Origin of the sequence: Clostridioides sp. ES-S-0123-01 (assembly GCF_020658415.1) — a bacterium.
Taxonomy (GTDB): domain Bacteria; phylum Bacillota; class Clostridia; order Peptostreptococcales; family Peptostreptococcaceae; genus Clostridioides.
In genome coordinates this window covers 230,687-346,029 of record NZ_JACVWD010000002.1, presented here as the reverse complement: position 1 = coordinate 346,029, position 115,343 = coordinate 230,687, and the positions used below count along the sequence as shown (strand labels likewise).

General features: G+C 28.9%; 99 protein-coding genes, 1 CRISPR repeat array and 1 riboswitch (1 of these 101 cut by a window edge). Of the genes, 86 read left to right on the top strand and 13 right to left on the bottom strand.

Going from position 1 to position 115,343, the window contains the following annotated elements:
* Positions 1 to 97: 97 nt before the first annotated feature.
* Positions 98 to 811, top strand: a complete 714-nt coding sequence (locus IC175_RS05075; RefSeq protein WP_227433917.1) for a DUF434 domain-containing protein — start codon at positions 98 to 100, stop codon at positions 809 to 811.
* 81 nt (positions 812 to 892) lie between these two features.
* Positions 893 to 1,762 carry a L,D-transpeptidase family protein gene (locus IC175_RS05070; RefSeq protein ID WP_227433918.1) on the top strand — a complete coding sequence of 290 codons (870 nt, stop codon included), beginning with the start codon at positions 893 to 895 and terminating at the stop codon, positions 1,760 to 1,762.
* 148 nt (positions 1,763 to 1,910) lie between these two features.
* Here IC175_RS05070 and IC175_RS05065 read toward each other — a convergent pair whose 3' ends face one another.
* On the bottom strand, positions 1,911 to 3,056 hold the full coding sequence (locus IC175_RS05065; RefSeq protein ID WP_227433919.1) for an iron-containing alcohol dehydrogenase: 1,146 nt from the start codon (positions 3,054 to 3,056) through the stop codon (positions 1,911 to 1,913).
* Positions 3,057 to 3,319: 263 nt separating this feature from the next.
* On the bottom strand, positions 3,320 to 4,096 hold the full coding sequence (locus tag IC175_RS05060; RefSeq protein ID WP_227433920.1) for an IclR family transcriptional regulator: 777 nt from the start codon (positions 4,094 to 4,096) through the stop codon (positions 3,320 to 3,322).
* A 568-nt stretch (positions 4,097 to 4,664) separates the two neighbouring features.
* Here IC175_RS05060 and IC175_RS05055 point away from each other — a divergent pair.
* The 8 genes from IC175_RS05055 (at position 4,665) to IC175_RS05020 (ending at position 13,200) form a co-directional block, all read left to right on the top strand.
* A complete protein-coding gene (locus tag IC175_RS05055; RefSeq protein ID WP_227482003.1) occupies positions 4,665 to 5,639 on the top strand; it encodes a 2-keto-3-deoxygluconate permease in 975 nt (324 codons plus the stop codon).
* A 77-nt stretch (positions 5,640 to 5,716) separates the two neighbouring features.
* Positions 5,717 to 6,022 (top strand): UxaA family hydrolase, encoded by a 306-nt coding sequence (locus IC175_RS05050; protein WP_227851203.1) that lies wholly within the window; start codon positions 5,717 to 5,719, stop codon positions 6,020 to 6,022.
* 152 nt (positions 6,023 to 6,174) lie between these two features.
* Positions 6,175 to 7,335 (top strand): UxaA family hydrolase, encoded by a 1,161-nt coding sequence (locus IC175_RS05045; protein ID WP_227433923.1) that lies wholly within the window; start codon positions 6,175 to 6,177, stop codon positions 7,333 to 7,335.
* A 52-nt stretch (positions 7,336 to 7,387) separates the two neighbouring features.
* Entirely contained in the window at positions 7,388 to 8,290 is a 903-nt protein-coding gene (locus IC175_RS05040) for a fumarylacetoacetate hydrolase family protein (protein ID WP_227433924.1), read from the top strand.
* A gap of 83 nt (positions 8,291 to 8,373) precedes the next feature.
* Positions 8,374 to 9,267, top strand: a complete 894-nt coding sequence (locus IC175_RS05035; protein ID WP_227830910.1) for a dihydrodipicolinate synthase family protein — start codon at positions 8,374 to 8,376, stop codon at positions 9,265 to 9,267.
* Positions 9,268 to 9,389: 122 nt separating this feature from the next.
* Positions 9,390 to 9,570, top strand: a riboswitch (cobalamin riboswitch).
* Between the two features lie 202 nt (positions 9,571 to 9,772).
* Positions 9,773 to 10,903, top strand: a complete 1,131-nt coding sequence (locus IC175_RS05030; RefSeq protein WP_227851202.1) for an ABC transporter substrate-binding protein — start codon at positions 9,773 to 9,775, stop codon at positions 10,901 to 10,903.
* Positions 10,904 to 10,975: 72 nt separating this feature from the next.
* A complete protein-coding gene (locus tag IC175_RS05025) occupies positions 10,976 to 12,001 on the top strand; it encodes an iron ABC transporter permease (protein WP_227851201.1) in 1,026 nt (341 codons plus the stop codon).
* Between the two features lie 2 nt (positions 12,002 to 12,003).
* Entirely contained in the window at positions 12,004 to 13,200 is a 1,197-nt protein-coding gene (locus tag IC175_RS05020; protein WP_227851200.1) for an ABC transporter ATP-binding protein, read from the top strand.
* A gap of 174 nt (positions 13,201 to 13,374) precedes the next feature.
* Here the strand turns inward: IC175_RS05020 and IC175_RS05015 are convergent, their stop codons facing one another.
* Complete coding sequence (locus tag IC175_RS05015) at positions 13,375 to 14,100, bottom strand: pentapeptide repeat-containing protein (protein ID WP_227824368.1); 726 nt, start codon at positions 14,098 to 14,100, stop codon at positions 13,375 to 13,377.
* Positions 14,101 to 14,525: 425 nt separating this feature from the next.
* Here IC175_RS05015 and nrdE point away from each other — a divergent pair, with 425 nt between their 5' ends.
* The 25 genes from nrdE to IC175_RS19375 all read left to right on the top strand — a co-directional run bounded on the left by nrdE (position 14,526) and on the right by IC175_RS19375 (position 40,908).
* Positions 14,526 to 16,625 (top strand): class 1b ribonucleoside-diphosphate reductase subunit alpha, encoded by a 2,100-nt coding sequence (gene nrdE, locus IC175_RS05010; protein WP_227482009.1) that lies wholly within the window; start codon positions 14,526 to 14,528, stop codon positions 16,623 to 16,625.
* 12 nt (positions 16,626 to 16,637) lie between these two features.
* A complete protein-coding gene (gene nrdF, locus IC175_RS05005) occupies positions 16,638 to 17,609 on the top strand; it encodes a class 1b ribonucleoside-diphosphate reductase subunit beta (protein ID WP_227433931.1) in 972 nt (323 codons plus the stop codon).
* Between the two features lie 84 nt (positions 17,610 to 17,693).
* On the top strand, positions 17,694 to 18,320 hold the full coding sequence (locus tag IC175_RS05000) for a GyrI-like domain-containing protein (protein ID WP_227482010.1): 627 nt from the start codon (positions 17,694 to 17,696) through the stop codon (positions 18,318 to 18,320).
* Positions 18,321 to 18,383: 63 nt separating this feature from the next.
* Complete coding sequence (locus IC175_RS04995; protein WP_227482011.1) at positions 18,384 to 19,283, top strand: helix-turn-helix transcriptional regulator; 900 nt, start codon at positions 18,384 to 18,386, stop codon at positions 19,281 to 19,283.
* A gap of 341 nt (positions 19,284 to 19,624) precedes the next feature.
* Complete coding sequence (locus IC175_RS04990; RefSeq protein ID WP_227835187.1) at positions 19,625 to 20,254, top strand: hypothetical protein; 630 nt, start codon at positions 19,625 to 19,627, stop codon at positions 20,252 to 20,254.
* The gene (locus tag IC175_RS04985) at positions 20,255 to 21,037 is read left to right on the top strand and encodes an ABC transporter permease (RefSeq protein WP_227482013.1); all 783 of its coding nucleotides are present in this window, start codon (positions 20,255 to 20,257) and stop codon (positions 21,035 to 21,037) included.
* Complete coding sequence (locus IC175_RS04980; protein ID WP_227846010.1) at positions 21,030 to 21,899, top strand: ABC transporter ATP-binding protein; 870 nt, start codon at positions 21,030 to 21,032, stop codon at positions 21,897 to 21,899. The genes IC175_RS04985 and IC175_RS04980 overlap by 8 nt, the downstream gene beginning before the upstream one ends.
* Positions 21,900 to 21,930: 31 nt before the next feature.
* Positions 21,931 to 22,890, top strand: a complete 960-nt coding sequence (locus IC175_RS04975; protein ID WP_227851199.1) for an NrtA/SsuA/CpmA family ABC transporter substrate-binding protein — start codon at positions 21,931 to 21,933, stop codon at positions 22,888 to 22,890.
* A 519-nt stretch (positions 22,891 to 23,409) separates the two neighbouring features.
* Positions 23,410 to 24,102 (top strand): response regulator transcription factor, encoded by a 693-nt coding sequence (locus tag IC175_RS04970; protein WP_227433938.1) that lies wholly within the window; start codon positions 23,410 to 23,412, stop codon positions 24,100 to 24,102.
* A gap of 9 nt (positions 24,103 to 24,111) precedes the next feature.
* Entirely contained in the window at positions 24,112 to 25,104 is a 993-nt protein-coding gene (locus tag IC175_RS04965) for a sensor histidine kinase (protein ID WP_227851198.1), read from the top strand.
* A 266-nt stretch (positions 25,105 to 25,370) separates the two neighbouring features.
* The gene (locus IC175_RS04960) at positions 25,371 to 26,222 is read left to right on the top strand and encodes an undecaprenyl-diphosphate phosphatase (RefSeq protein ID WP_227433940.1); all 852 of its coding nucleotides are present in this window, start codon (positions 25,371 to 25,373) and stop codon (positions 26,220 to 26,222) included.
* Between the two features lie 103 nt (positions 26,223 to 26,325).
* Positions 26,326 to 27,072, top strand: coding sequence for an ABC transporter ATP-binding protein (locus tag IC175_RS04955; protein WP_227433941.1), 747 nt, complete (start codon positions 26,326 to 26,328; stop codon positions 27,070 to 27,072).
* Positions 27,072 to 28,988 (top strand): ABC transporter permease, encoded by a 1,917-nt coding sequence (locus IC175_RS04950; protein WP_227851197.1) that lies wholly within the window; start codon positions 27,072 to 27,074, stop codon positions 28,986 to 28,988. The genes IC175_RS04955 and IC175_RS04950 overlap by 1 nt, the downstream gene beginning before the upstream one ends.
* Before the next feature lie 235 nt (positions 28,989 to 29,223).
* Positions 29,224 to 30,177: a WYL domain-containing protein gene (locus IC175_RS04945; protein WP_227433943.1), complete on the top strand. Its 954-nt coding sequence runs from the start codon at positions 29,224 to 29,226 to the stop codon at positions 30,175 to 30,177.
* Between the two features lie 78 nt (positions 30,178 to 30,255).
* Positions 30,256 to 30,993, top strand: coding sequence for a CRISPR-associated endoribonuclease Cas6 (gene cas6, locus IC175_RS04940; protein WP_227851196.1), 738 nt, complete (start codon positions 30,256 to 30,258; stop codon positions 30,991 to 30,993).
* Positions 30,994 to 30,998: 5 nt separating this feature from the next.
* Positions 30,999 to 32,870, top strand: a complete 1,872-nt coding sequence (cas8a1, locus tag IC175_RS04935; protein WP_227851195.1) for a type I-B CRISPR-associated protein Cas8b1/Cst1 — start codon at positions 30,999 to 31,001, stop codon at positions 32,868 to 32,870.
* A gap of 1 nt (position 32,871) precedes the next feature.
* Positions 32,872 to 33,786, top strand: coding sequence for a type I-B CRISPR-associated protein Cas7/Cst2/DevR (cas7i, locus tag IC175_RS04930; RefSeq protein WP_227851194.1), 915 nt, complete (start codon positions 32,872 to 32,874; stop codon positions 33,784 to 33,786).
* Between the two features lies 1 nt (position 33,787).
* Entirely contained in the window at positions 33,788 to 34,513 is a 726-nt protein-coding gene (gene cas5b / locus IC175_RS04925) for a type I-B CRISPR-associated protein Cas5b (protein ID WP_227851193.1), read from the top strand.
* On the top strand, positions 34,500 to 36,821 hold the full coding sequence (cas3, locus tag IC175_RS04920; protein WP_227851192.1) for a CRISPR-associated helicase Cas3': 2,322 nt from the start codon (positions 34,500 to 34,502) through the stop codon (positions 36,819 to 36,821). The genes cas5b and cas3 overlap by 14 nt, the downstream gene beginning before the upstream one ends.
* A 47-nt stretch (positions 36,822 to 36,868) precedes the next feature.
* Positions 36,869 to 37,387 (top strand): CRISPR-associated protein Cas4, encoded by a 519-nt coding sequence (gene cas4, locus IC175_RS04915; RefSeq protein WP_413927232.1) that lies wholly within the window; start codon positions 36,869 to 36,871, stop codon positions 37,385 to 37,387.
* 2 nt (positions 37,388 to 37,389) lie between these two features.
* Positions 37,390 to 38,370, top strand: coding sequence for a type I-B CRISPR-associated endonuclease Cas1b (gene cas1b, locus IC175_RS04910; protein ID WP_227851191.1), 981 nt, complete (start codon positions 37,390 to 37,392; stop codon positions 38,368 to 38,370).
* Between the two features lie 3 nt (positions 38,371 to 38,373).
* Positions 38,374 to 38,640, top strand: a complete 267-nt coding sequence (gene cas2, locus IC175_RS04905) for a CRISPR-associated endonuclease Cas2 (protein WP_227433950.1) — start codon at positions 38,374 to 38,376, stop codon at positions 38,638 to 38,640.
* A gap of 183 nt (positions 38,641 to 38,823) precedes the next feature.
* A CRISPR array of direct repeats spans positions 38,824 to 39,507; the repeat unit is 29 nt; unit sequence GTTTTATATTAACTAAGTGGTATGTAAAG.
* A 129-nt stretch (positions 39,508 to 39,636) separates the two neighbouring features.
* Positions 39,637 to 40,065, top strand: a complete 429-nt coding sequence (locus IC175_RS04900; protein WP_227851190.1) for an N-acetyltransferase — start codon at positions 39,637 to 39,639, stop codon at positions 40,063 to 40,065.
* Between the two features lie 293 nt (positions 40,066 to 40,358).
* On the top strand, positions 40,359 to 40,568 hold the full coding sequence (locus IC175_RS04895) for a hypothetical protein (protein ID WP_227851189.1): 210 nt from the start codon (positions 40,359 to 40,361) through the stop codon (positions 40,566 to 40,568).
* Positions 40,569 to 40,779: 211 nt separating this feature from the next.
* The gene (locus tag IC175_RS19375) at positions 40,780 to 40,908 is read left to right on the top strand and encodes a hypothetical protein (RefSeq protein WP_255613285.1); all 129 of its coding nucleotides are present in this window, start codon (positions 40,780 to 40,782) and stop codon (positions 40,906 to 40,908) included.
* A gap of 217 nt (positions 40,909 to 41,125) precedes the next feature.
* On the opposite strand, the gene IC175_RS04890 is transcribed toward IC175_RS19375, so the two are convergent.
* Positions 41,126 to 41,905, bottom strand: coding sequence for a hypothetical protein (locus tag IC175_RS04890; RefSeq protein WP_227824358.1), 780 nt, complete (start codon positions 41,903 to 41,905; stop codon positions 41,126 to 41,128).
* A 294-nt stretch (positions 41,906 to 42,199) separates the two neighbouring features.
* On the opposite strand from IC175_RS04890, the gene IC175_RS04885 reads away from it, so the two are divergent.
* From IC175_RS04885 to IC175_RS04780, 22 genes are all read left to right on the top strand, one after another.
* On the top strand, positions 42,200 to 42,745 hold the full coding sequence (locus tag IC175_RS04885) for a biotin transporter BioY (protein ID WP_227851188.1): 546 nt from the start codon (positions 42,200 to 42,202) through the stop codon (positions 42,743 to 42,745).
* Positions 42,746 to 42,764: 19 nt separating this feature from the next.
* Positions 42,765 to 43,901: a thiolase family protein gene (locus IC175_RS04880; protein WP_227482026.1), complete on the top strand. Its 1,137-nt coding sequence runs from the start codon at positions 42,765 to 42,767 to the stop codon at positions 43,899 to 43,901.
* A 3-nt stretch (positions 43,902 to 43,904) separates the two neighbouring features.
* Positions 43,905 to 45,296, top strand: a complete 1,392-nt coding sequence (locus IC175_RS04875; RefSeq protein WP_227482027.1) for an AMP-binding protein — start codon at positions 43,905 to 43,907, stop codon at positions 45,294 to 45,296.
* Positions 45,297 to 45,365: 69 nt separating this feature from the next.
* Positions 45,366 to 46,241 (top strand): dipicolinate synthase subunit DpsA, encoded by an 876-nt coding sequence (gene dpsA / locus IC175_RS04870; RefSeq protein ID WP_227482028.1) that lies wholly within the window; start codon positions 45,366 to 45,368, stop codon positions 46,239 to 46,241.
* A gap of 2 nt (positions 46,242 to 46,243) precedes the next feature.
* Complete coding sequence (locus tag IC175_RS04865; RefSeq protein WP_227433958.1) at positions 46,244 to 46,834, top strand: dipicolinate synthase subunit B; 591 nt, start codon at positions 46,244 to 46,246, stop codon at positions 46,832 to 46,834.
* 595 nt (positions 46,835 to 47,429) lie between these two features.
* Positions 47,430 to 50,033, top strand: a complete 2,604-nt coding sequence (gene adhE, locus IC175_RS04860) for a bifunctional acetaldehyde-CoA/alcohol dehydrogenase (RefSeq protein ID WP_227824608.1) — start codon at positions 47,430 to 47,432, stop codon at positions 50,031 to 50,033.
* A 271-nt stretch (positions 50,034 to 50,304) separates the two neighbouring features.
* On the top strand, positions 50,305 to 52,524 hold the full coding sequence (locus IC175_RS04855) for an EAL domain-containing protein (protein ID WP_227433959.1): 2,220 nt from the start codon (positions 50,305 to 50,307) through the stop codon (positions 52,522 to 52,524).
* 243 nt (positions 52,525 to 52,767) lie between these two features.
* Positions 52,768 to 53,430, top strand: a complete 663-nt coding sequence (locus IC175_RS04850) for a B3/4 domain-containing protein (RefSeq protein WP_227433960.1) — start codon at positions 52,768 to 52,770, stop codon at positions 53,428 to 53,430.
* A 377-nt stretch (positions 53,431 to 53,807) separates the two neighbouring features.
* A complete protein-coding gene (locus IC175_RS04845; protein ID WP_227433961.1) occupies positions 53,808 to 55,217 on the top strand; it encodes a L,D-transpeptidase family protein in 1,410 nt (469 codons plus the stop codon).
* Positions 55,218 to 55,301: 84 nt separating this feature from the next.
* Positions 55,302 to 55,577 carry a Nif11-like leader peptide family natural product precursor gene (locus IC175_RS04840; RefSeq protein ID WP_227482030.1) on the top strand — a complete coding sequence of 92 codons (276 nt, stop codon included), beginning with the start codon at positions 55,302 to 55,304 and terminating at the stop codon, positions 55,575 to 55,577.
* Positions 55,578 to 56,216: 639 nt separating this feature from the next.
* Complete coding sequence (locus IC175_RS04835; RefSeq protein WP_227433997.1) at positions 56,217 to 56,528, top strand: hypothetical protein; 312 nt, start codon at positions 56,217 to 56,219, stop codon at positions 56,526 to 56,528.
* Position 56,529: 1 nt separating this feature from the next.
* Positions 56,530 to 58,455: a V-type ATP synthase subunit I gene (locus IC175_RS04830; protein WP_227830890.1), complete on the top strand. Its 1,926-nt coding sequence runs from the start codon at positions 56,530 to 56,532 to the stop codon at positions 58,453 to 58,455.
* Between the two features lie 2 nt (positions 58,456 to 58,457).
* Complete coding sequence (locus tag IC175_RS04825) at positions 58,458 to 58,949, top strand: V-type ATP synthase subunit K (protein ID WP_021385913.1); 492 nt, start codon at positions 58,458 to 58,460, stop codon at positions 58,947 to 58,949.
* Positions 58,950 to 59,000: 51 nt separating this feature from the next.
* Positions 59,001 to 59,564: a V-type ATP synthase subunit E gene (locus tag IC175_RS04820; protein ID WP_227433964.1), complete on the top strand. Its 564-nt coding sequence runs from the start codon at positions 59,001 to 59,003 to the stop codon at positions 59,562 to 59,564.
* Between the two features lie 16 nt (positions 59,565 to 59,580).
* Positions 59,581 to 60,558 (top strand): V-type ATP synthase subunit C, encoded by a 978-nt coding sequence (locus IC175_RS04815; RefSeq protein WP_227851187.1) that lies wholly within the window; start codon positions 59,581 to 59,583, stop codon positions 60,556 to 60,558.
* Positions 60,551 to 60,868: a V-type ATP synthase subunit F gene (locus IC175_RS04810; RefSeq protein ID WP_009893746.1), complete on the top strand. Its 318-nt coding sequence runs from the start codon at positions 60,551 to 60,553 to the stop codon at positions 60,866 to 60,868. The genes IC175_RS04815 and IC175_RS04810 overlap by 8 nt, the downstream gene beginning before the upstream one ends.
* A gap of 115 nt (positions 60,869 to 60,983) precedes the next feature.
* A complete protein-coding gene (locus IC175_RS04805) occupies positions 60,984 to 62,762 on the top strand; it encodes a V-type ATP synthase subunit A (protein WP_227433967.1) in 1,779 nt (592 codons plus the stop codon).
* A complete protein-coding gene (locus IC175_RS04800; RefSeq protein WP_227433968.1) occupies positions 62,759 to 64,132 on the top strand; it encodes a V-type ATP synthase subunit B in 1,374 nt (457 codons plus the stop codon). The genes IC175_RS04805 and IC175_RS04800 overlap by 4 nt, the downstream gene beginning before the upstream one ends.
* A 5-nt stretch (positions 64,133 to 64,137) precedes the next feature.
* Positions 64,138 to 64,806 carry a V-type ATP synthase subunit D gene (locus tag IC175_RS04795; protein ID WP_227482033.1) on the top strand — a complete coding sequence of 223 codons (669 nt, stop codon included), beginning with the start codon at positions 64,138 to 64,140 and terminating at the stop codon, positions 64,804 to 64,806.
* A gap of 420 nt (positions 64,807 to 65,226) precedes the next feature.
* Positions 65,227 to 66,276 carry a putative 2-aminoethylphosphonate ABC transporter substrate-binding protein gene (locus IC175_RS04790; protein ID WP_227433970.1) on the top strand — a complete coding sequence of 350 codons (1,050 nt, stop codon included), beginning with the start codon at positions 65,227 to 65,229 and terminating at the stop codon, positions 66,274 to 66,276.
* Positions 66,277 to 66,380: 104 nt separating this feature from the next.
* Positions 66,381 to 67,370, top strand: a complete 990-nt coding sequence (locus IC175_RS04785; protein ID WP_227433971.1) for an ABC transporter ATP-binding protein — start codon at positions 66,381 to 66,383, stop codon at positions 67,368 to 67,370.
* Positions 67,371 to 67,374: 4 nt separating this feature from the next.
* Positions 67,375 to 69,093 (top strand): putative 2-aminoethylphosphonate ABC transporter permease subunit, encoded by a 1,719-nt coding sequence (locus IC175_RS04780; RefSeq protein WP_227851186.1) that lies wholly within the window; start codon positions 67,375 to 67,377, stop codon positions 69,091 to 69,093.
* Between the two features lie 96 nt (positions 69,094 to 69,189).
* Here IC175_RS04780 and IC175_RS04775 read toward each other — a convergent pair whose 3' ends face one another.
* Complete coding sequence (locus IC175_RS04775; protein WP_227482035.1) at positions 69,190 to 70,341, bottom strand: GGDEF domain-containing protein; 1,152 nt, start codon at positions 70,339 to 70,341, stop codon at positions 69,190 to 69,192.
* Between the two features lie 219 nt (positions 70,342 to 70,560).
* Positions 70,561 to 72,324 carry a bifunctional homocysteine S-methyltransferase/methylenetetrahydrofolate reductase gene (locus IC175_RS04770; RefSeq protein ID WP_227433974.1) on the bottom strand — a complete coding sequence of 588 codons (1,764 nt, stop codon included), beginning with the start codon at positions 72,322 to 72,324 and terminating at the stop codon, positions 70,561 to 70,563.
* A gap of 596 nt (positions 72,325 to 72,920) precedes the next feature.
* Between IC175_RS04770 and IC175_RS04765 the strand changes: the two genes are divergently transcribed.
* The 7 genes from IC175_RS04765 (at position 72,921) to IC175_RS04735 (ending at position 79,402) form a co-directional block, all read left to right on the top strand.
* On the top strand, positions 72,921 to 74,282 hold the full coding sequence (locus IC175_RS04765; RefSeq protein ID WP_227851185.1) for an MATE family efflux transporter: 1,362 nt from the start codon (positions 72,921 to 72,923) through the stop codon (positions 74,280 to 74,282).
* A gap of 94 nt (positions 74,283 to 74,376) precedes the next feature.
* The gene (locus IC175_RS04760) at positions 74,377 to 75,081 is read left to right on the top strand and encodes a GntR family transcriptional regulator (RefSeq protein WP_227433976.1); all 705 of its coding nucleotides are present in this window, start codon (positions 74,377 to 74,379) and stop codon (positions 75,079 to 75,081) included.
* Positions 75,082 to 75,284: 203 nt separating this feature from the next.
* The gene (locus IC175_RS04755) at positions 75,285 to 75,596 is read left to right on the top strand and encodes a PTS sugar transporter subunit IIB (RefSeq protein WP_227433977.1); all 312 of its coding nucleotides are present in this window, start codon (positions 75,285 to 75,287) and stop codon (positions 75,594 to 75,596) included.
* Between the two features lie 21 nt (positions 75,597 to 75,617).
* The gene (locus tag IC175_RS04750; protein ID WP_227433978.1) at positions 75,618 to 76,934 is read left to right on the top strand and encodes a PTS transporter subunit EIIC; all 1,317 of its coding nucleotides are present in this window, start codon (positions 75,618 to 75,620) and stop codon (positions 76,932 to 76,934) included.
* Positions 76,935 to 77,008: 74 nt separating this feature from the next.
* The gene (locus IC175_RS04745; RefSeq protein ID WP_227433979.1) at positions 77,009 to 78,319 is read left to right on the top strand and encodes a 6-phospho-beta-glucosidase; all 1,311 of its coding nucleotides are present in this window, start codon (positions 77,009 to 77,011) and stop codon (positions 78,317 to 78,319) included.
* Between the two features lie 22 nt (positions 78,320 to 78,341).
* Positions 78,342 to 79,073 (top strand): chitin disaccharide deacetylase, encoded by a 732-nt coding sequence (gene chbG / locus IC175_RS04740; RefSeq protein WP_227830887.1) that lies wholly within the window; start codon positions 78,342 to 78,344, stop codon positions 79,071 to 79,073.
* Positions 79,074 to 79,084: 11 nt separating this feature from the next.
* On the top strand, positions 79,085 to 79,402 hold the full coding sequence (locus IC175_RS04735) for a PTS lactose/cellobiose transporter subunit IIA (RefSeq protein WP_227851184.1): 318 nt from the start codon (positions 79,085 to 79,087) through the stop codon (positions 79,400 to 79,402).
* 122 nt (positions 79,403 to 79,524) lie between these two features.
* Here the strand turns inward: IC175_RS04735 and IC175_RS04730 are convergent, their stop codons facing one another.
* Positions 79,525 to 79,989, bottom strand: a complete 465-nt coding sequence (locus IC175_RS04730; protein ID WP_227482040.1) for a hypothetical protein — start codon at positions 79,987 to 79,989, stop codon at positions 79,525 to 79,527.
* A 280-nt stretch (positions 79,990 to 80,269) separates the two neighbouring features.
* On the opposite strand from IC175_RS04730, the gene IC175_RS04725 reads away from it, so the two are divergent.
* The 5 genes from IC175_RS04725 to IC175_RS04705 all read left to right on the top strand — a co-directional run bounded on the left by IC175_RS04725 (position 80,270) and on the right by IC175_RS04705 (position 85,528).
* A complete protein-coding gene (locus tag IC175_RS04725; RefSeq protein ID WP_227433983.1) occupies positions 80,270 to 81,208 on the top strand; it encodes an ABC transporter substrate-binding protein in 939 nt (312 codons plus the stop codon).
* Positions 81,209 to 81,337: 129 nt separating this feature from the next.
* A complete protein-coding gene (locus tag IC175_RS04720) occupies positions 81,338 to 82,351 on the top strand; it encodes a FecCD family ABC transporter permease (RefSeq protein WP_227433984.1) in 1,014 nt (337 codons plus the stop codon).
* A 5-nt stretch (positions 82,352 to 82,356) separates the two neighbouring features.
* Complete coding sequence (locus IC175_RS04715; protein WP_227830886.1) at positions 82,357 to 83,379, top strand: iron ABC transporter permease; 1,023 nt, start codon at positions 82,357 to 82,359, stop codon at positions 83,377 to 83,379.
* Positions 83,380 to 83,393: 14 nt separating this feature from the next.
* Entirely contained in the window at positions 83,394 to 84,176 is a 783-nt protein-coding gene (locus tag IC175_RS04710) for an ABC transporter ATP-binding protein (RefSeq protein WP_227433986.1), read from the top strand.
* Positions 84,177 to 84,187: 11 nt separating this feature from the next.
* Entirely contained in the window at positions 84,188 to 85,528 is a 1,341-nt protein-coding gene (locus tag IC175_RS04705; protein WP_227851183.1) for an MATE family efflux transporter, read from the top strand.
* Positions 85,529 to 85,590: 62 nt separating this feature from the next.
* Here the strand turns inward: IC175_RS04705 and IC175_RS04700 are convergent, their stop codons facing one another.
* The 6 genes from IC175_RS04700 to IC175_RS04675 all read right to left on the bottom strand — a co-directional run bounded on the left by IC175_RS04700 (position 85,591) and on the right by IC175_RS04675 (position 94,249).
* On the bottom strand, positions 85,591 to 87,780 hold the full coding sequence (locus tag IC175_RS04700; protein ID WP_227835204.1) for an EAL domain-containing protein: 2,190 nt from the start codon (positions 87,778 to 87,780) through the stop codon (positions 85,591 to 85,593).
* Between the two features lie 448 nt (positions 87,781 to 88,228).
* Positions 88,229 to 89,392 (bottom strand): UxaA family hydrolase, encoded by a 1,164-nt coding sequence (locus tag IC175_RS04695; RefSeq protein WP_227482045.1) that lies wholly within the window; start codon positions 89,390 to 89,392, stop codon positions 88,229 to 88,231.
* 12 nt (positions 89,393 to 89,404) lie between these two features.
* Positions 89,405 to 89,680: a UxaA family hydrolase gene (locus IC175_RS04690; RefSeq protein ID WP_227851182.1), complete on the bottom strand. Its 276-nt coding sequence runs from the start codon at positions 89,678 to 89,680 to the stop codon at positions 89,405 to 89,407.
* A 20-nt stretch (positions 89,681 to 89,700) separates the two neighbouring features.
* Entirely contained in the window at positions 89,701 to 90,675 is a 975-nt protein-coding gene (locus tag IC175_RS04685; RefSeq protein ID WP_227851181.1) for a 2-keto-3-deoxygluconate permease, read from the bottom strand.
* 267 nt (positions 90,676 to 90,942) lie between these two features.
* Entirely contained in the window at positions 90,943 to 92,835 is a 1,893-nt protein-coding gene (locus tag IC175_RS04680; RefSeq protein ID WP_227434335.1) for a sigma 54-interacting transcriptional regulator, read from the bottom strand.
* 199 nt (positions 92,836 to 93,034) lie between these two features.
* Positions 93,035 to 94,249, bottom strand: a complete 1,215-nt coding sequence (locus IC175_RS04675) for an FAD-dependent oxidoreductase (protein ID WP_227851180.1) — start codon at positions 94,247 to 94,249, stop codon at positions 93,035 to 93,037.
* A 231-nt stretch (positions 94,250 to 94,480) separates the two neighbouring features.
* Between IC175_RS04675 and IC175_RS04670 the strand changes: the two genes are divergently transcribed.
* The 17 genes from IC175_RS04670 to IC175_RS04590 all read left to right on the top strand — a co-directional run.
* Positions 94,481 to 95,863 (top strand): TldD/PmbA family protein, encoded by a 1,383-nt coding sequence (locus IC175_RS04670; protein WP_227835673.1) that lies wholly within the window; start codon positions 94,481 to 94,483, stop codon positions 95,861 to 95,863.
* A gap of 11 nt (positions 95,864 to 95,874) precedes the next feature.
* Positions 95,875 to 97,224 carry a TldD/PmbA family protein gene (locus tag IC175_RS04665; protein ID WP_227434338.1) on the top strand — a complete coding sequence of 450 codons (1,350 nt, stop codon included), beginning with the start codon at positions 95,875 to 95,877 and terminating at the stop codon, positions 97,222 to 97,224.
* Between the two features lie 179 nt (positions 97,225 to 97,403).
* Positions 97,404 to 97,937 carry a ferritin-like domain-containing protein gene (locus IC175_RS04660; protein ID WP_227434339.1) on the top strand — a complete coding sequence of 178 codons (534 nt, stop codon included), beginning with the start codon at positions 97,404 to 97,406 and terminating at the stop codon, positions 97,935 to 97,937.
* An 83-nt stretch (positions 97,938 to 98,020) separates the two neighbouring features.
* On the top strand, positions 98,021 to 98,830 hold the full coding sequence (locus IC175_RS04655) for an alpha/beta fold hydrolase (protein ID WP_227434340.1): 810 nt from the start codon (positions 98,021 to 98,023) through the stop codon (positions 98,828 to 98,830).
* 197 nt (positions 98,831 to 99,027) lie between these two features.
* Positions 99,028 to 101,073, top strand: a complete 2,046-nt coding sequence (locus tag IC175_RS04650) for a sigma-54 interaction domain-containing protein (RefSeq protein WP_227434341.1) — start codon at positions 99,028 to 99,030, stop codon at positions 101,071 to 101,073.
* Positions 101,074 to 101,330: 257 nt separating this feature from the next.
* On the top strand, positions 101,331 to 102,530 hold the full coding sequence (locus IC175_RS04645; protein WP_227482052.1) for a dipeptidase: 1,200 nt from the start codon (positions 101,331 to 101,333) through the stop codon (positions 102,528 to 102,530).
* A gap of 50 nt (positions 102,531 to 102,580) precedes the next feature.
* Positions 102,581 to 103,276, top strand: a complete 696-nt coding sequence (locus IC175_RS04640; RefSeq protein ID WP_227434343.1) for a DUF5058 family protein — start codon at positions 102,581 to 102,583, stop codon at positions 103,274 to 103,276.
* Positions 103,277 to 103,288: 12 nt separating this feature from the next.
* Positions 103,289 to 103,966: a hypothetical protein gene (locus IC175_RS04635; protein ID WP_227482053.1), complete on the top strand. Its 678-nt coding sequence runs from the start codon at positions 103,289 to 103,291 to the stop codon at positions 103,964 to 103,966.
* 86 nt (positions 103,967 to 104,052) lie between these two features.
* Complete coding sequence (locus tag IC175_RS04630) at positions 104,053 to 105,654, top strand: amidohydrolase family protein (RefSeq protein WP_227851179.1); 1,602 nt, start codon at positions 104,053 to 104,055, stop codon at positions 105,652 to 105,654.
* A 1,009-nt stretch (positions 105,655 to 106,663) separates the two neighbouring features.
* Complete coding sequence (locus IC175_RS04625) at positions 106,664 to 107,989, top strand: uracil-xanthine permease family protein (RefSeq protein WP_227434346.1); 1,326 nt, start codon at positions 106,664 to 106,666, stop codon at positions 107,987 to 107,989.
* A 374-nt stretch (positions 107,990 to 108,363) separates the two neighbouring features.
* Positions 108,364 to 108,852, top strand: a complete 489-nt coding sequence (locus tag IC175_RS04620; RefSeq protein ID WP_413927142.1) for a (2Fe-2S)-binding protein — start codon at positions 108,364 to 108,366, stop codon at positions 108,850 to 108,852.
* Positions 108,845 to 111,097, top strand: coding sequence for a molybdopterin cofactor-binding domain-containing protein (locus IC175_RS04615; RefSeq protein ID WP_227851178.1), 2,253 nt, complete (start codon positions 108,845 to 108,847; stop codon positions 111,095 to 111,097). Before IC175_RS04620 ends, IC175_RS04615 begins: the two co-directional genes overlap by 8 nt.
* Positions 111,098 to 111,230: 133 nt before the next feature.
* Positions 111,231 to 111,965: an SDR family NAD(P)-dependent oxidoreductase gene (locus tag IC175_RS04610; protein WP_227835207.1), complete on the top strand. Its 735-nt coding sequence runs from the start codon at positions 111,231 to 111,233 to the stop codon at positions 111,963 to 111,965.
* 27 nt (positions 111,966 to 111,992) lie between these two features.
* On the top strand, positions 111,993 to 112,952 hold the full coding sequence (gene mch, locus IC175_RS04605; protein WP_227434349.1) for a methenyltetrahydromethanopterin cyclohydrolase: 960 nt from the start codon (positions 111,993 to 111,995) through the stop codon (positions 112,950 to 112,952).
* Positions 112,953 to 112,988: 36 nt separating this feature from the next.
* The gene (locus IC175_RS04600) at positions 112,989 to 113,969 is read left to right on the top strand and encodes a thiamine pyrophosphate-dependent dehydrogenase E1 component subunit alpha (RefSeq protein ID WP_227830879.1); all 981 of its coding nucleotides are present in this window, start codon (positions 112,989 to 112,991) and stop codon (positions 113,967 to 113,969) included.
* Positions 113,969 to 114,946 (top strand): alpha-ketoacid dehydrogenase subunit beta, encoded by a 978-nt coding sequence (locus IC175_RS04595; protein WP_227434351.1) that lies wholly within the window; start codon positions 113,969 to 113,971, stop codon positions 114,944 to 114,946. The genes IC175_RS04600 and IC175_RS04595 overlap by 1 nt, the downstream gene beginning before the upstream one ends.
* A 17-nt stretch (positions 114,947 to 114,963) precedes the next feature.
* Positions 114,964 to 115,343, top strand: partial view of a dihydrolipoamide acetyltransferase family protein gene (locus tag IC175_RS04590; protein WP_227846033.1) — the beginning only. 886 nt of this gene lie beyond the right edge of the window; only the first 380 of its 1,266 coding nucleotides appear in the window; it begins with the start codon at positions 114,964 to 114,966; its stop codon lies off the right edge, out of view.

Here is a 115,343-nt window from a genome sequence, read left to right as displayed (position 1 = left end):
ATTTAAGAGAGTATTAAAAGGTATAATCTAAATATTGAATAATATAAATGGATAAGATAATATTAGCAAACTTCATATTAAGGCGGTGAAATACTCTATGAATAAAATATCTAAAAGAGGCTTTGATGAGAGTGATAAACGATGGTTTTCAAGTAAAGAACTTGTAAGACTTGTAAAGGCTCAAGAAGAAATAGAATGGTTAATAAATAGAGATTATAAAATAGACCCAGTTGTAACTTTTGTGGGAGATAGATATCAGTTTTCAATAAGACAAAGAGATGCACTAAAGAGAGCAGTATGTACTGATGAAAAAAATAAAATAAGACAATCAAAGATACTTTCCTTAGATAAAATAAATGAAGGAATTATATACATAGATGGTTTTAATTTGATAATAGCTCTAGAAGTAGCATTATCTGGAGGAACTCTAGTCATAGGTAGAGATGGAAATATAAGAGATTTAGCAGGTCTTAGAGGAACATATAAAATTATAGATAAAACAGAAGAAGCTTTAAATCTAATAGGAAAGTTTTTTAATAAATATAAGGCTACAAAAATTAAATTTTACTTAGATGCACCAGTTTCTAATTCTGGAAATCTAAGATATAAGATATTAGAACATGCCAGGGTATGGAAAATTGAAACAGAAGTAGAGCTAGTAAAAAATGCAGATGTTATATTAGAAAAACTTGATAGAGTAGTTAGCAGTGATGCTGTTATAGTTGATAAATGTATAAGTTATTTTAATGTAGCTAGAAGTATAATTGAAGAATATATTAAAGATTGTAATATTGTAAATTTAAATGGATAATAACCTTTAATTATACAGAGTAAGTTTAAAAATAGAAGAACGAATATATATCGAATTTCATAAAGTATTGTAAAAAGACATATGAGAGGATGGGTATGTGTGAAGCTATTTAAAATAAACATTAAAAAATACAGAGCACCTATATATAAATATGCTTTAGTAAATGTAAATTTGAGGTCTGCGAAATCTACAAGTTCAAGTATTATAACTGTAATACCTAAAGGTTCTAAATTAGAGGTTCTAGATGAAGAAGATGATTGGATTAAAGTAATCTACAATTTTCAAGAAGGGTATGTATACAGAGATTTAATATCAGTAAGCGAATATGCTTGGAGTAATTTAAATTTAAGAGAAGATAAGTCTACAACTTCTACTATAATTACAGTAATTCCTGAAAAGTCTAGAGTCGAAGTTCTACAGGTAGAAGGGGACTGGAGTAAAGTTATATATGATGATAAAACAGGTTATGTTTTTAATTATTTCTTGTCAAGTGATGGAAATAAACCTAATGAATTAGATTATAAGTATTTTTACACTGATATGACTAAATTTGTTAATGAAAATAACATTAAAAGTACTAGTGACTATCTAATTACCACAGACCTTAAAAATAAATACACTTATATTTTTAAGAAAGATAATGGAGGTTGGGGTCAATTATATAAATGGGAATGTACTATAGGTAAACCTGAAACTCCAACTATAACAGGTATTTTTTATATAAGTGGGAGAAAACCTTCTTTTGGAACAGATGAGTATTCAGTTAAGTACGCTACTAGAATTAAAGGTGGGTATTATTATCATTCTGTGTTATATAATTCAACAGGAAGTTATATAATAGATGCTAGGCTTGGTGAAGCTCTTAGCCATGGATGTATAAGACTAAGTACAGAAAATGCTAAGTGGATATATGACAATATACCAGACACAACAACAGTTATAATTCATTAAAAATACTATTTATTAATTTTAAAGAGTTTGAAATTAAATTAAAAATATGGATTTAGTTTAGATAATAAGAGAGTGTCTATAATCAAATAAAAATATTTTGAGACACTCCCTTATAAATATACATAATTAATTTATAAGTGTGATTATATTAAGAGATTTTCTTAAATAATTCTATAATTTTGTCTTTATCAAAGAAAACAGGATTGGCTCCAGCACAAGCATCTTTCATAGAATTTTCAGCAAGCAACTCAAAATTAGGATTATCAACACCAACATCTTTTAAAGATTTTGGAATTCCTACCTCTTCTGAAAGAGCTTTTATTTTATCTATTACAAAATCAACACATTCCTTATCTGATTTGCCATGTATATTCATTCCAATGATCTCAGCTATTGGACGGAATTTAGAAGGTGCAGATTTAGCATTTTCTTCTTCAACTATTGGTAGCAACATAGCATTACATACTCCATGAGGTAAATCATATAAACCTCCTAATTGATGAGCCATAGCATGTACATTTCCAAGACCTGCATTACTAAAAGCAATTCCATTTAGAAAACAAGCATAACACATTTGTTCTCTAGCATCTATATCATTACCATCTTTAACAGCTCTAGGAAGATATTCAAATATCTGCTTTATAGAATATAGCGCAGTTGAATCTGTAACATCATAAGCTCCATTAGCCACTACAGCTTCTATAGCATGAGTCAGTGCATCCATACCAGTAGCTGCTGTCAAATTAGCTGGCTTACTAATCATTAATTCTGGGTCATTAACTGTCATTGTAGCTAGTGCATTTGTATCAACCATTATCATTTTTACATGCCTATCTTCATCCGTTATAACATAATTTATTGTAACTTCAGCTGATGTACCAGCAGTAGTAGTTATAGCAACTATAGGAAGACATTTTTTAGAAGTTTTATTTACACCTTCATAATCTCTAATGTCACCGCCATTGGTAGCTAATATAGAAATAGCTTTACCACAATCTTGTGGAGAACCACCACCTATAGTTATAACGAAGTCGCAATTTTCTGATTTTAGTATTTCAAGTCCATTATTGACATTAGTCACAGTTGGGTTTGGTTTAACTTCATCATAAATAGCAAAGTTCACACCTATTTGAGACAACATATCTGTTACTTTTTTTACAGTACCATTTGAAGTTAGAAATTTATCGCTAACGATAAATGCTTTTTTAGTGCCTAAGGATTTAATTGAGTCTTTAGATTCAATAAGACACCCTTTTCCAAGTAAGTTTATTGGTGGTACATAATAGATACTCATAGTTAAAATCTCCTTTTTTGAATTAATTTTTATGTACAATATACATACCTACAATAGTCTTATACTAATTCACATATTAGATATTGGTTTTTGAGGTTAAAATATATATCGTGAGTTTTTATATAAGAACTAAGTTCGTAATTACGATTATGATTAGAATTTAACATAGTATTTTTATCATGTCAATAAAAATATTAAAAATAAAAAAGAGCATAAAAAAACAAAGTTGCTGTAATTAAGTCAGCAACTTTGTTTTTATCAATCTAATTTATTATAATATCTTCATTACGTTCTTCCATCATAGATTGAATATTTTTTTGTGCATTTAGAAGTAATTTTTTTATCAGTTCTATTTTTTCTTCACTAGACCTAAAAAGTGGAAGTGTTACGCTAACAGCGGCCCTTATACATCCGTTTTTTCTTATTGGTACAGCAAGGCATTTTAGGTATTCCATTGATTCTTCACATTCTGAAGCTATTTGAGTTTCACGAACTTCAAGAAGCTGGTCATATAAAATATCAAAGTCAGTAATTGATTTTTTTGTAAATCCTTTTAATCCGTCTGGATATAAATTTATTAGTTTTTCCTTATCAAAATCACATAAAAGTGCTTTACCAAGACCTGTACAATTAGCAGGTATCTTTTTACCAACATAAGAAATAAGTCTAATTGGCTCTGGAGAGTCAACTTTTCCAATATAAAGAACTTCGTTATTGTCGAGTATACCAAGTTGACAAGTTTCAGAACAAGAATTAACTATATTAGTCATTTCATCAATTATGTAGTTAAAAATAGTTCTTTTCTCAAAAAACGAAGACCCCAATGTGTAAGAACGTATACCTATGGAATATTTAGACGTATTTTTATCAATAGTAATGTATTTTCTAGCATTAAGTGTATGAACTATAGGAAAGATACTACTTTTTGGAGCATTGATAGCATCTGCTATTTCTGTAAGAGTATATCCATTCTCAGATTCAGCTAATGCTTCTAAAATATCTAATATCCTAGCTGTTGGGCGATGATTATCTGAAGTCATAAATTTCCCCCTATCTTTGTTAATTTAAAGTGTTAGAATATGTTGATTTTAGCATACTGTGTGATAATTTACAATGTAGAAATAAAATATATGACAGTATGTGCAAATAAGCTTTAATTATAAATATTTATAGATGATTTTTTTGATGAAAATTCATACTAAAAACTTGAAATAATTTCCAAAATATACCTGAGAAAGTGAACTGTATTTAGCTATATAATTTAAGATAAGACAATAATAATCGTATTTTATATAAAAATATCGAAATATTGTGAATTTAGATTATATAAATTGGGATATATAGATGTGAAATGAGAAAAATTACTTTTTATATTTTGCATATAATGAAGATAATTGCTAACTATTGCTATATTATCAGATAATTTGAAAAAATTTTGACAAAAATTTATTTTTTTTATTGACTCATAATTGGGAAAATGCTATCATTAATTCAAAGATTCGTAAATAAAAACTTAGTTCTTAAATACGAACCGAAACGGCCGTTAAAATTAAAGCTAAAAAATTTAATACAAGTAATTAAATATCATGTTTTAGGAGGAGTAACTTTATGATAATGGATTTTATTAAAAAAATTCCTGCAGGTATGATGATAGTTCCAATGTTTATAGCAGCTTTCATTAATACATTTTGCCCAGATATTGTACAAATAGGTTCATTTACAACAGCAGTATTCTCAAGTGTTGGCTCTGCAACTATAATAGGGGTTCAACTAGTATGTCTTGGAACTCAGCTTCAATTTAAAGAAATGCCAAAAGTATTAAAAAGAGGAGGAATACTTCTTGGTTCTAAATTTGCTATAGGTGCTTTAATAGGCATACTTATAGGAAAATTATTTGGAATGGATGGAGTATTAGGTCTTACAACTTTGGCAGTTATAAGTGCAGTTACAAATAGTAATGGTAGTATATATCTTTCATTAATGACTTCATATGGAGATGAAACAGATTGTGCAACTATGAGTTTACTTACTTTGAATGATGGTCCATTTTTTACATTGATAGCTCTTGGGACTTCAGGACTTGCAAATGTTCCATTAATGTCATTATTAGCTGCAATCGTACCAATACTTGTTGGTATGATAATAGGTAATTTTGACAAAAAGATGAAAGAATTTTTAGAACCAGGATGTAATTTATTAGTACCCTTTGTAGGTTTTGCACTTGGAAGTAGCATAAATCTTGCAAGTATATTAAAAGGAGGACTATCTGGAGTATTACTTGGATTAATATCTGTGTTTGTAGGAGGTATATTTATAGTATTCTGTGATAGATTTATAGGTAAACGTCCAGGGTATGCAGGATGGGCTGTAGCTACAACTGCAGGGAATGCAATTGCTGTTCCTGCTGCTGTTGCATTAGTTGACCCAACATGGCAACCATATGTTGCAACAGCTACAACTCAAGTAGCAGCTGCAGTAGTTGTTACTGCAATATTAGTTCCTCTTATAACTAGCTGGTGGGCGAAGAAATATGGATGTCCTAAATTCCCAAAACAAAAAGATGATGGGACAATAGTAGCCTGATGAATACAGATATATAATTACTAAGATGATTTTGTATATTAATAAAATTATATTATTTATAAAGGAGAATAAAGATAATGATAAATGCAGTGATAATTGATGAAAAAGATAATGTTGCAGTGGCTATTGAGGCAATATCTAAGAATAGTGAAATTAATTTTAAATTAAAAGATAAAACGATAAAGACAATAACAGCTTTAGATGATATAACTATTTATCATAAATTGGCTATAAAGGATATGTCTGAGGGAGATAAAGTTACTAAATATGGAGAACACATAGGAGAAGCTAATCAAGAAATAAAAATTGGTCAACATGTACATACTCACAATGTTAAAAGTGTTAGAGAAGATTTAGATAAACAAATTGTATCGAACATATAAAGTAACATTTATAATTCAATAAAAGTCATATTTAGTATTAAATGATTAAACAAGTAGGATTATAGTTATCTAATTAGCAATAAGAATAAAATTTATAGTACAAGAAAATCAAATAAAGTATGATAAATAGACTATTTTAGGAGGAAATCAATATGAAATTTTATGGATATAAAAGACCAGATGGAAGAGTTGGCATAAGAAATCACATATTAATATTACCTACAAGTGTGTGTGCATCAGATACAACGAGAATTATAGCCTCACAAGTTCAAGGAGCTGTTACTTTTAATAATCAAAATGGCTGTTCTCAAGTAAGTTCAGACCAACAATTAACTATGGATGTTATGGCTGGATATGCAGCAAATCCTAATGTATATGGTGTGATAGTTGTGTCTTTAGGTTGTGAAAATTGTCAAAATGACTTGGTAGTTGATGCAATAAAAGAGAGAACAAATAAACCAATAAAGACTCTTGTAATACAAGAAGAGCATGGAACTTTAAAAACTATAGAAAAAGCTGTTCGTTATGCTAGAGAAATGGCACAAGAAGCTTCTATACTTAGAAAAGAAGAATTCCCAATATCTGAACTTATATTAGGGACTGAATGTGGGGGGTCTGACCCAACAAGTGGGCTAGCTGCTAATCCGCTAATAGGAGAATTAAGTGATAGACTTGTTGATTTAGGGTCTACTTCAATTTTAAGTGAAACTACTGAATTTATAGGAGCAGAACATATATTAGCTAGAAGAGCAGTAAATGAAGAAGTAAAAGAAAAAATACTACATATAGTACATAGATATGAAAATTCATTAAAATTAGTTGGAGAAGAAGTTAGAGAAGGAAATCCATCTCCTGGAAATATAGCTGGTGGACTTACAAGTTTGGAAGAAAAATCACTAGGCTGTATACACAAAGGTGGGCACAGAGTAATAAGTGAAGTATATGATTATGCAAAGCAAATTGATAAGAAGGGTCTTGTAATAATGGATACACCAGGAAATGATGCCTCATCTGTTGCGGGTATGGTTGCAGGAGGAGCTCAAGTAGTAGTATTTAGTACAGGGAGAGGGACTCCATCAGGAAATCCAATAGCTCCAGTAATAAAAATAACTGGAAATAAAATAACTTTTGCAAATATGGAAGATAATATGGATTTTGATGCTAGTCCAGTTATATATGGACCACAGACAATGGAAGAATTGACAGATGATTTATTAAATCTAGTTGTAGATGTAGCAAATGGTAAGCAATCAAAAGCAGAATCACTTGGATATACTGAAATGGCAATAGCTAGAGTATGTAATTATGTATAAAATATAAGACTTAAAAAAGTATGCACTTAGAATTTTACTAAAGGGTGATAGTATGAAGTTTGTTAGTTTTAGTAGTATAGAAGATACATCTAAAAAGGTAGGAATTCTCTCAAAGGATGAATTGTTTGTTATTGATGTCAATTCCATAAGTCTTAGCAAATTTTTTATAGATGTAAATGATTTAATTCAAGGTATATCTCAGGATGATATTATTAAGTTAAAAAATATTATAAGTGAAGAATCATTTAATGACTATAATGTTTTTAAAAAAGAGGAGTGCACTATACATGTTCCTATAGAAAAGCCAATACACGATATTTTATGTGTAGGAGTAAACTATAAAGAACATCTTGAAGAAACTCAAACTCATTTTGATAGTAGCTTTGAAGAACCTGAGAAAACAGTCTATTTTACAAAACGTGTGACAAAGGCGATAGGTCCAGAAGATGAGATAGATGCTCACTTTGATATAAATAATCAGTTGGATTATGAGGTTGAACTTGGAGTAGTAATAGGTAAAACAGGTGTTAATATAGAAAAAGAAGATGTAGAAGATTATATCTTTGGTTACACTGTGATAAATGATATTTCTGCTAGAAAGTTGCAAAAAGAACATGTTCAATGGTTTAGGGGAAAGGGATTAGATACATTTACATCTTTAGGGCCATGTATCTTACATAAAAGTGCAGTTTCTTTTCCAGTAAAACTTAATGTATATAGTAGAGTAAATGATGAAGAAAGACAAAATTCTAATACAGAGTTATTCATATCAGATATCTCAGATATAATTTCAGAACTTTCAAAAGGGATGACTTTAGAGGCAGGGGATATTATAGCAACTGGAACACCCTCTGGAGTAGGGATGGGCTTTTCTCCTCCTCTATATATGAATAGTGGAGATGTAATTGAATGTGAGATTGAAAGTATTGGAATATTGAAAAATTATGTTAAGTAAATGTTTTATTATATATAATCTTAAAACATAGGCTATAAGCATATTAAATGAACATATCAAAATAAATTTTAGGAGTTTAAATTATGAAAGCAGAATTTTTGACACCAGTTGTTACAATATTTGATGAAGACGGAAATTTAGATAGAGAAGGAAACAAAAAAGTATATGATTACCTTATAGATGGGGGAGTAGATGGTCTAGTTATAATGGGAAGTACTGGAGAGTTCTTTAATATGTCTATGGATATGCAAAAAGAACTTATAGATTTAGTGGTTAATCATGTCGATAAGAGGGTTAAAGTGTTTATAGGTACAAGTCGTATGTGTGCAGATGAGTCTATAGAACTTTCAAATTATGCACATAATAGTGGAGCAGATGGAGTTATGATAATAAGTCCTTATTATTTCTCGCTTGATGATGATAGTATTGAACTTTTTTATAGTAAGATAGCTGAGAACACAGATGCTGAAATATACCTATATAATTATCCAGATAGAACTGGTTATGATTTAAGTCCAGAACTTACATTAAAGCTTGCAAGAAAGCATGAAAACATAGTTGGATATAAAGATACAGTAACTTTAATGGGACATACTAGAGATTTAATAAATACTATGAAAACAGAGTTCCCAAACTTTAAGATATACAGTGGATATGATGAAAATTTTATACACAACTTAATGTCTGGAGGAGCAGGATGTATAGGAGGATTATCAAATCTAATTCCAGAAGTATGTTCTAAATGGGCTGAAGCTTATAATAATAAGGATATGGATAAAGTTATCGAAATTCAAAAATATATTAATAAAGCAATGGATTTTTATTTAATAACAAATCCATTTATACCAGCAATGAAGAAAGCTATGAATATTAGAGGATTAGAAATAAGTGACTACGTAACTGCTCCATTTATAAAACCAGATGAAAATCAAGTATGTAAAATTAAAACTTTGATGGATGAATTAAATATAAACTAAGAAGATAAAGAGGGTTTTAGATTGATTTTTATAGTCATTTTAAGCCCTCTTTTTGAGTGGATATATTAAATCAACCTTGCAAAGTAATTAACAATAAACTACAATTATCTTAATGAAAAATTAAATGTAAATAATACTAGGGTACTATTTTAGTTTAATAGGGAAAGTGATGTAAATTCACTACAGCCCCCGCTACTGTATACGGATACGAAATCAAATCCACTGAGATTCATAGTAATTTTGGGAAGGTTGATGGAGGACAGGCCGTGAGTCAGGAGACCTGCCCAGTATTACATAAATACAATTTAGGGTGGAGATTGTAGTTTATAATAAAATGAGATATCAATTCATTTTTTATAAAATTGATATAGAAGCTTCTCCTTGCTAGTTTAGGAGAGGTTTTTTATTTTGCTAAAAAGCTATATTTATAAAATTAATTTTAGTAAAATATTTTTTTAAAATATGTGTAGCCACTCATAAAAAATAAAATAATGGAGTGAAAGTGATGAAATTCAAGTCAAATGTTTTAAAGCAGTTTTTTTTAGTTGTAATGGTAATTTTTTTGGCAGGAGGTATTGTAGGTTGTAGCAAAAAAGACAAAACTAATGAACAAGTTAGTAATGGGAAAAAATTAGAATTAAAATATGCAAGTGGATTTAGTGTTGAGAATTTAGAAGATGGAATTAAAAAGGTTGTTGATGGAGATAATAGAGAACTAATTTTGATTCCTAAAAAGATAAAAATACCTGAAAAATACAAGAATGCAAATATAGTTAGAACACCTGTGGATAATGTATTGATAGCATCTACAACACAAGCTTGTTCTTTAAGGACAATAGGTGAGTTAGATAGTATAAAAGCAGTAACAACAGAAGAACAATATTGGACTATCAAAGAAATTAAAAATTTAATGAAGGATGGGAAGATACATTATGTTGGTTCAAATTTAGCACCAGATTATGAAAAAATAGTAGACTTAAATCCTGACTTGACTATAGTGAGTAGTGGTTTATCAGAAGCGGATACAAAACTTATAGATAAATTAGAAGAATTAGGACTTAACTATGTTGTAGATAATGAATATAAGGAACAAAATCCATTTGGAAGAATGGAGTGGACAAGCTTGATAGCTGCATTTTATGATAAAGAGGATATAGCTACTAGTGAATTAGATAAAACAGTACAAAAAATAGAAGAGGTTAGTAAAAAAATAAAAAACAAAAGTAAACCTAAAGTTGTATGGGCATCTGTATATGAAGGTAATGCTTATATAGCACCTAAAAATTCATATGTAGATAATATGATAAACATGGCAGGTGGAATAAATGCTTGTGCTTCAATCGATTCAAATGAAGGGCGAGTAAGTATTGAGCAATTACATGAAGTGGCAAAAGATGCAGATATATTTGTATATTCATCAAGTTCAGATTATGCACCAAATTTAGAGTCTATAAAATCTAGTGCACCAGTGTTATCTGATTTAGATGTTGTCAAAAATGGAAATTTATGGGTGTTTGCTCCGGATTATTATCAATCAGTGGATAAGACAGATGAATTAATAGTGGATTTAGTTGAAATATTTCACCCAGGTACTACAGGTGAAAAGATTAAGCATTATATAAATTATGATAAATAATAAATAAGATTAAATTAACAAGAAAACTTTATAAATTTGAGTTAATCTAGTTTTATTAAGAGGAGTATATAGATGGACCTTACCAATAAAAACAGAATTAAAAATACTACTATATTTATAACCTTAATTGTAGGTATAATACTTACTTTTTTGATATGTGTAGCATTTGGTTCTGTAAAAATCGAATTTAAAGAAATAATAGATGTTGTATTAAGAGGAATGGATAGTACAGAACACTATAAAATAATTTATAATATAAGGATTCCTAGAGTCCTTGCAACTATGGTGGGAGGTGCATGTTTAGCAGTATCTGGTATTTTACTACAGATATTTTTTAAAAACCCAATAGTTGAACCATATATATTAGGGGTGTCTTCAGGAGCGACTTTATCAGTAGCACTTATGATTTTAGGAGGATATACATTAGGATTTGAAAGTATAAATTCAATGAGTATATTTATAGCAGCATTTGTAGGAGCTTTAATTGTAATGTCTATAGTTATTCTATTTGCCAGCAAAGTAAAAAATATAACAACACTTTTGGTGATAGGAATTATGACTGGCTATGTATGTAGTGGAATTACAAATATATTACAATCATTTGCAAATAATGAAAAATTGAAGGAATTTACTATGTGGTCTATGGGTAGTTTTTCTGGATTTACATGGGAAAAAGTAGAAATACTTATGATAGTTGGGATATTAGGTCTTTTGATGACTATATTCATAATAAAACCTTTAAATGCTTTTTTACTAGGAGAAGAATATGCAAAGAGTATTGGTGTAAATATAAAATTTTTTAGATTTTTGGTAGTATTTATATCTAGTATACTAGCGGCAATAGTATCAGCATTTGCAGGTCCTATAGGATTTATTGGTCTTGCAGTACCACAAATCTCAAAATTGATATTTAAAACATCAGACAATAGAGTATTGATACCAGTAGTAATTCTTTTAGGAAGTATAGTTACAGCTCTTTGTGATTTAGTATCCAGAGTAATTTTGTCACCAATAGAATTACCAATAAGTGCAATAACTTCATTATTAGGTGCTCCAATTGTAATAATGTTATTGATGAAAAGGAAGGATAGGGCTTAGACATGTTGAAAACTAACAATTTAAGTGTTGGATATGATAAAAAAGTGGTTGTAAGTGATATAAACATAGAGGTGAAAAAAGGAGAAATATTATGTCTTTTGGGAAGCAATGGAGCTGGGAAAACTACTATATTAAGGTCTCTATCTAAACTTATAACACCGATAAAAGGTGAAATATATTTAAACGATATGGATGTAAGGCATATATCCAGAAAGACATTGTCTAAAATGATGGCTTTAGTACTTACAAATAGATTATTAGGAGATTTAATGACTGTACAAGATGTAGTTAATATGGGGAGATATCCTTATACAGGATTTTTTGGAAATCTCTCTAAAAAAGATTTAATGATGGTGGATGATTCATTAAAATCTGTAAATGCCCTTCATTTAAAAAAAAGATATTTTGATGAACTTAGTGATGGTGAAAAACAAAAAGTCTTGGTTGCAAGAGCATTAGTTCAAGAGCCAGAAATAATCATATTAGATGAACCTACAACCCATTTAGATATAAAGCATAGATTGGAACTTATGAACATACTAAAAAAATTAAGTAAGGAAAAATCAATATCAGTAATACTTTCATTACATGAAATAGATATAGCACTAAAAAGTTGTGATAAGGTTGCTCTTGTAAAAAATAACAAAGTTATAGCTTATGGTCAGCCAGAAGATATGGTAGACGAAAATATGATAAATTCACTCTATGAATTAGAGGATAAAAATTTTAATAGTTTATTAGGTGCAGTAGAAATTAGCAATAAATCAAAAAATGAAGTTTTTATAATTGGTGGAGGTGGTAAAGCAACACCAATCTACAGAGCTTTTACTAAAAGAGGCATAGGTATATATTCTGGCATAATACATGAAAATGATATTGATTATGAAATTGGTAGGACTATGGGCATAAAGTTGTTTACAGAAAAGCCATTTGAGTCAATAAGTGATGAAAGTTTCGATTTGGCTATTAGAAATTTAAATAATTCTAAGATTATAATAGACACAGGATTTAGCGTAGGAGAAACTAATAAAAGAAATATAGATATTATAAAAGAGGCTTTAAAAATAAATAAAAAAGTTTATTCATTTAGAAATAAAAGTGAGAGTAATAAGTATTATAAGAGTCTGAGTAATAATATAGAATATGTAGATAAAGTTTCTAAAATGGTGGATAGTATTGATATAAATAATTTACTGTAAATTGTAACTTATGGCATATTTAGAAATGATAAAATATATAAAAGAGTATCATAAGGAGATTTTTAAAGTGCATTTTTTAAATCTCTAGATACTCTTTTTTAGAAAATATTTATTTAGTAATACATTTTTTTATTGTGTATTTTCAATTACACACTTCAATAAAAAAATAATACTTTACAGATAACCAACAGCTTCTTCTCTAGTTAAAAAAAAGTGAATTCCTGTAGTTGATTCTTTCCATCTATTTTCATGAAAATTTTCAGCTACCACCATTTCTCCTACTCTATATATAAAATTTTCATCAGCATATGCACGAGCAGTTTTAAAAGATTCTTTGCCATCTATACTTGTAATCGACAGTACTTTTGCTTTATCACATCTACAAGCATTTGATGTAGCAGATACTCTTTTTGCGTCACTTGGTATTAATAATTGTACCATTCTAAAATTAAAACATTTTTTATAGCCTATAAACGCTCCTGTTTCAGGACAGTATAATTTAAAAAAACGAGTACTTTCATCTGATATTACTCCATCCAATGTAGCATATTCTAAATTAGAATTTTCTAGATTAGTACCTCTAATATCTGAGTTAGATAAATTACAAAATCTAAAATTTGCACCACTTAAGTCTGTATTTTTTAATATAGAATTTTTTAATGAACAATCTGAAAAATAAGAATTCTTAAAGCTAGAGTTTTCTAAATCTGCATTTTCTAAATTTAAATTGATAAGGTCAGACCAGGAAAAGTCAATATTACTTAAATAATATCCTCTTAAATCCATATTTTCTAATCTTACTTCTTTTAAATCAGCTCTTTCTCCATCGTTATTATTTTTAAGCCATAAATAATGTTTCTCAAGTGTTTTTTCTAATTCTTGTTTAGAAATAGTTTTCATTAAAATCACCTTCACAAATTTATTTTTATATATTTAGTAGCAAAATAGTCATATATTTAATTATATAACAATGAATAAAAAACTTCTAAATAATATATAAAATATTAAATATATTATTGAAGATTTATTATCTCTAGTAACATATAAACACTGGGTAAACATTTTTATGGTTTTATTTAAAGAATAAAATAATATCAGTAATACAATAATAAAAGTTTAGATATAAAAAAATTTGTGTATATACTATATGTAGTATATAATAGATAAAGCACTAACTATATGTAGTGCTTTTGTTTTTGAAAAATACTTATTATGCCCTATAATTATAGGTTGTTTTTGGAATTTACGCTGATAAATATTAAAAGAAATAATAAGTAAATTAAATGAAATTATAGCACAAGATTATGTTAAAAGGACGGTAAATAATGAATTGGATAGAGCTTAACAATCAAGTGATAATTAAAAATGAACAAGGGAAATATCAACTGGAAAAGGATAAGGAAGCCCTAAGTAGTTACATAGAAGAATTTATAAATCCAAAGTTAAAGAAATTTAATAATCTAGAAGAAAGATTGAAGTATCTAATGGATGAAGGTTATTATTTAGAAGAAGTAATACATAAATATAGCATGGATTTTATTAAAAAGATATACAAACTTATTGAGGAACATAAATTTAAGTTTCAATCATATATGAGTGCAAATAAATTTTATCAAAATTATGCATTAAAAAGTAATGATGGAAAAGAGATATTAGAAACATATAATGAAAAAGTATTAATTGTAGCTTTAACATTAGGAAATGGTGATGAGAGTCTAGCTTTAAACTTGGCAGACAAAATAGTAAAACAAGAATTTCAACCAGCTACACCTACATTTTTAAATGCTGGAAGAAAGAGAGCAGGAGAAATGGTATCATGTTTTTTACTATCTGTAGAAGATAGCACAGAAGGTATTTCATATGCGATATCTTCATCAAATCATTTATCAAAAATAGGTGGAGGAGTTGCGTTAAACTTATCTAAGCTTAGAGCATCAGGTGAATCTATTAAAGATATAGAAGGTGCAGCTGGAGGTGTTGTTGGAGTAGCTAAAATGTTGGAACAATCATTCAGCTATTTTAATCAGATGGGAGCTAGACAAGGTTCTGGTGCAGTTTATCTCACAGTATTTCATCCTGATTTTGAATTATTGATGGATACTAAAAAGATAAATGCTGATGAAAAAATAAGACTTGCTACATTATCGCTGGGAGCTATTATACCTGATAAATTTATGGAGTTAGCAGAAAAAAATGAAGTAGCTTATGCATTTTATCCTCATACTGTGTATAAAAAGTATGGAGTTTACCTTGATGAGATAGAAATGAGTGAGTGGTATGATAGATTAGTTAATGATGAAGATATAAGAAAAAAAGAAATAAATCCTAGACAAATGTTGACTAAAATAGCACAAATGCAACAAGAAAGTGGATATCCATATGTAGTGTATATAGATACAGCCAATAGGGAACATACATTGAAAGAGGTTGGTATGGTAAAAATGTCTAACTTGTGTTGTGAAATCTTCCAGTATCAAACATCTTCAGAAATAGAAGGCTATGGTGGAGAAAATAAATGGGGTCAAGATATAAGTTGTAATCTTGGTTCTTTAAATATAGCAAATGTTATGGACAATAAAACTATAGAAAGCACAGTTGAGACATCAATAAGAGCATTGACATTTGTAGCAGATAAAACAGACATAAAGCCAGTACCAACTGTAAATAATAGTAATAGCAAATCTCATTCTATAGGATTGGGAGCTATGAATTTGCATGGATACTTAGTAAGAGAAAATATTTTATATACTTCAGAGGATGCTGTAGAGTTTTCTGATGTATTTTTTGCAATGATTAGATATTATTCAATTAAAGCATCTATGAAAATAGCTATAGAAAAAAATCAAACTTTTGAAGGGTTTGAAAAATCAGAATATGCTAAGGGAAGAAAAAGCAAGGTATTATCAAAATACTATGAACAATCTTATCTACCTAAGCTAGAAAAGGTAAAAGCATTATTTGAAGGTATTTATATACCAACAAAAGAAGATTGGACAAAATTATTAGATGAGGTCAAAGAAAAAGGTATATATAATGCATATTTAATGGCAGTAGCCCCAACTCAAAGCATTAGTTATGTCCAAAATGCAACATCAAGTATAATGCCAATTACTGAGCCAGTAGAAGTAAGAACATATGGAGATTCAACCACAATATATCCAATGCCATTTTTAACTAATGAAAATATGTTGTATTATCAATCAGCATATAGAATGGATATGAGGAAAGTTATAGATTTAGTATCAACAGTTCAACAACATGTTGACCAAGGAATATCAACAACATTGTTTGTTACAGATGAAAAGACAACTAGAGATATAGCTAGACATTACATATATGCATATAAAAAAGGTCTTAAAAGTTTATATTACACAAGAACAAAGATGACAAGAGATACTCATGAGTGTCTAGTATGTTCAGTATAGGGAGAGAAATATATGACATTTAAATTACATAAAACACATGATGCAGTTAATTGGAATAAAGAAGAAGATGGATTCACACAGGCTTTTTGGGAACAAAATGTAAAACAATTTTGGCTTCCTGAAGAAATATCTGTCTCTAAAGATATTAAGGTATGGAATGAATTAGATGATAATGAAAAAGACTTATATAAAAAAGTGTTAGGTGGACTGACCTTATTGGATACAAAGCAAGGGAATAATGGAATTCCATCAATGATGGGTTTAACAGATAATCTTCAAAGAAAAGCAGTTTTATCTTTTATGGGTACTATGGAAGAAATACATGCAAAAAGTTATTCTTCCATATTTATGACTTTGCTTTCTAACTCCGAGATAGATGATTTATTTGAATGGATAGAAACAGAGCCAACATTACAACGAAAGGCTGATTTAGTTCTAGCTCAATATGAAAATACTACAAACCAAAAGAATTTATATTTATCAATGGTTACAAGCGTGTTTTTGGAGAGTTTCTTGTTTTATTCAGGATTCTTTTATCCATTGTATCTGTCTGGTCAAGGAAAAATGGTGGCTAGTGGAGAAATAATATCACTTATTCTTAGAGATGAATCTTTACATGGTAAATACATAGGGCTTCTTGCACAAGAGATATACAATTCATTTAATAATACTGATAAGAAAAAATTAGAAGATAAGATGTATTCTATACTTGCTAGTCTTATGGAAAATGAGATAGAGTATACAAATGTAATATATAAAGATAGTGGACTTGAAGAAGAGGTTGTAGATTTTTTGAAATACAATGCAAATAGAGCTTTAGAAAATTTAGGATTTGAAAGACTCTATAATGTAAATGCTATCAATCCAATTGTGTTAAATGGACTTAGTACTGAAACTAAAACACATGATTTCTTTTCAACTAAAGGTAATGGATATCAAAAAGGGGTCTATGAAGAGTTAGAAGATGAAGATTTTATAATATAATTTATTTTATAAAATGTGACACGCTGATGTCACCTTTAGCATGATAATATCAATGTATAAAATGTATATACGGAGGTATTTTTTATGAAATATGAATGGAGAAAAAAAGATAAAGAGTTATATTTACCTAAGAAGAATCCTGTGATAGTTGAAGTACCAGAGCAGAAATTTATCATGTTAAAAGGCAGTGGAGACCCAAATACTAAAGAATTTACTGAAGCAATAGGAGTACTTTACTCTTTGGCATATGCAATAAAAACTATGCCTCAAAAGGGAATTGTACCAGAAGGGTATTTTGATTATACTGTTTTTCCTTTAGAAGGTATATGGAATAAGGGAGAAAAAAGCAAATGTTCAGATATACTTATTAAAGAAGATTTGATTTATACTATAATGATACGTCAGCCAGATTTTGTTACACAAGACCTGTTAAATAAAGCTATTGATATATTAAAAAAGAAGAAACCACATAATCTTCTTGAAAAAGTTAGATTTGGGTCTATTAATGAAGGTCTATGTGTTCAAATGCTTCATATAGGCTCATATGATGATGAACCAGAAAGCTTTGACATTATGAGTGAATTTTGTAAAAAAAATAAGCTTCTAAGAAAATCTTATATACATCGTGAAATTTATATAAGTGATGCTAGAAAAGTATCTCCTGAGTCATTGAAAACTGTTTTGCGTTTTGAAGTAGAAAGGGAAATGTAAGCATTATATTATGATATTAGATTGCTTTATTTTTATACTATAATAAAGTAATGAGGTGATTATATGAAAAGTAATAGATTATTTGAAATTATTTATATCCTGTTAGATAAGAAAAGAGTAACTGCAAAGGAGTTAGCTGAACACTTTGAAGTATCTAGGCGAACTATTTGTAGAGATATTGAAATATTGTCATCTTCTGGTATTCCAATTTATACTGATAAAGGTAGAAATGGTGGTATAGGTATTTTAGATAATTTTACTTTTGATAAATCTATTTTATCTGAGCAAGAGCAGAAAGAAATTCTAGCATCACTAGAGGGTTTAAATATGCTTAAATATCCAGATATGAATTCTACATTAGCAAAACTTAGAGCCTTGTTTTGTAAATCAGATTTAAATTGGATAACTGTTGATTTTTCTCATTGGTGTAGTAATGATGTAGAAAAAGATAAATTTATAAAGATAAAATCAGCTATATTAGATTGTAATATTATAACTTTTGAGTATATAAATACTTATGGAAAGATAACTAAACGTTGTGTAGAGCCACTTATGCTTTGGTTTAAAGAAAAGTCATGGTATATTAAAGCTTATTGTCGTCAAAAAAATGATTATAGAATTTTTAAGGTCGTAAGGATGAAGAATATCTGTATTTGTGAGCAGACATTTATACGAAGCATACCAATTGAAGTGGGAGAGATAAAAGAAGATAAGAATAAAAATATTATTTTAAAATTGAAAATTTCTAAAGATATAGCATATAGAGTTTATGATGAATTTGATATTGATAATATATTATACGATAACGATGGAAATTTTATTGTAAATGTACAGTATCCTCAAAATGATTGGATTTATGGATATGTGCTCTCTTTTGGAAATCACATTGAAGTATTAGAACCCATAGATGTTAGAGATAAGATTTTACAGATTGTTGATGATATTAAAATAAAATATTTATAATTATTGTAAAAAGTGAAGTATTAATTAGACTTCACTTTTTTAGTTTACTGGTAAAACCCAGTTTGATTTTTGTATAATATGTATATTTTTACATGTGTAACATTGACATCAAATTATCGAAACTAATTATATATTTGTCATTATAAGTAGATTAATAGTAAAATGTATATCTTATTGTTAAAATAAATTGAATGTATTATTTTAATATTGTAAGTAAAAAAGTGAAAAATTGTAAATAAACATTATTTTTTAAAGAAAAAATTAATATATTGACAAAAATAAAGTACTCATTTAAACTAATAGTTGAGAATAATATTCAATATTAAATAATAGGAGGAGCTATGAATAAATATCTTCTAATAAATCCAGTAGCAGAAAAAATGTATGAGGAAAAGTTTAATACTATTAAAGAAACTTTGATAAAAAAAGGGTACATAATGGTTGAATGTGAGGCACAATTAGAATATGTAAAGAATCAGTACAAAGAATATGCAAAAAAGACTGAAAACACGATATTAGATTGTAGATGTCCAGAAAGCATAAATCTTTTAAAAAGAAATAATTTGATAGATGGTTTTGAAGTTCCTATGATAGAACCAATATTAGTAAGGACTTGTAGAGTTTTATACGAAAAATATATTAAGAGTAAAGAGGATATGTTAATAGTAACCTGTCCATGTACACAATTAAGAGATTTTGCTAGTGAAAAATTTAAGTATAAAGATAATGCTCTATTTTATACATGGAAGGAATTTGCTGAAAAAGAAGGTATAAAATCACTTGGAAAAATAGATGAATCTCCAATTCCATTAGGGTATTTTAAGGATTCTTTTGAAAAAGTTCTTGAAGTGTCAAGCGAAGATGAAATATTAAGTAAAATACAAGAAATTAAAAATGGCTCTGAGGATAAGTATGATATAGTAGAAATGTTTTATTGTAAAGATGGATGTAATAATGGAGATGGTTTGTAAATGGGCAATAAAATTAATGATAAACTTTTAAGGTTAATAAAAAGTGTTTTGATATTTTTTATAATTCTTGTATTGTGGAAAATTACAAATTATCTTGGTATTTGGAGTGAATATATATTACCACCACCTGAAAAAGTGTATAGTACATTTTTAAATATGATAAATGATGGTTCAATATTTGTTAATGTATATGCAAGTATGAAAAGAGTTTTGATAGGGTTTGTAATAAGTACAATTATAGGTGTTCCTTTAGGTATATTCTTTGGAATTTATGGTAAAGTTTATGAGTACTTTAAATCATTAATAAATTTTTTGAGAAATACACCACCACTTGCTTTAATACCAATGCTTATATTGTGGTTTGGTATAGGTGAAGAATCAAAAATAATAATTATAATTTTGGCATCTTTTTTCCCAATCTTTACAAGTACATTAAAGGGGATTAGAAATTGTGATTCAAAGTTAATTGAAGTAGGTAGAGTATTTGAATTGTCAAAGCTTCAGATAATATTTAGAATAATTATTCCTAATGCAATTCTCGATATTGCTATTGGTCTAAAGTTAGCACTTGGATATAGTTTTAGAGCAATTATAGGAGCTGAGCTTGTAGCTGCTTCATCTGGTCTTGGATACTTAATATCTGATGGAAAAGAAATGTCTAGGACAGATGTTGTTATTGTAGGAATAATTGTAATTGGACTTCTAGGAATAATTACAGACTATATATTTTCAATTATTGTAAAAAAGGTAAGTAAGGGAAAGATGGTGGAAGCATATGAGTAATACAGTATGTAATTCTGGGTATATAATCAGAAATCTATCTAAAAGTTATAAAGTTGATAATGAAGAACATGTAGTGCTTAGTGATATTTCTTTAGATATAGACAGAAGTCATATAACTGTAATTTTAGGTGAAAGTGGATGTGGGAAGACTACTTTACTTAGGGCAATTGCATCACTTGAAGATATAAATAGTGGCGAGATTAGGTTTGTAAAAGATAATAAAGAGTATAAACCTAATGTTGGTTTTGTATTTCAAGAAAGTAGACTGATGCCTTGGCTAAATGTGAGCGAAAACATAGCTTTTCACAATCAACAAAAAAGTAATCTTTTAAATAAAATATTCAATAAATTAAATCACTCAAAAAGTACCATTAATAAAGATAGGCGTGATAATAATATTTATTTAAATGAGAAGAACAAAGTAAGTGAATCAAATAAGCAAGACAGTATTGATATAGAAAAATATCTTAAAATGATGAACTTACAGAAGTTTAAAAATTCTTATCCAAATGAGCTTTCAGGAGGTATGGCACAGAGAGTAAGTATAGCTAGAGCACTTTCTTTTAATCCAGATATGTTGTTTATGGACGAGCCTTTTTCAGCACTAGATTATTTTACAAGGATTGATATGCAAAATGAAGTTGTAAGAATACATAAGTCAACCAATAAAGGTGTAATATTTGTAACTCATGATATTGATGAAGCATTAAAGATAGGCAAGAAAATAGTTGTTTTTACAAATGAAAGAAAAATAGAAGAATTTAATATAGAGGATGATTATAATAGAGATTTAACTTCAAATTACTATATTAAATTAAAAAAAGATATTTTAATGACAATGAAATCAAATAAAGGCATTTAAAGAAATTAATAATATTTTAAGGAGTAAAAATATGAAATTAAAAAAACTATTGATAGGTATAACAATATTGACACTTGCGGCAGCATCTTTAGCTGGATGTGCAAAAAAGAATGATAGTGAAAATCTTTCAGAAATAAATTTAACTTATGTAAAATCACCACTAAATGTACCTTCTATAATTCAAAAACAGGATGATTTATTTGGGAAAGAATTTAAAAAGGATAATATAAAAGTTAATTTTCATGAAATTACTACAGGACCAGAGCAAACACAGGCTTTAGCTGCTGGAGAAATAGACTTTTTACATGCATTAGGTGGTACATCAGCTTTGATAGCTGCATCTAATGGAGTGGAATTAAAGATACTAAACACTTATAGTAGGTCACCAAAAGGATTTATGATTTTAACAAATAATGATTCAATAAAATCAGCAGCAGATTTAGAAGGTAAGAAAGTAGCAGGACCAAAAGGGACTATATTACATCAAGTATTAATTGCAGCACTTGATAAAGAAGGATTAAGTATGGATGGTGTAGAGTTTGTTAACATGGGTATTCCAGAAGCATCAGCAGCTCTTTCTGATGGTAGTGTTGATGCTGCATTGATTGCTGGACCAGCAGCTCTTAAAGCCATGAAGTCTGGAAGTAAACTTGTAGCAAATGGTGAAGGTTTAGTAGATGGCATAATAGTAACTGCTGTTAGTACGGATTTTGCTGAAAAACATCCAGAGGTAGTTGAAAGATTTATGAAAGTTGAAAAAGAAACTTTAGAATATGTAGATAATAACTTTGATGAAGCTATGGAAAAGGTAGCAAAAGAAGTTGATTTAAGCGTTGAAGAAACTAAAGAATTATATGCTTGGTATGATTTTAGTTTAGATATAACAGACAAAGATATATCTTCTCTTGAGGAGACACAAGACTTCTTAATAAAAAATGGATTACAAGAGAAAAAAGTAAACATAAAAGAATTAATATATAATGCTAAGTAGTAGTGATAATAGTGTTAAAAGTTTAAGTTACCTTATTTAAGGTAACTTTTTCTATTCTATTGATAAAAATATATGCTAATGGTATGTTTATATAGCGAAGAGATATGTTTTAATTTTAAATTATTAGAGTGTTTTTAAATATATAATATATTTATTTACAGATAGAAGAAGATATTTTTATAGTATTTTATATAAGGTATTTTATAATACAATTATATTGATAAAGTTAACAATAATATTTTATTATATATAGATACAAAGATATCATGCTTAATATAGATAGTATACAGGTATAAATATAATATATAATATTATGTAAATAAGTGTATATCAAACAAAAAATTAGAAAATTATAAGTATAAATATTACCAATAATTGTTAATAAATATTAATATACTGTATTTTGAAATTTAATAAATTGATAGATATCTGAGTAGGTATCTATACTATACATAAAGCCATATGTGAAAGTTATATGAATATATGGTAAATAAGAAAACTAAAATATGGAGGAATTATATGAGTCATAAAATATATATTGTAGAAGATGATATATCAATAAGTACATTACTTAAAGATTATATAGAGAAATATGGATTTGAAGTAATGGTTGAAGAAAACTTTGATAATATAATTACTACATTTGCAAATTTCAAGCCAGACTTAGTGCTTTTAGATGTAAATTTACCAAAATTTGATGGATTCTATTGGTGTAGATGTATTAGACAACAGTCAAACATTCCTATAATTTTTGTATCAGCTAGAGATAGTAATTTAGACCAGATTAGAGCTTTAGAAAGTGGAGCAGATGACTATATAACAAAGCCTTTTTATTATGATGTAGTAATGGCAAAGATAAAAAGTCAGATAAGAAGGGTATATGGTGAATATTCGCCTAAAATAGATGAGAGAATATTAGAACTAGATGGACTAAAATTTTATCCAGAAAGATTAGAGATAGAGTTAGAGGATAAGACTTTGGTTATCACCAAAAAAGAAGGAATATTACTTGAGTGTCTTATAAAAAAATACCCTAAAGTAGTAAGTAGAGATTATCTATTAGAAAAGATATGGGATGATATTGAGTTTGTAGAGGAAAATACTCTAAATGTAAATGTTAGCAGAATAAGAAAAAGATTTGAGGAGTTAGGTATAAATGATGCTGTTCAAACTGTACGAGGAGTAGGATATAAATTAAATAAAAATTGGTAAGGAGAAAATATGAAATTATTATTTAAAGATTGTAAAGGCTATATTTTTATATATTATTTAGGAATATCTATGACAATTATTTATTGTAGTCTTATGAAATTTATTAGTGTAGAAGAAGCTTTGTATATCTTATTGTTTAGTACTTTTATATTATTATGTTTTTTGGTATATAAATATTATAAAAACAGAGAAGTATATACTATATTTACAAAAGGTATAAACTCCTTAGATGAATCCTTTTTATATTTAGGGAACTCTTTTTTCGGAGAAAACATATCAGTTATTTTAAAACAACAACATAGATTATATCAATCAATGATTCAAGAACATAAAAAAATACATAGTGAACACTTAACTTTTATCAACCAATGGATTCATCAAATGAAAACTCCAATATCAGTTATAAGTCTTCAACTTCAGGAATATGAAGGTGAAGAAGTTACTGAAAATATAAAAAAAGAGATAGATAGACTTAATAAAGGCTTAAACATGGCCATGTATTTCGCAAGAGTGGATGAATTTCAGAAAGATTTTGTGGTTGAAAAAGCTAATTTGAATGATATCATAGTAGATACTATAAATGAGGAAAAGAGATTATTCATAAAGAATGGTATAATTCCTAAAATACATATAGATAAATCTATTTATATTTATACAGATATAAAATGGATGAAATTTATAATAAATCAGTTAATTACAAATGGAGTTAAATATTCCAAAGATTACAGTAAAGATTTAATTATAAAATCTGAAGAAAATAATAAGTCTATAATTTTAAGTATAATAGACAAAGGTGTTGGAATTGTATCTAAAGATATAAAAAGAGTATTTGACCCATTTTTTACAGGAGAAAATGGACGTAAATTTGGAGAATCCACAGGTATGGGGCTCTATTTAGTAAAAAAAGTATGTGACAACTTAGGTCATAGGGTCAATATAAAATCAGAAGTTGGGAAAGGAACTGAAGTTTCAATAATATTCAGTAAAGATAATATAAACTAATAAGAGGCTATTTTAAGATGGATTAATATTGTATTTATAATTTAAATATCTTGTTAAAATTAATATGTCCATATATTTTAATGAGATTTATAATTATACAATCTAATTTTAAAATAGTTTATTTTTTGCAAACATTACATAGATGTAATGTTTGTGTAATGTTTGTAGATAGTGAAACTTTCTAATGTCAATTAAAATTAGTATAAGAAATGACATAAGAAAAGAAATTTTAAGAAGATTATATAGTAGGGAAAGGGTGTTTATCAATGAGTTTGGATATCATTTTTATATTAAAATCAATAATAATAGCTATAGTGGAGGGACTTACAGAATTTATTCCAGTATCATCTACAGGTCATATGATTTTGGTGGGAAGTTTGATAGATTTTAAAGGTCAATTTGCTGAAATGTTTGAAGTTGTAATACAACTTGGAGCTATCCTAGCAGTAGTAGTACTTTATTGGAAAAAAATAAAGAATAGTGTTATAGAGTTTTTTAAATTTATATTTACTGGAGGAAAGGAAGGAAAAATTGGATTTAAGTTTGGAATAAATGTTATTGTAGGTTGCATACCATTTGGAATTGTGGGAGTTATATTTTATGATAACATAAAAGCATTGTTTAATTTACAATCTGTAATTGTAGGGTTTATAGTTGGAGGAATTTTATTATTAGTTGTAGAAACTCTATTCAGAAAAAAGAAGCACTCAACAGATAATATAGATAAAATTACTCCAGTACAAGCTTTGAAGATTGGTGTATTACAAGTTTTATCTGCGTGGCCGGGAATGTCAAGAAGTGCATCCACTATTATGGGTGGATGGATAGCAGGGCTTAATTCTCCTACAGCAGCGGAATTTTCTTTTTTCTTAGCTATACCAGCAATGGTAGCTTCTTCAGGACTAGATTTATTTGAATTTGATTATTCAATAATGACACCAACTTTATGGATTGCTTTAATTGTTGGGTTTATAGTAGCTTTTCTTGTGTCTATAGTAGTTATGGAAAAGTTCGTAAATTTTTTAAAGAAAAAACCAATGAGAGTATTTGCTGTATATAGAATAGTGGCAGGTATAGTACTTGCTGTATTAGCTTTTACTAACATAATTAGTATATAAACTAAAATAAATTCAGTATTTATATAAAATTTCTTTAATTAATATGAGTAGTATTTAATATATACTGCATGTCATTTTATAACTTATAAAGGAGCTATAAATAATGAAAACTTTAATTGTGAGTAATTTGAGCAAGGTATATGGTAAAAAAATGATTTTTAATGCATTAAACAATATAAGTTTTAGTATAGATGATGGAGAATTTGTAGGAATTATGGGACCATCTGGAAGTGGAAAGACCACTCTTTTAAATATGATTTCTACTATAGATAAGCCAACTACAGGAAAAATAGAATTAAAAGGTAAAAATCCATTATCACTAAAAGGTGAAGAACTTGCATTATTTAGACGAAGAGAGTTGGGGTTTGTATTTCAAGATTTTAATCTATTGGATACTTTAACTATTGGCGAAAATATAGTATTGCCATTGACATTGGATAAGGTAAGTGTAAAAGAGCAAGATGAAAAGCTAAATGAAGTATCTAAAATTTTAGGTATAGAAGACTTATTAAATAAAAGAACTTTTGAAGTGTCTGGCGGTCAAGCTCAGAGAACTGCTATTGCTAGGGCCTTAATCAATAAACCATCAATACTTTTGGCAGATGAGCCAACAGGTAATTTAGATTCAAAGTCATCAAAGACTGTAATGGAACTATTTCAAAAGATAAATAAAGACAATAAAGTCACTACTATGATGGTAACTCATGACCCATTAGCAGCAAGCTATTGTAATCGTATTTTATTTATAAAGGATGGAGCTATATACAATGAAATATATAAGGAAAATAGTAGAGAACAATTTTATCAAGAAGTAATGGATGTGCTTACATTATTGGGAGGAGATAATTAATGAACATAAAACAATTTGCCATTAATAATATTTCAAGAAATATTAAAGCATATCTAGGATATTTAACAAGTATTGTTATATCCTCGTCACTACTTTTTTCTTTTATTATGTTTACAGGTCATCCAGATTTAGATATATCTCAATTTCCTGACTATTTAAAAGAAGGGCTTAAGATGAGTAAAATAATTGCATATTTGTTTTTATTCTTCTTTGTATTTTATTCAGTGAGTGTTTTTCTTAAAAGTAGATATAAAGAGTTTGGAATACTCTATATTACAGGTATATCAAAACGACAAGTAATGAAATTGGTTCTTATAGAAAATATAGTAATAAATATAGTATCTTCTTTAATTGGAATAATAGTAGGTTTAATTTTTTCAAAGGTATTTTTAGTAGTTATGTCTACCTTTTTAGAATTATCACCTCTAAACTTTTATATACCATTAAATGCAATGTTTTCCACTTTAATTTATTTTATGGTTTTAGCTATATTAACATCTATATTTACTTCTTTTATAATTAAAGAAAATCAAGTATTGAGGTTACTTAAAGGTACAAAAACTCCAAAACCAGAGCCTAAAACATCACTAATACTTGCTATATTAAGTATTTGCCTGTTTGTAATAGCATATTATAGTGCTGTTACATCAACTGACCAGTATACAACTTATTTACGATTAGTTCCAGTTACATCTCTTACTATAGTAGCAACTTATTTATTCTTTTCTCAATTTAGTGTGTACTTTATAAAAAAATTGAAGATGAAGAAAAGTTTTTATAGAAGAAATACAAATATGCTTTGGATTTCAAATTTAATTTATAAGGTAAAGGATAATGCTAGGATATTCTTTTTGATAACTATAACTTCTGCAGTGGCATTCACTGCTATAGGTACAGTTTACTCATTTTGGAAAGATGTAAAACGTCAAATTAATTTAATATACCCTAACACAATATATTATTCAACAATGACTCTGCATAATGACACTAATAAACCTGATAGTAAAAAGAAAGATAAGGAAAGAATGAGTTTTATAGAAAGTAAGTTAAAAAAAGAAGGTATAGATTATGAAAGAGTTAATGGTGAGTTTAAAACTGTATTTCCTAAGAAAAGTGATTTTAATGTAAGAATAATTAAAGAATCCAAGTACTTAGAAATTACGAAGAGTATAGGGGTTAAGCCTATAAATTTTGAAGATAATGAATGTATATCATTATTTTCATCAGGACTACCTGGTAATAAAAAGGTAAAAGAAAATGTCATTATAGGGAATATAAGCTTAAGAGTGGCAAAACAGGTAGAAGAATGTGTTATGCCAGCATATTATAAAAATATGTATGTGGTAAAGGATAATTTTTATGATAGTATAAAATCAAAATTTATAGTAGATAGATTCTCAGCATTTGAGGTAAAAGGTTCAAGTGAAACTATAGATGTATGTAAACAATTCGAAGATAAATTTGATAATGAGTCTGGAATGCAACCATATTTGTTTTTCTCCAAAGAATTAATGATAGAAACTGGTAAACTAACATATTCTACATTTATGTTTTTAGCAATATTTATAGGTTTAATTTTCTTTGTTACTACAAGCAGTTTCTTATATAATAAGTTTTATATGGATTGTCAAGTTGACAAGAAAAAGTATGAACAGTTAAATAAATTGGGGATGACATATAAGGAGATTAAGAGAGCTTCAACCATTGAGATTGGGATTGTGTTTTTGTTACCTTATGTAGTAGCTGTTATACATTCGATATTTGCACTTACTGCACTGAAAAATTCATTTGATATAGAGGTTGCGTCATCTGCGATTTTAGTAATGGGAAGCTTGTTTATAGTTCAAATAGTGTATTTCTTACTTGTAAGAAATAGTTATTTAAAAGAGATAAGATTAAATTTAGTCAATTTTTAATGGATATAATTAACTAATAACAAAAAGGTTTAAAATTAATTAATATTACTGAAATTATAAATGTTTATTTTTTCAGTAATATTTTTTATTGTATTAATTATTAAGATTCTATACTAATATGACATAATAAATGTCAAAATTATAAAAATATTCTACTTATATAAAGTATAAAGAGGTTATATGCACATATCTGTAGAAATAAATAATATAAAATATTAATTAATGTTATTAGGGGGTGTTATTTATTAGTAAATTAGCTAATGCATTGAGAATGATGATATTAATTCAAAGTAGAGGCAAAATGAAATGCAAAGAGTTAGCAGAAGAGTTGGAAGTAAGTGAGAGGCAAATAAAAAGTTACAAAGAATATTTGGAACAAGCAGGCATATTTGTAAACTCAACACCTGGAATTTATGGTGGTTATGAAATAGATAAATGTAATAGCCTTTCATACATTAGATTATTAGATAATGAAGTTTCAATTCTAGATATGATAAATTCACAACTAAAGTATAATAATGATATTTATAAAAATGAATTTAATAATATTGTAGACAAAATAAAAGCAGTATTAAATACAGGGGAAAAAAGCGATACATATATGGATTATTTCACAATACAAGCAAAATGTAATTGTGATTATGGATTTGAAAAAAAGAAATGCAATGAAATAACTAGAGCATATACAACAAAACGTAAAATTAAGATAAAATATTATTCTTTGAATTCTGGAAATAGTGAAAGAGTTGTACATCCATATGGTTTGTTTAACTATAAATCAGATACTTATATGGTAGCTTTTTGTGAAAAAAGACTTAAGTTTATAGATTTTAAATTATGTAGAATTAAAGATTATATTGTTTTAGACGAAAAATATATTGTAGATAGAAATTTCAATTGGAACGAATATAGTAAGAATAGTATAGGTATTTACAAAGGAGAAGAAATTAATATAGCTATAAAAATTAAGCAACCATTTGCAACAATTATAAGGGAAAAGGTATGGGTTAATAATCAACAAATTAGTGATGTTGATGAAGAATCTATATTGTTTAAAGCTAAAATGAGAGGTTATGAGGAAATAAAAAGCTGGATTTTAAGTATGGGAGCTTATGTTGAAGTCATAGAACCTGAGAGACTGAAGAATGATATCTTATCTGAAATTGAAAAATTGAGAAAACTTTACTAATTTTTTTTATTAGTTTTATATTAAGACAGATATAGTTCACTGTCTAGTGTTAATATAGTAGTTGAGAGAGGTGATATTATGAAAATGAAAATTGAATTTAGTACAGATTGTATACCAATATCTTATAATTCACTCTTCATGAGTATTATAAAAGAGGCAATAAGGAAGTCTAGTGAATATTATTATAAAGACATGTACTATTATAACGAAAAGCATAATAAAAAAACTAAGAATTTCACATTTTCAGTTTATATAAAAAAATATAGTATTGAAGGTGAGCATTTTATTATCAAAGATAAAGTAATACTGAATGTAAGTACTCCAGATTTAGAACTAGGTTTCCATATATATAATGGATTAATAACTTCTAAAAAATGTTTATATAAAGACTATGAACTTACAAGGATTAGAATAGATTTATCAAGAGAAAAGAAGATAACAGAAGATATGGTATTATTCAATGCTCTATCTCCAATCTGCATAAAATCTAAAGAAGGAAAATTTTTGGATATAAGTGATGATAGATATATAGAAGAGTTAAACTATATAACTAATGAAGTTGTAAAAAACTATAGGGGAGAAGGATTAAAAAGAAAGTTAGAGTTTGAAAATATAGCTCTTAAAAAGGTAGTAGTTAAAGAGAGTTTAAGAGAGTTTAAAAAAATAACAGGTAAGGAATATCAATATGTTAATGGCTACAAAGGTAAGTTTATATTGAAAGGTGATATTGACGATTTAAATCTTATCTACAATTTAGGAGTGGGATTTAGGCGAGCTCAAGGATTTGGGGATGTAGATATTTTAGAATGGAGGTGATATAAATGAAGCTAAGAGTTTATAGGGGTGACTGGTTCTTTAATATGGGAATAGTTGGATTTCTAAATGTACTAAAAAAATCAGGTACTGAAAAACAAATATTTATTAAGGAAGATTATATCGAATTTGATAGTTCGTTTCTTGAAAACTTTCATGAGTATTATTTTAATTACTTCATGGATGAATATGATGTATCAAAAAGGATTAGGAAGAGTGTCGATTACAGTATAAATTTTATTAAATCTAAGCCTGATAAAATCAAAGATGGAATTAAGAAAATTAAAGATAATATAAAGCAACAAAATGATAAGGTTAAAAAATTTGATGAAGATAATTCTAACTTGATAAAAGAAAAGCTAGATATTATGTCTAAGATAAAAAGTTATGATGAATTTGATTTATTAAATACTTTAATTGATGAGATTATGGATATATTTAAAATGAAATCAATAAATGATAGACTTACAGCTAATCTTTATAAATATGTAGTTCAAGATAATTATTTTGGACAAGTTAGTTTTTTTAATGTTGCTAAGGCTAAGTTAGATTTATATGGATTAAAACAGGTAATGTTTAATGATTATTTAAGACAAATTATATATTTTGGGGAGTTAGAGGATTTATTAGAAGAGAATGACTATGATAAGTTAAAAAACTATTTAAATGCTAGATTAGATAGTATAGCTAAAGATGTAAGTGAAAAAAAAGTTAGTAAGTCTAGTATAAATACTATAGAAAAAATTATGAAGGAAATAAATAAAAACTTTATAAAGAAAAATAAAAGTATAGAAGATATAAAACAGTATATGGATAGTTTAGAAGTATGTGAAATGTGTGGTTCCTACAAAGGCATATTAGATGAGTATTCAGAAAGTAATTTTGCTCCACTTGGAGTAAGTACCAATAATGCTAGGAATATGTTTTGGAATCAGGAGTATACATCATCAATATGTGATGTTTGTAAACTTATATTGTTTTGTACTCCAGCAGGGTCTACTTATACAAGAAAAAATTATTTATCCAATGAAGATAATGAGTTTTATTTATTTGTTAACATGGATACTTCAATAAATGAGCTTTTTGAGAGAAATAATGAGTTAAAATTACAGAAAAGTGAGATATCGGATTCCAAAGATGAAAGTCCTTTTACTCAACTTATAAAAAGTATAGTAGAAGAAAATAAATTAAAAAGTGAATGGCATCTTCATAACATACTTTTTGTAGAATTTAAAGCAAGTATAGACTCTAAAAAATGTAAGATAAATTATTTTAATATCCCTACTTATTTAGCAAAAATATTTGCAGATGAAAATAAAAAAATACAAAATATATATGATTATAAGCTTAAATCAAATATATTAGATTTACTTTTGAAAAATAGGGACTTAAAGCATTTAACTAATAATACTTTAAGAAATAAAGTTAAGAATGATATGGAAAGCAATAACAAATCAAATATATCAGGAATAGATTGTTTTAGAGTAGTCCAATTAAGAGCATTAATAAATAGCTATAAGAAGGGGGTATATAAAATGGATAGTAAAAATTTGGAAAAGAATGATGAAAAACTGAGAGTAATTTATTACTTGGGTTGTGATATACATGACCATTATGTCAATAAAAATTCTAAAAATAAAATAGATGGAGTAAGCTATAAACTTTTAAATTCAGTTAAAGTTGGAAATAAAAGTGATTTTATGGATACAGTTATAAGAATTTTTATGTCAGCTGAAAAACAGATTCCAGTGTTTCTTTTAGATATAGAAATTGAAAAAGATTTAGACTTTGAATCTATAGGTCATGCTTTTATATCTGGATTAATTTCTGGAAAATATGAAGGAAAAGATAAACTACCAAACGAAAAGGAGGAAAAATAAGATGAAAAGAGGACTAACATTTACTGTAATAGCACAGGCTCAAAGTTTAAACTATGGTGAAGGTATAGGTAATATATCAGAATTAAAAAAGCTAAGTAGGGCTGACGGAAACATCTATACATTTGCATCTCGTCAGTGTTTAAGATATGACATAGTAAGATTAGCTTCGGAGTTATTTAATTGGAATTTACAAGTTGTTGATAAAGGAAAAGGTACAATTCAGTTTAGAGATAATATAAGTATAAGAGAATCAGAAGAAATGGACCTATTTGGATATATGAAAACAAATAAAAAAGATGAAAAAGATAAAAAAGGAGGTTCAGTGACTAGAGAAGCTACTATAAGATTGAGTAATGCAATTTCTCTTGAGCCATATAGAAGCGATATGGACTTTTTAAATAATAAAGGGTTGGCAGATAGAATAGGAGAACACCCTAATCTTGCCAACATAGAACAACATTTGAGTTATTATACATATACAGTGACTATAGATTTATCTAAAATAGGTAAGGATGGAGATATAGAACTTGATAATAAAGAGAAATGTAAGAGAGTAGTAGAATTTTTAGAAATAATAAAAATATTGAATAGAAATATTAGAGGTAGACAAGAAAATTTATCTCCTCTATTTGTAGTAGGAGGAGTATATGAAATAGCAAATCCATTTTTCTTAGGTAGAATTAAATTAAAAGGAGATAAAAATGGATTTAAAGTAAATAAGAAATCTATAGAAGAAGTAGTTCGAGGTACTTTTTTAGGAAAGGGTCTAAAAGAGTTTACCTATGTGGGTATGGTAGATGGAGCATTTACAAATAAAGAAGAGTTTAAAGAGTTATTTGAAGATAATTTTTTTAGTGTAGATAAATTTTTTGGGCAACTAGTTAAAGAAGTAAAGGACTATTATGAGGTGAATTAATATGAAGGTTTTGAAATTAGATTTATTTCAAGAAACTGCATGCTATAAAAAACCATTTGCTATGAAGATTACAGAGACTTATCCACTGCCACCATATTCTACAGTAAATGGATTAATTCACAAAATATTAAATGCTACAGAGTATATACCATTTAATATAAGTGTACAAGGAACATATGAAAGTATATTTAATAATTATCAGACAACATATTTTTATAAAAAGGATAGTGTTACGTCTATGCCAATGAACAGTCATATGTTATTGAATGTAAATTTGATAATTCATATAGGTGGAGATTTTGAATTATTAAAAAATTTATATGATAGTTTATTAAATTGTGGTGAACATTTATCATTAGGTAGAAAAGAGGATTTAGTAAGAATTAATGATATTAGATTTGTAGAAGTTAATAAATTTGAAGTAGATGAGGACATACAGTTAGATGATTATGAAAATTATAGGTTATCAAAATATAATATAAGAATGCCTATATATATACCAAAGTCAAGTTTACAAGATGAATATATAGAGGGCATAAGTTACAGGCTTAATAATTACTATGATAATAATGCTAAAGAAGATAAAAAAAGAGTTTGGAATAAGGTAGATAGTTATTATGTTGATGATGGAATTCCTATATCAATTGGAGATATATTATTAGATAATGAAGGAGATTTGTTATATTTTAATAATATAAATTGGGAGGAAGAGTATGTTATATGCTAAATCTAATCCAGTAGAAACGCTGAGAGAACACACTGATGAGCTTTTAAAACAAATGAACATGTTAAGAGAATACTATGGAACAAATATAAATAGTATAAATTTTCTAAAGAAAGATAAGTTTTGGCAATTACTTGATTTTGTTATAGAATTTCATGATATTGGAAAAGCATTTTCTCCATTTCAAAAACTAATAAGAAGTAGAATGGATATTGAAACAAATGAATTTAAAATAGTAACTCATTTAGAAAATAATATAGGTCATAATTATCTTTCTCCTGCATTTATTGATTATAGTTGTATAGACAGGTCAAAAGATAGAGAATTGAGAGCAGTATTAAATCAAGTTATTGTATATCATCATGAAAGAGATACATTTATAGATAAAGATTTTAGAAATTTAATACAAAAAATATTAGATGAAGATTTAATAAATAAAGTTTATGAGTTACAACATGAATTTAAAGCTAGATATCCAATAAGAACAGAACAATTAAGTAAAGCGTATCTACAGAGTGTAATAAAAAGAATAGATAAAAATCACAAACACTATCATTTATATATTATGTTAAAAGGTATTCTTCATAGACTAGACCACAGTGCTTCTGCTCATGAAGTTGTGGAATGCAATAGTGTTATGAATATAGGAGAACAGACAGAGAATTATTTAATGAAAGAATTTGGTAGTTTAAGAGAAGCCCAATCATTTGCTAAATCTAATAGAGATAAAAATATAATATTGATAGCCTCTACAGGTATTGGGAAAACAGAAACTGCTTTAATTTGGATAGATAAAGATAAGGCATTTTTCACTCTACCACTAAGGATAAGTATAAATGCGTTATTTGATAGGGCAAAAAATATAGCTGGAGTAGAAGACTCAAATGATACATTCTTAGGATTGTTACATTCAACAGCAATAGATTATCTGGAAGAAAGTAATCAGGAAAATTCAAATGAGATTGTAGATTTAGCAAAGTTATTATCTTGCAAACTAACATTTTCTACAATAGACCAAATATTTAAATTTCCTTTTTTGTACAGAGGGTATGAAAAAGTGTACTCAACATTAGCATATTCAAAAGTAGTAATAGATGAGATACAAGCATATTCACCAGAAATAGCAGCTGTATTGGTAAAAGGTATAGAGATGATACATAAAATAGGTGGCAAATTTATGATAATGACAGCTACCATGCCAACTATATATATAGACGAACTAGAAAAAAGAGGTGTAATGGATAGTAACTTAGCTGAATTGACATGTAATACAGAAAAAATAAGACATTGTGTATCTATTGTAGAAAATTCAATAAATGAAAATTTAGACGAAATAATACAAAGTGGAATGAGTAAAAAAGTTTTAGTAATAGTAAATACAGTTAAAAGTGCTGTAGAAAAATATGAGCTAATAGAAGGTATTATTAGTTCAAAAGGAATAGATACTAATGTAAATCTCCTACATTCTATGTATATACAAGAGGATAGAGCAAAGCTAGAAAAATATATAAAAGAATTTGCAGATAGTGATAGTAATGGAGTTTGGGTTACCACACAATTAGTAGAAGCATCTCTTGACATTGATTTTGATGAACTTCATACAGAAAACTCAATACTTGACAGTTTATTTCAACGATTTGGTAGATGTTATAGAAGTCGTGAGTATGAAGAAAATAGTCCAAATATATTTATATATACAGAAAAGGCTACAGGAATAGGAAGTATTTATGATGAAAAAATTGTAAAAAATGGACTTGAGCTATTGAAAGCTTCTATAAATGGTAAAGAATATTTAAAGATGGAAGAAAAATCTAAAGTCGAAATGGTTAAGGTATTATACTCTAAAGAAAGCCTAGAAGGTACAGATTTTAAAAAGAAATTTACCAGTGCTTTAAATATTTTAGATACTATAACACCATATAGTTTGGGTTCTAAAGATGCACAAAATATACTTAGAAATATTGAAGGATATACAGTAATACCAGAAGATATATATAATAAAATTGAAGAAACTTTAATAAAAAATTATAAAAATTTGGGTCAAGAACTTACAGAGGCATATAGTAATGAAGACAGACAATTAATACATGAAATAAAATTTAAGAGAAAAAAAATTAGAAGAGAAATAGTTAAAAAAAGTGTAAATATACCAAAATATAAAGCTAAGCAAAATATAGTGGACATAGATGTAAAAGGTCTGGAAGATTTAAAGATACTTTTATATAAATATGATATACATGAAAATGAACATACAAAACAGATATTTGGTAAAGGTGTGCTTATAGATAAGGAAATAGACCAAATTATTTGATTTTTATATTAACAATGTGGCTAAAATTTACTAAAGAAGGTGAGTTTGTGCCAATAGATTTAGACGTATTAAAAGTTCAAGGTGTAAAGATAAATTATTATTATGTATGTAAAAGAAAACTATGGTTATTCTCTAAAGGAATAACTATGGAACAAAATAGTAATAGGGTATTATCTGGAAAGATAGTACATGAAGATTCATATAAAAGAATGAAAAATAAAGAAGTGTTGATTGATGATATTTTAAAACTAGATATATTAAAGGATGAGTATGTAAAAGAAGTGAAAATAAGTTCAAAGATGAAAGAAGCAGATGAAATGCAGTTATACTATTACTTATACTATTTAAAGAATAGTATGGGTATAGAGAAAAAAGGAACTATAAATTACGTTAAGGAAAAGAAGCAAGAAGAATTGATATTGACAGAGGAAAAAGAAAGAATTATTGAAAACACACTTATAAATATAAATGAAATAAATATGAAGTTATCTCCTCCAAAAATTGAAAAGAAACCCTATTGTACAAAATGTGCTTATTATGAATTTTGTTTTGTAAAGGAGGAGTAACAATGTATAGAGATTATTATATTATAAGTAATGGTAATATAAAAAGAAAAGAAAATATAATTTACTATTATAATTTGGAAGGTGAGAAAAAAATATTACCAGTAGAACAAGTTGATGATATTCATATATATGGCGAAGTTGATTTAAACACAAAACTGATAAATTATATAAGTCAATATGGGGTTATGCTTCATTTCTATAATTACTATGGATATTATTCAGGTACATATTACCCAAGGAAGAAAAATGTATCAGGATTCAGTTTAGTATGTCAATCAGCCTGTTATTTAGATAAAAATGAAAGACTATATTTAGCAAAATCCTTTGTGGAAAGTGCGTCATACCATATTTTAAGAAATATGAGGTATTACAAAGTTGATGAAAGCTTAATTGATACTATAAAAGATGAACTAAATAGTTTGGATGATGTCAAAGAAATATCAGAACTTATGGGTAAAGAAGGTAGAATAAGAAAAACATACTATAAATCATTTAATCAAATATTGAAAGATGATTTTGAGTTTTATAAAAGAGAAAAAAGACCTCCTAAAGACCCAGTAAATGCTCTTATGTCTTTTGGAAATAGCATAATGTATGCGAATGTTTTAAGTGAGATATATAAGACACAACTTGACCCTACAATAAGCTTTTTACACGAACCATCAACAAAGAGATTTTCTTTAAGCTTAGACATTGCAGAAATTTTCAAGCCTATTATAATTGATACAATAATTTTTAGCTTGATTAATAACAAAAGAATTAATAAGAGTGATTTTGAATATCAGGACAAAATTTGTTATTTAAGTGAAAAAGGAAAGAAGAAATTTTTACAAGAATTTGAAAATAAGATGCAAACAACTATAAAACATAGAAATCTTAATAGAAAAGCTTCGTATAGAATGTTTATAAGGTTAGAATGTTATAAATTGATTAAACATTTTATCAATGATGAAAAGTATAAAGTTTTAAAGGCATGGTGGTAGAGAATGTTTGTTATTGTTACTTATGATGTTGTTGAACCTAAATCACTAAACAGGATTAGAAAAATACTCAGAAAATATTTGACTTGGACACAGAATTCTGTTTTTGAAGGAGATATTACTGATGGAAAGTTACATAAATGTATTTCTGAAATAGAAAAGGTTATTGATAATAGTGAAGATTCTATTTATGTTTATGAGATAAAAAATCCTAATTCAATTAAAAAGAAATGTTATGGTATTGATAAGTATTCTGATGAAATGTTTATATAGGTTTGCAGTGAGCGAAATTTATGCTAAAATAGGGTTTAACAGTTGGAATATAAGGCATTGAGAGTGTGTAATAATTATTCTCAATTGCACTACTGTTCGCTCACTGCAAAATTTGATATTTTTATTTAATTGTAATTGCTTGAGTATAGTATTTTCAATGTATTCAATTAGACCTATTTTGGGGTTTTATATTAACTAAGTGGTATGTAAAGCTAAAAAAGCAAAGAAATTGAGAACGAAATTTTATATAGTTTTATATTAACTAAGTGGTATGTAAAGTAATTAGTAACATCAGCGTATGCAAGTCTTTTTTCATGTTTTATATTAACTAAGTGGTATGTAAAGTTATTTTGATTCTTATTCTTAGTAACACTTGTTTTAGTTTTATATTAACTAAGTGGTATGTAAAGAAAGAAGGTGAGGGTGATTTGGTTGTTCCAGATGACTCGTTTTATATTAACTAAGTGGTATGTAAAGATTTTTAAAATTTCTACCAATCAGGATTTTTATAAAAGTTTTATATTAACTAAGTGGTATGTAAAGTTTGTTATAAGAATATCACCACCTTCCTTTTCTGGTGTTTTATATTAACTAAGTGGTATGTAAAGCTTTCTTTCTTTTATCGTAAGACTTAGCTAGTGTTTTATATTAACTAAGTGGTATGTAAAGTAGAGACTTTAAAAAATAATAAAGTAAGAATTGTATCGTTTTATATTAACTAAGTGGTATGTAAAGTCAACTCTGTAAATAAGTTGTCTAATGCTTCTTTTGTAGTTTTATATTAACTAAGTGGTATGTAAAGGTAACATGGGAAGTAAGCTATTATACTTCTTTGAATGTTTTATATTAACTAAGTGGTATGCAAAGTGGATTGGAAAGTAGAAGAAGTTTCAAAGCTATTAGGTTTTATATTAACTGAATAATATCTAAATAAAACATACATATTCTATAAATAATAATAAGAAAGCAATAAAAAAATGAGGTGAAATAAAATTTATGATAAGAAAATCAAATAACAAAGATATAGAAAAAATAATGGAAATCTGGGAAGAAAGTACAATCAAAGCACATGATTTTATAAATAAAGATTATTGGAAAGATAACTACAATACTGTTAAAAACGAATATATGCCTATATCTGAAACTTTTGTATATGATGACGAAGAAGAAATAAAAGGATTTATAAGTATTATAGACAATGAATTTATAGGAGCATTGTTTATAAGTACAAATTATCAAAACTTAGGAATAGGAAGTAAACTTTTAGACTATACACTTAAAGAATATAAAAATCTAAGCTTAGCAGTATATAAAGATAATAAAAAGGCAGTTGTATTTTATATCAAAAAAGGTTTTAATATAGTAAAAGAACAAATAAATGAAGATTCAGAATTTAAAGAATATATAATGGAATATAGTAAATAACTTTAGTATATTCACATTAGAATAGTAACAAAAGAATTTATTACTCAAATAGATGTATTTTTATAATAGTAAACTTTAAAATCATGAATTATATATGCTTGTAATTTAATCAATATTACAAAATATATAACTATGGGAGGATAAAATAATGAATAAAAGAGCATTTATGCATTATTTTAGAATAAGAGGATAGCACACAAATTGTGGCTATTTCACAAAAACTTATAACATGATTTTATATAAGATAGAGAAATATACCTTATATAAGTAGCCATAATTTCGTGCTGTTTAAATTGAATAGTAATACTAAAACTATTTATGATAAAGAATTATTTGAATCAAGACATGAAATATATAATTCTAAAGTATATGATAATTTAATAGAAGAAACAAAGTATGTAATGCATAACCACATTTTAGATGCTGGATGTGGAGAAGGATATTTCTTAAATAAATTATATGAAGATAAAAATATTAAATATAATTTCTCCTGCAAATTATAAGGAATTTACAAGGGCTTTAAATGATGATGGAATAATAGTAAAGATTGTCCAATAATCAAATTATTTAAAAGAAATAAGGAAAAGTATACAGGGAAATATAAAGAATAATGATTATAATAATAAAAACATTGTAGCTGGATTTAAAAAACACCTTGATGTAATTTATGAAAATAGAATCAATTATAAAACTGATATCAATATATTAAATTTAATGAACTTAGTTAAAATGACTCCTTTAACATCAACATCAGATGAAGAAGAGATTTTAAGGTTGATAGAGTCAGGGATATCTAATATAACAATTGATTTAAGAGTTATGGTCGGTACATTAAAGAGATAGAAAATAAAATTTGTCCAAAATTAATAAAAATTATATTACTAAAAATTGCTATGAAATTAGTTTAATAATATCTAATTTCATAGCAATTTTAATTACTATTAAAGTGTCTATGCAAAAAGCATTTAAATTATATCTCCAAATATGTCCACAAAAATTTCTATAATAATATTTAATAACATAGTATTCTTATTTGAAATTATTTTTAAAATATAAAATATTAAAGCTTAAAATATTCTCGTTGAGAAGAATCTATTTCAGAACCACAATTGCTACAACAATAAGACGTTGAAACATACCCAAATTCTTCAGTATTCTCATTAAACTCCATTTTTTTCTTTGCAATAATTCCTACTTTAGTTAAGCTAGAGCCACAATTATCACAGTTTTGAATTTTACAAATACTATACAATTTGTCAGTAGTTACATTCTCTATTAATTTATCACAATTACAACATTTAATAGAAGAAATCTCATTAGATACTTCAATCGGTTCAGCATCTTGAAAAGAAAATTTATATGTTATATCATTTGACACTCTATAGCCTGTATCAAAAATATTTGTATTACAATTTGGACACATATATTTTGGAATATATACATCTTTTTTTTCAAAAGTGTCCTTTTCAGTATTGCGATTTGAATCATCTAAAGAGGAGTTTTCACCTATGGTATATTTTTTATTTAAGTTTAAAAGGTAATTGTAAATCTTTTTATCTTTATTTTGTTTTGCTGTGTATAAAAAATGACTCATTATATCTGGATAGTCTTTATTTTTTGATGGCATATTTAAATCTATATAATTGTTTTCAATTGCAAAAGATAGTATATTGTAATAATCATATTTTACTGCAAAAAATAATAACATTTCATCAAAAACTTTATCTACTATCTTATCAGAAATACTTATCCAAAAATCTGGGGATTCTAGATAAACTTTTTTACTAAGTTCATCTAGTTCTTTATCTATGTTGTTTAATTGATTTTCATTAGTTTTCATATTGTCACTTCCTTGTTAATTTATTATATGAAATAAAATCTCATATAAAATATATCATATTATAATTTACAAGTATAGGGCAAATAGATTTGTTTATAAGTAAAATTTTATAAATAACCATTAAAACATAAAGGATTAGAAGCAAGTTTACTTATAAGTTGAATGTAAACCTATACAATATTTTAGGTTGACAAAAAAACAGCTTTCTTTTATACTAAAACAAAGCTTTAATAGAAGATTTGTATATGTACATATAAACTAAATTGAATAAGACATATGAAGGGAATTATGAAAATGAAAAATAATAGAGTAAATATTCAAGATTTAACTAAAATGTCAATATGTGTAGCATTATTATGTATATCATCATACATATATATACCATTACCATTTACACCAGCAGGAGTAACAGCACAAACAATAATGATAAATCTAATAGCTTTAATATTAACACCAAGACAAGCATTTAGTACAGTTGGTGTATACATAATGATAGGTTTAATTGGAATACCTGTATTTGGAGGAGGAGCATCTGGAATTGGTAAATTACTAAGTCCAACAGGTGGTTTTTATTTTGGATTTTTATTTGCAGCACTAATTATTAGCTTATTAAAAGGTAAAAATAATGATATTAAGAGATATATACCAATAACAATTTTTGTTGGTATGCCTATTATATATTTTATGGGAACAGTATTTATGTGTTACTTTAATCAAATGACGGTAGAAGCAGCACTTTTTGCAGCTGTTGTACCATTTTTAATTGGAGATACAATAAAAGCAATTATTGCATCTTTTTTAGGTGTTAAATTAAATAACGTACTAAAAAGAACTCTATGATGAAGAGAGGATATAATGTATGGAAGATGTTTTTATACTAGGAGGATTAAGAAGTCATATTGGTCTAAAAAATGGAATTTTTCAATGTGTTCAACCAGAATTACTAGGAGCAAAGGTTTTAAAACACCTAATTGAAAAGTATGAGATTGATAAGATTGATGAGATTATATGTGGAAATGCAGTTGGTACAGGAGGAAATATCACAAGATTAATGACTTTAACAGCGGGAATAGAAAGTGAAGTTCCTGCTTTTACTGTAGATATGCAATGTGCTTCTGCTATGATGAGCTTAGATATAGCATTTTCAAAGATTAAATCTGGGCAATGCGATTTAATTATTGCAGGAGGTTTTGAGAGTAGTTCTCTACAACCAATGCGTACATATCATAAAAATGATAGGAGGTATAATATTAATAATCCAAGCTATGCAGTTGCTCAATTTTCTCCAGATAATAATAGTGAGAATAGTATGCTTGAAGGTGCAGAAAGAGTGGCAAAGCTATATAAAATTGAGAAAGCAGAATTAGATTATTGGGTGAAAGAAAGTCATAGAAGAGCAAAAAACACAAGAGAAGAAAAATTTCTTGAAGATATTATATTTCCTATAGATAGCAATACATATGATGAAGGTATACGTGATAAAATGAGCCAAAGATTATTAGATAGGATACCTTCAATTTTAGGAAAGGGAAGTATTACAAATGCAGCAAATGCATGTCTTATTAATGATGGGGCTTCATTTCTTATTCTGTGTTCTAAAAAATATTTAGAGAATACAAAAAAGAATCCAAAGGCTAAAGTTATCAATTCTTGTACAATAGGAACAGAGCCACAATTAAGTCCAACATCTGCTATAAAAGCTATGGAGAGGCTTTTGGATATAGAAAAGCTTAACTATATGGACATATCTGCTATTGAATTTAATGAAGCATTTGCAGTTATAGATGTTTTATTTCAAAGAAAATATCCAGAATTAATTGATAGATATAATATATTTGGAGGGGCTTTAGCATATGGTCATCCATATGGTGCTTCTGGTGCAATTATTGCGTTACATCTTTTAAAAGCACTTGAAAAGACTAATGGGAAGTATGGAATTTGCTCTATAGCAGCTGCTGGAGGATTGGGTTCTGCTTTATTGATTGAAAGGGTGTAGATTATGAATTACTATGAACTTTTAAAAGTAAAAAGAAACAACTATAAAGATAAAGATTTTTTGATTATAGATGGAGAAAAGTATACTTATGACAATATATTAAGAGATAGTGAGGAGATTGGGAGACAGATTTCTATAGGTGAAAATATTCCTGTTTTAATTTATTCTAAAAATATAAAGTTCCAATTAGTAAGTTTTTTAGGTGTTAACTATTCAAATAATGTTCCTATCATTTGTCATTATAATCTTTCTAAAATAGTATTAAGTGATATTTTAATAAAGAATAATATTTCAATTGTTATATCCGATGAGAATATAGATATAAATGATTTATCTAATGGTAGTTGCAATAGAATATTAAAGGTAGCTAATTCTTCTACAGAACATTATAGTATAAATGTATATCAATATAATAATATTTTAAACTATTTAGATAAAGAGATTTGTATGGGAGCTTTATCTTCAGGCTCTACAAATGTACCAAAAGTATTATATAGAACATATGAAAGCTGGGCTGGATTTTTTCCTATACAAAATGAAATTTTCCATATTTCTGAGGACTCTATTTTATTTATCAATGGAACACTTAGTTTTACAGGAAATCTAAATTCTATAATGTCAGTACTATATGAAGGTGGTAGTGTTGTAATAAATTCAGGTTTAAATTGTAAAACATGGATAAATGTAATAAAACAATATAATATAACTAATATATATCTTATACCTACAAAGCTTCAGTTACTGGTTAAATATTTAAGTGAGATAATAGTTAAAGTTAGAAGTGTTTTTACAGGTTCTCAATTGTTGTTTGAGGATACAGCAATAAAAATAAAAAAATATATGCCAGATTCTGAAATCATTTTATATTATGGAGCAAGTGAATTAAACTACATTACATATTTGTGTTATGATGAATTGATTGAGAAACCACTAAGTGTAGGTAAACCATTTCCAAAAATAGATGTATATATTAAGGATGGAATAATTTTTGTAAATACCAAATATGCAGTATATAATGCATCAGAGCCTTATTCTGTCAATGACATTGGATATTTTGATGATGATGGATATTTGATATTTGAAGGAAGAAGTGATGATGTTGTAAACATTGGTGGATTTAAAGTCAGTTCTATCAAACTTGAAAATATAGTAAAAAGAATTCCTCAAGTTGAAGATGCAGTTGCATTACCTTATTTAGATACTATAAGGGGAAGTCAAATTGCATTATTTGTAACAACCATAGGTAAGATTACAAAAAAGGATTTATTGATTATGATTAGAAATTATTTAATTAGAAATGAAATTCCAAGAAAAATTATTTTTTTAGATTCATTACCATATACATCTTCTGAAAAGATAGATAGATTGGCACTATTAGAAATGTTAGAAGTATAATATTTAATAATTTTAGTGAACCAATATATTGATAAAAACATATTGTATATAGTAAAGGAGGCTTACAATATGTCAAATCAATACGATATAACTGTTATAGGCGGAGACCTGCGACAAGTGTACATGGTAAAAAAACTAATTAATAAAGGATATTCTGTAGTTATATATGGAATAGCAAATGAAATTATAAATGGAATCGCTGGAAAAGCAACTTCACTAGCTGAAGCACTATCCAAAAGTTCCATTATTTTATGTCCAATTCCATTTACAAAAAATCAATTTAGTATTGAAAATACTGATGGTTGTCTCGATGCTACTATTGATAACTTGTTAATTAACTTATCTCCTAATCAAATACTATTTGGAGGAAACATACCAACTAAAGTTTACAAATTTTGTGAGCAACACTCTATTCAGGTTTATGATTTTATGAAGATGAATGATGTTGCTATTTTAAATGCAGTTGCTACAGCTGAAGGAGCTATAGCAGAAGCGATTAAAAGAAGTCTAATCAATATGCACCAAAGTAACTGTCTAGTACTAGGCTTTGGAAGGTGTGCACAAATACTTGCTAAAAAATTATATGCTTTAGATGCAAATGTATGTGTTGGAGCAAGAAATAATGATGCAAGGAGTACGGCTAATGCATTTGGGTATTCTAGTATTTCTTTAAATCAACTTGATGAAAATCTTTTAAAGTTTGATTATATTTTTAATACCATACCAGAATGTATTTTAACAAAAGAAAAATTAGAAAAAGTATCAAGAGAAGTAACTATTATAGATATAGCTTCTTCTCCTGGTGGATTAGATTATTCTGTTACACAAAATTTAGGTATTAATGCAAATCTTTGTCTTGGGCTTCCTGGTAAATACTCACCAAAGACATCTGGTGAAATTCTTGTTAACGCTATAGAAAATATTATAAATGAAAGAAGGGATTAGAGATGAGACTTGAAGGACTTACAATTGGAGTAGGATTTACTGGTTCGTTTTGTACTTATGATAAAATATTTATAGAGTTAGAGAATTTGGTAAAAGCAGGAGCAAATGTACACACTATATTTTCAGATGTATCACAAAATATAGATTGTAGATTTGGAAATTCTGAGGAATTTATGAAAAAAGCATATGAACTGACAGGAAATAAACCTATTGTTACAATTGAAGAAGCAGAACCATTTGGACCTAAAGGAATTGCTGATATTATAATAATAGCCCCTTGTACTGGAAATACTGCTGCTAAGTTAGCAAATGGTATTACAGACTCTCCAGTATTGATGGCAGCAAAAGGTCATCTTCGCAATGATAAACCACTTGTAGTATCAATATCAACTAATGATGCTCTAAGTTTTAATTTCAAAAACATTGGAACTCTTCTTAACTCTAAAAACATATATTTTGTACCTTTTGGTCAAGATAATTGTAATGCAAAGCCTAATTCTATGATTGCACATACAGAGTTAATAATTCCAACAATAGAGCTTGCTCTTGATAATAAACAGTTACAACCTGTTATAAAAAGTCCACATCAATAGATTAATGATTGTAATATGATATACATGTATATTTAGTAATATTAACAAAGTCCAGCAATCTTATTTGCTGGACTTTAACTTGTAACATATTAAATATATTTTATTTCACAGTATATAAAAATTATCGGTGTATATATCTCTAATTATAATACATATTATAACTGTTTGTATATCTCAGAGTATTTAATTTACTCTTTAAGTCTTTATTTTCTTTTTAATGTATTTTTTTTTTATAACTTTTATACAATACTATACTTGAAAAAAATCTTTTAATTTTTTCATTAAAAAAATGAAAATATAAGTGTTAAAATAATAACGTTATCCTTAAGTATTGAGATGAATTTATTCACAATTTATATAAAAAATAAAGTAATATATAGTTAATCTAGATATTTGTAAAGCATATTATTATTAATATAAATAATATAATACTAAACAAAAAATAAAATGTTAAAAAAATAACTTGAAAATGCGAAGATAACATGCTATACTGTTAATAAATTAACAGAAAAAGAAGATTATACTATTCTAGGAGGGCATTGAAATGGCTAATAAAGAACAGATTATAATAGAAAATAAAAGGGGAGAAGAAGCTATGGCAGATAATGCATGCGTTGTAAATAATGTTGAAAATTTAGTTAAAAAATTAGCAAAAATTAGAGAAGCTCAAAGAATCTTTGCTACATACACTCAAGAGCAAGTAGATAAGATTTTTTTAGCAGCATCTTTAGCAGCTAATAAGCAAAGAGTTCCTCTAGCTATAATGGCACAAAAAGAAACTGGTATGGGAATTGCTGAGGATAAAGTTATAAAGAATCACTATGCATCAGAATATATATACAATGCATATAAAGAAACTAAAACTTGTGGTGTTATAGAGAGAGATGAAGCCTTTGGTATGACTAAAATAGCTGAGCCAATAGGAGTTGTTGCAGCAGTTATACCTACAACTAATCCAACTTCTACTGCTATATTTAAATCACTTTTAGCTCTAAAAACTAGAAATGGAATAATATTTTCTCCACATCCAAGAGCAAAAAATTCTACTATAGAGGCAGCAAAGGTAGTTCTTGAAGCTGCTGTTCTGGCTGGAGCTCCTGAAGGTATAATCGGATGGATTGATGAGCCATCTTTGGAATTAACTACGACTGTTATGAAGGAAGTTGACTTAACTCTTGCTACAGGAGGCCCTGGAATGGTTAAATCAGCATATTCATCTGGAAAACCAGCTATTGGAGTCGGTGCAGGTAATACACCAGCAATAATTGATGACAGCGCAGATATAAAAACTGCTGTAAATTCAATTCTTGTATCTAAGACATTCGATAATGGTATGATATGTGCTTCTGAACAATCAGTTATAGTATTGGAAAATATATATAATGAAGTTAAAAAAGAATTTAAAGAGCGTGGTGCTTACTTATTAAATAAAGAAGAAACAGAAAAATTAAGAAATGTAATTTTAGTAAATGGGGGATTAAACTCTAAAATCGTTGGTCAAACAGCTTGCACAATAGCAACATTAGCAGGTTTTGAAGTTCCAGTTGATGCTAAAGTTTTAATCGGTGAGGTTGAATCAGTTGAAATAGAAGAAGCTTTTGCTCATGAAAAACTTTCACCAGTACTTGCAATGTATAAAGCAAACAACTTTGATGATGCAGTTAGTAAAGCAGAAAAATTGGTAGAAGATGGAGGGTTTGGTCATACATCTTCATTATATATTGATGATGTAAATCAGAGAGAAAAGCTTGATAAATTTACTAAAGCTATGAAAACTTGTAGAATTTTAATTAATACTCCTTCTTCTCAAGGTGGTATAGGTGATTTATATAATTTTAAACTAGCTCCTTCTCTTACTTTAGGATGTGGTTCTTGGGGAGGAAATTCAGTATCTGAAAATGTAGGAGTTAAGCACTTACTTAATATTAAGACAGTAGCTGAGAGGAGAGAAAATATGCTTTGGTTTAGAGCACCAGAAAAAGTTTATTTTAAAAAAGGTTGTTTAGGAGTGGCGTTAAAAGAACTTAAAGATGTAATGAATAAAAAGAGAGCTTTTATTGTAACAGATACATTCCTTTACAATAATGGATATACTAAGACAGTTACTGACCTATTAGATGAAATGAACATCAAGCATACTACTTTCTTTGAAGTTGAACCAGACCCAACTTTAGAATGTGCTAAGATAGGTGCTAAAGCTATGAGAGAGTTTAATCCAGATGTAATAATATCTATAGGTGGAGGAAGTGCAATGGATGCAGGTAAGATAATGTGGACATTATATGAGCATCCAGAAGTAGATTTCCAAGACCTAGCAATGAGATTTATGGATATAAGAAAAAGAGTGTATGCGTTCCCTAAAATGGGTGAAAAAGCTAGTTTTGTAGCTATACCAACATCAGCAGGGACTGGTTCAGAAGTAACTCCATTTGCAGTTATAACTGACCAAGATACAGGTGTTAAATATCCATTAGCTGATTATGAGTTGATGCCAAATATGGCTATAGTTGATGCGGATATGATGATGAATATGCCAAAAGGATTAACTTCTGCTTCTGGTATTGATGCTTTGACTCATGCATTAGAAGCATATGTATCTATGCTTGCAACTGACTATACAAATGGTCTAGCTTTACAAGCTATTAAGAGCATATTTGAATATCTTCCACGTGCATACGATAATGGAGCAAAAGACTCAGAAGCAAGAGAAAAAATGGCAAATGCTTCTACAATGGCAGGAATGGCTTTTGCAAATGCATTTTTAGGTGTTTGTCACTCTATGGCTCACAAGTTAGGTGCTTTCCATCATGTACCACATGGTGTTGCAAATGCTCTTTTAATAACAGGTGTTATGAAATTTAATTCTTCTAATGCACCAAAGAAAATGGGAGCTTTCTCTCAATATAAGTATCCAGAGGCATTAAAGAGATACGCTGAAATAGCTTCATTCTTGGGATTAAAAGGAAATTCTGATGAAGAAAAATTCCAAAGTTTATTGATAGCTATTGAAGATTTAAAGAGTAAAGTTGGTATTCCTAAAACTATAAAAGAATTTGGTGTTGAGGAATCTAAATTTATAGATTCACTAGATGAAATGGTGATTCAAGCCTTTGATGACCAATGTACAGGTGCGAATCCAAGATATCCTCTTATGAATGAAATAAAAGAAATGTATTTAAATTCATATTATGGAAAATAAATTTACTATAAAACTTACTATAAAATAAATAAACTAAAATCCTGTATACATTAGATATATAATATCATTGTATATGGGATTTTTCATTTAAAAAAACATAAATAGTTTTGAAACTTTAATTCAAAATTCAATTAAATAATGTTATTATAATAATTAGAATGAATCTATATGTAATATTTGGGTATATTTGTATGTAAGATAAGTAATAAATTTGTATTAATAAAGATATAAATAGGGATATAAAGTGTTGACTAATTAAGGGAGGGGTAAGATGACTAAAAGAAATAAAAGTGTTACATTAATTATAATTCTTTTAATGGCATCATTATTTCTGATATTAGGATATCTATATATAGAAGATACAAGAAAACTTCTTATATCAGAGGCAGAAGTACATATAAAAGAAGTTGCGATACAAGGTTCTCAGTTAGCACAAAGACAAATTGAAAAAGATTTAGATATTTTAAATATTTTTTCAAGTTATTATACTTCAAATCCTAACATGTCTAATGAAGAAAAAATAAAAAAGCTTTTAGATGAAATGGAAAACCAAAAATTTTATACTATGGCAATTGTTGATATAAATGGGAATGCAGAAAATACTAAGGGTAATAAGTTTTCTGTTAAGGATAGAGAATTCTTCAAAAATTCAATTAATGGTAAAAAGTATGTTTCAAGCCCATATATTGATGAAGTAAATAAGTCTGTAAAAAAGATTACTATCTCAGTACCAATATTAAATAATGATAAAGTAGTTGGAGTTTTGTATTGTACTTATGATGTCAATACTCTAATGAAACTTATAAATGTATCTTTTTATGAAAATAATAGTATATCTTATGTTGTAAAAAATAATGGGACAGTTATACTTCATCCTCAACAAGATAGATTATCAAGAAATATTTATGAATTGTTAAAGCAGGATAATGATATTAAAGATGTAAATCAATTAAAAAAACAATTAGAAGAAAATAAAACAGGTGCTGCAATCTTAAATATGTCAGGAGAAAGACGATACCTAGGATATGCTACTATGGATAATGGAAAGAAAAAAGATAATTATATAAAGGATTGGAACTTGATTTTTTCAATTCCAGAAAATGTTATATTCCGTAATTCTGAGCAAATTATTAAGAGAGCTGTATATGCAGTATTATTGATTATATTTGTGTTTATTGCAATTATTTTCTATATAATGTACATAAAAAAATCTAATGAAAAAGAAATATTAAGTTTAGCATATGAAGATAGAGTTACACATATAGGAAATCAAAATAAATTTTATAGAGAATGTAGTAAGTATCTTTTAAATAAACCATCTTTAAATTATATTATAGTATATTTTGATATTGATAATTTTAAAATGATTAATGATACTTTTGGATATGAATTTGGTGATAATCTATTAATTACTATAGCAAGTGCTTTAAAAGAGGAACTAACAGAAGGTGAAATATATGCACGGCTTTCAAGTGACTATTTTGCTATTTTTTGTGAATATAAAAATGGAAGAAATAAAATTATAAAAAAAATTGATAGTATACGAAGTAATATTGAAAATAATCTAAATACAGTATTTGAAATTTCTCTTTGTGTGGGTATTTACTTCGTAGAAGAAGGAGAAGTAGATGCTCAAAAGGCTGTAAATAAAGCTAATATGGCAAGGTCTGTTGCCAAAGGTAAAAATATAAACTATGCTATTTATAATGAAGATGTTAGAAATAAGCTTAGTGAGGAATCTATAATTTTAGATGATATAAAGACAGCATTAGTAAAGAATCAATTTGAAGTTTATTATCAACCTAAGTTTTCACTTGTAAATGGTGAGATGATAGGAAGTGAAGCACTGATAAGATGGAATCATCCTGAACATGGGTTTATAAGTCCAGCTATATTTATTCCAATAGCAGAAAAAAGTCAATTGATTTTAAAAATAGGTAGATTTGTATTTGAAAGAGTTTGTAGCGATTTATCTAAATGGGAAAAACAAGGGAAAAAATTAGTACCAGTTTCAGTAAACCTATCTAGAGTTGAGTTATATCAACCAGATATTGTAAAATTTATCAATAGTACTATCCAAACATATAACATACATTCAAATTTAATTGAATTAGAGATAACAGAAACTGTAGTTATTAATGAATTAAATATACTAAAAAGTGTTTTAAATGAATTAAGGAAGCATGGATTTTCAATTTCTATGGATGATTTTGGAACAGGTTATTCTTCTATTAGTTGTCTAAGGGACATGCCAATTGATGTATTAAAATTAGATAAGTCTTTTCTTAATGGTATTGAAAATGATGAGAAAAGTCGTAATATAGCAAAGTCTATAGTATCTCTAGCAAAATCATTAGATTTAATTGTAATTATAGAAGGCGTTGAGAGTAAGAAACAGGCTGAGTTAATGAAGCAATTTGGATGTGATTTAGTTCAGGGGTTTTATTTTGCAAGACCAATGCCAGTTCAAAATTTTATGAAATTACTTTAAAAATAAAATTTATTTTTTCATATAAAACACTATTATATATGCTTGGATTTAATAAATGCTTGCTAGATAATTAGTGTTTTTATTTTGTAAGATTCAGATATGAGGAAAGTAATTATCTTTTATAAAAATCTGTTAAAAATAAATTATTTTGGATATAAATATGTTATTAACAAAAGAATAGTACTATAATGTATAGATGATAAAAAACTTAAATAAAAATTTAATGATAGGAGTTGTTTGAGTATGATAGATATAAGCATTGATAAAAAACTTAAGGACAAATGGCCTGATGCAAAATTAGGATGTATCCAAGCAAAAGTAGTAGTAAATAAAAGCTCAGAAAAGTTAATAAATGGGATAAATGAGTTTTGTGATATTTTGAATCAAAAGCTAGAAATTGAAGATATTACGAAATTGGATAAGATTAAAGATGCAAGAGATGCATATAAAGAACTTGGTAAAAATCCAAGTAGATATAGAACGTCTTCAGAAGCATTAGTTAGAAGAATTGTTCAAGGTAAGGGTCTATATACAATAAATAATATAGTTGAAATAAATAATCTAATATCTATAAAATCATTATATCCAGTTGGTACATATAATGTAAGTAAACTACATCCACCAATATGTTTTACTGTAGGTGATGAAGGCGAGCAGTATAAAGGTATTGGAAAAGAGTTGATAAATATAGAAAATCTACCTATATTATCTGATTCATTAGGTAAATTTGGAAGCCCAACTAGTGATTCCGAGAGAGCTATGATAACAACAGATGCAATTGAAATACTAATTTGTATATTTTCATTTAGTTCGGAATCAGATATTGAAGAGTACTTTGGATACGCTAAGGATTTACTTAAAGAGTATGCAGATGGAAAGGATATAGAAACTAAAATAATTAAATAATAATTATATAAAATGTATATAACAACGTTATGTTAAGTTGGAGACTAATATATAAGAATGAATCAAAAAAGGAAACTAACAAGATATTAGTTTCTTTTTTTGGAAATAGTAGTTTAATGTAACAAAAATAGACAGATAGCCACACTGATGCTTAAAAGTATGGTAATATATTATTATAGCAGAGGTTATATTTAAGGGATTTTGAAAGGGGGAATTGACAATAATCATTTTATCTGAAATATAAATTGATATCATGTAAATAACTCTATCTTTAAAAATATAAATTAATAATATAATAGTTTGGGTATATAGAAGAAATAAGGTTTTTTAAAACTAGTAAAGTACATAGGTAATTATAATGAAGAAAGGATTTAGTTATGATTGAAGGAAAAGAGGCAAAACAAGAAAGTGGGCAAAAAAATCTAAAAGTTAAGATAGCTATAGTAGTAGGTGTTTTGATTGTAGCTTATATAGGGATGGCAATCTTTTTTAGAAATCATTTTTACTTTGGTACAACTATTAATGGTGTGAAAGCTTCAGGAAAGACAGTTGAACAAGTAAATGATTTATTAACATCAAGTACTAATTCTTATACTTTAAGTCTAGAGGAAAGAAACAATAAAAAAGAACAAATAAAAGCAAAAGATATAGATTTAAAGTTTACACCAGATGATAAGGTTCAAAAAATAAAAGATAGCCAAAGTGCGTTTGGATGGATTGGTGGAATATTTAAATCTAAAGAGTATAATAATATGGTAACTCTTTCATATGATAAAGATTTACTAGAAAAAGGGTTTAATGCTTTATCTTGTTTTGATAGTAAAAATGTTGTAGAGCCTAAGAGTGCATACCCTAAGTATGATAGCAGTAAAAATGCTTATGTTATAGTACCAGAAGTACTTGGAAACAAAGTAAAAAAAGATGATTTTTATAAATTAGTAAAAAAATCAATTAATTCTGGTGTTACTTCTGTTTCTTTAGAGGAGAGTAAATTATATGAAGTTCCAAACAATACAAAGGATTCAGAAAAGTTAAAAGAGGCTATTAAGACATTAGATAAATATGTCAGTGTAGTTGTTACATATGATTTTAGTGACCGTAAGGAAACTTTAGATGGTTCTGAGATTAATAAGTGGTTAAAGGTAGACTCAGAAAAAAATTATGACATAACTTTCGATAATGATGTGATGGTAGAGTATACAAGAGGATTAAGCAAAAAATATAGTACTTTTGGAGATTCAAGACCATTTAAAACTGCAACTGGCAAAGAGATTACTATTTCAGGTGGAATTTATGGATGGTTGATAGATAAAAAGAAAGAAGCAGAAGCTTTAGTTGATGTTGTAAAAGCTGGAAAAAATGTTACAAGAGAACCTATCTACATACAAAAAGCTGTATCTCGTAATAAAGATGATATTGGTAATACATATGTTGAGATTAGTCTTTCTGACCAACACATGTGGTTCTTTAAGAATGGAGAAATGCTTGTATCAACAGATGTTGTAACAGGCGATTTAGGTAGAGGATTTGCTACCCCATCAGGGATATATCCTCTTAACTATAAAGCTAGAAATGTTTCTTTAACTGGTCAAGGCTATAGTTCACCTGTAAGTTATTGGCTTCCATTTAATGGAAATATAGGAATTCATGATGCTACTTGGAGAGGTTCTTTTGGTGGAGGTATATATAGATCTTCAGGTTCACATGGATGTGTAAACACACCTTTTTCTAAGGCAAAGAAAATCTATGAAAATATAGAACCAGGTACACCAATTATTTTATACTAGTAAAAATATTGTTTATAACGATTAAGTGAAGTCATCTTAGTTTTTTTAGATGGCTTCTTTTTTATATAGAAAGGAATGTATATAATGAATGAAAAATTAATTAAAATTTTAGATGAAGCAAAGAACGATTCAGAGTTTAAGAAAGAGATTATGGAAACAAGAAAACAACGTGATGTTATGGATTCATTTTGTAAAGTAGTTACATCTAGAGGATATGATATAACGATAGGTGAACTTTTTTCTATAGGAGAAGAATATACATCCAATCTTTTAAAAAGCGTAAATGGAGGAGCTGCATATCCTATTGAAGATTGGAGTGATTGGTTCGAGGATTTTTTCATCATGTTGGCGAATATATAATATATAAACTAATTAGTGGTATTACTTATTTAAAGTTAAGATAATGATTGAGGGACTAAAGTATTTAAAAATAAGTGTAAATTTTATCAATCTTAAAAAAGGATTAACTTATATCTAATAAATTTAGAAAAAATTAAACTAAAATAAGCTGACAAAAATCGATATGAGCTGATGATTTATAAAAGTTAGATGAAAAAATATAAGATATTTCTAAAAATTCAAAAAAAACAATAAGTTTTATCATTCTATGTGTTGAAAAAAAAGATAAAAATAATTTATATGGAATAAATAAAGTTATATGTAAAAAAAAATTGAAATAAAAATTGAAAATGTCGATAAACCGTTAATTTCAAAACAAAATAACGCTATTGACAAACCATATTGCTTTAAATTATAATTATTGAAAATAATGATATTTAAAAATCATACTCATGTCATAGTCTAAAAGTAAGTCAAAAAAGAATGTAAGTCTAAGCAAGTACTACTCTAAAATATGTTTTATTAAAAAATAAATGTTGAAAAAAATTAATTATTATATAAAAATGCTGTTTATACTTTAACAATGAGGTAGTAATCTAATTAGAATAAAAAACTCTAATTAGTTATATACATAGTAAAAAGGTAAGAGAGGTGATTTGGATGGCTTTTGAAATAATAAAAAGCATTGTTGAGGCAGAGCAGACAGCAGACAGTATTAAAGTAAAAGCTGTTACTGATGCAGAGTCTATCAGAGCTGATGCTGTAAACGAATGTGAAAGCATCTTGACTGATGTAAAAAAGCAAGCAAAGCTTATGGAAGAAACTCTTGTTGAGAAGGCAGTCACCGACAGTAAAGCAGAGGTTGATAAAATCTTGGCAGATGCTAAAAGTGAATGTCTGAAAATTGAAAAAACTGCGACAGAAAGACGAAGTAAGGCAATCGAAGCGGTTATTGGAAAGGTAGTGAGATAATATGGCAATAGTTAATATGAACAAGATATCTATTGTTGGCTTAGAAGCTCAAAAAAGCCAAATTTTAAAGCTACTTATGAACCGTGGATTTGTTCAGATTGATGATAGTGCCTTTCTTACTGAAATGGATGAGTTAAAAAATCATCTTACAAAAGATGGTGAGGAGTCAGAGGTTATAATGCTAGAACAGAAGATGGCACATGTGAATCAAGCGATTGACATTGTTTCTTCACTAGTGAAACAAAAGAAAGCTATGTTTGCACCAAAAAGAGAATTTAACAAAATTGACAGTGAAAAAGAAGATGAAATTTATGCTGAAGTTTTGGAGTTAAATAATCTAAATAAAGAGATAGGTACAATAAGGAGTAACATAAATTTATTAAATAATAATAAAAGTATGTTAGAGCCATGGGTAAACTTTGATGTTCCTTTTGAAAAGATGGAAACTAAGTATACAAAAACTATTCTAGGAACTATACCCACAAATGCAAATATTGATGCTTTAAGAGTTAGACTAGAGGATGAAGTGCCAGAAAGTGTTCTTGGAATTATTGATTCTGACAAGTTAATGAACTATGTTTATTTAATTACTTTAAAAGAAACTTTTGATAATGCTACAGAAGTTCTTAAAGAATTTAATTTTACAATAGTTACATTACCAAGTGAGGAAGGTACACCATCACAAGCTATCAAGAAATACAATGAAATGATAATTAGACAGGAAAACGTTTCTAAAGATAAGACAGAAGAAATCAAAAATCATGGAAATAATATACACATGCTTGAAAATCTATATGACTTTTACACTATAGAAAGAGACCAGAAAAAGATTATAGAGAGACTTGTAAAAACAAAAACAACATTCTGTCTTAATGGTTGGTTACCAAGTAAAAGTGCAAGCGACCTAATTAGTGAAATCACAGAAAAGTTTGATTGTTGTGTTCAAACAGAGGAAGGAAACAAAGAAGAAGGTTTCCCGATTCTACTTGAAAACAATAAACTTGTAACACCTTTTGAAAGTGTAACAAACATGTACAGTTGTCCAAGCACAAAAGATATTGACCCAAATACGATTATGACTTTTTTCTATGTTGTATTCTTTGGAATGATGCTAAGTGATGCTGCATATGGGATAATAATTGCCCTAGCTTGTGGATTTATTGTATACAAATCAAAAATGAAAAAGGGTGAAGGAAATTTAATTAAACTTATTGGTATTTGTGGAGTTTCAACTACTATATGGGGTCTTATATTCGGGGGTATTTTGGGGGATTTAGTTCCTATAAAAGCTTTAATTAATCCTTTAGAGGATGTTATGGTACTTATGGGGATGTCATTACTGTTCGGTATTATCCATATATATGTAGGTTTGGGAATTAAAGCATATACATTAATAAGAGATGGAAAGGTAATAGATGCAATTTTTGATATAGGGTTTTGGTATTTATGTATAACAGGGGTATGTCTACTTATAATACCTTTTGTTGCAGGAGATATTGGCGTATTTTCTGAAGTAGGAAAATATTTAGCAATTATAGGTGCTATAGGTCTTATCCTTACTCAAGGAAGAAGCTTTAAAGGTGTTCCTGTTAAGCTTTTTAAAGGATTTTCAAGTCTTTATGGTATAACAAGTTATTTTGCTGATATATTATCTTATACAAGAATTATGGCTCTTTGTCTAACAACAGGAGTTATAGGGCAGGTTATCAATCTTTTAGGGGCTATAGCTGGTCCAATATTTGCAGTTGTAATTGGTGTTGTAGGACACACAATAAACCTTCTTATAAATGCACTAGGTGCATATGTTCATACAAGTAGGTTACAGTATGTAGAATTTTTCAATAAGTTTTATGAAGGCGGAGGAGTTCCTTTTGTTCCGTTTAAGTATAAAACAAAATATACAAGCATTAATAAAAAGGAGATGTAAATATGGAATTTTTAAACGCGTTAGGAAATGGTCAATTTTTGGCAATATCAGGAGCTGCTATAGCAGCGTTATTTGCAGGTATGGGTTCTGCTAAAGGTACTTCAATAGCAGGTCAAGCCGCAGCAGGTGTTGTAACAGAAGACCCTAGTAAATTCGGTCAACTTCTAGTTTTGCAACTTCTTCCTGGTACACAAGGTCTATATGGATTTATCATAGCTTTCCTTATTTTATCAAAAGCAGGAATTATTGGTGGAGATGCGATACCAACATCAGCTCAAGGTTTACAACTTCTTATGGCAGGACTTCCAATTGGTCTAGTTGGCTTAGTATCAGGTATTGCACAAGGTAAGGCAGCAGCAGCAGGGGTTGGAATAGTTGCTAAAAGACCTGAAGAACTTGGTAAAGCTATAACATTTGCAGCGATAGTTGAAACATATGCTCTTTTAGGACTACTTGTTTCTTTCTTAGCTTACAATGGAATTGCAGTTGGTTAATTATAGAATATAATTCATAAGTAAAAAAAATGAAAAGGAGGAAGCACTCCTATGGGTAATGAACAAAAAATGATTGACAGAATTATAGCTGATGCCAAACAAGAGGCACAAGAAATATTGGATAAAGCTAAAAGTGAAGCAGATTTAAAGATAAGTTCAGCTAATGAAAAAGCTGAAAAGGAAATGGCTTCCTATACAAAGCTTGCAGAGGCAGAAGCAGAGAAAGCAGCTTCTAAGGAAATATCAGGAGCTTATATGGAGGCTAAGAAACAAATATTATCAAAGAAACAACAGATTTTAGAAGCAGTAATTTTAGAAGCTAAAAATAAACTTCTAAATCTTAAAGATAGTGAATATGAACAAATTATATTAAATATGATTGAAAAAGCGAATTGTACAGATGGATCTGAGATAGTATTATCTAAAAAAGATAGAAAAACATTAAAAGATGTATTATCTAAAAAAGGCATTAAAGTATCTGATGAAACTAGAGATATTACTGGAGGTTTCATAGTTAAAAAAGGTGACATTGAGTATAATTATTCGTTTGAAGCTATAATTGCAGTAGAGCATGAAGATATTGAGCAAATTGCAGCAGAAATTTTGTTTAATTAAGGAGGGGGGTTAAAAGATGGCAGAAGAAAAAACTTATCCCTATGCCGTGGCACGAATAAGAGTGCTTGAAAAACAGCTTCTTAACAGACAAATGTTTATTCAAATGGCAGAAGCTAAAAGCCCTGAAGACTCTTTAAGAATTATAGCAGAAGCGGGTTATACGGATTCGTCAAATAATAATGTTCACAATTTTGAGAATGTTTTGACTCAAGAATTATCTAAAACATATGAAATTCTTAAAGGTCTAGCCCCTGAAGAAAAATTTGTTGATGTATTCCTTTATAAAAATGATTATCATAACTTAAAAGTTTTGATTAAAGAAGAAATTTCTGGTGTAGATGGTGAAAAGTACTTAATTGATGGAGGTACAATTTCACTTGTGAAGCTTAAAGAATCTTTAGCAAATCGTAGTTTTAGTGATTTACCTAAGATAATGGCAGGAGCAATAATAGATGCATTTGATATTTATAGTAAAACACAAAATGGTCAGATGGTTGATATTGTTTTAGATAAAGCAACTTTTTCAAGTATGAAAGAGACAGCTACAGAAAGTCAAAATAAATTTGTAATAGATTATGTTATGAAAGTTTGTGATTTAACAAATCTAAAGAGTTTTATAAGAGTTAAAAACATGAAGAAAGATTTTGATATGTTTATGAATGTGTTTGTTTCAGGTGGCTCACTTGATAAAGAAAAATTCTTAGAAGCTTTTTCTTCAGACACTCCAGCATCATGTTTTAAATCTACTTCTTACTCTGATGTCTGTAAAAATGGCATGGATAGTGGATTTACTGTCTTTGAAAAACTTTGTGATGATTATCTTATGGAATATGTTAGAGATGCAAAATTTAAACCTCTTACACTAGAACCGCTAATTGCATATTTATATGCTAAAGAATCAGAAATAAAAACAATTAGGATTATTATGACTAGTAAGCTTAATAATATAGACGCAGATACTATAAAAGAAAGGCTAAGGGATGCTTATGTATAAGGTAGGAGTAGTTGGAGATAAAGATAGCATCATGGGATTTTTAGCTCTTGGAATAGATATCTTCCCAGCCTATGATAGTGACGAAATTAAAAAAAGTATACATAAGTTGGTTGAAGATGAATATGCGATAATTTATATTACAGAACAGGCGTCATTGCTTGCAAAAGAATCAATAGCAAAATACAAAGACTATCAACTTCCTGCTATTATAGTTATTCCAGGTATTGGAGGAAGTATGGGATTAGGTATGAATGAAGTAAGAGAATCTAGTAAACGTGCTATAGGTGCAGATATATTATTTAAAGAATAGATGCAAATTGAATAAGAGACAATCTCAAATTTTGTTAATGCTAAAAAATGTATTGATAAAATATAGGAGGGAATATTTAAATTTTGATAAAGTATATGATTGCAGGTGAGAGAATATGAAAACAGGCACAATTGTAAAGGTGTCAGGACCGCTTGTTGTAGCGGAGGGCATGAGAGATGCGAATATGTTTGACGTCGTAAGAGTTTCTGATAAACATCTTATAGGCGAGATTATTGAAATGCATGGAGATAAGGCTTCTATACAGGTTTATGAGGAAACTTCTGGTCTAGGACCAGGAGAAGAAGTGGTTTCTCTTGGAATGCCTATGAGTGTTGAACTTGGGCCAGGTCTTATTTCAACTATTTATGATGGTATTCAACGTCCACTTGAAAAAATGTATGAAATTTCAGGTACTAATATAACTAAAGGTGTTGAAGTATCTTCACTTGATAGAACAATTAAATGGGAATTCAAACCTAAAAAATCTGCTGGTGATAAAGTCGTAGCAGGAGATATAATTGGGGTAGTTCAAGAAACTGCTGTAGTGGAATGTAAGATTATGGTTCCTTATGGCGTAAAAGGTACTATAAAAGAAATATATTCTGGAGAATTTACTGTTGAGGATACAGTTTGTGTTATCACAGACGAAAAAGGTAATGATATAGCTGTAACTATGATGCAAAAATGGCCAGTTAGAAAAGAAAGACCATATAGGGAAAAGAAAACACCAGATTCACTTCTTGTTACAGGTCAAAGAGTTATAGATACATTTTTCCCAATTACAAAAGGTGGGGTAGCAGCTATTCCAGGACCTTTTGGAAGTGGAAAAACTGTTACACAGCATCAGCTTGCTAAATGGGCAGATGCAGATATAGTTGTATATATAGGATGTGGAGAACGTGGAAATGAAATGACAGATGTTCTTCTTGAATTCCCTGAACTAAAAGACCCAAGAACAGGTGAGTCACTTATGCAAAGAACAGTACTTATAGCTAATACATCAGATATGCCAGTTGCTGCACGTGAGGCCTCTATATACACTGGTATTACAATAGCTGAATATTTTAGAGATATGGGATACAGTGTTGCACTTATGGCAGATTCTACATCAAGATGGGCAGAGGCTCTTAGAGAGATGAGTGGGCGTTTGGAAGAGATGCCAGGTGAAGAAGGTTACCCAGCGTATTTAGGTTCGCGTCTTGCTCAATTCTATGAGAGAGCAGGAAAAGTAAACTGTCTAGGTATGGATGATAGAGAAGGAACTCTTACAGCAATTGGTGCTGTTTCTCCTCCTGGTGGTGATACATCAGAACCTGTTAGCCAAGCAACACTTCGTATAGTAAAAGTATTCTGGGGACTTGATGCTTCATTAGCATATAAACGTCACTTCCCAGCAATTAACTGGTTAACAAGTTATTCACTTTATCAGGAGAAAGTTGATGTATGGGCAGATAAAAATGTAAATGATAATTTCTCAGCTCAAAGAGCTCAAGCTATGAAACTTTTGCAAGTTGAATCTGAGCTTCAAGAGATAGTTCAATTGGTTGGTGTTGACTCACTTTCAGATGGAGATAGATTGATACTAGAAGTCACTCGTTCTATAAGAGAGGACTTCCTTCATCAAAACTCTTTCCATGAAGTTGATACTTATACATCACTTCACAAACAGTATAGAATGATGGGGCTTATTCTAAAATTCTATAAGTCAGCACAAGATGCTATTAAGCAAAATGTTACTATAAATGATATTATCAAGCTTTCAGTTCTTGAAAAGATTGGTCGTGCTAAGTATGTAGAAGAAGATAAACTAGATGCTGCTTACGATGCAATTGAAGATGAAATAGACAACGAGCTTGCTGACCTTATTAAGAAGAGGGGGGCTGAAGAACTATGATAAAGGAATATAAGTCAATACAAGAGGTAGCTGGTCCTCTTATGTTAATAAACGGCGTAGAAGGTGTAAAATTTGATGAACTTGGAGAAATTGAGCTTTCAAGTGGAGAAATTCGTCGTTGTAAAGTTCTAGAAGTAAATGAAGATACTGCACTTGTTCAACTTTTTGAAAGTTCAACAGGTATAAACCTTGCTGAAAGTAAAGTACGTTTTTTAGGAAAGAGTCTTGATTTTGGAGTTTCACCAGACATATTAGGTCGTGTTTTTAGTGGGATGGGTAAACCTATTGATGGTGGACCAGAAATTATACCAGATAAAAGACTTGATATAAATGGTGCACCTATAAATCCAGCAGCACGTGATTATCCAGCTGAGTTTATACAGACTGGTGTTTCTGCTATAGACGGGCTTAATACCTTGGTTAGAGGGCAAAAACTTCCTATATTCTCAGGTTCTGGTTTGCCACATGCTAATCTTGCAGTTCAAATTGCAAGACAGGCAAAAGTTCGTGGAACTGACTCTAAGTTTGCCGTTGTATTTGCAGCTGTTGGTATAACTTTTGAAGATGCAGATTTCTTCATAAGTGATTTTAAAGCAACAGGAGCAATTGACCGTTCTGTGGTATTTGTAAACCTTGCAAATGACCCAGCAGTAGAGCGTGTATCTACACCTAGAATGGCACTTACAGCAGCAGAATATCTTGCTTTTGAGCAAGATATGCATGTACTTGTTATAATAACAGATATTACAAACTATGCAGAAGCATTACGTGAAGTTTCCGCAGCCAAAAAAGAAGTTCCAGGACGTCGTGGATATCCAGGTTATCTTTATACTGACCTTGCTACAATGTATGAAAGAGCAGGAAAAATGAAAGGACATGAAGGGTCTATAACAATGATTCCAATACTTACAATGCCTGAGGATGATAAAACACATCCAATTCCTGACCTTACAGGATACATTACAGAAGGACAAATTATACTTAACCGTGAACTTTATAAAAAAGATATACAGCCTCCTATAGATGTTTTACCATCACTTTCTCGTCTTAAAGATAAGGGAATTGGTAAAGGTAAGACTCGTGAGGACCACGCAGATACAATGAACCAGCTTTTTGCAGCATATTCAAGAGGTAAAGATGCAAAAGAACTTATGGCAATATTGGGTGAATCTGCACTTTCTGAAATTGATTTAATGTATGCAAAATTTGCAGATGAATTTGAGAAAGAATACGTTTCACAAGGATTTAGAACTGACAGAACTATTGAGCAAACATTAGAAATTGGATGGAAGCTTCTTAGTATGTTACCAAAAAGTGAACTTAAACGTATTCGTGATGAATATTTTGAAAAATATATGCCTAAGGAGTGATATCTGTGGCTAGATTAAATATAAATCCAACACGTATGGAAATGACTAGACTTAAGAAACTCCTTAAAACTGCTACAAGAGGTCATAAGCTTCTTAAAGATAAGCTTGATGAACTTATGAAACAATTTCTTGAAATTGTAAGAGAAAATAAGCGATTACGTGAAGAAGCAGAAAATGCTCTCGATGCTGCTTATAAAAATTTTATAATTGCAAGGGCAGTTATGAGTCAGGAGTATCTAGGTTCAGCACTTATGATGCCAAAACAATCTGTTTCTGTAGGTGTTTCTACAAGAAACATAATGAGTGTTGATGTTCCTGTGTTTGACTTTAAAACTGAAAACAATCAAAGTGATATTTATCCTTATGGTCTTGCTTTTACATCAGGTGAATTAGATTCTGCTATGGAAGCATTTTCAGATGCAATGGAACCACTTTTAAGACTTGCAGAAAGTGAAAAAAGTGCACAGCTTCTTGCACAAGAGATAGAAAAGACACGTAGACGTGTTAATGCTCTTGAAAATGTAATGATACCAAATTACATTGAAACTATTAAGTATATTGCTATGAAGCTTGAAGAAAATGAGAGAGCAAGTACTACTAGACTTATGAAGGTTAAGGATATGGTGCTTAAAAAAGCACTTGAAGAAAAAAAGAAAAATGATTTGGTTGGATAATTAAATACTTATAAAAATAAGCCTAACATCCTAGTTTATAGGAGTTAGGCTTTTTAGTGCAAGTAAGCACATATTCGGAATTGGCGGTATCAATTAATTACCTATTAATCTCTCAATATTCATTTCAATACTCCAGATGTAAAAGTTATGTATATTCTACCTTGTATATAAAAAAGCTCAAATAAAATCATACTCATATGGGTAAAAGGGTGTTTTTTATAAGAATTTTTATGAAGATATAATGGTCTATATGCCTAGAACTTTGTAAAAAAATAATAAATTTAACAAAAATTTCTAAAAATTAACGAACTGTTAATTTACACTTAACTTCGTATTAACAAATTAGGTGTATTATATAAACATAAGCAAAAACAATAAAAAACAATTAAAAAAAGACAAAAACACAAAAAGGGGGAAGATATGAAAGAATTTATATTTACTTGTCTGTGTATTGTAGTAATTGCATTTATGACAAGTTGCATATCAACAACACCACAAACTACTCAAGGAAAAGGAAATAATAAACTTACAATATATGCAGCATTAGAAGAAGAGCAAATAGCTTACTATATGGAAGGATTTAGAGAAGAGTATCCTAATATTGATGTAGAAATAGTTATGGATTCTCATGGTGTAATAGCTTCAAAATTATTAGCAGAAAAGGATAATCCACAAGCAGATGTTATATGGGGATTATCAGCAATGAATATGATAGAACTAAAAGAAGATGGGGCACTTGAAGCATATAAGCCTAAAAATTATGACAAGGTAGATAAGAGATTTAAGGATACTGGAAAAGATGTATCATGGGTAGGTATGAGTGTACCAGAGACAGCAATAGTAGTTAATTACAAAGAACTTGAAAAATTAGGCCTAGATGTTCCAAAAGGATATAATGATTTAATAAAACCAGAGTACAAAGGTCTTATAACAATGCCAAATCCAGCATCATCTGGTACAGGTTATCTTACAGTATCAGGACTTATTCAAATGATGGGTGAAAAAGAAGCTTATAATTACATGGATAAACTACATAAGAATATAGCTACATATACACATTCAGGTTCGAAACCTGCAAAACTAGCTGGTTCAGGAGAATACCCAATAGGCATTACACTTGGATATAGAGCTACACAGCAATTGTCTAGTGGAGAACCTATAGAAGTAGTATTTCCAAAAGAAGGTTCAGGTTGGGATTTAGAAGCAAATGCTTTGGTTAAGAAAGATAATATAAAAAAAGAAGCAAAATTGTTTTTAGATTGGGCAATAAGTGATTCAGCTATGGACAGATATGCACATGAAGTAGCAGTGACTTCTATAAAGACAGATAATCCTGTACCAAAAGGTTACTCTAAACGTCCATTAGAACAGCTGATTAAAGAAGTTGATTTAAACTCTGCATCAAAAAATAGAAGTGCAGTGTTAAAAACTTGGGAATCAAAGTATGGTTCAAAATCTGAAAGTAAGTAAAAGTTAAATGGATTTTTTAATAGAAATAGAGAAAAGAAATTTATAAGAAAAATTAAAATATAAAATTAAAAAAACAAATATAATTGTATAAGGGGAGATTAGATATGAGTTACTTAAAAATAAATAATGTGTTCAAGAGTTATGACCAAAAAAGAGTGTTAAACAATATTAGTTTAGATATTGAAGAAGGTGAGTTTCTATGTTTACTTGGACCTAGTGGATGTGGAAAAACTACATTACTTAGAATAATAGCAGGGCTTGAAGATGTAAATAGTGGAGCTATAATTCTTCAAGATAAAGATATAACAGAGTTAGAGCCATCAAAGAGAGGTTTTGGGATAGTATTTCAATCATATGCATTATTTCCAAATATGACAGCATATAATAATATAGCTTTTCCGCTTAAAGAAAGAAAGGTACCAAAAGAAAAGATAGATAAGAAGGTTAGAGAAGTGCTTGAAACAGTTGGATTGAGTAATGAAGCTCATAAGTATCCTAAAGCATTGTCAGGAGGTCAACAACAGAGAATTGCAATAGCAAGAGCATTAGCACTTGAGCCAAAGTTTTTACTTTTAGATGAGCCAATGTCTGCACTTGATGCAAAAGTTAGACACAAACTTAGAATGGATATTAAAAAACTACAGAAAGAATTAAATATAACAACAATAATGGTAACACATGACCAGGAAGAAGCTATAACTATGGCAGACAAAATTGCAATCTTAAATGGTGGTGACATAATGCAAATAGGGACTCCAGAAGAAATATATCAAAATCCTCAAAACCTATTTACAGCTCAATTTATAGGAGATACAAACTGTTTTGATAGAGGAGATTCTATATTAACTGTAAGACCAGAATATGTTCAAATAGAAAAGTCAACAAAAGAAAATTGTCATGGAACAATATCTAATATAGAATTTAGAGGGAATCTATTGAGAGTGGAAATAAAAGATAAATTAAATGAAAATTTTATAATAAGTGATGTTTCTATAAAAGAATGGGTTAATTTAAATTTAGTAGAGGGTGACTTTGTAAGTGTAAGTATAGATGAAAAATACTATTTAAAGTATCCAAAAGTTAAAGGAGCATAAATATATGAATAATAATGCTATAAGTTCTAAAAGTTTAAATATTAAATCTAAAATAAATTTAGATATAAAAAAATGTATGCTTACAGTATTAGTTATGTCTTTGGTAATATTTTTATTGGCACCCATAATCTATCTGTTTGTACAAGCATTTTTAGATAAAGATGGAGTTTTTGTTGGATTACAAAATTTTAAAGAGTATTTAGCTTCTGAAGCACTGTTAAATTCTCTGAAAAATACAATATTTGTATCTGTTATATCAACTGTAATATCTTTAACTCTCGCACTAGTGTATGCATATGCACTAACAAGAACAAAGATTAAGTTTAAAGGACTTCTTAAATCTATAGCGATGTTTCCTATGTTTGCCCCTACAATGATGCATGCTATAGGTTTGGTATATTTATTTGGAAATCAAGGGGTAGTGACTAATTTATTTGGAATAAATATTCCGATATATGGTTCAATTGGAATAGTATTAGCACAAATTATATATGTATTTCCTCAATCATTTCAGATACTTTATATATCACTAAATTCAACTGATTATAGATTATATGAAGCTAGCAATGCTATGGGAATAAGCAAGATAAGAGAGTTTTTAAGTATAACGATACCTAGCATTAAGTACTCTTTAATAAGTTCAGCATTTGTATCATTCACATTGTGCTTTACAGACTTTGGAGCTCCAAAAGTTATTGGAGGAGATTTCAATGTACTATCAATAGATGTATACAAGCAAATTATAGGGCAGCAAAATATGCCTATGGGAGCAACTGTATCAATATTACTTTTGATACCTGCAATAATATCTTTTATAGTAACTAAAAAAATCGAAAAAAATCAAAATTCATATATAAATTCAAAATCAATCCCATATAAGGTTAAATTTAATAAGTTAAGAGACAGTATATTTGGAGTCATTGTAGGAATTATTGCATTTGGAATAATAGCTGTAATGTTGACTGTAATCTTATCTTCACTAATATCTGTTTGGCCATATGATTTAAGACTCACACTTGAACACTTTTCTATGAAAAGTAGTATTGATGGAATTAAGCCATTTATAAATTCAATAGAAATGTCATTACTGACAGCTATTCTTGGGACAAGTTTTGTTTTCTTATTTGCATATCTAAACGAAAAAACAGAAAAAGCTCCATATTTAAAATCATTTGGGTATTTTTTAAGTACATTGCCTATGGCATTACCAGGGTTAGTGTTAGGTATAGCTTATGTACTATTCTTTAATAAATTAGAGTTTAATCTAATGGATACAATATACATTAAGAACTTGTTTAATGGATTGTATGGAACATTATTTATTATGGTTATATGCAATTTGGTACATTTTTTCTCAGTAGCTTTTATAACTGCAACTACAGCTATTAAGAAAGTGGACAAAGAATTAGACATGGTGGCAAAATCAATGGGAATAAATAGTGCATCAATTCTTAAGAATGTAACAATACCACTTTGTTTGCCAGCAGTTTTAGAAAACTTTATGTATTTTTTCTTAAATTCTATGGTAACAATATCAGCACTAGTATTTATATATACAGCAAGTTCAAAGGTAGCAGCTATATCAATTGTACAGTTAGATGATAAGGGAAGTACAGCACAAGCAGCAGCACTAGCTGTATTGATATTAATTACAAATGTACTAGTTAAGGTAATACATGAATTTATAAAAAATCGTTTGGAAAAAAGAGCAAATTTTAACTAAAGAAGTTATTGTATAAAAATACACATATTAAAGAAGTCTATTCTTATAATTTATTGTTTATAGAATAGACTTTTTTATATAAATTTAAAATAAATATTAATCGTTTTTATTAATTTTTCTTTTGTTACAATACATTTCAGAATCTGCACGATGGTATGTATCAAATAAAGAGTTGTCTAAGTTTTCATCGAAAACTGCATATCCAATAGACATGGATAAATTTAATTCATTAGTAGCGTTTTCTTCAATTATTTTTAAATTAATCTTATTGACAATACTATCTATTTCTTCATGATAAGAATCTTTTAAAATAATTATATACTCATCTCCACCAACGCGATAAACTATATGTTTTTTATTTATTACATCTTGTATAATTTTACTTGCATTTTTAATGTATAAATCTCCTGTTTGATGGCCAAATTTATCATTGATTTTTTTAAGGCCATCTAAATCTATTGACATTATAGAAATTGGTTGTTTAAGATTTGAATTGTTTAAGTTATTCATATCTATTTCAAAAGCGTTTCTATTTTTTAATCCTGTTAGATAATCAGTATTAGCAAAATCAGTATATGTAGGATTAGATATACGTTTAAACAGGATTACTGCTACTAATGCTGATATTAAACAGGTTAATAAAGCTATAAAAGGAGTAACTATACTTATAAATCTAAAGGTATTGTATTGATGTTTTGCTTCAAATTCAATTCCCATTACTCCAACGACTTTACCAACATCATTATGGATGGGAAAGTACGATATAAATATATGTCCCCAAGATGTTTTTTTTATTTTTTTAGGTAGCAATATATTATTATCTAGTGCTTTGTTAAGGTCACCCCAAATCTCTTTTTCTATCAAATCACCAGCATTTCTAAAATCGCTTCTAGATGAATCTAAACCATCAACAACATATACTAATGAGCCATCTTTTGTTTTTTTTGCAGTGTATAAGTACATAACTCCAGTAGTATTCTTTACAGATTCCAATAGCACTTTAGCACTTTTATAAGACTCTTTTGAGTGGTCTTTTTCAGAATTAATTTCAATAAAGGTATCTTTATCAAGATTTTTTTCTACATACTTATATATATGTCTTGACCTCTCACTTAAAGTATAAATCATATCATTATAAGTGAGTGCATAATTAAAAAAATAAACACATGAAGAAGAAATTATTACAATAATTGCAGTAAGTATTGAAACTTGCATATCAACTCTATTGAATTTTTTATTTATTTCCATATCCCAAATTTTTTGTAAAAAAATATTTCACAAAATCTCCCCATAATTAATGTATATCTATAAATATTACCATAATATACATCTATATTATCAAAATCATCTAAAAATTACAATCTATAATTTAGCTTAAAAGATTCAAATACAAGGCTTTTTAAAATTACACTATACTTTAATAAATAAACATTATAATATCTTAATAGTATTTATATTATAATTATTTTATTTATTAATACCTGCTAATATATCACATACTATGTCAATTCTTTTAAATGGTGTAATAATATAATAACCATCTACATAAGGTTCAATTTCTTTTGCTATTTGAGTTGATATATTGATAGCAAGTTTAGTAGATTGTTCTTTTGAAGCATCTTTGTACATGTCTATAATGTCTTGTGAAACAGTAATTCCTGAAATTTCATTATTCATAAAACAAGCATTTTTGTAACTTACTACAGGTATAATTCCACCTAGTATCTTTGCAGGAAGTATTTCCTTAGCTTTTTTTAAGTTTAATAAAGCTTGCTCTGTTAAAACTGGTTGAGTTAAAAACATAGTAACCCCATTTTCTATTTTAATCTTAGCGTGCTTAAGTTGAGAATCAAAGTTTGTTGCATTTATATTTAAAGCTCCAAATATATTAAATGGAGTATTAAAGGTATCTTTATTTAAAGTTTTTATGTAATTTGCTAGTATAGAAGAGTTAAAACTGAACATGGCCTTTATTTCATCTCTTTCAGCAGAAGGTATAGGGTCTCCAGTTACTACTAACACGTTGTTTATGTTTTCAATATTTAATCCTAAAAGAAGAGCTTTTGTAGCATTAATATTTCTATCTCTACATGTCATATGTGGAATAGGAGTGATGTCTAACTCTCTCTTTATTTTACAAGCTAATAAACTACTATCAACTCTTGCTCTTGCTATAGGGCAGTCAGCAATTGTTATTGCATCAACTCCGTAGTTTTTTAGTTTTTCAGCACTATTCATAAAAAATTCAATATCTGTATCAATAGGAGGGTCTAATTCAACTGCTATAATTTTTTTACCTCCATCAAGCTTTTCTAAGAGTTCGTTTTTTGCCACAGATTTAATTTTTTCTTTTGGAGAAATATCATTTTTTATGGCAACATTGCCTTTGTATAAAGAATTTATTATTTCAACAGTTTTTTTGATAAATTCAGGTGTTGTACCACAGCATCCACCTAGTATATGAACCCCTTGATTTAATATTTCTAGCATCTGTTCTGAAAAATAGTCTGAGTTATCTTCAAAAAATGTACGATTATTGATAATAGTTGGATAGCCTGCATTAGGCATAATAGAAACTATATTGTCATTAATATCAAGTGTCTTTATAAAATGTAATAAATGGTGTGGGCCAGAGATACAATTAAATCCTAATGCATCAATATTTTTGTCCTTGGAAATAGATTTAAAGATGTTAGTTCCACTTTTTCCAAGTCTAGTAAAGCCCTCTGGATTAACTGCAAATTCTGTTAAGATAAATGCATTTGGTTGTTTTTCTTTTATATAACTTGAGATTTCTGGTAAATATTCATCACTACTAAATGTTTCAAATAGAAAATTAGTTGCTCCAATTTCTAAAAATACATCTACTATTTTCTTATAGTCAGGTAACAAATTTCTATCATTTAGAGCAGGTATTGGACCAATATCAGCAAATATAAATACATCTGTATTTCTTGTTGCCTCTAATGCAATTTCATACCCACTTTTTATAATATCTTTGACAGTTTTAAAATCACACTCTAGAAGTGTTTCATTTGCTGCAAAAGTATTTGTCTTAATAGCCATACATCCAGCTTTTATATATTCCTCGTGGATAGACAATATTGTAGATGCATCATTTATATTGGCTATTTCACAATTGAAAGGACTATTTTTTAGTTTGGAATAGTATGTACCCATTGCACCATCAAAAACTAAAACAGAGTCTTTGATATATTCATTTATGTTCATTGCTTCACCTCATACGAATTTAAAATATTTTAAGTATTAGTATATCAACCCCAAAAAAACTTGTCAATCTTTGGAAAATATAGTGGAATATATTGGCCTATATAACAAGTTTGTTGGTGATTTTGATATATTTACTTAATGGTATTAAAATAAGAACCATAGTGGTGAGATAGTGATATAATTATATCTATTGCTGAAAATCAATGATAAACATTACCATATTTTATTATAGTTAACACAATTTGAAACTACATAGACAGGTAATATATATTAAATAATCTAAAAATACTATATTATAAGTAAATTCTTGTAAATGGGGTATATTGTACAGAGTAGAATTTGTATTAATGACTGGGAAGAATAATATAGATATTCAAGGTGTTAAATGTACTGTTATAGAGAAATAATATATGGTAGATTAGAAAAGTAGAAGCTAAAAATCATTTTAAATTAGTAACTTTATTTCAACTTATTGAGTTTAAATATAATAAATTTATTTATGATGGTAAATTTACTTAAATAAACATAGTAGTTGATTTAAGTGTACAATTAAAGGGCTTTTTAATTTTATAATTATAATATAAAAGAGGTGGAAAATGAAAAATAGACTTGATTTAACAGAAGGAAGTATTACTGAAAAGTTACTTAAACTATCACTCCCAATAATGGGGACTTCATTTATACAAATGGGATATAACATGATAGACATGATATGGGTTGGTAAAGCTGGAAGTAAAGCAGTAGCTGCAGTTGGGACAGCGGGATTTTTTCCATGGCTTGCAATGGCATTTATTATGATTTCAAAAGTAGGTGGTGAAGTAAAGGTAGCACAAAGTATAGGAGAAAATAATATAAGCACTACTAAATCATATATAAAATCAGCAGTAGAAATAAACCTTATGTTGGCAATAATATATACTATGGTTTTGATAGTACTCAATAAACAACTAATAGGTTTTTTCAGATTGGGAGATTTAGAAGTTATATCTATGTCCAGACAATATTTAATAATAGTAGCTTTAGGTATGGTATTTTATTTTATCAATCCAGTATTTACTGCAATTTTCAATGGACTTGGGAATAGTAGAACACCTTTTTGCATCAATACAATAGGGCTAATAACTAATATTATACTTGACCCTGTTCTAATTTTTGGATGGGGACCTGCTCCAAAACTTGGAGTTGCAGGAGCTGCTATTGCTACTGTATTTGCACAAATAGTAGTTACTACATGTTTTCTATATATAATACTTAAGAGTAAAGAGGAGTATTTTAAGATAAAAATCTTCAGAAAAATAGAACTTAAATACTATAAAGTGTTATATAAGTTAGGTTTTCCTGTAGCTATACAAAGTGGAATGTTTACAATATTTTCAATGTTGCTTGGTGTAATAGTGGCTTCATGGGGGCCTGTTGCAGTTGCAGTGCAAAAAGTAGGGTCACAAATAGAAGCAATATCATGGATGACTGCTGAAGGATTAGCTGTTGCATTAGGAAGCTTTGTTGGACAAAATTATGGAGCCAAAAAGTATTCTAGAATAAATAAAGGATGTAAAATAGCTATAATTGTATCTTCTATACTTGGAATAATGACAACCTTAGTATTGATATTTGCAGGTGGAAGTATTTTTTCTGTTTTTATAGATGAAAGTGAAGCAATAGAAAAAGGAGCTATGTATCTTAAAATATTAGGATACTCTCAATTTTTTATGTGTCTAGAAATAATAACAACAGGAGCTTTTAAAGGATTAGGTAGAACCTATATACCTTCTATAATAGTTACTGTATTGACTGGTGCAAGAGTACCATTAGCTTACTTTATATCTAGACCAGAAATATTAGGATTAAATGGTGTTTGGTGGAGTATAACAATATCAAGTATATTAAAGGGAATATTAATGATAAGTTTATTTATATATCTGCTTAAACTTGGGAAATTATATAAGGTATCTAAATAAAATTTAATTTATATTAAATGTATAGACATTTTGTTTATTTGTATATAAAATTAACTTATCATATAAAAGTTCGAATTGATTAGGAGTGAATTAAATGAAAGAACCAATTTATAAAGTTATAGAAAATCATGTAAGAGAATTAATAAATTCAGATAGTTTGAAAGAAGGGGATTTAATCCCATCTGAAAAGCAATTAAGTGAAGAATTTAATGTGACTAGAATGACTGTAAGGTCAGCATTAAATAATCTAGTTAAGGAAGGTTATATAACTAGGCAAAGAGGTGTAGGAAGTATAGTACTCGCAAATAAAATATATGATAATATATCTTCTGTAAGTGGATTTACTAAGGAGATGGAAAGTAAAGGCTATAAAGTATCTAATATATTGGTATCTCTTGAAATAGTTCAAGCAGACGAAGAATTATCAAGTAAATTGAATATTAGCTTAGGAGAAAATGTATGGGAGATAAAAAGAGTAAGATTGGCAGATGAAACGAGGGTTTCATATATGATTACATATATGCCAGTTAAGTTATTTCCAAATTTAAATAAAATTCATTGTGAAAATTCACTTTATAATTTTGTGGAAGAAGTATGTGGATATAAAATAGCTATGTCAGAGAGAGAAGTACAAGCTGTAATATCAAATGAGGAATGTATGACTAATTTAGAAATTGAAGAACCAGAAGCACTTTTATATATAAATCAAGTTTGTAAGTTACAAAATAGTGAGGTTTTTGAATACTCACACACATATCATCATGGATATACTTTAACTTTAAGTGCTGTTGTCGAATAAAAATTAAGAAAAAATGAAAAAGTTTTCTTGAAATGTATATACATTTGATATATAATAATATCAAGAAATAAATGTATATACATTTAAAAATAAAATATATACATTAAAATAAAAATTAATAAATAAGGACACTTTAAATGTATAGTTTAAAGATATTATGACTTAAAAAGATACTTAATAAATTCTAATTTGGAGGTAAGAAAATGATAAAAATAATGTTAGCTTGTTCAGCAGGGATGTCAACTAGTTTATTGGTTACAAAAATGGAGAATGCCGCGAAGGAAAACGGTATAGAAGCAAAAATATGGGCTATATCAGAAGTGAACTTAAAAAATGAAATAGAAAATTGTGATGTCTTACTTTTAGGACCTCAAGTTAGATATGTATTAGGAAAAGCAACTGAAATGGCAAAACCATATAATATTCCAGTAGAAGTTATAAATATGATGGATTATGGAAGATGTAATGGGAAAGCTGTCTTAGATAGAGCAGTGGAATTAAATAATTCAAAATAAAGTTGTACTGGAGGATGTAAAATGGAAAAATTCATGTCATTTATGGATAAATATATAGTGCCTGTAGCTGCAAAGGTAGGAGCTCAAAGGCACTTAGTAGCAGTAAGGGATGCATTTATAGCAATGATACCTATAACTATGGTAGGTGCATTGGGAACATTGATAAACAACTTGCCATTAGAAGCATATAAAAATCTGATGGCAAGTATATTTGGAGAAAATTGGACTATGTTTGGAGGAGACCTTTGGTGGGGAGCTATAGGTACGATGGCAGTATTTTTAGTAATAGGTGTTGCCTATTTCCTAGCAAAGTCTTATGAAAGTGATGGATTACAAGCTGGTCTTATAGCACTATCTATCTTTTTTATAATGGCTCCACAAATTGGTAAGATAGTTCCAGAAGGTGGTACTAGCGCAGTTGAAGGATGGGGAATGATACAACAGACTTACTTAGGAACAGCAGCACTATTTTCTTCTATATTAATAGGGTTGTTGTCTGCTGAGATATTTGTAAGATTATCTAAAGTAAAGAAATTAACTATAAAAATGCCAGATGGAGTTCCACCAGCAGTTTCAAGATCATTTGCAAAGTTAATACCAGGAATGTTGACTATAATGATATTTACTGTAATAGGAATATTTATAAAAATGCTTTCAGATGGAAATTTCTTAACAGATATTTTGAATACTTACTTAGGAGCACCACTATCAAATGTAGCTGATAGTTTAGGTTCTACAATGCTTATTGCATTTATAATTCATATACTTTGGACTGTTGGTCTTCATGGCGCAAATATAGCACTTCCTTTTACAGAAACAATACTTATGAAATTAGGTGGAGAAAACGCTGCCTTAGCTCAAGCAGGTGCAACTGAAGGCTATCATGTACTTGCAGGTTCATTCTTTGATGCATTTGTGTATTTAGGTGGTTCAGGAATGGTATTAGGATTAATTGTAGCTTTATTAATAGCAGGAAGAAGACGTAAAGAGATGATATTGTTAGGGGGACCTCCAGCAATATTTAACATAGGAGAACCATTAATATTTGGGCTTCCAATAGTTTTAAATCCTATTTTTATGATTCCATTTGTACTTGCACCAGTAGTATGTAGTGCTGTATCATATTTAGCAATAGATTTTGGATTAGTAGCACCAGTAATTTTACCTAAAATACCTTGGGTAACACCTCCTATATTAGGTGGGGCAATGGCTACAGGTGATTGGACTGGAGGAGCTTTAGCACTATTTAATTTAATATTGTCAATATTAATATATATTCCGTTTGTTATAGCATCTGAAAAAATGGAAGCTAAAAAATTAACAAAAATTGACAACTAGGTAATTTTATTCGACAATAAACAGATAAAGTTCTGTAATATATACTAAATTATAAGTAAGGATGGTATAATGAGATGAAAAATGGGCTAAAAATAGTTACAATTGGAGGAGGTTCAAGTTATACTCCTGAACTTGTAGAAGGTTTTATAAATAGATATAAGGAGCTACCTGTAAAGGAGTTATGGCTTGTAGATATAGAAGATGGAAAAGAAAAACTAGAGATAGTAGGAAATCTAGCTAAAAGAATGGTAAAAAAAGCTGGAATAGATATGAAAATAAATCTTACTTTAGATAGAAGAGAAGCTTTAAAAGACGCAGATTTTGTAACAACACAACTCAGAGTAGGTCTTTTAGATGCAAGAATTAAAGATGAAACTATTCCTTTATCTCATGGAGTTATGGGACAGGAAACTAATGGTGCAGGTGGGTTGTTTAAAGCTCTTCGTACAATACCAGTTATATTTGATATAATAAAAGATGTGGAAGAATTATGTCCAAATGCATGGATGGTGAACTTTACAAATCCAACAGGAATAATAACAGAAGCTGTATTCAAATACACTAACTTTAAAAAATATATAGGTCTATGCAATGTACCAATTCATTTAAAAAATGATGTAGCTAAACTATTCAATGTAGAAAGTGATAGAATAAGTATGGATTTTGCAGGTCTTAATCATATGGTTTATGGTCTTAATGTAGCTTTAGACGGAGAAGATGTTACAAAAGAAGCAATAGATAAATTTGTTAAAGCAGATATAAGTATGCAAAATATAAAGGCAATTGATTTTAATGCTGATTTTATAAAATCTTTAGGTGCTATACCTTGCCCATATCATAGATATTATTATAAAACTAAAGAAATGCTTGAAGATGAGTTAATAGAGTTTAAAGAGGGAAAAGCTAGAGGTCAAGTGGTTAAAGAATTAGAAGAACAATTATTTGAACTATATAAAGATGAAAAGCTAGATATAAAACCACCTCAACTTGAAAAAAGAGGAGGAGCTTATTATAGTGATGCTGCTTGTAATCTAATAAGTTCTATCTACAATGATAAAAAAGACATCCAAGTAGTTAATACATTAAATAATGGGGCTATAAGAGACTTTAAAGATGAGCAGGCGGTAGAAGTAAGTAGTGTAATAACAAAAAATGGACCAAGACCATTAAGTATAGGCTATTTACCAGATTCTGTACATGGGTTAGTAAGTCAAATTAAGTCATTTGAAGTTTTAGCAGCCAAAGCAGCTGTATATGGAGATTATGAATCTGCTTTATTGGCACTTTGTATAAATCCATTGATTCCATCGGATGATTTGGCAAAAACTATATTAGATGAAATGTTAGAAGCTCATAAAGATTATCTTCCTAGATTTAATAGATAGTTTATAGAAAGTAGGTTATGGTATGACTAAAATTATAATAAATGCAGATGACTTTGGATATTGCGAAGCTGTGAATTATGGTATAATATCAGCTCATAATAATGGAATAGTTAAGTCCACATCTATGATGGCAAATATGCCTGGTGTAGAACATGGAGTAAAGCTACTTAAAGAAAATAGAGATTTAAATTGTGGAGTTCATATGACTTTAAGTTGTGGTAGACCATTATTGTCTAACTTAAAAACTATTGTTGATAAAGAAGGTTTTTTTATTAGAAGAATTACAGACGAAATTATTAAAAAAATGGATTATGATGAGATTTATGAAGAACTTTGTGCTCAAATAGAGAGAGTAAAAGAACTTGGAATAGACATATCTCATTTAGATAGTCATCATCATATTCATACTTTAGTAAATTTAAAACCAGTAATAGAGAAAATTGTAAATAAGTATAATCTTCCAATAAGAGGAGGGTTTGAATACGATTTAGAGTATTCAAAAATAGTTCCATTAATAGATAGCTTTTATAAAGAAAATGTGAGTGAAGAGTATTTTACAAAAAATATAGAAGAAATAATGAAGTATGATGTAGTGGATATTATGTCTCACCCAGCTTTTTTAGACGATTATATTTTAAATTCTACATCTTATGCAATTGATAGAACAAAAGAGCATAAAATACTTACATCTAAAAAAGTCAAAGAGTTTTTGAGAGAAAATGGATTAGTCATATCAAGCTATAGAGATATTTAGGAGGTATACAGATGGATGAGAAGATGATAGAAATATCTTTTGGAATAATTGGATTTGCAGGCGATGCAAAAGGTCTAGCTTTTGAAGCTATAAAAGAAGCAAAGAACGGAAATATAGATGAAGCTAGAGGGTGTATTGAAAAGTCAAAAGAGTCAATTCATAAAGCACATAAGTTCCAAACAGAGTTAATACAAAATGAAGCTAGTGGTAATAAAACTGAAATGAGTGTTATATTAGTTCATGCACAAGACCATTTAATGACATCTATGAACTTTCAACAACTAGCAGAAGAATTTGTAGATTTGTATGAAAGATTGGAAAGCAAGTAGTCTAATTTAACTATTATGAAAGAGTGTTTTTAATAATTTCTATAATTATTAAAAACACTCTTTTTTATTAAAATATGTTAAAAAGTTATAACTTAGCAATTTATTATTCTTTTATTAATGTTCTAAAATTTAGATTTCTCGTAATTGTAAGGTATACTAGTACCTACAACTACATCTTCAATTTTTTCAATAATAAGCCAATCATCCATATTTCCTTGATGGTCGAAATCAAGAGGTGTTATTTCTTGAACATTTTCAAATTCAACTAAGCATAAGCATTTTTTATGCCAACGAACTTTTTGCTTATCAGATAAATTTAGTTTTGGTTGATTTTCATCTAGAACTTTACAAATTTCGTCTTCTGTTAATTTAATATAGTTGTCTACTTTTTTAACAGTAGCTTTTGCAGAAATTCTTGAAGTTCCTTTTTCCATAAAATAAAGTAACTCTCCTTGAAATACTCTGCTATGTGGTATTTTTCTACCAGCAGCACCTCTAATTACCATTGTCTTCGTTCCAGCTAAAATTTTATCTAATACCTTTTCTCCTTTTTTACCTGCATTATCACAATATACTAAATGTACCACGCTTTAAATCCTCCTTACTAAATTACTATTCTGTATCTTGCATTTTATCATTGTTTAACTGAAAAGTCATTCTATTTATTATATTTACATAAAGAACAGATATAAAATTTATTGTTCAATGAAAGAAAACCTTATCTATAGTATATTTAATTAAGATTAATTAGGAATTTTTATCCTTTTGCAAAATAATATTGACTAAAACTAGAAAAATGCTATAATAAATATGTGCTTATGATAATCAATATCATGTAAGTATAATAAACAAGTAGGAGAAATAATCATGAAAAAAATAAAATCATTAGCAATATTTATATCTATTATAACTACGTTAGTACTTGTTACGGCATGTTCAGATAGTAACACAGATAATAAAGAAAAATCAGATACAAGAGTTGTACAATCTGTTAAGGGAGAGGTGAAGATACCATCAAATCCTAAAAAAATAGTTGATATATCAGGAAGTAGTGAGGAATTGTTAATAGCTGGTCATAAACCTATTGCAACGGCAAATGTAGACTCATATGAAACTGATAAATTGCCAAGTTACATAAGAGAAGAACTTAAAGATGTAAAGATAGTAGGTCACTCTATGATGGATACTATGGATATGGAAGCTATATTAGAAGCAAATCCAGATTTAATAATAATGAGTCAAAGACAAGAAAAAATCTATGACCAATTAAAAGAAATAGCTCCTGTAGTCATGATGAAAGATTATGCAAATGACTGGAGAAGTAAGTTAACTGATGTTTCAAAAATATTTGATAAAGAAGACGAAGCTAAGGATTGGTTACAAAAGTATGATGAAAAAGCTACAAAACTAGGTAAAGAAGTTGTAGAAAAAAATGGAGAAAAAACTTATTTACCAGTATTAGCAAGTTCGGGACAATTTATGGTGTTTAGTGATGGAGGAATTGGAACTTTAATTAATGATGATATGAAATTAGCTAGACCTAAAAATATGCCAAAGCAAGATGGAATAACATTGCCAATGGTAAGTATGGAGGGTCTTACAGATATAGATGCAGACCATATAATTGTGATAGCTACAGAATCAGATAAAAAAGATTTAGAAAATAGTGCTATATGGGCTCAAATGAGAGCAGTAAAAGATGGAAATGTAACAATACTTGATGCAGCTCCATTTTTCAGCCAATCATATAATCCAATTGGAAAAGAGTTGTTATTAGAATCAGTTAAAAATGAATTAACAAAGTAATTCTTAACTTATTAGGTGTGAGATAATGATGTTCATTTTTCACACCTATTTTTAATAAGTTTAAAATCATAAAATACTTAATAAATATATTACTGCACTGGAATTAAAAGGGAAGAGGAGGTAGGATAATTGACTACACTTAGTAAAAAAAATCTGACTTATTCATTGATATTAATAAGTATAGTTGCACTTGTATTTGGAATTGTATTATCCATAACTATTGGGGCTAAAGATATGAATCTATCGACTGTTATAAGTAGTTTAATAAATATGGAAGATGGAATAAATATGAGAATAGTGAAGGATGTTAGACTTCCAAGGGCAATAGCAGCAGCACTTGTTGGAGGATTTTTAGCAGTTTCAGGTGCTATAATGCAAGGAATAACAAGAAATCCTATAGCTGAACCTTCTGTTATAGGAATTACACAGGGAGCTACATTTGCTATTGCAATATCATTAGTACTTCAACAAAAATTTCCTAAACTTATACATGGTAACTTTAGTGTAATGATATTTGCATTTATTGGAGCAAGTATAAGTGGTTTATTTATATATTTTGTAAGTTCAAAATCAAGAGGAAGAGTTAATAATGTAAAATTAGCTCTTGCAGGGGTAGCTCTTGGTACATTGTTAATTTCTTTGGCCTCTGCAATATCTATGTACTTTAATCTATCTCAGCAATTAAGTTTTTGGATATCAGGAGGACTTGTAGGCGTAACGTGGGAAGGTATAAAGCTATTATTTATAGTTGGAGGTATTGGATTTATCCTATCTATGATTATGGCCCCAAGAATAACTATCCTAAGTCTTGGAGAAGAAGTGGCAATAGGGTTAGGGCAAAAAACTGACATTGTTAGATTTATATGTATAGTTTTAGTAATATTAATGACTGGAGCATCTGTTTCAGTATCAGGTAATATTATTTTTATAGGTCTTATAGTTCCTCAGATAGCTAAAGGAATAGTAGGCTCAGATTATAAGTATATAATACCAAGTTCTTTGGTTCTAGGAGCTGTGCTACTTGTATATACGGATATATTAAGTAGAATGATAAATCCTCCATATGAGACTCCAGTGGGCTCTATAACAGCTCTTATAGGAGTTCCAATATTTATATATCTTGTTAGAAAGGGGAATAAATAGGTGCTATGAAAAATATTATAAAAACAAATTCTAAAACTTTACTTGTTATTTCAATTTTAATGGTACTTATTTTTATTGCTTTTCTAGTTAGTTTAAATTTAGGTTCATTTTCTATAGAACCAATGGATGTCATAAAGACTTTTATAGGACAAGGTCAACGTAATCATGAAATTGCAATATTTAAACTGAGATTGCCAAGGATAATAATAGCTTTATTGGTTGGTTCAGCATTATCAACAGCAGGTGTAATACTTCAAGGAGTTACAAAGAATGATTTGGCTGACTCTGGAATTTTGGGTATAAATTCAGGAGCAGCATTATTTGTAGTAGTTTATATATATCTTATGAATGGTAATGTTTATGAAGGTATGAGTAATCTCACTGTATTTACAATGCCAGTTGTTGCACTTGTAGGAGCTTTGTTTGGAGCATTTTTGATATATTCTCTTGCATGGAAAGGTGGAATAAATTCATCAAGGTTACTACTGATTGGTATAGGTGTAAATATAGCTTTTACTTCAATTTTGACGATATTTCAATTGAAATTTACAACACAAGAATTTAATAGAGTTATGGTATGGACATCAGGTAGCATTTGGGGAACTAGTTGGAAATATGTAATAGCTGTACTCCCATTTATAGTGATTTTTATGGGAATAACTATGTATAAGGCTAAGTATATTGATGTCTTGAACTTAGGTGATGAAGTGTCTACAAGTCTTGGTGTAGATGTGGAGAAGCAAAGAAGAAGACTCATAATATATGCAGTAATTTTATCTGGTGTATCAACATCAGTAGCAGGTAGTATTTCGTTTTTAGGTTTAATAGCACCACACATAGGAAGAAAGATAATAGGTCCGAGACATAAAAGACTAATACCAGTATCAGCACTGATAGGTACATTATTACTTTTGGTGGCAGATACTATATCTAGAAATATTCTTGCTCCTATAGAAATACCAGTAGGTATAGTTGTATCCATAATAGGAGTACCATACTTTATTTATTTAATGTTGTCAAATGATTAGGAAAGGGTGTTACTATGAATTGTATAAATACTAAAAATCTAAATGTATCATATGGAAATACAGATATTATAAAAGATTTAAATTTAAATATACCAAAAGGAAAAATAACTACTATAATAGGGGCTAATGGTTGTGGAAAGTCTACAATACTTAAAACAATAGGGAGAATTATTAGTCCTAAAAATGGAAGTATATATATAAATGGAGAAGATATATATAAGAAAAAATCTAAGGAGATAGCGAAAAGTATGGCTGTACTTCCACAAAGCCCTCAAGCTCCTAGCGGGCTTACTGTTTCAGAGCTAATTTCATATGGAAGATTCCCTCATAAAAGTGGATTTGGAAATTCTAGTAGAGAAGACAGAGATATTGTAAATTGGAGCTTAGAAGTTACTGGAATTTCAGAATTTAAGGATAGAAATATGGAAGATTTGTCAGGCGGACAAAGACAAAGAGCATGGATAGCTATGGCTTTGGCACAAGAGACTGATATACTTTTGTTAGATGAGCCTACAACATATTTAGATTTAGCTCATCAATTAGAAATACTAAAATTATTAGAGGAATTAAACAAAAAACAAGGAAGAACTATTGTCATGGTAATACATGAACTTAATAACGCAGCACGATTTGCTGACCACATGATAGGTATTAAGAAAGGTAAGATAGTTTGTCAAGGTAATGCATACGATGTTATGACAAAAGACAATCTGAAGGAGTTGTTTAATATCGATGCAGAGATAGCTACAGACCCAAGGACAAATAAACCAATTTGTATAACTTATGACATGGTATAAATGGTGACAACATGGAAAATCAAGAAGCATTAAGACATGAAAAAATATGGATTTTATTATTTAGATACTCAATACCTGCAATAATAGCTATGATGGTAACATCGCTTTACAATGTAGTAGATAGAGCCTTTATTGGTTCTATGGAAGGAGTTGGGTCTATAGCTATTGCAGGACTTGGTGTAACTATGCCAGTGTTTACACTGATAATAGCTTTTGGAATGTTAGTATCAGTAGGTGCTAGTACAAGCTTGTCTATAAAACTAGGAGAAAGAAATAAAAAAGAAGCAGAAAAAATATTGGGTAATGCCCTTACACTATCTATAATTATTTCTATAATTATAACTGTATTAGGATTAGTTTTTTTAGAAGACATACTTTTTCTTTTGGGAGCAAGCAAAGATTCAATATCTTATGCAAAAGATTATATGAGTGTTATATTGCTTGGAACTCCATTTAATCTAATTGCATTTTCTTTAAATAATGCAATTAGAGCAGAGGGAAATCCTAAGTTAGCAGCTAGAACAATGATAGTAGGTTGTATACTAAATTTGATATTAGACCCAATATTCATATTTGTGTTTAACTTAGGTATAAAAGGAGCAGCTATAGCAACTGTACTCTGTCAAGTAGTGGTGTTTACTTGGGTAGCACATTATTTTATAAGAGGAAAATCTAATTTAAAATTAAAAAAATACAATTTAAAATTAGATACAAATATAACAAAAAAAATATTTGCAATAGGTATGACACCATTTGCAATGGAAGTAGCTATAAGTATAACTCATGTATTTACTAATAACTCTCTAAAGGCTTATGGTGGAGATTTAGCTATTGGAGCTATGACAGCTCTTACATCTATTTTATTGATGTTTATGATGCCAGTATTTGGTCTAAATCAAGGTATGCAAACTATAATATCATATAATTATGGAGCAAAGCAATTTGAACGTGCAAAGAAAACCTTAATATTGTCTATCATAGTATCTATAGTTATATTATCTTTTGGATTTTTAGTAGTGCAGGTATACCCTGAAGTATTTGTTGGCATATTCAATAAAGATTCAAATCTAATGGAAATAGCTGTAAGAGGTATAAATATAAATTTAATCACCTTACCTATAATGGGGATTTCTATTGTTGGGCCTGTGTATTTTCAATGTGTGAGTAAAGTTAAACATTCTATGTTTTTGACTCTTTTGAGACAGTTTATCTTATTTATACCATTAATTATTGTACTTCCAATTCGATTTAATTTAGATGGAGTTTGGTTAGCACAGCCAATTGCAGATTTTATTGCTATGATAATTGTATTATTGTTCTTAAGACGAGAATTTAAGATGAATCAAGCATAAAATGTTGAAAAATAAAAAGTCCTGTCTCAAAATGATTAAAATCATTTTATAGAGACAGGATATTATTTTACAGCATCGTTTGTATTGACTTCATCTAGTGTTTTTCCAAAAGTCATTTTTTCAAATATTTCTTGAGGTATAGGTTTAGAAAAAACATATCCTTGTATCATATCACAATTAATTTTCTTTAGATATTCCATCTGTAAGATTGTTTCAACACCCTCTGATACACTATTCATATTTAATTTTTTTGCTAGCTCAACTACAGATTCTATTACATAATTTTCAGATACATTATCTGCGTTGGGAGAACTAAAAAATGCTCGGTCAAGTTTTAGAGTATCAACTTTTATTTCTTTTAGCATGTTAAGTGAAGAATATCCACTTCCAAAATCATCTAGTGAACATTGAAAACCTTCCTCATGGATTTGGTCTATTACATTGAGTAACATTTGTAAGTTATCAAAGATGAGTGTCTCAGTTAATTCGATTTCCAAAAGTTTAGCAGGGACATCGTATTTATCACGAATTGTTTTGTATTTTTCTAAAAAATCTTTATTATTTAAATGAGCACGTGAAAAATTAACTGAAATAGGTATTGGAGTTTCCCCATTATCTATCCATTTTCGTATCATGGCACACGATTTTTCAAACACATAATGGTCAAGTTTGATGATGAAGCCATTTTTTTCAAAAAAAGGAATAAAATCATTTGGTGGAATAAGACCTCTATCTGGGTCTTGCCATCGCACTAATGCTTCTGCACCTACAATATTATTGTTTTTAAGGTTTACTTTAGGTTGGAGATAGACTACAAATTCATTATTATCTAATGCTTCTTCCATTCTATTTTCCATTTCTTTTTCTTTAAGCATTCTCAAACGTTCTAAATCACTATAAAATACACATGTGTAAAGTGGATGAGTTACAGTATTTCCTTTAATGTTTTTTCGTGCTACATTTGCACGGTCTTGAATTGATACTAGTGGTATATTTGGGTCATCAATTTTATAGACACCTATAGAAAGAGCTATAAAATATTTACATTCTTTATCTTTGTTAAAACTGTTAATATCATTTGTAATATTTTCTATGTACTTAAGAATTTCTTTTTGTGAAATAGTTTTAATAAGAATATTAAACTGGTCATTAGAAACTCTACAAAGTAATTCTTCTCGTTCCAAATAATTAGCAATTACATCATGTATATATTTTAATGTTTTATCTCCAGCATTACTACCAAAAGAATCATTAATAAGTTTGAATTTATTAATATTTATAGATACTAATGAATAGGTTCCTGCTGAAGTTGATTCTATGATTGCTTTAGCTTCCATATCAAAACGTGCCTTACTATAGCCTTTAGTTACAGGGTCTACATAGGCGATTTTTATAAGTTGCTCTCTATTTTTGCGATTTATAAATATAATCAACATGATAAGTAATAAAAATAATATAATAATTAAAATGTTGATAAAGACTGCTTTTTTTAGAAGTAAATCAAACTGTGCATTTGCTACCTTTACTGGAACAATTGAAAGTAGATATAGGTTTTCCTCTTCCAGAGGAACATAGTGCATAGCTTTATAAATACCATCATCCAATGTAAAGTACATAGAACCTTTTTTGTTCTCTTTTAAATTTGTCTTCATTTCTCTAAGAGTATCTTTACCAGTATAGCTTCCATGTTTTTTAATTGTGTCAAAAAAGTTTACAACATTTTTTGGTGCGTTTTTGTTGTCTGAACTTACAATGAAATTTCCATTTTTGTCAATGATTTGAGAAAATCCTTCACCCCCAAAACTCTCCACGCTTAGTAACGTTCTCATAGTATCAAGAGTATTCCAAGCAGTAATAGCTCCAGTTATTTTATCATCTTTATAAAGTGGTACAGAATATAAAATTCCATATATACCAGATTGAGATTTGATTGGAGTAATTGTCTCTTCACCTTGAAGAGCTTTTCTATAAAAATACTGCCCTCTAACATTACCTGTACTTTCATCAGTGCCTATAAAATTCCCACTAGAATCAGCAACACCTAACCAATCAAACTTCAGTAATTTTGATTTTTTAGATAAATATTCAGTGACATTTTTATTGTTATCACTAAACTGAAAGTAAGTATCTCCTATAGAGTATAATATTTTAAATATACTTTTACATTTTTCATTAATTGTAGTGGAGACACTCTCTGAGATTTCTGTAAGATACCGCTCTGTTTCACGATGAGTTACTTTACGCAGTGTCATAACAAAAGAAACACAAACTAAGGACACAATTATAAGGAGTGTTAGTAATAAGGTAATTATTATTTTTTTATTTTGTACGCTTTTAGTATACATTTTTTATGTTCCATCCTCCATCCTTTATTGGCTTACAAAGAAGACTCCTCTCAGACATATTATACCAAATATTTCTATCTGTGAAGGTACTAAATTTTATCTTTACGTCTATTCTTATGTAAATTATTTTAAAAAGTAGAGAAGCTATTCTTATAATTTATACTGGAATTTAATTAAATAATATTGTTATGAATTAGAATATTTTATAAATAAAAAAAGAACTGTTTTCAAAATTATTTTAACTATTTTGATACAGTCCTTTTTGGGGTTGAAAAAACATTTATAAAGGATTTTTAATTTATAGTATATGTATAAATATTGAATTTATAAAACAATACCTTATATTTATTACAAACTAGAAAGTAGATGCAATTCTGTAAATACCAAATTCTCTATGGCCAAGGCTTTCAGCTTTAGTTTGTTTACCATTACATACTTCCACTATTTCATCGAATATTTCTTTACCTATATCTTTAATTTTAGCGCCCTCTGTTATAATCCTACCTGCATTTATATCGATATTATCTATCATTTTATTGTATGTATCACTGTTTCCAGTAATTTTAATAACTGGCGAAATTGGGCTTCCTGTTGGAGTACCTCTACCAGTTGAGAAGATTACAATCTGTGCACCACCTGCCACCATACCAGTGATAGAATCTATATCTTGACCTGGAGTATCCATAAAATATAAACCTTTTTTATCTGAAGGTAAAATCTCAGCATATTCAAGAGCACCCTTGAATGGTTTGTTCCCTGCTTTATACATACAGCCAAGTGATTTTTCTTCAATTGTTGATAATCCACCAGCTTTATTACCTGGAGTAGGTTGACCACTACGTAAATCTTCTCCCATAGTAATTGCTCTTTTTTCTACATCATTTACAAATTTAAGAAATTTTTCTTTCATGTTTTCATCTTCAAAGCGAGTAGCCAATAAATGTTCTGCACCAATTACTTCTGTAGTCTCACTTAATATACTACTGCCACCCTCATCTATAAGAAGATTTGATGCAATTCCTATTGAAGGGTTTGATGCAATTCCACTTGTTGGGTCAGAGCCACCACATTCAAGTGCCAATGTAATTTCGCTCATATCAAATTCAACTCTTACTTCTTTTGATATTTCACGAGCCATCTGACTTGCTATTTCAGCACCTTTAGCTATTGCTTTTAGTGTTCCACCACATTCTTGTATAACAACATAGTCGACTTTTTTTCCTGTTGTAGATATTTCAGATGCTAAATCTTTTGCTTGAATACCATCACATCCAAGTCCAACTACTAAAACAGCAGCTACATTAGGGTTTTTACCAAATCCTATCAATGTTTTTTCTGTAAGCTCTATATCAGAGCCAATTTGACAACATCCATGTTGGTGTGGGATAGCTATTGCTCCAGGAACAAGTGCTGCAACTCTTGTAGCTGTCTCACTTGAACAGACAGATGTTGGAATAACTAAAATATGATTACGAATACCATATTGTCCATTTTCTCTTAAATAACCCATTAATTTCATTTTTATTACCTCCTATTTTTTATCTCCGCGACCACGCGTACTTTCAATATTATGTACATGAACATAGTCACCAGTTTTTATGTCAACTGTTGCAATTCCTATAATCTCTCCATATTTATAAACAACATCATCTTTTTTCACATCTTCTGTAGCCATTTTATGAAAAACAGGAATATTATCATTTACTATATAAGATTTTCCATCAATTGAAACTTTTTCACCTTTAACTAAAGGTCTAACACATGTAACTAGATTGTCTTTTTCATTTGCATGAATAATTGCATTCATATTTTTACCTCCTAAAAATATTAGTTTACTTCTATGTTTTTATTTGTTTTAAAAATAGCTTTTTTTCTTTTTTCTCTTTTATCCAAATAGGAGACGAGCATTGGACAGCATATTGCTGTAACAATGATAGCTGCAGCAACTTGTACTGTTGAAACAGCCGCAATTGTAGCAAGTGTAGGGTCAATAGCGGCTAAAGCTTCAGGAGTACCAGCCGCATTACCTGCTGTCGTACCAGTAGCTGCACCTACTGCTGGATGTTCTGCACGTATAAGTTTCATTACAAAATATCCACCCATACCTGTTATTAGAGTTACAGCAAGACCTAGTATAACTCCAGGGAATCCAGCAGTTATAATTTGGTTAAAGTTTAATGCAGCTCCTAAAGGAAAAGCAAAGAAAGGTATTAACAATGTTGTACCAGGTGCAAGAAATTCTCGTATATCTTCATCGAGATTACCAAGTATAAATCCAAGTAATATTGGTATGAGTGCTGCAAATAAAGCTACTATAGGCACATTTGCAAGTCCAGTTACTCCAAAAGCAATCATCGTAAAAAATGGACCATCATTTAGAGATAAGATAGATATCGCACCAACATCTGTAGAATCTCCATATTCACCAGCAAGAGCAGCAAAGAGACCTCCATTTGAATTAGTCATAGTAGCAACTATAGCAAGAGGTGTAATACCAATTATGCCTTTAGGCCCAATGAATTTACTAACAATAATACCTAGTACTGCACCAATTACAAATTTTGTTGCCGTGAGTACTATGCCCTTAGTCAAAGGTTTGCCTGCTTGTCTTATGTTGATTTGAGCGCCATTACATAGACAAAATAGAGCAAGTATACTCATTGCACCAGTTTTAAATAAGGAAGTTGTAAATCCTCCAATTTCAAGAGCCTGTGGACATACTGTATTAAATAGTGCTCCCAATAGCAGGGGACAGACCATAAGTCCTCCTGGTATCTTTTTCACCGATTTTAAGATATGCATCTAGTATCACTCCTTTTAATTTTTATATAAGTATTTAAAAGCAATTACTATGCCAATATAGGTGTTATATAGTTTTTATTTTTATAAGTATTTTTAATATTCGTATAAAATACTGTAGATTGCTTAGATTAAAAAAATTATATGGAAAAATGTAGCGAAAAAAATAATCTATTTATTATGTAGTAGAATTTTAAATAGAAATAAAGAAACGTTTTATGTATTAAAATTAAACATAAAACGTTTCGATATATTATATATGTATTATTTTTAAACATCACTTTCAATTTCTTTTAACTTTCTCCATAGGGTGGAGCGAGTGATTTTTAGTATTTCACAAGTTTTTGTAGTGTTTCTATTATTTTCATTATAGACTTTATAGATATATTTCTTTTCTAGTGTTTTTAAGTCTAAGTTATTACATTTAAAATCAGCCTTATCTGTATCATTTATAGTATTTGCATATTCACTATTGTATTTTTCTGATAAAATTGAATCAAATGATTCTATAATAACAGCTCTCTCGATTATTCCTTCTAATTCTCTTATATTTCCTTCATATTCTTTTTCAAGAAGAGCTTGTCTGATATTTGGAGTGATAATTAAAGGTATCTTATTGTATTTAGCTGAATATTTTTTTATGAAAAATTCTGATAATTTTATGATGTCTTCTTTTCTCTCCTTGAGTGAAGGAAGATACAATGTTAATATATTTATTCTAAAGTAAAGGTCTCGTCTAAATAAACCGTCACGCATCATATCTTTTAAGTCTTTATTTGAAGCACAAATTATTTTTACATCTATGGGAATAACTTTATCACCACCAATTCTCATAACTTGCTTTTCTTGCAAGACTCTTAATAATCTTCCTTGAAGTTCAATTGGAATTTCACTTATTTCATCGAGAAAGATTGTTCCTTCATGTGCCAATTCAAATACACCTGTTTTTCCTTTTTTTCTTGCTCCTGTGAATGAGCCCTCCTCATATCCAAAGAACTCACTTTCTATTAAAGATGGAGGTATTGCAGCACAGTTTACAGCAACAAAAGGAGCATTTTTACGTTTGCTATAATTATGAATACTTTGACAAAATAACTCTTTACCAACACCAGATTCCCCTGTAATAATCATTGGAGTATCATAGCAAGCATATTTTTTTGCAACTTCTATACAGTCTTTTGTTTTTTCACTTGCATAGATTATATCATCAAATGTGTATTTAGCAGATAGACCTTTGTTTAATAGACTTCTTCTTATTGTATGTTCAAATGAACTTATTTCCTTACTGTCTTGAAATGTAGAAACTGCTCCTTGAATTTGACCATCAACGATAATTGGAACTCTATTTGTAATGATTTTTGTACTTCCTATATTCTGTATTTCACCAATTTGTGGTTCCATGGTTTCAACTACTTGAGGTAAAACTGTGTTTGGAATAACATCTATAACATTATGATAAAGTGCATTTTCTTTTTTTATACCAAATATTTTTTCAGCACTCTTATTAAATAATGTGATTTTAAAATTTTTATCAACTGTTATTATTCCATCATGTACAAAATCTGTCATAGCTTCTATCTGTAATCTTCTTTTTTGCTCATCTTTAGTTGCGTCGAGTATTTGTTCAGCTTGTTGAATGGCTCTAAGTATGTTTTCTTCTCTAGATTCAATTAATATTCCCTTACAATTAAGTCTTTCAACAATATGTGCAACAGTAGTATCACCTATATATGTATTGATGCCTTTTTTTCTATATTTTTCTATAGCATCATAAATTTCTTCTTCCTTTTCAATTTCAATCATCGTTATTTTCTTATTCAATATTTCTTCTATAATATCAAAGCCATATATAACATTATTAAATCCAATTATCCCAAATGGTTCATTTGAATTTTTAACTTCCTTATAGCTTTCTATAATATCATAAGCATCTACCTTAATCTCAACTATAGGTATGTTATATGTTTCTTTTAACATATTGTAAGTTCCACCTCTACTTATGATAATTCTAGTACCATGGTTAATACTTTTTTCGGCAAGTGGTATTCCTTCTTTTAAATTACCAAATACAACATCAATGTTTGTATACTTATATTTTTTTACTATGTGAATCGATTTTTCATAGGTTCCTTTAGTAGGAGCAATAACAAGTATTTCTTTCATAATAATTCCTCCATATTTCATCAAATAAACTTAAAGATTATTATCATAACTAAATTTTATCAGTGATATTTTAATATTTTACTTTATATTTAATTCTAAATAAAGTATTTTTAAATAAATTATTATAAAAGACTGCCTAAAAATAAGATTTTAGAATTCTAAAGTTTTTTTAGTACAGTCTTTTAATATATAATAACATCTATTTGTCAAATCTATTTACCTTAAATAATCTCATATTTTTATCTTCTTCTCCAAGGTATAGCTTACTAAGCATTATACCTCCTAATATTGCAAAAAGTATTCCATTAGCTCCATAGCCTAAACAGTACCATAAGTTATGGTTTTTGTTATCAGGTCCAATAAAACCTAAGTTATCTAAAGTAGAAGCAAAGCAACCACAATACTTGTACTCAATTTGTATATCTTTTATATCCTTAAACATGCCCTTTAGCCTTTGTTCTAAAATATCATATTTTTTATTTGCTAAAGCCTCATCTTCTATATCACTAAAGTCTACATCTTCGCCACCTATAATCAATCTATTATCTTTAGTGGTTCTTAGATAATTATATGGGTCACAATTGTCTCTAATCAGAATATTGTCTTTCCAAGAATCAATATCTTTAAGTGGTTTTGTAGCTATATTAAAGGTATTAGATTTAGTTGCAAAATTTCTATTTGTAAATAAACTTGTATTATATCCTGTAGCCACAATTAGTTTTTTGCCATAAACTTTATAACCATAAGACACTTCAGCTGTTACTTTATCATTTGAAAAGTCTATTTTTTTTACTTCTGTATTTTCATATACTTCAAGACCTTTTTTTAGACTTACATCAATGAGATGCTGACTATATTTATATGGGTCTAGTTCTCGTCCACCATTTTTTGCTATCAATCCTGACTTTAAATCAAAACCAAAAGGATTTGTAGATTCATCAATATACTCAACATCAAATCCATTTTCTTTTCTTAAATCATATTCTTCTTTTATAGCTTTTATTTCAAGTTTATTGGCAGTGTAAAGTAAAGTATCTCTTTTTGCATAATCACACTTATTTCCATGCAATTCTATAAATTTATCTAACTCTTCAAGTGCTGATATACAAAGATTATAAGCTTTTAAGGCATCAGTTAGAGTCATTACTTCTGTCAAATCTATCAAATTGTCATCCAATTCATACTGTAAAAGTGATGTGGTTACACTAGTACTTCCATGCGCAATCCTTCCTTTTTCAAGGATAACTGATTTTATATTATTTTTAGCTAAATAGTATGCACAAATACATCCTGTTACGCCGCCTCCAACGATTATAACATCTGTATCAATATCATCAGTAAGGTATGGAAATTGTCTTGGAATTTTATTTATACTGGTAAAAATAGGTTTACCTTTTACATATTCTTGATTCATATATTTCACTCCTAAAATTTATTATGTATGAGTGTATTATTTTCTATAGTAAATAATATTATACATTTTAATTTCTTATATAAATGGGTATGTATAAATAAAAATGTGATAACATTTTAGTGTAAAACATATGTATAATATATTCATAAGCAATTTGGTATATAATGATGATTAACAAGTAAAAAAGATTGAATAAAAGTTAAATAAAAATTTAAAATAGGAGGTAAATTTATGCTTTCAAAAGATATTGCTTCAAAGGTATTAGAAAAGTGTCTAGTTACTGGAGGAGATTTTGCTGAGATTTTTGAAGAAGACACTATAAATAATTCTATTGGCTTAATAGATAATAAAGTAGAAAATGCAATAGGTGGAAGAACCTATGGTATAGGAATAAGAATATTTAAAGGGTTAAAGAGTATATATGCTTATACAAGTGACAATTCATTAAATAGTTTGTTGGATGTAGCGTATAAAGCTGCTGTTGCATTAGGTAAATTGGAAGATGGAAAAAGTGTAATATTAAATGACAGTATTAAAATAAATAACATACATAATATAAAAATTTATCCAAATTCAATAGGTAATAGAGATAAAGTAAATGTTATGAAGGTTGCATATAAGAGTGCAAAAGAATTTAGTAGTGATATATCTCAAGTAAGTGTTAGCTATTCAGATAAAGACCAAAAAATATTAATTGCAAACACTGAAGGTATATATGTTGAAGATAGAAGAATAAGAACCAGACTGGGAATAAGTTCAATTGCATCTAAAGGTAATGAAAATCAAACTGGATTTGAAGGACCTGGAGGTTGTAAAGGATTTGAAATATTTGAAGATATAGACCCAGAATACTATGCAAAAGAATCAGCTAGAGTAGCACATACTATGTTGCATGCTAAAAATTGTCCAGCAGGTAATATGATGGTAGCAATAGATAATGGCTTTGGTGGAGTAATATTTCATGAAGCTTGTGGACATTCTTTAGAAGCTACATCAGTTGCAAAGGGAAACTCCGTATTTGCAGATAAATTAGGTCAGCAAATTGCATCTACGAAGATTACAGCTATAGATGATGGTACAATACCAAATTACTGGGGCTCTATGAATATAGATGATGAGGGAAATCCAGCTCAAAAAAATATACTGATTGAAAATGGGATTTTGAAGTCTTATATGATAGACAAACTTAATGGTAGACGAATGGGAATGAATCCTACAGGAAGTTCTCGTAGACAGAGTTATAAATTTGCTCCTACTTCGAGAATGACTAATACTTATATTGCTGCTGGAGAAGATAAACCAGAAGATATTATAAAGTCAATACCAGATGGACTTTATGCTAAAAAAATGGGTGGTGGGTCTGTAAATCCTGTAACAGGAGAGTTTAATTTTGCAGTTTCAGAAGGTTACTTGATAAAAAATGGAGAAATACAAGAGCCAGTTAGAGGTGCTAGTTTAATTGGAAAAGGTAGTGATGTACTTATGAATATAGATATGGTTGGTGATAACTTAAAACAGGCTCAGGGTATGTGTGGTTCATCATCAGGAAGTATACCAACTAATGTAGGTCAACCTATGATAAGGGTAAAAGAAATTACTGTAGGTGGAAGATAGGAGGGATAATTGTGGAACTTAAAAGTTTTAAGGATATATTATTTAAAAAAGCTCTAAGTGAAGGATTTGAAGAATGTGAAGTGTATTATTCCACAGGGGAAAATTTAAGTATAAATATATATGAAGGAGAAGTTGAGAAATACAATCTTGATAAGTCTTTTGGTTTATCTTTTAGAGGTAAGGTAAATGGAAAGGTAGGTTATTCTTATACAGAAATTTTAGATGATAAAGCTGTTGATATGTTGATAAAAAATGTAAAAGATGGGGTAAGAGCTATCGAAAATGAAGATGTACAATTTATATATGAAGGCGATAAGCACTATAATGATGTAAAGACTTATTCTAAAGAGTTAGAAAATTTAGAAGCAGATAAGTTGATTGATTTAGCTCTAGAAATGGAAAGAGAGACTAAAGCTTATTCAGATAAGGTAGTAAATTTATCTAGATGCACTATATCTTATTCTGTATCAAGTAATGGTATATATAATACTAAAGGTCTTGATTTAAGTAATAAAACTAATATGCTTATAGGGTTTGTAGTTCCTATCATAGAAGACAATGGACAAAAGTATGATGGAGTGGGATATAATATAGCAAATTCTATTGAAGAAATAAAGCCTTGTGAGATAGCAAAGCTTGGAGTTGAAAATGCTTTATCTAAAATAGGTGGAAAGAGTATACCATCAGGCAAATATAAAACTATATTGTTTAATGAAGCAATGGTATCTTTACTTAGTACATTTTCTGGAATATTTAATGCTGATTCAGCCCAAAAAGGATTATCTTTGTTGAAAGATAGAGAGGGAGATATGATAGCATCTCCTATAGTTACAATAGTTGATGACCCACTTTTAGAAAATGGTATGGCATCTACTCCTTTCGATGATGAGGGAGTAGCTACATTTAAAAAAGAAGTTGTTTCAAATGGAAAGCTTATAACTTTACTTCATAACTTAAAGACAGCCAATAAGGCAAATATAAAGACTACAGGAAATGGAATAAAATCTTCATATTCATCACCTATAAGCATATATCCCACTAATTTTTATATAGAGAAAGGAGATAAATCTCTAGATGAAATTATGAAGGATATAGGTGAAGGATTGATGGTTACTAGTTTTGCAGGTCTTCATTCAGGGGCAAATTCAGTAACAGGAGATTTTTCTTTAGCAGCTAAAGGTTTTTATATTAAAGATGGTAAAAAAGCATTTCCAGTAGAGCAAATTACAGTAGCTGGTAATTACTTCGATTTATTAAAAGATATTGAAGTTATAGGAGACGATTTAGAATTTCCAATGAGTAGTATAGGTTCACCTTCAGTTGTTATTAAAGAGTTATCAGTAGCAGGAAAAGATGAATAGATACAGAAAATAATTGCACAAATATAAAGGTAAATATAAATCCATGTTAATTTTTATTAGCATGGATTTTTTATTAATTTAAGTTATTTATTAAACCCTAACTATCCTAATAAAGTTATATGTCAAAGCTTTGATGAATACAATTAATATCATATGCTAATTTTAAAGGAGAATGTATTATGAGTGATGCACATTACGATATGCACAAGAGAAAGGGCTACTCAAGTGATGAGCCGTATCCAGAAATAAAAGTTTTAGGGCCGAATAAGTATTATGCAGAGCTATTAATGGATGATTATTCTGGTGTAGCGAGTGAATTTACAAGTGTAACCCAGTACTTATACCATGACTTTGATTTAGATGAAAATTATAGAGAGCTGAGTGAAATGTGGATAAATATATCTATAACAGAAATGTTACATATGGAGATATTAGCAAAGACTATAAGATTATTGGGTGGAAATCCTATATATAGAGGTTCGACAAGTTCTTGTGGTGCATATTGGAATGGTGGTTTTGTATTTTATGGAGATTCTATTTGTAGTAGATTAAAATCGGATTTACATTTAGAGTATGTGGCTATTGAGAATTATTACAAGGATATAAGTATTATTGAAGACCCTTATATAAAAGCTATATTAAATAGAATAATTTTAGATGAAAAGGTCCATGTAGGTTTGTTTAAAAAAGCAATAGAAAAGTATTGCAGATAAACTCGAAAGTTTATTTATTCATCATTTTATTCATATATATAAAATGACTATCATACATTTTCTTGAAGGGAGTTGCTATTGATATGTATTATGTATATGTAAATGATATAAATATAGCAGTTTATGATTTAAATCCGAGTGCTAAAAAAACAGTACTTTTTATACATGGCTGGCCATTAGGACATAAGATATTTGAATATCAAACAAATATATTACCAAAACTCGGATATAGAACCGTTTCAATTGATTTAAGAGGGTTTGGTAAGTCTGCTGCAACATCAGGAGGGTATAATTATAGTCAATTAGCAGATGATATTTATAAGGTGGTACATGCCATTGGATTAAGAGATTTTACCCTTGTTGGTTTTTCAATGGGAGGAGCAATTGTACTTAGATATATGAGTCTGTTTCATGGCTATGGAGTATCAAAATTAGCATTACTTGCTGCTGCTGCACCATCGTTTGTACAAAGACCTCCAGAGTTTCCATATGGTATGACACGTGAGGATGTTAATAAACTGATAGCTCAGGCATGTACTGATAGACCAGAAATGGTAAGTAATTTTGGAGAAAAAGTATTTGCATCGAATCCATCAGAAAGCTTTAGAAGGTGGTTTAACGACATTGGTTTTAGTGCATCAGGTATTGGAACTATTGGAACAGCTGTATCTTTAAGAGATGAAAAATTGTTTAATGATTTAAAATGTGTAAGAGTGCCTACTGGTATATTTCATGGGAAATTAGACCAAGTATGCCCATATGAATTTGCAGTTTTTATGAATGAAAAAATAGAGGATTCAACTTTATATACTTTTGAGTATAGCGGTCATGCAATATTCTATGATGAACTTAAACTATTTAATCAAGAATTTTTGCAGTTTTTAGAGGAATAGAAATATCTTATTAATAATTAAAAATATGGTGATATTATATAAAATGGTATAGATTAAAATCTATACCATTTTATTTTTGAGTAGAAAATATTACCAAATAGTATAAAATATGATTTTTAAGATTTAAAATTTTTTTAAAAAGTGCTACAATAGACCAAATTATTAGTTTCTATATTAACTAAACAGGAGGTGATGGTATGAAAAAACATAATATTTTATTTGTATCAACTGATGACAAAATAAATATAGATATCTCAAAACAATTAGAAAATATATTTGGAGAATTTTGTAATATAGATAATTTAGTCTATATGGATAGCATAAATATTGAACTATTAAAGTATGAACTTATAGTGTGTTCAGATAATGAGATAAAAGAGCATATACACAATAATATCGATAAAAATATACCTATTGTAATAGTACATCGTACAATAAATATTGAAAATATAAACCAGATAATAAGTATAGAAAATGATTCTGAAGTTATGGTTATAGATGATTATAAAGAGTCAGCAGATGAAACAGCCAAGATAATTAGAAAATTAGGATTAATTCATATTAATTTAATACCATATTATCCAGGATGTGATAAGTCTAAATGTGAGATTGGAATTATTACAGGAAGTAGAAATAGAGTACCACAGAACTTAAAGCAAATAATAGATATAGGTGCTAAAATAATAGATATAAATACAGTTATAGAAATCTTTACAAAACTTAATATATCTATAGATAAATTACATATTATCAAAGAAAAATATAATGAAGACACAGTAAGTGGATATAGATACTATACAACTATGAATAAAACTATGAAGAGTTTTTTGGAGATTATCGATGAAGGGATTGCTTCTATTGATAAATTAGGGAAGTTTATATATTGCAATAAAGTATTTTCTAATCTAGTTGGAGTAGACCAAAATCAGATTATATCTAATAATTTTATGGATTTATTTAGTGATAAAATTATCAAAAAAATATTTTTTCAAGAGGATGAAGTCAGTGATGAAGTAGTAAGCCTAAATAACAAAAAACTCATAATTAATAAAGTAAATGTGTATGAAAATAATGAACGAATAAAAAGTATTATAAGCATTAAAGATATAAGTGCAATTCAGATGCTTGAGGATAAGATTCAAAATAAATTTCATACAAAGGGATTTGTATCAAAGTACACATTTGAGAATGTTGTAGGTGAGACTAAAATAATAAAAGAAAAAATTAATATCGCAAGAAAGATAGCATCTACAGATTTTTCTGTGTTGATACTTGGAGAAAATGGAACAGGAAAGGAAATATTTGCTCAGGCAATACATAATGAATCTCTAAGAAAAGACAAGCCGTTTGTTGCAGTTAATCTATCTTCTTTGTCAGATACACTTATTGAAAGTGAGCTTTTTGGCTATGAAGAAGGAAGTTTCACAGGTGCGATAAAAGGCGGAAAAATAGGTATATTTGAAAGAGCGCATACAGGAACAATTTTTTTAGATGAGATAGGTGATATATCTCTAGAGGTACAGCAAAGATTGTTGAGAGTCTTACAAGAAAAAGAAGTTATGAGAATGGGTGGAAGTAAAATTATACCAGTAGATGTTAGGATTATAGCTGCTACAAATAAGGATTTAAAGAAAAAAATTAAAGAAGGTTCTTTTAGGGAAGATTTGTATTATAGGATTAATGTATTACATATAGAAATACCAAGGCTTAGAGAGCGTAAGGAAGATATACCTCTTATAAGTAAGTATTTTTTGGATGAAATAAATAGTAATAAATGTTTTACAGAAAAATCAATGCAAGTATTAAAATTGTATGAGTGGCCAGGTAATGTAAGGGAGCTTAAGAATTTGATTTATTATATTGACACTATAGTGGAGGAAGATAGAGTAGACTATGAGCATTTGCCAGAACAATTTAAATTTGAAAATAACAATACTTTAGTTAATGAAAATTTTGATTCAATTATATTGGATTTCAAACAATCAAATTTCTTTAATGAAAGTATTTGTATATTGATGAGTATAGAAACTTGGAATAATAAAAATATATCATTAGGAAGAAATAAATTACAAGAAATCTTAAAAGAAAAAAGTATGACATTAAGTGTAGACCAAATTAGAAAAAGAATAGATAAATTAAAAAATCATGGATTGCTGTCATCTGGAGTAAAAAAACAAGGGAGTTTTATAACTGATGAAGGAAAGAATTTTATATCATATATAAAATTTAAGGGGGAAATATAGGGGGATATAAATGTAAAATCCCCTAAAAACTCCCTATAATAATCTTAAATAAGTAAAATTATTTTAAATATTGAGATAATTTTAAAAATATTAAATTAAAAATAAAAAATATTATTTCTAATAAACAGTAGTAAATCATCACTTTACTACTGTTTTTATTTTTGAAAGATTTAGTATGCAATTAAAATTTATATTTTGGCATATCAATTGCTACATAGTGAAAATATAAAAAATTGTAGAATTTGGAGGATATTGTTATGAAGTCAGCTTATAAAGGCTATGAAGCTTATAGTTATTTAGAAAAGGGAAAAGATATCTCATCTATTGAGATGTGTAAAGGAGATAAGAGAGTAAAAGAATACCTTATCGAGTTAGATGATATTCAAGAAGCTAAGGTTAAAAATATAGTGGATGACAAAATATTTATATCACTACATGAACATCCAGTTTTATTTCCAGAACACTTAGAAAGAGATATATTTGAATACAATAGAGAGGGTAAACAAAGATGTGCTTATGAAGCATTATCAAGAGGATATTACGATGCTATATTTGATAATTTAATGGATGGTGTATGTACAATAACATCAAGCTCAGGATGGAAGTGGGATGATATATTAATAGATTTAGGTATGAGATTATGTGACTTAGCACACCAAGATTTTGTTATAAAGTGTGAAAAAGTAGAAGATATATACAGAGCAAAAAAAGAAGGAAAAGTGGCCTTGATACCTACTTTAGAAGGAGCTGCACCAATAGAAAATGAACTTGATAGAATAGATATTTTGTATGGATTTGGCATAAGGTTAATGGGTATAACATACAGTGAATCTAATGCATTGGGTTCAGGATTGAAAGAAGAAAAAGATGGTGGACTTACGAATTTTGGTAGAAAAGCTGTTGAAAGAATGAATAAGATTGGAATGGCAATAGATTGCTCTCATGTTGGAGTTCAAACGACACTTGATGTTATAGAACACAGTAAGGACCCAATAATATTGAGTCATGTTGGGGCAAGAAGTCTGTGGAACACAAAGAGATTAACGCCAGATGAAGTACTAATAGCATGTGCGAAAAAGGGTGGGGTTATAGGTGTAGAAGCAGCACCACATACTACAATAACTGAAAAAAACAAAGAACATTCAATAGAGTCATTTATGGAACATTTTGAGTATATTAAAAATCTAGTAGGGATAGACCATGTGGCTTTTGGACCAGATACAGTATACGGTGACCATGTTAAATTACATTCAGTGTTAGCTGCTAAATTTGATATTAAAAAAATAACTGGGACAAAGGAGCATCCTAAAGTAGAGTATGTAAAAGGTCTTGAAAATCCAACTGAAACTTCAAAAAATATTGTCAGATATTTAGTAAAACATGGATATAGTGATGAGGAAATAGAAAAGGTGTTGGGTGGAAACATACTTAGAGTATTGAATAAGGTTTGGAAATAAGGCTTAAATGTTTTAATAAAATTTGAGGATTTATAGGGAGGTTTTTTGCAATGGATTATTTAAAATTAGCCAATCATCCACTTTTGTGGATAGCAAGTACAGTAGCTGTATCAATAGTAGTAGTACAATCTCTTGTATTTGCTATAAAATCTTGTAAAGTTGGGAAGACGATGGGAATAACTGATAAGCAAATAAAATCAGCTATTAAGAGTAGTGCTATTTCAGCTATAGGCCCATCAATGACTATATTTGCTGGGATGGTTTCACTTATAGTAACTATGGGTGGACCTATAGCATGGATGAGATTATCATTTATAGGTTCTGTAATTTTTGAATCTATGTCAGCTGGGTTTGGAACAGATGCTTTAGGGATAACTTTAGGTTCTCCTGAGATGACAAAAGTAGCATTTACAAATGCAGTTTGGACTATGATATTAGGTTCTTTAGGGTGGATAATATTTACATTATTGTTTGGGCATAAGTTAGATAAAATAACGAATGTTATTTCTAGTGGTAAGAAATCATTTATACCAATAATATCTGTAGGAGCAATGTTAGGTTCATTTGCATACCTAAATGCTGATAGAGTGTTGCGTTTTGACAATGGAACAATTGCATGTATAAGTGGAATGATAATAATGGTAATACTTTGTATGATTGAAAAAAAGAAAAATATAAAATGGCTGAGAGAGTGGGGTCTTACAATATCAATGTTTAGTGGGATGATAATAGGTTCAATAATATAAGGGGGGAGTTTTATGAGTAAAGTAAAATCTATATACAATGAAGAGTACTTACCTTTTATGATAAGGTATGGTAGATTGACATTATCTTTAGGTATTATAGCAGCATTAGTTCCTGGAATAATTTTAAGTTTTGGATTTGGTCTTATGCCTCCAATATCAGCATTATTAGCAAGTACAATGGCAATAGTTAGTATGAGCGCACCAAACTACATAATAGAGCCAGTTTCTTATTCACCAATTTTAGGGATACCAGGAACTTATATGAGTTTTCTTTCTGGAAATATATCTAATATGAGACTGCCATGTTCAATAGCAGCTCAAAAAGCAGCAGAAGTTGAATCTGGAACAGAAGAAGGTTCAATAATATCTACTATAGGAATAGCTGTATCTATTCTAGTAAATATAAGTATTTTGACTTTTGGAGTAATTTTAGGAGGAAGTGTGTTGTCTAAAATACCACCTGAAGTAGTAGAAAAATTGAATTTAATCTTACCAGCTCTATTTGGGTCAGTGTTTGGACAAGTTTTTTTACAAGATAAAAAACTAGGATTAGTAGCAATTGTAATAGCTGTATTGACTATTATATTATCAAAGCAAGGTATAATACCACAATCTTTAGTAGTTCTTATATGTGTATTTGGTACTATATTGATTGCAAGAGTTATGCATAAAGATAAACTAAGAGACTAGTAAAATTAAAGAAGTAAAAAGTTTAAAATATAAAGAATTATAGTAAAGGCTACTGCAATAAAATTATATTTTAAGAGGTGAATAATGTGGCATATGATTTAGTTTTAAAAAATGGATTTATAGTAGATGGTACTGGAGAAAATGGTTTTTATGGAGATATAGCTATAAAAAATAATTTAATAGTAAGAATAGATTCTGAGATAAATGATGATACAAATAAAATGATAGATTGTCATAAAAAAGTTGTAACACCTGGATTTATTGACCCTCATGTTCATGAAGAAATAGTAGCAATACTAGATGGTAAATTTGAAAAATTCCTAAAACAAGGTGTTACAACAACTATAAATGGTAATTGTGGTCACTCTATAACACCATATTCTTCTGAAAATATATATGAATATATGTATAAAAATGGTCTATTACTTGAAGAAGAAAAAAAGTATCTTATAGATAAAAATAAGCATTGGGATAGTTTTATAGAATATTGTGACCTTATATCTAAGAGTGGAATAGCTATTAATATGGGATTTTTATTGGGTCATGGGACTATAAGATGGAGTGTTATGGGAGGGTCTAAAGATAGACCTCCTACAAAAAAAGAAAAAAATGAAATTACAGATATAATAAATGATGGCATGAAAAGTGGTGCTTTTGGAATATCTACTGGATTGGCATATATACCAAGTAAGTATGCTGATATTGATGAACTTGTTGATATTGCAAAGTTAATTAAGGAACATGATGGTATATATACATCTCATATTAGAGATTACATAGGAAGATATAATGCAGTAAAAGAGACTATAGAGGTAGGTCAAAAAAGTGGTGCTAGAGTCCAAGTATCACATTTAAGTCCAGTTGAAATAGAAGCCTTTGATGAGATATTAAAAGCTAGATACAATGGTGTTGATATAATGGTTGATACAGTACCAAGAAGTTCTGGTCATTGTATGAAGAAAAAAAGAGTACTTCAATTTATTATGGCAATATCATCTAGTTTGTTTGAATTAGGTATGGATGGAGTTATGGATGCTCTTAGTAATGAAGAAGGAAGAGCTTTGATATTAAAAGAGGCATTTATACTTGGAGATAGAGGAAGTATAATACTTCTAAATACCAATGATATTGATATGGAAAAGAAATCAATACGTGAAATAGCTATGCAAAAAGGTATAGATGAGAATAAGTTATTACTAGATTTACTTTTATATGGAGATGAAGAACTTATATTTTGCCTAGGAGGAATGTACAGGGGAGATTTTCCTGATAAATTACATGATAAAAAGATAATAAATAATCCATTTGTTATGGTTGGTTCAGATTGTTTGTTTAGTGTAGGTGGAGATATGTCATGGTTTGAGCTTCAAAGAAGAGGGGCATTTCCAATTTTCTTTGATATGTATAAAAAATCAGGTGTAAGATTGGAAGAAGTAGTAAGAAGGGTAACTTCATTACCAGCTAACCAGTTTAAAATAAAGGATAGAGGTATACTTAAAGAGGGTAAAATAGCTGATATAGCGGTTATTGATATGGAAAACTACGGCTATCCTAGGTCTGAAGAGATTGACTTCTCAAATCTACAGTTATTAGCCAAAGGTGTTGAATATGTAATTGTAAATGGAAAAATTGCATTAGAAGAAGGTAAAGTTACTAAAAATCCATGTGGTGAAGTATTAAAAAGATAGATTATTAAAAAGAGAAAGTATTAAAAAATAATAGAAATTTAGAAATTAAATAAATAGCTAGTAAGAAAAAACGAAGTTTGAATATTATTTAAATAAAAATCACTCTTCGTTTTTTTTCGTAATAGTAATAGATATTAATTTATAGCAATAATAAAAAGCATGAGTAATAAGAAATGTACAAAAAATAATTTACTTTTATAATAAAAAATTAAGATTTTTATTTATTGAAATATGTAGAAAAATTGGGAAAATAAATGGTTATAATTTTGAAAAATAAATTTTTTGTAAGTATGTAAAGATAAACTTTTTATAAAAAAATGTTAAAAAAATATCTAATAAGAAGAGAATTTAAATATCAGAGAATGAGAAAATAATAAAAAATAATTATTTTTTATATATATATTAAAATAATATTGTATTATAAAATATATATACTATGTCTGATTTAATTAAATAAACAATAAAATATTTATATTTATCCAATAATTAAAATTTTTATGATTATTATATATATCTTTATTTATTATATTTACTGAAATAGTGTTATATGGCTAAAATAAGAAGTTGTATATATTTTATAGAAATAAATATTAAACTGAATTTCGATAATAAAATAACAAAAATTTGAAAATTAAAGTATTTTAATACTGATTTTATTCTACAAATTGATTATTATTTTTACTTTAATAATTCTAAATAAAACTAAAATTAAATTGTCAGAATAATCTTGACAGTATAAAATCGTGACTGTATAATACAATTAAAAATCGGATTAATTACCTAGCTTACAAAAAATAAAAATGATGCTAAAAGCAAACGTTTTATTTTTTTAGTAACTAATCCTCCGCCACTCCTTAAATTAGAGCTTTTCTAATTTCAAAATGTATTACTAAAACTTCATAATGTAACTGTGCAATATTTATTAGGCTCTAACTTTTAAGGTTACTAATAATTTATTACATAGCTCCATACATTTGGCGGCAATGGCGGGAGCGATAAGGGGTAAGATATGGAAAATTACAAGTATGGATTTAATGACAAGCCAAAGCTTCTAACAGCAATACCGCTTAGTATGCAACATGTTTTTTCTGCTTTTGCAGGTACTATGTCAGGTGCTATTTTAGTAGCTGTGGGCATGGGTCTCTCACTAAGTGAGACTGCATTTTTGATTCAATGTTCGATGTTGATTGCAGGAGTGAGCACCATACTGCAATCTATGGGAATTGGACCAATAGGGTCACGGTTGCCAATTGTTACTGGTGGAAGTTTCACCTTTGTAGCACCATTAATTGCCTTAAGTACAAATAATGATGTTGGTATTGCTGGAGCTTTTGGAGCAGTACTTGTAGGAAGTCTAGTTTTAACTTTAGTAGGACCTCTTGCAGTAAAATATTTACATAAATATTTTACACCTACTGTTACAGGAAGTGTTGTTTTGGCAGTAGGGTTATCACTTATGAGTTCTTCATTTGACTACGCAGTATCTTTTGATGCTCATGGACCTAATGTAGTTGCTAATTTTTCTTTAGCTATATTCACATTATTATTAACACTCATTTTAAATCAATTTGGAAAAGGTTTTCTAAAAGTAGCATCCATAATAATTTCAATAGTAATAGGGTATGTAGTAGCAATAATATTTGGTATGGTTGACTTTTCTAGTATGGCACAAGCAAATTGGTTTGCAATGCCAAAACCTATATACTGGGGATTGGAGTTCAACTTGGGCGCTATTATAACCATATGTACAATTCATATTGTTACAGTTATGGAAATAATAGGAGATACGACAGGTGTTGTCAGTTCTGTTGAAAACCGTCTACCTACACAAAAAGAATTGATGAGAGCTGTGAGAGCAGATGGAGTTGGAAGTTGTTTTGCAGCCTTGTTTAATGGGCTTCCAGTTATATCAGGTAGTCCAAACATAGGAATAATTTGTATGACAGGAGTTGCAAGTAGGTACATAGTAGCACTTGGAGGAGTAATGTTAGGCGTATTAGCATTTTTCCCAAAGTTTGCCCAGATATTAGCTTTAACACCAGACCCAGTTATTGGAGGAACATTAGTTATGATGTTTGGAACAATTGCATCATCAGGTATTAAGGTTATTGGAATGGGAAAGATGACAAATCGTAATATAACAATTTTAGCAGTCTCATTGGGCATTGGTATGGGTGGTTATTTTAATCAAGCTGCATTAGCATTTTTACCAAGCATTGTAGTCACTTTAATGACTGGTATATCTGGAACAGCTTTATTATCTTTAATACTAAATATTGTATTGCCTAAGGAAAAAGAAGATGTAGTGGAAAGTAAAGTAAGTTGTAAAGCTTAGAGAATGTAATTCTAAAGGATATCCAAGAAGGAGCGCCTTGCTTCTATTTTTTTTACCAAAAATAGAATTGAACTTTGAAGGAAACCTAATAGCTTGCATTTGAGCAGAATATAATCTGAAAGGATATCCAAGAAGGAGCGCCTTGCTTCTATTTTTTTTACCCAAAAACCTTAAAAAACTAAATAATCAAAAGATATGATACTCATTTTAATAAAAGTATAATCTGAAAGGATATCCAGGAGGAGCGCCTTGCCCCTCCTTTTTTAACAGTAATTATGGATTTTACTTGTCAAAGGAGAGTAAATAACTTGGATAAATTAATCAAAGATTAAATTTCATAGAAAATATTAAAATTTAAATTATGTGGGGAGAAGGTGGAGATTATAGATGTTATTGAACTTGATATAAATGGCAGATTGAGAAAGGTGAGTATAAAAAAAAGCTGGACTTTACTTTATGTTTTAAGAGAAGTGTTTAATTTAACTGGAAGTAAGTGTGGATGTAGTACTGGTGATTGTGGAGCTTGTAAAATAATTTTAGATGGAGAAGCAGTTAATTCATGTCTGATTCTAGCAAGAAACGCAGTTGGGAAAAAGATATTGACAATTGAAGGGTTGTCAGATGGAATCAATATACATCCAATTCAACAAGCATTTATTGATTGTGGAGCTGTTCAATGTGGATATTGCACTCCAGGGATGATAATGTCGGCAAAAGCCTTACTAGACAAAAATCCAAATCCTTCTGAGGAAGATGTTAGAAAGTCTATAGATAACAATCTTTGCAGATGTACAGGATATGTAAAAATTGTTGAGGCTATACTTTTATCAGCAAAAAGGATGGGGGGTATAACCTGTGAGTAATAAATTTAAAATTATTGGTGAGAGAGTCCCAATAAGAGATGCTGTACTTAAAGCTACTGGCCAACTTAAATATACTGCGGATATGAAAATTCCAAATATGCTTTATGCTAAGGTTTTATTCAGCCCTATAGCGCATGCAAAAATTAAAAAAATAGACACATCAAAAGCTGAAAAATTAGAAGGTGTAAAAGCCATAGCCACTTATAAAAACTCACCTCAAAAAGCCTTTAATAGTGCAATGAGATTTTATGAACATGAGTTGCCAGAGGTTGAACATATATTTGATGATACTGTTCGTTTTGTTGGTGATAAAGTTGCAGCTGTTGCAGCTGAAGATTTACAAACTGCTGAAAAAGCATTGAAGCTTATTGAGGTTGAATACGAAGAATTACCATCAGTATTTAATCCAGAAGAAGCAATACAAGAGGGTGCATATCCAATCCATAAAGGTGGAAACAAGCTTGCAGTAAGTGTACAACAGTGTGGAAATATTGAAGAAGCTATGAAAAAAGCTGATTATATTTTTGAAGATAAGTATACACTTCCAGCTATACATCATGGTGCAATAGAAACTCATGTGGCTATTGCAGATTATGATTACAGTGGAAAACTTACTGTTTATAGTCCTAATCAAAATACTTTTGGCTTTAGGATAATCTTATCTAAGTTATTTGAAGTACCAATGAATAAAATTAGACTAGTAAGTCCAGCTATTGGAGGAGCTTTTGGAGGTAAATTAGAGATTACAATTGAGCCAATTGTAGCATTATTAGCAAAACTATCAGGTAGGCCAGTCAAACTAGAACTTAACAGGAGAGAAACTATTGCTTCAACAAGAACTAGACATGGTGCAGTTGTATATCTAAAAACAGGTGTTATGAAAGATGGTCAAATTGTAGCACAAGATATGAAAGTTCTAACAAATACAGGAGCATATGCATCAAGTGCTTTAAATGTAATTGGAGCAATGAGTCATAAAGTATTTAAAGCATATAAGATTGAAAATATGAGATATACAGGAATACCAGTGTATACAAACACACCAATTGCAGGAGCAATGAGAGGATATGGTTCTCCACAAGCTTTTTTTGCACAACAATCCCAACTAAATAAAATTGCAAAAAAACTAAATATGGATATTTTAGATTTACAGCTTAAGAACTTAGTTGAACCAGATGGAATAGACCAACGATTTAAAAGTCCTCATGGTAATCCAAGACCAATAGACTGTATAAAAAAAGGTTCTGAAATATTTGACTGGAAAAAACAAATAAGACAGCAAAATGAATCAAATGGTAGGTTTTTAATTGGTGTAGGTATGGCAGTTGGTTCACATGGAAATGGATGCTTTGGGGCACATAGAGATATAACAGCCTTAATGTTGAAAATGAATGAAGATGGTTCAGCTGTATTATATACAGGTACTCATGATATGGGAAATGCATCTGTAAGTGTCCAGGTGCAAATTATATCTGAAGTACTTGGAATAAGCCAGGAAAAAATAGAATGTATACAGGCAGATACAGAAGCATCACCATGGAATTTAGGAGATTACGCAAGTAGAGGAGTTTTTGTATCCGGAAATGCAGCTTTAAAAGTAGCAAACTCAGTAAAAAAAGAGCTTTTAAAAGAAGCATCCCAACTCTTAAAAGAGGATGAAGAATATATAGAATTTAAGGACGATAGAGTTTATTCTATCAAAAATAACAACAAACAAGCCACTTTATGCGATGTCATGATACATGCTCAAAGGGTAAGTTTAAGAGAGATTATAGGAGCTGAAACTTTTGCATCTCAAACTGGAGCAAGTTCATATGGTGTACATTTTGCTAAAGTTGAGGTTGATACTAAACTGGCAAGTGTAAGAGTTTTAGAATATGTTGCAGTACATGATGTGGGTAAAGCTTTGAACCAAATGTCTGTAGAAGGTCAGATTGAAGGAGCAATTCAAATGGGAATAGGATATGCGTTAACTGAAGCGCTTGAGTTTGATAATAGAGGAAAAATAAAAGCTAATTCATTTCGCTCGTATCATATGATAAAGGCTAGTGAAATGCCACAAATAAAAGTTGGAATGATAGAATGTGGAGAACCTGGAGGTCCATTTGGAGCTAAGAGTATAGGTGAATGTTCTGTTGTACCATCAGCACCAGCAGTAGCAAATGCAGTAGCAAATGCGTTAAACTGTGATTTTTATAGTTTGCCATTAAAGAAAAATATTTTAATGGATAATATAAATATTTAATGTTGTTTTATACAAAAGAAATTAGTTATACAAAGTAAAAAGATATTTATTTAAAATACTTTAGATATTGAAATGTAAGACATTTTTCTAAATATAAGTTTGAATTATAAGAATGTAGAGGATGTGATGGATTGTGAATTTAAGATTTAAAGATAAGGTTGTTGTGATAACAGGAGGAGGGCAAGGATTAGGGGCAGGATTTGCTTTAGATTTTGCTATTGAAGGAGCAACAGTAGTCTTAATTGGTAGAACTAAAAGTAAATTGGATAATGTTGCAGAAAGAATCATTAAATCTGGTGGTAAAGCCTTTGTTTCAGTTTGTGATGTAAGCAAACCAGAAGAAGTAGAAGTTTGTTTTAGTGAAGTAATAGATAAATTTGAGTGTGTAGATGTATTGATTAATAATGTAGCTCTCCATAAATCAGCTCCAGTAGTTGATACTACAATTGAAGATTGGGATGCTCAGATAAAGACTAATTTAAGTGGAACTTTTTATTGTACTAAGGCTGTTCTTAGAACAATGATTGATAAAAAGTATGGAAAAATAATAAATATTAGTTCTACAGCAGCAAAACATTTTTTTCCAGGTTTTGGGGCATATGCTGCTTCTAAAGGTGGGATGGTAAGTTTTACTCAAACTTTATCAGAAGAAGTAAAAGAGTATGGAATCAATGTAAATGCAATATATTTAGGTATGACTAATACTGAATATACAAGAAAAAGATTTGACTATGATGATGCAGTTACGATACCACTTGAAGAAATGTTGCAAGTGGAAGAAGTATCAAAAGTTGTAACTTTCTTAGCATCTGATGAAGCAAGTCCAATAATGGGAGCTGCAATTGATGTATGTGGGAAGAAGGCATAAATAAAATATATATTGAGAGGTATAAAGATGATAAGTTTAAACAAGAAAGCTATGGTGGTAGTAAGAGAGATACTGGAAGATGCAGAAGCATTAGGGTGTGAAGTTGTTAAGATGGATTGTGGAGCAACTATAATTGATATGGGATTAAATTGTAGTGGAAGCTGGAAAGCAGGCGTTTTATTTACTAGGGCTTCTATAGGCGACCTAGGAACAGTATCATTAGGAGATTTTAAATTAAATGATGAATATTCTTTCTCAGCAGTTGAAGTATTTATAGATAAACCATTGATTGCATGTATGGGTTCACAGATTGCTGGATGGAAACTTGGAGAAGGTGAATTTGCAACTATTGGGTCAGGACCAGCAAGAGCTTTAGCAAGAGTTAAATCAGACTGGTATTTTGAAATGACTCCATATAAAGACACTTATCATGAGGCAGTCCTATGTATCCAAGATATAAAATATCCTAATGATGAAACGGTCTTAGAGGTTGCAAATGCTTGTAAAGTAAAACCAGAAGACACATATATATTAATTTCACCAAGTACATGTATTGTAGCATCAATGCAAGTGTCAGCAAGAATTATTGAGCAAGTATGCCATAAGATGTTTGAAAAAAACTTTGATGCAGGTCAAATTGTACTTGCTAGAGGAAAAGCACCAATCGCACCTGTATTAAAAGATGAACTTAAGACTATGGGAAGAATAAATGATGCATTGATTTATGGTAGTGAAACTGAGTTTTGGGTGGATTCGACTGATACTGCTATTGCAAAAACTATACACCAGTTGGCAGGGAAAACTTCGTCTCCAAATTATGGAGAGTTGTTTGAAGATGTATTTGAGAAGGCAGGAAGAGACTTTTTCTATGTAGACCATGATGTACACTCAATAGGCAAAATACAGATACATAATATAAATACTGGGAAATCATTTTCGGCAGGAGAAATAAATTACTCAGTACTTGAAAAAAGTTTCTTAAAATAAACAACTTAAAAATTTATTGATTCAGGGGGAGATAAGATGGCATTAGGTAAGTTAAGATTAGAAAAATTATACCGTGACATGGTTATGATTCGCAGATTTGAAGAAGTAATAGAAGTATATGCTGCCAATGGAACAATACCAGGATTTGTTCATTTAAGTATAGGGCAAGAAGCTTGTCAAGCAGGCATAGTTGATGCACTTAGAAAAACAGATTATAAATTTCCAGACCATAGAGGTCATGGAACTATAGCACTTTGTGGTACTGACCCAAAACTTGTAATGGCAGAAATTTTTGCTAGGGCTACAGGAATAAATGGTGGTAGAGGCGGTTCAATGCATATAAATGATATTGAATGTAGAAATATGGGGTTTAATGGAATACAGGGTTCAACTATGGTAACTTGTCTTGGTACAGCTTTTGCATCTGTGTATAAAGAAACAGATGATGTTACAGCAGTATTTCTAGGAGATGGAACTTTAGGAGAAGGAACTTGCCACGAAAGTCTTAATATGGCAGCAACATGGAAACTTCCTATAATATATTGCCTACTTAATAATCAATATGCTATATCTACACACTATACAGATTCACATCCTCAAAAAGAATTAAAAACTTGGGGCGAGGGGTATGAGATTCCAAGTTATAGGGTAGATGGAAATGATGTAGAAGCAGTAATTGAGATAGTGGAAATAGCAGCAGATAGGGCAAGAAAAGGTGAAGGACCAACTTTAATAGAATTTCTCACTTATCGCTGGCAAGGTCATTTTGCAGGAGACCCAGCAGCATATAGACCTGAAGAAGAAGTTAAGTATTGGAAAGATAGAGACCCAATCAAGTTAACTAGAAAGATACTTATTGAAAGAGAAGGTATGTCAGATGAATCACTTAAGCAAATAGAAGAAGAAATAGAGGCTGATGTTCAAGAAATGCTGAGATTCTCATTGGAGAGTCCATCACCAGATATTAAAGATGCAGTTACACACACATATGTTGATAGAGAGGTGGAGATAAGATAATGGGAAGAAAACTTTCATATGGAATGGCAATAAATGAAGCACTTCATCAAGCTATGGAAAATGATGATAGAGTTTTTATACTAGGTGAAGATGTAGCTAAAATGGGTGGAGATTTTGGGATTACTAAAGGAATAATGGCTAAGTGGCCAAATAGAATAAAAGATACAGCTTTATCAGAATCAGCTATATTGGGATTATCAAATGGTGCAGCACTTTGTGGACTAAGACCAGTTCCAGAGATAATGTTTGCAGATTTTTTGGGAGTTTGTTTTGACCAACTTGTAAATAATGCAGCAAAATTAAATTTTATGTTCCAAGGAAAAGCACATTGCCCAATTACTGTTCGTGCTGTACAGGGAGGTGGTATACGCTGTGCATATCATCATTCAGTTTGTGCAGAGTCATGGTTTATGAATACACCTGGGCTTGTAGTAGTTTCACCAACAACACCTTATGAAGCTAAAGGGATGTTGCTTTCAGCTATAAAAAACGATAATCCTGTATTATTTTTAGAACATAAAATGCTATACAATGTCAAAGGAGAGGTGCCAGTTGAGCCATATGAAATTCCTCTATATGAAGCTGAGATTGAAAAAACTGGAAGTGATATTACTATAGTAGCTACTCAAATGATGTTAGGGTTAGCACATAAAGCAGCAAGTCAACTTGAAAAAGAAGGGATTAGTGTAGAGATAATCGACCTTAGAACTGTATTTCCTTATGATAAAAAAACTATAGTAGAGTCAGTTGCGAAAACTAGTCGATTGGTTATTGCTCAAGAAGGTCCAAGAGTTGGAGGATGGGCTGCTGAAATATCTGCAATGATAAATGAAGATGTATTTGAGTATCTAAGTGCACCAATAAAAAGAGTTACATCAATTGATGCTCCAGTAGCATATGCACCAGTTTTAGAGGATTTTGTTCTACCAAAATTAGAAAATCTAATTAAGGCTTGTAAGGAAGTTATGCAATATTAGTCAGGGGAGGATAAACAATGATTACAGAGGTTAAGATGCCGAAGTTTGGTCTTTCTATGGAGGAAGGAACAATTGGCACATGGTTGATTGAAGAAGGAAGTGTAGTAAATAAGGGTGATGAAATTTTAGAAGTTGAAACTGACAAGATTACTAATACTGTTGAAGCACCAGAAAGTGGGGTATTGAGAAAAAAATTTTTTGAAGAGGGCGATATTGCTAATTGTGGAGAACTAATTTGTATAATTGCAGAAGCCAATGAAGATATTAGTGGATTTAACTTGATAGATAGAACTGATAATGAAAAAGAGGTAGATATTTTAAGTTTAGAAAATGCAACTAAGAAAAAAGATTTAAATATAGAGAAAAAAATAACTCCGAGAGCTAAAAAAATAGCTGA

Coding starts and splice junctions, on each gene's coding strand:
- IC175_RS05040 (WP_227433924.1), top strand. CDS start 7,388: ATGAAGTTTGTTAGTTTTAGTAGTATAGAAGATACATCTAAAAAGGTA.
- IC175_RS04845 (WP_227433961.1), top strand. CDS start 53,808: ATGATTGAAGGAAAAGAGGCAAAACAAGAAAGTGGGCAAAAAAATCTA.
- IC175_RS04835 (WP_227433997.1), top strand. CDS start 56,217: ATGGCTTTTGAAATAATAAAAAGCATTGTTGAGGCAGAGCAGACAGCA.
- IC175_RS04875 (WP_227482027.1), top strand. CDS start 43,905: ATGAATTACTATGAACTTTTAAAAGTAAAAAGAAACAACTATAAAGAT.
- IC175_RS04975 (WP_227851199.1), top strand. CDS start 21,931: ATGAAATTAAAAAAACTATTGATAGGTATAACAATATTGACACTTGCG.
- IC175_RS04780 (WP_227851186.1), top strand. CDS start 67,375: ATGAATAATAATGCTATAAGTTCTAAAAGTTTAAATATTAAATCTAAA.
- IC175_RS05030 (WP_227851202.1), top strand. CDS start 9,773: ATGAAATTCAAGTCAAATGTTTTAAAGCAGTTTTTTTTAGTTGTAATG.
- IC175_RS05025 (WP_227851201.1), top strand. CDS start 10,976: ATGGACCTTACCAATAAAAACAGAATTAAAAATACTACTATATTTATA.
- IC175_RS04970 (WP_227433938.1), top strand. CDS start 23,410: ATGAGTCATAAAATATATATTGTAGAAGATGATATATCAATAAGTACA.
- IC175_RS05050 (WP_227851203.1), top strand. CDS start 5,717: ATGATAAATGCAGTGATAATTGATGAAAAAGATAATGTTGCAGTGGCT.
- IC175_RS04635 (WP_227482053.1), top strand. CDS start 103,289: ATGAGTAAAGTAAAATCTATATACAATGAAGAGTACTTACCTTTTATG.
- IC175_RS04990 (WP_227835187.1), top strand. CDS start 19,625: ATGAATAAATATCTTCTAATAAATCCAGTAGCAGAAAAAATGTATGAG.
- IC175_RS04890 (WP_227824358.1), bottom strand. CDS start 41,905: ATGAAAACTAATGAAAATCAATTAAACAACATAGATAAAGAACTAGAT.
- IC175_RS04700 (WP_227835204.1), bottom strand. CDS start 87,780: ATGACACTGCGTAAAGTAACTCATCGTGAAACAGAGCGGTATCTTACA.
- IC175_RS04760 (WP_227433976.1), top strand. CDS start 74,377: ATGAAAGAACCAATTTATAAAGTTATAGAAAATCATGTAAGAGAATTA.
- cas1b (WP_227851191.1), top strand. CDS start 37,390: ATGTATAGAGATTATTATATTATAAGTAATGGTAATATAAAAAGAAAA.
- cas6 (WP_227851196.1), top strand. CDS start 30,256: ATGAAAATGAAAATTGAATTTAGTACAGATTGTATACCAATATCTTAT.
- IC175_RS05070 (WP_227433918.1), top strand. CDS start 893: ATGAGAGGATGGGTATGTGTGAAGCTATTTAAAATAAACATTAAAAAA.
- mch (WP_227434349.1), top strand. CDS start 111,993: ATGATAAGTTTAAACAAGAAAGCTATGGTGGTAGTAAGAGAGATACTG.
- IC175_RS05000 (WP_227482010.1), top strand. CDS start 17,694: ATGAAATATGAATGGAGAAAAAAAGATAAAGAGTTATATTTACCTAAG.
- IC175_RS04675 (WP_227851180.1), bottom strand. CDS start 94,249: ATGAATCAAGAATATGTAAAAGGTAAACCTATTTTTACCAGTATAAAT.
- IC175_RS04880 (WP_227482026.1), top strand. CDS start 42,765: ATGGAAGATGTTTTTATACTAGGAGGATTAAGAAGTCATATTGGTCTA.
- IC175_RS04885 (WP_227851188.1), top strand. CDS start 42,200: ATGAAAAATAATAGAGTAAATATTCAAGATTTAACTAAAATGTCAATA.
- IC175_RS04985 (WP_227482013.1), top strand. CDS start 20,255: ATGGGCAATAAAATTAATGATAAACTTTTAAGGTTAATAAAAAGTGTT.
- IC175_RS04725 (WP_227433983.1), top strand. CDS start 80,270: ATGAAAAAAATAAAATCATTAGCAATATTTATATCTATTATAACTACG.
- IC175_RS04840 (WP_227482030.1), top strand. CDS start 55,302: ATGAATGAAAAATTAATTAAAATTTTAGATGAAGCAAAGAACGATTCA.
- IC175_RS05055 (WP_227482003.1), top strand. CDS start 4,665: ATGATAATGGATTTTATTAAAAAAATTCCTGCAGGTATGATGATAGTT.
- IC175_RS04685 (WP_227851181.1), bottom strand. CDS start 90,675: ATGCATATCTTAAAATCGGTGAAAAAGATACCAGGAGGACTTATGGTC.
- IC175_RS04790 (WP_227433970.1), top strand. CDS start 65,227: ATGAAAGAATTTATATTTACTTGTCTGTGTATTGTAGTAATTGCATTT.
- IC175_RS04815 (WP_227851187.1), top strand. CDS start 59,581: ATGGCAGAAGAAAAAACTTATCCCTATGCCGTGGCACGAATAAGAGTG.
- IC175_RS05045 (WP_227433923.1), top strand. CDS start 6,175: ATGAAATTTTATGGATATAAAAGACCAGATGGAAGAGTTGGCATAAGA.
- IC175_RS04800 (WP_227433968.1), top strand. CDS start 62,759: ATGATAAAGGAATATAAGTCAATACAAGAGGTAGCTGGTCCTCTTATG.
- IC175_RS04735 (WP_227851184.1), top strand. CDS start 79,085: ATGGATGAGAAGATGATAGAAATATCTTTTGGAATAATTGGATTTGCA.
- chbG (WP_227830887.1), top strand. CDS start 78,342: ATGACTAAAATTATAATAAATGCAGATGACTTTGGATATTGCGAAGCT.
- IC175_RS04865 (WP_227433958.1), top strand. CDS start 46,244: ATGAGACTTGAAGGACTTACAATTGGAGTAGGATTTACTGGTTCGTTT.
- IC175_RS04755 (WP_227433977.1), top strand. CDS start 75,285: ATGATAAAAATAATGTTAGCTTGTTCAGCAGGGATGTCAACTAGTTTA.
- IC175_RS04655 (WP_227434340.1), top strand. CDS start 98,021: ATGTATTATGTATATGTAAATGATATAAATATAGCAGTTTATGATTTA.
- IC175_RS04690 (WP_227851182.1), bottom strand. CDS start 89,680: ATGAATGCAATTATTCATGCAAATGAAAAAGACAATCTAGTTACATGT.
- IC175_RS04750 (WP_227433978.1), top strand. CDS start 75,618: ATGGAAAAATTCATGTCATTTATGGATAAATATATAGTGCCTGTAGCT.
- IC175_RS04960 (WP_227433940.1), top strand. CDS start 25,371: ATGAGTTTGGATATCATTTTTATATTAAAATCAATAATAATAGCTATA.
- IC175_RS04705 (WP_227851183.1), top strand. CDS start 84,188: ATGGAAAATCAAGAAGCATTAAGACATGAAAAAATATGGATTTTATTA.
- IC175_RS04660 (WP_227434339.1), top strand. CDS start 97,404: ATGAGTGATGCACATTACGATATGCACAAGAGAAAGGGCTACTCAAGT.
- IC175_RS04950 (WP_227851197.1), top strand. CDS start 27,072: ATGAACATAAAACAATTTGCCATTAATAATATTTCAAGAAATATTAAA.
- IC175_RS04745 (WP_227433979.1), top strand. CDS start 77,009: ATGAAAAATGGGCTAAAAATAGTTACAATTGGAGGAGGTTCAAGTTAT.
- IC175_RS05020 (WP_227851200.1), top strand. CDS start 12,004: ATGTTGAAAACTAACAATTTAAGTGTTGGATATGATAAAAAAGTGGTT.
- IC175_RS04715 (WP_227830886.1), top strand. CDS start 82,357: ATGAAAAATATTATAAAAACAAATTCTAAAACTTTACTTGTTATTTCA.
- IC175_RS04820 (WP_227433964.1), top strand. CDS start 59,001: ATGGGTAATGAACAAAAAATGATTGACAGAATTATAGCTGATGCCAAA.
- IC175_RS04595 (WP_227434351.1), top strand. CDS start 113,969: ATGGGAAGAAAACTTTCATATGGAATGGCAATAAATGAAGCACTTCAT.
- IC175_RS04900 (WP_227851190.1), top strand. CDS start 39,637: ATGATAAGAAAATCAAATAACAAAGATATAGAAAAAATAATGGAAATC.
- IC175_RS04680 (WP_227434335.1), bottom strand. CDS start 92,835: ATGAAAGAAATACTTGTTATTGCTCCTACTAAAGGAACCTATGAAAAA.
- IC175_RS04640 (WP_227434343.1), top strand. CDS start 102,581: ATGGATTATTTAAAATTAGCCAATCATCCACTTTTGTGGATAGCAAGT.
- IC175_RS05060 (WP_227433920.1), bottom strand. CDS start 4,096: ATGACTTCAGATAATCATCGCCCAACAGCTAGGATATTAGATATTTTA.
- IC175_RS05065 (WP_227433919.1), bottom strand. CDS start 3,056: ATGAGTATCTATTATGTACCACCAATAAACTTACTTGGAAAAGGGTGT.
- cas7i (WP_227851194.1), top strand. CDS start 32,872: ATGAAAAGAGGACTAACATTTACTGTAATAGCACAGGCTCAAAGTTTA.
- IC175_RS04625 (WP_227434346.1), top strand. CDS start 106,664: ATGGAAAATTACAAGTATGGATTTAATGACAAGCCAAAGCTTCTAACA.
- IC175_RS04955 (WP_227433941.1), top strand. CDS start 26,326: ATGAAAACTTTAATTGTGAGTAATTTGAGCAAGGTATATGGTAAAAAA.
- IC175_RS04855 (WP_227433959.1), top strand. CDS start 50,305: ATGACTAAAAGAAATAAAAGTGTTACATTAATTATAATTCTTTTAATG.
- IC175_RS04830 (WP_227830890.1), top strand. CDS start 56,530: ATGGCAATAGTTAATATGAACAAGATATCTATTGTTGGCTTAGAAGCT.
- IC175_RS04770 (WP_227433974.1), bottom strand. CDS start 72,324: ATGAACATAAATGAATATATCAAAGACTCTGTTTTAGTTTTTGATGGT.
- IC175_RS04805 (WP_227433967.1), top strand. CDS start 60,984: ATGAAAACAGGCACAATTGTAAAGGTGTCAGGACCGCTTGTTGTAGCG.
- cas3 (WP_227851192.1), top strand. CDS start 34,500: ATGTTATATGCTAAATCTAATCCAGTAGAAACGCTGAGAGAACACACT.
- IC175_RS04980 (WP_227846010.1), top strand. CDS start 21,030: ATGAGTAATACAGTATGTAATTCTGGGTATATAATCAGAAATCTATCT.
- IC175_RS04995 (WP_227482011.1), top strand. CDS start 18,384: ATGAAAAGTAATAGATTATTTGAAATTATTTATATCCTGTTAGATAAG.
- nrdE (WP_227482009.1), top strand. CDS start 14,526: ATGAATTGGATAGAGCTTAACAATCAAGTGATAATTAAAAATGAACAA.
- adhE (WP_227824608.1), top strand. CDS start 47,430: ATGGCAGATAATGCATGCGTTGTAAATAATGTTGAAAATTTAGTTAAA.
- cas5b (WP_227851193.1), top strand. CDS start 33,788: ATGAAGGTTTTGAAATTAGATTTATTTCAAGAAACTGCATGCTATAAA.
- cas2 (WP_227433950.1), top strand. CDS start 38,374: ATGTTTGTTATTGTTACTTATGATGTTGTTGAACCTAAATCACTAAAC.
- IC175_RS05035 (WP_227830910.1), top strand. CDS start 8,374: ATGAAAGCAGAATTTTTGACACCAGTTGTTACAATATTTGATGAAGAC.
- IC175_RS04850 (WP_227433960.1), top strand. CDS start 52,768: ATGATAGATATAAGCATTGATAAAAAACTTAAGGACAAATGGCCTGAT.
- IC175_RS04825 (WP_021385913.1), top strand. CDS start 58,458: ATGGAATTTTTAAACGCGTTAGGAAATGGTCAATTTTTGGCAATATCA.
- IC175_RS04695 (WP_227482045.1), bottom strand. CDS start 89,392: ATGAAATTAATGGGTTATTTAAGAGAAAATGGACAATATGGTATTCGT.
- IC175_RS04765 (WP_227851185.1), top strand. CDS start 72,921: ATGAAAAATAGACTTGATTTAACAGAAGGAAGTATTACTGAAAAGTTA.
- IC175_RS04810 (WP_009893746.1), top strand. CDS start 60,551: ATGTATAAGGTAGGAGTAGTTGGAGATAAAGATAGCATCATGGGATTT.
- IC175_RS05015 (WP_227824368.1), bottom strand. CDS start 14,100: ATGAAAACTATTTCTAAACAAGAATTAGAAAAAACACTTGAGAAACAT.
- IC175_RS05075 (WP_227433917.1), top strand. CDS start 98: ATGAATAAAATATCTAAAAGAGGCTTTGATGAGAGTGATAAACGATGG.
- IC175_RS04710 (WP_227433986.1), top strand. CDS start 83,394: ATGAATTGTATAAATACTAAAAATCTAAATGTATCATATGGAAATACA.
- dpsA (WP_227482028.1), top strand. CDS start 45,366: ATGTCAAATCAATACGATATAACTGTTATAGGCGGAGACCTGCGACAA.
- IC175_RS04785 (WP_227433971.1), top strand. CDS start 66,381: ATGAGTTACTTAAAAATAAATAATGTGTTCAAGAGTTATGACCAAAAA.
- IC175_RS04775 (WP_227482035.1), bottom strand. CDS start 70,341: ATGGAAATAAATAAAAAATTCAATAGAGTTGATATGCAAGTTTCAATA.
- IC175_RS04670 (WP_227835673.1), top strand. CDS start 94,481: ATGCTTTCAAAAGATATTGCTTCAAAGGTATTAGAAAAGTGTCTAGTT.
- IC175_RS04600 (WP_227830879.1), top strand. CDS start 112,989: ATGGCATTAGGTAAGTTAAGATTAGAAAAATTATACCGTGACATGGTT.
- IC175_RS04965 (WP_227851198.1), top strand. CDS start 24,112: ATGAAATTATTATTTAAAGATTGTAAAGGCTATATTTTTATATATTAT.
- nrdF (WP_227433931.1), top strand. CDS start 16,638: ATGACATTTAAATTACATAAAACACATGATGCAGTTAATTGGAATAAA.
- cas8a1 (WP_227851195.1), top strand. CDS start 30,999: ATGAAGCTAAGAGTTTATAGGGGTGACTGGTTCTTTAATATGGGAATA.
- IC175_RS04650 (WP_227434341.1), top strand. CDS start 99,028: ATGAAAAAACATAATATTTTATTTGTATCAACTGATGACAAAATAAAT.
- IC175_RS19375 (WP_255613285.1), top strand. CDS start 40,780: ATGAACTTAGTTAAAATGACTCCTTTAACATCAACATCAGATGAAGAA.
- IC175_RS04645 (WP_227482052.1), top strand. CDS start 101,331: ATGAAGTCAGCTTATAAAGGCTATGAAGCTTATAGTTATTTAGAAAAG.